Source organism: Bacillus sp. RC251, from assembly GCF_044908765.1.
In the GTDB taxonomy this organism is placed as follows: Bacteria; Bacillota; Bacilli; order Bacillales; family Bacillaceae_G; genus Bacillus_A; species Bacillus_A wiedmannii.
In genome coordinates this window covers 1-115,343 of record NZ_JBIYDP010000013.1, presented here as the reverse complement: position 1 = coordinate 115,343, position 115,343 = coordinate 1, and the positions used below count along the sequence as shown (strand labels likewise).

Annotated in this window: 92 protein-coding genes, 14 pseudogenes and 3 riboswitches; of the genes and pseudogenes, 36 read left to right on the top strand and 70 right to left on the bottom strand. The window is 32.8% G+C overall.

What is annotated here, in order from left to right; all coding sequences use genetic code 11:
• Nucleotides 1-47: 47 nt before the first annotated feature.
• From ABH961_RS25920 to ABH961_RS25900, 5 genes and pseudogenes are all read right to left on the bottom strand, one after another.
• Nucleotides 48-1,097: pseudogene (locus tag ABH961_RS25920) on the bottom strand (sensor histidine kinase); the annotation flags it as partial.
• A 116-nt stretch (nt 1,098-1,213) separates the two neighbouring features.
• Nucleotides 1,214-1,472, bottom strand: a pseudogene (locus ABH961_RS25915) (two-component sensor histidine kinase); the annotation flags it as partial.
• Nucleotides 1,465-2,136: a response regulator transcription factor gene (locus ABH961_RS25910; protein WP_404520337.1), complete on the bottom strand. Its 672-nt coding sequence runs from the start codon at nt 2,134-2,136 to the stop codon at nt 1,465-1,467. The pseudogene ABH961_RS25915 and the gene ABH961_RS25910, both read right to left, overlap by 8 nt.
• A 321-nt stretch (nt 2,137-2,457) precedes the next feature.
• Nucleotides 2,458-3,579, bottom strand: a complete 1,122-nt coding sequence (gene tnpB / locus ABH961_RS25905; protein ID WP_404520336.1) for an IS200/IS605 family element RNA-guided endonuclease TnpB — start codon at nt 3,577-3,579, stop codon at nt 2,458-2,460.
• A 584-nt stretch (nt 3,580-4,163) separates the two neighbouring features.
• Nucleotides 4,164-5,069: a TetR/AcrR family transcriptional regulator gene (locus ABH961_RS25900; protein WP_002204066.1), complete on the bottom strand. Its 906-nt coding sequence runs from the start codon at nt 5,067-5,069 to the stop codon at nt 4,164-4,166.
• Nucleotides 5,070-5,254: 185 nt separating this feature from the next.
• Between ABH961_RS25900 and ABH961_RS25895 the strand changes: the two genes are divergently transcribed.
• The 6 genes and pseudogenes from ABH961_RS25895 (at nt 5,255) to ABH961_RS25870 (ending at nt 13,080) form a co-directional block, all read left to right on the top strand.
• Complete coding sequence (locus ABH961_RS25895; RefSeq protein ID WP_404520334.1) at nt 5,255-6,754, top strand: DHA2 family efflux MFS transporter permease subunit; 1,500 nt, start codon at nt 5,255-5,257, stop codon at nt 6,752-6,754.
• Nucleotides 6,755-6,880: 126 nt separating this feature from the next.
• The gene (locus ABH961_RS25890) at nt 6,881-7,492 is read left to right on the top strand and encodes a GTP pyrophosphokinase (protein WP_033728681.1); all 612 of its coding nucleotides are present in this window, start codon (nt 6,881-6,883) and stop codon (nt 7,490-7,492) included.
• Nucleotides 7,493-9,110: 1,618 nt separating this feature from the next.
• Nucleotides 9,111-11,474, top strand: coding sequence for a putative mucin/carbohydrate-binding domain-containing protein (locus ABH961_RS25885; protein ID WP_404520332.1), 2,364 nt, complete (start codon nt 9,111-9,113; stop codon nt 11,472-11,474).
• Between the two features lie 172 nt (nt 11,475-11,646).
• A pseudogene (locus ABH961_RS25880) lies at nt 11,647-12,355 on the top strand (IS6 family transposase).
• 129 nt (nt 12,356-12,484) lie between these two features.
• Nucleotides 12,485-12,847 carry a cell division protein SepF gene (locus tag ABH961_RS25875; RefSeq protein WP_098167474.1) on the top strand — a complete coding sequence of 121 codons (363 nt, stop codon included), beginning with the start codon at nt 12,485-12,487 and terminating at the stop codon, nt 12,845-12,847.
• 74 nt (nt 12,848-12,921) lie between these two features.
• Entirely contained in the window at nt 12,922-13,080 is a 159-nt protein-coding gene (locus tag ABH961_RS25870) for a DUF3954 domain-containing protein (RefSeq protein WP_002204060.1), read from the top strand.
• 438 nt (nt 13,081-13,518) lie between these two features.
• On the opposite strand, the gene ABH961_RS25865 is transcribed toward ABH961_RS25870, so the two are convergent.
• Together ABH961_RS25865 and ABH961_RS25860 are read right to left on the bottom strand one after the other, a co-directional pair.
• Complete coding sequence (locus ABH961_RS25865; RefSeq protein ID WP_149191307.1) at nt 13,519-14,118, bottom strand: undecaprenyl-diphosphatase; 600 nt, start codon at nt 14,116-14,118, stop codon at nt 13,519-13,521.
• 234 nt (nt 14,119-14,352) lie between these two features.
• A complete protein-coding gene (locus tag ABH961_RS25860) occupies nt 14,353-15,492 on the bottom strand; it encodes a collagen-like protein (RefSeq protein WP_483862362.1) in 1,140 nt (379 codons plus the stop codon).
• An 849-nt stretch (nt 15,493-16,341) separates the two neighbouring features.
• On the opposite strand from ABH961_RS25860, the gene ABH961_RS25855 reads away from it, so the two are divergent.
• The 4 genes and pseudogenes from ABH961_RS25855 to ABH961_RS25840 all read left to right on the top strand — a co-directional run.
• Nucleotides 16,342-16,494 (top strand): hypothetical protein, encoded by a 153-nt coding sequence (locus ABH961_RS25855; RefSeq protein WP_176523409.1) that lies wholly within the window; start codon nt 16,342-16,344, stop codon nt 16,492-16,494.
• Between the two features lie 410 nt (nt 16,495-16,904).
• Entirely contained in the window at nt 16,905-17,114 is a 210-nt protein-coding gene (locus ABH961_RS25850; RefSeq protein WP_002204055.1) for a hypothetical protein, read from the top strand.
• A gap of 401 nt (nt 17,115-17,515) precedes the next feature.
• The gene (locus ABH961_RS25845) at nt 17,516-17,698 is read left to right on the top strand and encodes a hypothetical protein (protein ID WP_002204054.1); all 183 of its coding nucleotides are present in this window, start codon (nt 17,516-17,518) and stop codon (nt 17,696-17,698) included.
• Between the two features lie 380 nt (nt 17,699-18,078).
• Nucleotides 18,079-18,287, top strand: a pseudogene (locus ABH961_RS25840) (recombinase family protein); the annotation flags it as partial.
• Nucleotides 18,288-18,430: 143 nt separating this feature from the next.
• Here the strand turns inward: ABH961_RS25840 and ABH961_RS25835 are convergent.
• Nucleotides 18,431-18,625 (bottom strand): hypothetical protein, encoded by a 195-nt coding sequence (locus tag ABH961_RS25835; protein ID WP_016096711.1) that lies wholly within the window; start codon nt 18,623-18,625, stop codon nt 18,431-18,433.
• Nucleotides 18,626-19,441: 816 nt separating this feature from the next.
• Here ABH961_RS25835 and ABH961_RS25830 point away from each other — a divergent pair.
• The 4 genes and pseudogenes from ABH961_RS25830 to xerS all read left to right on the top strand — a co-directional run bounded on the left by ABH961_RS25830 (nt 19,442) and on the right by xerS (nt 23,281).
• Nucleotides 19,442-19,609: a hypothetical protein gene (locus tag ABH961_RS25830; RefSeq protein ID WP_154214060.1), complete on the top strand. Its 168-nt coding sequence runs from the start codon at nt 19,442-19,444 to the stop codon at nt 19,607-19,609.
• Between the two features lie 78 nt (nt 19,610-19,687).
• Nucleotides 19,688-19,939 carry a hypothetical protein gene (locus tag ABH961_RS25825; protein ID WP_404520329.1) on the top strand — a complete coding sequence of 84 codons (252 nt, stop codon included), beginning with the start codon at nt 19,688-19,690 and terminating at the stop codon, nt 19,937-19,939.
• Nucleotides 19,940-20,987: 1,048 nt separating this feature from the next.
• Nucleotides 20,988-21,176: pseudogene (locus ABH961_RS25820) on the top strand (HNH endonuclease); the annotation flags it as partial.
• Between the two features lie 1,028 nt (nt 21,177-22,204).
• Entirely contained in the window at nt 22,205-23,281 is a 1,077-nt protein-coding gene (gene xerS / locus ABH961_RS25815; protein WP_404520327.1) for a tyrosine recombinase XerS, read from the top strand.
• Nucleotides 23,282-23,560: 279 nt separating this feature from the next.
• Here the strand turns inward: xerS and ABH961_RS25810 are convergent, their stop codons facing one another.
• From ABH961_RS25810 to ABH961_RS25780, 7 genes are all read right to left on the bottom strand, one after another.
• The gene (locus ABH961_RS25810; RefSeq protein ID WP_098485823.1) at nt 23,561-23,971 is read right to left on the bottom strand and encodes a disulfide bond formation protein B; all 411 of its coding nucleotides are present in this window, start codon (nt 23,969-23,971) and stop codon (nt 23,561-23,563) included.
• Between the two features lie 31 nt (nt 23,972-24,002).
• On the bottom strand, nt 24,003-24,410 hold the full coding sequence (locus ABH961_RS25805) for a thioredoxin family protein (RefSeq protein ID WP_132136426.1): 408 nt from the start codon (nt 24,408-24,410) through the stop codon (nt 24,003-24,005).
• 11 nt (nt 24,411-24,421) lie between these two features.
• On the bottom strand, nt 24,422-26,527 hold the full coding sequence (locus tag ABH961_RS25800) for a peptidase domain-containing ABC transporter (RefSeq protein ID WP_404520326.1): 2,106 nt from the start codon (nt 26,525-26,527) through the stop codon (nt 24,422-24,424).
• 245 nt (nt 26,528-26,772) lie between these two features.
• Complete coding sequence (locus ABH961_RS25795; RefSeq protein ID WP_098870108.1) at nt 26,773-26,970, bottom strand: hypothetical protein; 198 nt, start codon at nt 26,968-26,970, stop codon at nt 26,773-26,775.
• A gap of 37 nt (nt 26,971-27,007) precedes the next feature.
• The gene (locus ABH961_RS25790; protein WP_087952093.1) at nt 27,008-27,190 is read right to left on the bottom strand and encodes a hypothetical protein; all 183 of its coding nucleotides are present in this window, start codon (nt 27,188-27,190) and stop codon (nt 27,008-27,010) included.
• Nucleotides 27,191-27,227: 37 nt separating this feature from the next.
• The gene (locus ABH961_RS25785; protein WP_098870107.1) at nt 27,228-27,416 is read right to left on the bottom strand and encodes a hypothetical protein; all 189 of its coding nucleotides are present in this window, start codon (nt 27,414-27,416) and stop codon (nt 27,228-27,230) included.
• 37 nt (nt 27,417-27,453) lie between these two features.
• On the bottom strand, nt 27,454-27,642 hold the full coding sequence (locus tag ABH961_RS25780) for a hypothetical protein (protein ID WP_087952090.1): 189 nt from the start codon (nt 27,640-27,642) through the stop codon (nt 27,454-27,456).
• A 230-nt stretch (nt 27,643-27,872) separates the two neighbouring features.
• Between ABH961_RS25780 and ABH961_RS25775 the strand changes: the two genes are divergently transcribed.
• The gene (locus ABH961_RS25775) at nt 27,873-28,778 is read left to right on the top strand and encodes an ABC transporter permease subunit (protein ID WP_098486586.1); all 906 of its coding nucleotides are present in this window, start codon (nt 27,873-27,875) and stop codon (nt 28,776-28,778) included.
• The gene (locus ABH961_RS25770) at nt 28,759-29,700 is read left to right on the top strand and encodes an ABC transporter permease (protein ID WP_404520323.1); all 942 of its coding nucleotides are present in this window, start codon (nt 28,759-28,761) and stop codon (nt 29,698-29,700) included. The genes ABH961_RS25775 and ABH961_RS25770 overlap by 20 nt, the downstream gene beginning before the upstream one ends.
• Nucleotides 29,701-30,207: 507 nt before the next feature.
• On the opposite strand, the pseudogene ABH961_RS25765 reads toward ABH961_RS25770, so the two are convergent.
• Nucleotides 30,208-30,408: pseudogene (locus ABH961_RS25765) on the bottom strand (glutamate decarboxylase); the annotation flags it as partial.
• A gap of 221 nt (nt 30,409-30,629) precedes the next feature.
• On the opposite strand from ABH961_RS25765, the gene ABH961_RS25760 reads away from it, so the two are divergent.
• Nucleotides 30,630-31,439 (top strand): lipid II flippase family protein, encoded by an 810-nt coding sequence (locus tag ABH961_RS25760; protein WP_404520321.1) that lies wholly within the window; start codon nt 30,630-30,632, stop codon nt 31,437-31,439.
• A 495-nt stretch (nt 31,440-31,934) separates the two neighbouring features.
• On the opposite strand, the gene ABH961_RS25755 is transcribed toward ABH961_RS25760, so the two are convergent.
• Nucleotides 31,935-32,144 (bottom strand): hypothetical protein, encoded by a 210-nt coding sequence (locus ABH961_RS25755; RefSeq protein WP_404520319.1) that lies wholly within the window; start codon nt 32,142-32,144, stop codon nt 31,935-31,937.
• A gap of 885 nt (nt 32,145-33,029) precedes the next feature.
• Here ABH961_RS25755 and ABH961_RS25750 point away from each other — a divergent pair.
• Entirely contained in the window at nt 33,030-33,422 is a 393-nt protein-coding gene (locus tag ABH961_RS25750) for a thiol-disulfide oxidoreductase DCC family protein (protein ID WP_097817192.1), read from the top strand.
• A 274-nt stretch (nt 33,423-33,696) separates the two neighbouring features.
• Here ABH961_RS25750 and ABH961_RS25745 read toward each other — a convergent pair whose 3' ends face one another.
• The 4 genes from ABH961_RS25745 to ABH961_RS25730 form a co-directional block, all read right to left on the bottom strand.
• Entirely contained in the window at nt 33,697-33,906 is a 210-nt protein-coding gene (locus tag ABH961_RS25745; RefSeq protein WP_404520318.1) for a DUF3947 family protein, read from the bottom strand.
• A 210-nt stretch (nt 33,907-34,116) separates the two neighbouring features.
• On the bottom strand, nt 34,117-34,254 hold the full coding sequence (locus ABH961_RS25740; protein ID WP_404520316.1) for a hypothetical protein: 138 nt from the start codon (nt 34,252-34,254) through the stop codon (nt 34,117-34,119).
• Between the two features lie 600 nt (nt 34,255-34,854).
• Nucleotides 34,855-36,600 (bottom strand): ABC transporter ATP-binding protein, encoded by a 1,746-nt coding sequence (locus ABH961_RS25735; protein WP_404520315.1) that lies wholly within the window; start codon nt 36,598-36,600, stop codon nt 34,855-34,857.
• A complete protein-coding gene (locus ABH961_RS25730; protein WP_404520313.1) occupies nt 36,597-38,354 on the bottom strand; it encodes an ABC transporter ATP-binding protein in 1,758 nt (585 codons plus the stop codon). Before ABH961_RS25730 ends, ABH961_RS25735 begins: the two co-directional genes overlap by 4 nt.
• A gap of 333 nt (nt 38,355-38,687) precedes the next feature.
• Between ABH961_RS25730 and ABH961_RS25725 the strand changes: the two genes are divergently transcribed.
• Nucleotides 38,688-39,557, top strand: coding sequence for a LysR family transcriptional regulator (locus ABH961_RS25725; RefSeq protein ID WP_404520311.1), 870 nt, complete (start codon nt 38,688-38,690; stop codon nt 39,555-39,557).
• A 300-nt stretch (nt 39,558-39,857) separates the two neighbouring features.
• Here ABH961_RS25725 and gad read toward each other — a convergent pair whose 3' ends face one another.
• The 5 genes and pseudogenes from gad to ABH961_RS25700 form a co-directional block, all read right to left on the bottom strand.
• A complete protein-coding gene (gad, locus tag ABH961_RS25720) occupies nt 39,858-41,327 on the bottom strand; it encodes a glutamate decarboxylase (RefSeq protein WP_404520309.1) in 1,470 nt (489 codons plus the stop codon).
• Between the two features lie 156 nt (nt 41,328-41,483).
• Nucleotides 41,484-41,713: pseudogene (locus tag ABH961_RS25715) on the bottom strand (IS4 family transposase); the annotation flags it as partial.
• 279 nt (nt 41,714-41,992) lie between these two features.
• A complete protein-coding gene (locus ABH961_RS25710; protein ID WP_404520307.1) occupies nt 41,993-43,822 on the bottom strand; it encodes an ABC transporter ATP-binding protein in 1,830 nt (609 codons plus the stop codon).
• Complete coding sequence (locus ABH961_RS25705; protein WP_404520351.1) at nt 43,815-45,578, bottom strand: ABC transporter ATP-binding protein; 1,764 nt, start codon at nt 45,576-45,578, stop codon at nt 43,815-43,817. The genes ABH961_RS25710 and ABH961_RS25705 overlap by 8 nt, the downstream gene beginning before the upstream one ends.
• 147 nt (nt 45,579-45,725) lie before the next feature.
• Nucleotides 45,726-46,337, bottom strand: a complete 612-nt coding sequence (locus ABH961_RS25700) for a TetR/AcrR family transcriptional regulator (RefSeq protein WP_404520305.1) — start codon at nt 46,335-46,337, stop codon at nt 45,726-45,728.
• Between the two features lie 656 nt (nt 46,338-46,993).
• Here ABH961_RS25700 and ABH961_RS25695 point away from each other — a divergent pair.
• Together ABH961_RS25695 and ABH961_RS25690 are read left to right on the top strand one after the other, a co-directional pair.
• Nucleotides 46,994-47,653, top strand: a complete 660-nt coding sequence (locus ABH961_RS25695; protein ID WP_404520303.1) for a TetR/AcrR family transcriptional regulator — start codon at nt 46,994-46,996, stop codon at nt 47,651-47,653.
• 13 nt (nt 47,654-47,666) lie between these two features.
• Nucleotides 47,667-48,440, top strand: a complete 774-nt coding sequence (locus ABH961_RS25690; RefSeq protein WP_404520302.1) for a CPBP family intramembrane glutamic endopeptidase — start codon at nt 47,667-47,669, stop codon at nt 48,438-48,440.
• A gap of 192 nt (nt 48,441-48,632) precedes the next feature.
• Here the strand turns inward: ABH961_RS25690 and ABH961_RS25685 are convergent, their stop codons facing one another.
• Together ABH961_RS25685 and ABH961_RS25680 are read right to left on the bottom strand one after the other, a co-directional pair.
• On the bottom strand, nt 48,633-49,640 hold the full coding sequence (locus ABH961_RS25685) for an MBL fold metallo-hydrolase (protein ID WP_404520300.1): 1,008 nt from the start codon (nt 49,638-49,640) through the stop codon (nt 48,633-48,635).
• A 203-nt stretch (nt 49,641-49,843) separates the two neighbouring features.
• Entirely contained in the window at nt 49,844-50,062 is a 219-nt protein-coding gene (locus ABH961_RS25680; RefSeq protein WP_404520298.1) for a hypothetical protein, read from the bottom strand.
• 85 nt (nt 50,063-50,147) lie between these two features.
• Between ABH961_RS25680 and ABH961_RS25675 the strand changes: the two genes are divergently transcribed.
• Entirely contained in the window at nt 50,148-50,732 is a 585-nt protein-coding gene (locus ABH961_RS25675; protein WP_404520296.1) for a TetR/AcrR family transcriptional regulator, read from the top strand.
• Between the two features lie 231 nt (nt 50,733-50,963).
• On the opposite strand, the gene hfq is transcribed toward ABH961_RS25675, so the two are convergent.
• The 5 genes from hfq to ABH961_RS25650 all read right to left on the bottom strand — a co-directional run bounded on the left by hfq (nt 50,964) and on the right by ABH961_RS25650 (nt 54,923).
• Complete coding sequence (gene hfq / locus ABH961_RS25670) at nt 50,964-51,152, bottom strand: RNA chaperone Hfq (RefSeq protein ID WP_404520294.1); 189 nt, start codon at nt 51,150-51,152, stop codon at nt 50,964-50,966.
• Between the two features lie 430 nt (nt 51,153-51,582).
• Nucleotides 51,583-52,188, bottom strand: a complete 606-nt coding sequence (locus tag ABH961_RS25665) for a TetR/AcrR family transcriptional regulator (RefSeq protein ID WP_404520292.1) — start codon at nt 52,186-52,188, stop codon at nt 51,583-51,585.
• Nucleotides 52,189-52,447: 259 nt separating this feature from the next.
• On the bottom strand, nt 52,448-53,029 hold the full coding sequence (locus ABH961_RS25660) for a 5' nucleotidase, NT5C type (protein WP_088609985.1): 582 nt from the start codon (nt 53,027-53,029) through the stop codon (nt 52,448-52,450).
• Between the two features lie 51 nt (nt 53,030-53,080).
• Complete coding sequence (gene ribD, locus ABH961_RS25655; protein WP_404520291.1) at nt 53,081-54,193, bottom strand: bifunctional diaminohydroxyphosphoribosylaminopyrimidine deaminase/5-amino-6-(5-phosphoribosylamino)uracil reductase RibD; 1,113 nt, start codon at nt 54,191-54,193, stop codon at nt 53,081-53,083.
• Nucleotides 54,186-54,923, bottom strand: a complete 738-nt coding sequence (locus ABH961_RS25650) for a GTP cyclohydrolase II (protein WP_404520289.1) — start codon at nt 54,921-54,923, stop codon at nt 54,186-54,188. Before ABH961_RS25650 ends, ribD begins: the two co-directional genes overlap by 8 nt.
• 301 nt (nt 54,924-55,224) lie before the next feature.
• On the opposite strand from ABH961_RS25650, the gene ABH961_RS25645 reads away from it, so the two are divergent.
• Nucleotides 55,225-55,542 carry a winged helix-turn-helix transcriptional regulator gene (locus tag ABH961_RS25645; protein ID WP_404520287.1) on the top strand — a complete coding sequence of 106 codons (318 nt, stop codon included), beginning with the start codon at nt 55,225-55,227 and terminating at the stop codon, nt 55,540-55,542.
• A 220-nt stretch (nt 55,543-55,762) separates the two neighbouring features.
• Here ABH961_RS25645 and colA read toward each other — a convergent pair.
• Together colA and ABH961_RS25635 are read right to left on the bottom strand one after the other, a co-directional pair.
• Nucleotides 55,763-58,645, bottom strand: a pseudogene (colA, locus tag ABH961_RS25640) (collagenase ColA).
• Nucleotides 58,646-59,400: 755 nt separating this feature from the next.
• Nucleotides 59,401-60,099: a DUF1963 domain-containing protein gene (locus ABH961_RS25635; RefSeq protein ID WP_404520285.1), complete on the bottom strand. Its 699-nt coding sequence runs from the start codon at nt 60,097-60,099 to the stop codon at nt 59,401-59,403.
• 291 nt (nt 60,100-60,390) lie between these two features.
• Between ABH961_RS25635 and ABH961_RS25630 the strand changes: the two genes are divergently transcribed.
• On the top strand, nt 60,391-60,840 hold the full coding sequence (locus ABH961_RS25630) for a DUF5065 family protein (protein ID WP_404520284.1): 450 nt from the start codon (nt 60,391-60,393) through the stop codon (nt 60,838-60,840).
• 188 nt (nt 60,841-61,028) lie between these two features.
• On the opposite strand, the gene ABH961_RS25625 is transcribed toward ABH961_RS25630, so the two are convergent.
• The 3 genes from ABH961_RS25625 to ABH961_RS25615 all read right to left on the bottom strand — a co-directional run bounded on the left by ABH961_RS25625 (nt 61,029) and on the right by ABH961_RS25615 (nt 62,829).
• Nucleotides 61,029-61,790, bottom strand: coding sequence for a hypothetical protein (locus ABH961_RS25625; RefSeq protein ID WP_404520282.1), 762 nt, complete (start codon nt 61,788-61,790; stop codon nt 61,029-61,031).
• A gap of 172 nt (nt 61,791-61,962) precedes the next feature.
• Complete coding sequence (locus tag ABH961_RS25620) at nt 61,963-62,142, bottom strand: hypothetical protein (protein WP_404520280.1); 180 nt, start codon at nt 62,140-62,142, stop codon at nt 61,963-61,965.
• A gap of 66 nt (nt 62,143-62,208) precedes the next feature.
• Entirely contained in the window at nt 62,209-62,829 is a 621-nt protein-coding gene (locus ABH961_RS25615) for an HAD family hydrolase (protein ID WP_404520278.1), read from the bottom strand.
• A 156-nt stretch (nt 62,830-62,985) separates the two neighbouring features.
• Between ABH961_RS25615 and ABH961_RS25610 the strand changes: the two genes are divergently transcribed.
• Complete coding sequence (locus ABH961_RS25610; protein ID WP_404520276.1) at nt 62,986-63,291, top strand: 2-acyl-glycerophospho-ethanolamine acyltransferase; 306 nt, start codon at nt 62,986-62,988, stop codon at nt 63,289-63,291.
• A gap of 236 nt (nt 63,292-63,527) precedes the next feature.
• Here ABH961_RS25610 and ABH961_RS25605 read toward each other — a convergent pair whose 3' ends face one another.
• The 3 genes from ABH961_RS25605 to ABH961_RS25595 all read right to left on the bottom strand — a co-directional run bounded on the left by ABH961_RS25605 (nt 63,528) and on the right by ABH961_RS25595 (nt 66,216).
• Nucleotides 63,528-63,746 (bottom strand): alpha/beta-type small acid-soluble spore protein, encoded by a 219-nt coding sequence (locus ABH961_RS25605; protein ID WP_001025758.1) that lies wholly within the window; start codon nt 63,744-63,746, stop codon nt 63,528-63,530.
• 340 nt (nt 63,747-64,086) lie between these two features.
• Nucleotides 64,087-64,383, bottom strand: a complete 297-nt coding sequence (locus ABH961_RS25600) for a hypothetical protein (RefSeq protein ID WP_404520349.1) — start codon at nt 64,381-64,383, stop codon at nt 64,087-64,089.
• A gap of 660 nt (nt 64,384-65,043) precedes the next feature.
• Nucleotides 65,044-66,216 carry a tyrosine-type recombinase/integrase gene (locus ABH961_RS25595; RefSeq protein WP_404520274.1) on the bottom strand — a complete coding sequence of 391 codons (1,173 nt, stop codon included), beginning with the start codon at nt 66,214-66,216 and terminating at the stop codon, nt 65,044-65,046.
• 403 nt (nt 66,217-66,619) lie between these two features.
• Between ABH961_RS25595 and ABH961_RS25590 the strand changes: the two genes are divergently transcribed.
• The gene (locus tag ABH961_RS25590) at nt 66,620-67,621 is read left to right on the top strand and encodes a helix-turn-helix domain-containing protein (RefSeq protein WP_404520273.1); all 1,002 of its coding nucleotides are present in this window, start codon (nt 66,620-66,622) and stop codon (nt 67,619-67,621) included.
• A gap of 470 nt (nt 67,622-68,091) precedes the next feature.
• On the opposite strand, the gene ABH961_RS25585 is transcribed toward ABH961_RS25590, so the two are convergent.
• The 3 genes from ABH961_RS25585 to ABH961_RS25575 all read right to left on the bottom strand — a co-directional run bounded on the left by ABH961_RS25585 (nt 68,092) and on the right by ABH961_RS25575 (nt 72,041).
• Nucleotides 68,092-69,336 carry an MFS transporter gene (locus tag ABH961_RS25585; RefSeq protein WP_404520272.1) on the bottom strand — a complete coding sequence of 415 codons (1,245 nt, stop codon included), beginning with the start codon at nt 69,334-69,336 and terminating at the stop codon, nt 68,092-68,094.
• 147 nt (nt 69,337-69,483) lie between these two features.
• Entirely contained in the window at nt 69,484-70,725 is a 1,242-nt protein-coding gene (gene allC, locus ABH961_RS25580; RefSeq protein WP_098219078.1) for an allantoate deiminase, read from the bottom strand.
• 44 nt (nt 70,726-70,769) lie between these two features.
• The gene (locus ABH961_RS25575; protein WP_000004414.1) at nt 70,770-72,041 is read right to left on the bottom strand and encodes an MFS transporter; all 1,272 of its coding nucleotides are present in this window, start codon (nt 72,039-72,041) and stop codon (nt 70,770-70,772) included.
• 509 nt (nt 72,042-72,550) lie between these two features.
• On the opposite strand from ABH961_RS25575, the gene ABH961_RS25570 reads away from it, so the two are divergent.
• Entirely contained in the window at nt 72,551-74,173 is a 1,623-nt protein-coding gene (locus ABH961_RS25570) for a PucR family transcriptional regulator (RefSeq protein ID WP_404520269.1), read from the top strand.
• Between the two features lie 729 nt (nt 74,174-74,902).
• On the opposite strand, the gene ABH961_RS25565 is transcribed toward ABH961_RS25570, so the two are convergent.
• From ABH961_RS25565 to mgtE, 6 genes and pseudogenes are all read right to left on the bottom strand, one after another.
• The gene (locus tag ABH961_RS25565) at nt 74,903-75,181 is read right to left on the bottom strand and encodes a hypothetical protein (protein WP_404520267.1); all 279 of its coding nucleotides are present in this window, start codon (nt 75,179-75,181) and stop codon (nt 74,903-74,905) included.
• Nucleotides 75,182-75,538: 357 nt separating this feature from the next.
• Nucleotides 75,539-76,657 (bottom strand): annotated as a pseudogene (gene tnpB, locus ABH961_RS25560) (IS200/IS605 family element RNA-guided endonuclease TnpB).
• 918 nt (nt 76,658-77,575) lie between these two features.
• Nucleotides 77,576-78,553: a homocysteine S-methyltransferase gene (gene mmuM, locus ABH961_RS25555; protein ID WP_000066233.1), complete on the bottom strand. Its 978-nt coding sequence runs from the start codon at nt 78,551-78,553 to the stop codon at nt 77,576-77,578.
• On the bottom strand, nt 78,528-79,937 hold the full coding sequence (mmuP, locus tag ABH961_RS25550; RefSeq protein ID WP_404520265.1) for an S-methylmethionine permease: 1,410 nt from the start codon (nt 79,935-79,937) through the stop codon (nt 78,528-78,530). Before mmuP ends, mmuM begins: the two co-directional genes overlap by 26 nt.
• A gap of 83 nt (nt 79,938-80,020) precedes the next feature.
• A riboswitch (SAM riboswitch) is annotated at nt 80,021-80,128 on the bottom strand.
• A 401-nt stretch (nt 80,129-80,529) separates the two neighbouring features.
• On the bottom strand, nt 80,530-83,220 hold the full coding sequence (gene mgtA, locus ABH961_RS25545; RefSeq protein WP_404520264.1) for a magnesium-translocating P-type ATPase: 2,691 nt from the start codon (nt 83,218-83,220) through the stop codon (nt 80,530-80,532).
• 399 nt (nt 83,221-83,619) lie between these two features.
• Entirely contained in the window at nt 83,620-84,948 is a 1,329-nt protein-coding gene (mgtE, locus tag ABH961_RS25540) for a magnesium transporter (protein ID WP_000710590.1), read from the bottom strand.
• Nucleotides 84,949-85,158: 210 nt separating this feature from the next.
• A riboswitch (M-box (ykoK) riboswitch) is annotated at nt 85,159-85,335 on the bottom strand.
• 555 nt (nt 85,336-85,890) lie between these two features.
• Between mgtE and ABH961_RS25535 the strand changes: the two genes are divergently transcribed.
• A complete protein-coding gene (locus tag ABH961_RS25535; protein ID WP_404520261.1) occupies nt 85,891-86,295 on the top strand; it encodes a hypothetical protein in 405 nt (134 codons plus the stop codon).
• Nucleotides 86,296-86,369: 74 nt separating this feature from the next.
• Here the strand turns inward: ABH961_RS25535 and manA are convergent, their stop codons facing one another.
• From manA to ABH961_RS25520, 3 genes are all read right to left on the bottom strand, one after another.
• Nucleotides 86,370-87,272, bottom strand: coding sequence for a mannose-6-phosphate isomerase, class I (gene manA, locus ABH961_RS25530; protein WP_404520347.1), 903 nt, complete (start codon nt 87,270-87,272; stop codon nt 86,370-86,372).
• Complete coding sequence (locus ABH961_RS25525) at nt 87,251-88,138, bottom strand: serine hydrolase domain-containing protein (RefSeq protein WP_404520260.1); 888 nt, start codon at nt 88,136-88,138, stop codon at nt 87,251-87,253. The genes manA and ABH961_RS25525 overlap by 22 nt, the downstream gene beginning before the upstream one ends.
• An 81-nt stretch (nt 88,139-88,219) precedes the next feature.
• Nucleotides 88,220-88,774: a TetR/AcrR family transcriptional regulator gene (locus ABH961_RS25520; RefSeq protein WP_353830721.1), complete on the bottom strand. Its 555-nt coding sequence runs from the start codon at nt 88,772-88,774 to the stop codon at nt 88,220-88,222.
• Between the two features lie 721 nt (nt 88,775-89,495).
• Here ABH961_RS25520 and nheA point away from each other — a divergent pair.
• From nheA to ABH961_RS25500, 4 genes and pseudogenes are all read left to right on the top strand, one after another.
• A complete protein-coding gene (gene nheA, locus ABH961_RS25515; protein ID WP_404520258.1) occupies nt 89,496-90,656 on the top strand; it encodes a non-hemolytic enterotoxin subunit A in 1,161 nt (386 codons plus the stop codon).
• A 54-nt stretch (nt 90,657-90,710) separates the two neighbouring features.
• Nucleotides 90,711-91,913: a non-hemolytic enterotoxin subunit B gene (nheB, locus tag ABH961_RS25510; protein WP_404520257.1), complete on the top strand. Its 1,203-nt coding sequence runs from the start codon at nt 90,711-90,713 to the stop codon at nt 91,911-91,913.
• Nucleotides 91,914-92,018: 105 nt separating this feature from the next.
• A pseudogene (gene nheC / locus ABH961_RS25505) lies at nt 92,019-93,095 on the top strand (non-hemolytic enterotoxin subunit C); the annotation flags it as partial.
• A gap of 30 nt (nt 93,096-93,125) precedes the next feature.
• Nucleotides 93,126-93,830 carry an RICIN domain-containing protein gene (locus ABH961_RS25500; protein WP_404520346.1) on the top strand — a complete coding sequence of 235 codons (705 nt, stop codon included), beginning with the start codon at nt 93,126-93,128 and terminating at the stop codon, nt 93,828-93,830.
• Between the two features lie 263 nt (nt 93,831-94,093).
• Here the strand turns inward: ABH961_RS25500 and ABH961_RS25495 are convergent.
• The 3 pseudogenes from ABH961_RS25495 to ABH961_RS25485 form a co-directional block, all read right to left on the bottom strand.
• A pseudogene (locus tag ABH961_RS25495) lies at nt 94,094-94,183 on the bottom strand (IS6 family transposase); the annotation flags it as partial.
• A gap of 950 nt (nt 94,184-95,133) precedes the next feature.
• Nucleotides 95,134-96,499: pseudogene (locus tag ABH961_RS25490) on the bottom strand (RNA-guided endonuclease TnpB family protein).
• A 490-nt stretch (nt 96,500-96,989) separates the two neighbouring features.
• Nucleotides 96,990-97,398: pseudogene (locus tag ABH961_RS25485) on the bottom strand (hypothetical protein).
• 1,135 nt (nt 97,399-98,533) lie between these two features.
• Here ABH961_RS25485 and ABH961_RS25480 point away from each other — a divergent pair.
• On the top strand, nt 98,534-98,875 hold the full coding sequence (locus ABH961_RS25480) for a DMT family transporter (RefSeq protein WP_097820608.1): 342 nt from the start codon (nt 98,534-98,536) through the stop codon (nt 98,873-98,875).
• Nucleotides 98,875-99,189 carry a DMT family transporter gene (locus ABH961_RS25475; RefSeq protein ID WP_098568361.1) on the top strand — a complete coding sequence of 105 codons (315 nt, stop codon included), beginning with the start codon at nt 98,875-98,877 and terminating at the stop codon, nt 99,187-99,189. Before ABH961_RS25480 ends, ABH961_RS25475 begins: the two co-directional genes overlap by 1 nt.
• A gap of 235 nt (nt 99,190-99,424) precedes the next feature.
• On the opposite strand, the gene ABH961_RS25470 is transcribed toward ABH961_RS25475, so the two are convergent.
• The 6 genes and pseudogenes from ABH961_RS25470 to ABH961_RS25445 all read right to left on the bottom strand — a co-directional run.
• Nucleotides 99,425-100,156 (bottom strand): lipoprotein BA_5634 family protein, encoded by a 732-nt coding sequence (locus ABH961_RS25470; RefSeq protein ID WP_404520254.1) that lies wholly within the window; start codon nt 100,154-100,156, stop codon nt 99,425-99,427.
• A gap of 21 nt (nt 100,157-100,177) precedes the next feature.
• Nucleotides 100,178-102,148, bottom strand: coding sequence for an FtsX-like permease family protein (locus ABH961_RS25465; protein WP_404520252.1), 1,971 nt, complete (start codon nt 102,146-102,148; stop codon nt 100,178-100,180).
• Nucleotides 102,123-102,893 (bottom strand): ABC transporter ATP-binding protein, encoded by a 771-nt coding sequence (locus ABH961_RS25460; RefSeq protein WP_404520250.1) that lies wholly within the window; start codon nt 102,891-102,893, stop codon nt 102,123-102,125. The genes ABH961_RS25465 and ABH961_RS25460 overlap by 26 nt, the downstream gene beginning before the upstream one ends.
• Before the next feature lie 142 nt (nt 102,894-103,035).
• A complete protein-coding gene (locus ABH961_RS25455; protein ID WP_097820612.1) occupies nt 103,036-104,022 on the bottom strand; it encodes a sensor histidine kinase in 987 nt (328 codons plus the stop codon).
• On the bottom strand, nt 104,022-104,726 hold the full coding sequence (locus ABH961_RS25450) for a response regulator transcription factor (protein WP_081143341.1): 705 nt from the start codon (nt 104,724-104,726) through the stop codon (nt 104,022-104,024). The genes ABH961_RS25455 and ABH961_RS25450 overlap by 1 nt, the downstream gene beginning before the upstream one ends.
• 271 nt (nt 104,727-104,997) lie before the next feature.
• Nucleotides 104,998-105,535 (bottom strand): annotated as a pseudogene (locus ABH961_RS25445) (serine hydrolase); the annotation flags it as partial.
• A gap of 342 nt (nt 105,536-105,877) precedes the next feature.
• Here ABH961_RS25445 and ABH961_RS25440 point away from each other — a divergent pair.
• Entirely contained in the window at nt 105,878-106,471 is a 594-nt protein-coding gene (locus tag ABH961_RS25440) for a TasA family protein (protein ID WP_404520248.1), read from the top strand.
• A 161-nt stretch (nt 106,472-106,632) separates the two neighbouring features.
• Here the strand turns inward: ABH961_RS25440 and ABH961_RS25435 are convergent, their stop codons facing one another.
• The 7 genes from ABH961_RS25435 to ABH961_RS25405 form a co-directional block, all read right to left on the bottom strand.
• Complete coding sequence (locus tag ABH961_RS25435; RefSeq protein WP_404520246.1) at nt 106,633-108,468, bottom strand: FtsX-like permease family protein; 1,836 nt, start codon at nt 108,466-108,468, stop codon at nt 106,633-106,635.
• Nucleotides 108,469-108,484: 16 nt separating this feature from the next.
• Nucleotides 108,485-109,246 (bottom strand): ABC transporter ATP-binding protein, encoded by a 762-nt coding sequence (locus ABH961_RS25430; RefSeq protein WP_078214731.1) that lies wholly within the window; start codon nt 109,244-109,246, stop codon nt 108,485-108,487.
• Nucleotides 109,247-109,530: 284 nt separating this feature from the next.
• Nucleotides 109,531-110,607, bottom strand: a complete 1,077-nt coding sequence (locus ABH961_RS25425) for a HAMP domain-containing sensor histidine kinase (protein ID WP_404520245.1) — start codon at nt 110,605-110,607, stop codon at nt 109,531-109,533.
• Nucleotides 110,604-111,290 carry a response regulator transcription factor gene (locus ABH961_RS25420; protein ID WP_084065703.1) on the bottom strand — a complete coding sequence of 229 codons (687 nt, stop codon included), beginning with the start codon at nt 111,288-111,290 and terminating at the stop codon, nt 110,604-110,606. Before ABH961_RS25420 ends, ABH961_RS25425 begins: the two co-directional genes overlap by 4 nt.
• Before the next feature lie 72 nt (nt 111,291-111,362).
• Nucleotides 111,363-111,632 carry a hypothetical protein gene (locus ABH961_RS25415; protein ID WP_404520244.1) on the bottom strand — a complete coding sequence of 90 codons (270 nt, stop codon included), beginning with the start codon at nt 111,630-111,632 and terminating at the stop codon, nt 111,363-111,365.
• 560 nt (nt 111,633-112,192) lie between these two features.
• Nucleotides 112,193-112,684, bottom strand: a complete 492-nt coding sequence (locus ABH961_RS25410; RefSeq protein ID WP_404520243.1) for an MgtC/SapB family protein — start codon at nt 112,682-112,684, stop codon at nt 112,193-112,195.
• Between the two features lie 25 nt (nt 112,685-112,709).
• A complete protein-coding gene (locus tag ABH961_RS25405; RefSeq protein WP_098574435.1) occupies nt 112,710-114,206 on the bottom strand; it encodes an amino acid permease in 1,497 nt (498 codons plus the stop codon).
• 87 nt (nt 114,207-114,293) lie between these two features.
• Nucleotides 114,294-114,439, bottom strand: a riboswitch (cyclic di-AMP (ydaO/yuaA leader).
• A 341-nt stretch (nt 114,440-114,780) separates the two neighbouring features.
• On the opposite strand from ABH961_RS25405, the gene ABH961_RS25400 reads away from it, so the two are divergent.
• Nucleotides 114,781-115,143 carry a hypothetical protein gene (locus ABH961_RS25400; protein ID WP_084065701.1) on the top strand — a complete coding sequence of 121 codons (363 nt, stop codon included), beginning with the start codon at nt 114,781-114,783 and terminating at the stop codon, nt 115,141-115,143.
• A gap of 104 nt (nt 115,144-115,247) precedes the next feature.
• On the opposite strand, the gene ABH961_RS25395 is transcribed toward ABH961_RS25400, so the two are convergent.
• Nucleotides 115,248-115,343: IS3 family transposase (locus ABH961_RS25395; RefSeq protein WP_080501309.1), on the bottom strand; the 96-nt coding region annotated here is incomplete at its 5' end.

The following is a 115,343-nucleotide window of genomic DNA, read 5'->3' as shown; positions in this document are numbered from 1 at the left end:
TTAGCAAACTCTAATAAACAACCTCCCGAATTGGTAGGGGAGGTTGTTTATTGTTCAGATATTGGAATGCTAACAACAAATTGTACACCTTGTTCTACATTATTAATAACGTACTCTAAACCTAGTGCTTCAAAAATTTGTTTTACAATATATAATCCTAAGCCACTCCCACCAGTATTTCGATTTCTTGATTTTTCAATTCGATAAAATGGTTCGAAGACATGTTGTATATCATTTTCTTTAATTTGTACACCTGTATTGATAATTTGAATTAAGATACAATTTTGTTTTGAGTCCTGAGTTAGCTGTATATATACCTTCTCATTATTCGGTGAATACATAATTGCATTATGAATAATATTTTTACAGGCTTTTTCTAAAAGAACCCGATCTGTATAGACAGAAAAGTGAGAATCAATCTGTTTTATGATTTGAATGTCTTTTTGAGAAGCAAAAAAACTGAGATCTTTTGTGATTATATCTATTAATTCAGAGAGATTTATTTCTTTTAATTGTGGTTTAAATGTATGTTGTTCTAATTTCGACATGCTTAGAATCTCACGAACCAGCTGTTCCATTCTTTCAATAATTTGGTGGTTTTTCTTTAAATATTGGTCACGATCCTGATAGGGACCAATATTATATATCATCCCTTCTAAGTACCCTTTCATAACAGTAAGAGGGGTCTTTAATTCATGTGATACAGTTGCAAAAAATTCTCTGCGTTTTGTTTCTATTTCTCTTTCTTTTTCAATATCACTTTTTAATTGCTGATTTGCTTTTTGTAAATCAAACATAGTTTGTTGTAAATTAATGGACATATCATTCAAGCTATTAGATAGTTCCCCTAATTCATCCATAGAACGAATCTCAATTTTTTCGGAAAAGTCTAAGTCCGCCATTTTTTGTGCCCCTCGATTAATATAAATGAGTGGCTTTGTAATGAACCTTGAAAATAAATAAGCACTTCCTATCCCAATAACAACTACAATAATACTGATATAGGGAAGGAAACGTACCAAAACTTTGGAAGCCTCATCAATAGGTTGAAATGTTGCGTATACTATGACGGTTTGGTTACCATCCTGAAATGGAATATCATATGATTTGTTCAGGCTATTTGAACTCCCTATTCGTGCTGTTTGAGTAACACTTCCTTGAATAAATGTATAAGGAGTAGAATAAACGTTTACTCTTTCGTAATCTGGAAATCTGAGTATTGCATTATTTTTTTGCATATACTCCTCAAAAAGCGGTTGTGCATTTTGAAAAGTAAGATTCTTAGATTTATCAATTATTTCTTCCATTCCGTTTTCAAGCTGCTCTGTTTTATATTGCTCATAAAATGTAGGAAGAAAGAAGTATAAAGTTAAATAAATTAGGACTGCAAAGGCTAACAAAATGAGGGATGTAGTCATAAAGAGTTTATAAGTAATTCGCTTCATCTTCATGATTTTTACGATCCTATTCATCGATTTTATAACCTATACCCTTTATGGTTTTAATATAAGGGATATCTAATTTCTTTCGTATGTTTTTAATATGCGTATCGATTATTCGTGATTCCCCAATATAATCGTAGCCCCAAACTTTTTCTACGATGCTTTCTCTTAGGAGTACTTTTCTCTCATTTTGTAGTAGTAGTTGCAGAATTTCGAATTCTTTCGTTGTTAAGGAGATTTCAACTTCATTTACATATACTTTATAGGCGTCGGCATCGACACGCAATTCTTTAAAGACGAAATGATTATCTAAGCTTTTATCATTGCTTCTTCTTAGTACTGCTTCGACTCGTCTAATCAAAACATGAAAAGAGAATGGTTTTGTAATATAATCATCGATTCCAAGATCAAATCCTTTCATTTGATCTTGTTCTTGTTCTTCTTCTAACGCAGTCAGCATAATAACTGGCACATTTGATTGACTTCGAATCATTTTCGCAACTTCAAATCCGTTAAGGTTTGGCATCATCACATCCAAAAGAATCAAATCAAAGGATTGCTTATTAAATTGTATCATTCCTTCTAATCCATCTGATGCAACTTCAACTGTATACTGTTGTGTCAATAAAAATTGTTTAATTAATTCCTGAATTTCTTGGTCGTCTTCTATTACAAGAATATGATGGTTGATCATTATATCACCTCTAGTAGCCATTATAACTTTACTATCTGGAGTTTGTATGGAGAATTACTAGAAAACAATATAAAGACTTCACAGGAAAACTATATATATTTCAAATCAGCTCCAGATTTAAAAGATATTATGTATACATAACACTTAAGAAAGAAGGAGGTAAGCAAAATGTCACTTGAAACAGACATAATTCTTTCTTTATTAGATATAAAATTGTGGATAATCCATCATTCGGAACATAGTCGTTTGAACTACCCCCACTTTCACTTCGTTTAGAAGTGAGGGATTCCTAAGTAAAGAGTTCTAACGAACTCTAATTGATTAGGCTAGCTCCACAGTCCTTGTGGTTAGAAGCCTTATCGCTTCATTCTTTAGATTAATACTTGCGTTAATATCCCTATCATGGTGTGTACGACAAGAAGGGCAGTTCCATTTACGTAGGTTTAGATTTTTAACGTCTTTGTTTTGATATCCACAACAAGAACATAATTGGCTGGAAGCAAATGTTTTCGATACGACAATGACTTGTTTGCCATACCATATTGCTTTGTATTCTAACATGGATCGAAATTGCGACCATGATACTTCACTAATGGCTTTTGCTAACTTATGATTCTTTAACATATTCGATACTTGCAAATCCTCTATACCGATAACATCGTGGTTTTTGATGATTTCAGTTGAGACTTTGTCCAAGTAATCTTTTCTAGCATTCGTCATGTATTCATGAATTCTAGCTACTTTTACTCGCTGTTTATTCCAGCGAGAAGATCCTTTTATTCTTCTAGAAAGAACACGCTGCGCTTTCGCCAACTTCTCTTCTAATGACCGAAAAAACTTCGGATTTTTATAGGTTGTTCCATCTGACAAAATGGCGAAATCTTTTAGTCCCACATCCATTCCGATGTAAGATTGTGTTTTTGGAAGTTCTTGCACTTCTGTTTCAACTAACAATGACACAAAGTATCTGCCAGAAGGGTTCCGTCTAACTGTAGCATTTACAATACGTCCCTTTACTTCGCGACTCTTGGCAAATCGAACAAGACCTAGTTTCGGCAACTTTATCTTTTTTCCTACAATGGCAATGTTTTCATTTGTTTGTTTTGTGGTGTAAGATTGTACGTTGTTTTTCTTAGATTTGAAACGCGGGGCACTAGTTTGTTTTTTGAAAAAGCGTGTATAAGCATCCGCAAGGTTGCGAACAGACGACTGAATCGCAATACTATCCACTTCTTTGAGCCAAACAAACTCTTTCTTCAGGGCAGGAAGTTTGGCAGAGCATGTACCATATGTAAAACCTTTCCCTGTCTCTTTGTATGCGTTATCCCATAGAGATAGGAAATGATTGAATACAAAACGAGAACAGCCAATCGTTTTATTAATTAGGGTTGCTTGTGTTTTATTTGGATAGATACGAAATTTATATGCTTTATTAATCATCATTCATTTCACCTCCATTTCGGCATGTGTCTATTATATAACAAACATACATTCGGTAGATAGTGAAGTAACAGTTTATGTATGTCGAACAATTAAGATGGCTTCCTGCCATCTCTTGTCCGAAGCCAATTCATCTCCCACCTACTCACTTCGCGTTCCTTGAGGAAGGAGTCTTCTTGGCTAAAATGATAAAAATAAAAATAAAAAAACAAAAAGTAAAATCATCACCGTATCTATATAAGTACGCAAGTGTAAATAAAAGAAACCTATATAAACCGAGTTAACAAAAATCCAGAAATTAGTTCCTTATCTCTATCAGATGTGAGTTAAACGTTAAAATACTTTTCAAAAGGAATGAAGCCAGAGTAAGAACAGATATCTTTTTTGTAAGAGGGATTAACTTAATTCAAATGGGTAAAGAAACTTTTGAAAGGCCAGAGAGGAATAGCTGAGAAATATCATCCAACGTTAAATATGATGATAAAAAACATATATTGGAAGACCCTATATATACAGGATATAGGGTCTTTTCATTATAAGAATACCTTTAAATTTGTGTATATAGTTTAGATTGAAGAAAATGAAATTTATGAAATCGGAAAATAGTCCATTTTCCCTAAAATTTGTTCATATTGTATATATTCCTGAGTGGCATTGATTTCTGGACTATTTTTTAAAGTTGTTAAAGCACTTTCAATTAAAAATTTTCTTGAATCTGCTTTATTATACATAATCTCTTCTTGAATAAAGTACAACAGGTTTAAACATGTTGTCATTTTCTGCTTTTCGAAACCATTTTTTTTCTCAATTACTTTTTTTAAGTTTAGCGTAGCAATTGAAAATTCATTGTTAAAAAAATCATTATAATCTGATTGAGGTAAAAATTCATTTATATATGCGGGTGTAAATAATTGAATGCTTTTTTCACTAATATCTTCCAAAATGATAATTATCCGATCCATACAATAAGTAACAATTTGCTTTATGGTAATTGTTTGATTCCATGCATTACTGGTATGAAGAATATTCTGCATCATACCTATGAAAATAACCGCACAATCCACTAAATAATTTGATTTATCCTCGGGGAAAATATTTGTAAAGCGTTTATACACCCAACTTAAAAATAAGTATTTAGACTGCTTAATAAATTGTATGAGATCTGGATCGTTTGATACAAGCACATCTTCAATTAATTGCATTAACTTGTTTTTTTTATTAAGTTCCATCATGAGGCTGACTTGTTCTATATAGATAGCAATATCTTTACAATCTTCTCCAATAAGTAATTTGTCTCTTTCCACTTGCATCTCTTCTTGGATAAGTTTAAATACAGCTTTGAATAGTTCGCCTTTGGAAGAAAAATAATTATAAAAAGAACCTTTGGAAATATTACTATGATTTAAAATATCTTGAATAGATGTCGCGTGATATCCCTGTTCTATAAATAGCTCATGTGCTTTATCTAAAACGTCTCTTTTCTTCTTATTCATATTCTAAGCTCCTTTAGAGGTAATGCTCTTATATTAATAAATATATTGTAACAAAGAAAATACAACTAGTACAATTTTGGACAACCGGTACATTTTTGTTGATAATTAATTGCTAATGAGATATCATTAACCTTGTTGGACTTGAGGTATAAAAATAAACCGATAGTACAGAAGGGGGCATATACATGAAAGAAAAACAAACAAAAGCTTCTTTTAGCTTATTAGCGATTTTAATGATAGGAGCATTTGTAGCGTTATTAAGTAATACATTGCTCAATATAGCTTTACCATCTATCATGAAGGATTTTGATGTGAGTGCTTCAACCGTACAATGGTTATCGACAGGATATATGCTAGTAAATGGAATTTTAATTCCCACTACTGCATTTTTAATAAAAAAATATACGGCTAGACGATTATTTTTAACCTCTATGGGGTTGTTTACAATTGGTACATTAATAGGTGGATTTGCACCAAGTTTTTCAGTCTTACTTTCGGCTCGTATGATTCAAGCTTCAGGAGCGGCTTTAATTATGCCACTACTAATGAATGTTTTATATACAACATTTCCACCTGAAAAACGTGGCTCAGCAATGGGAATTTTTGGTTTAGTAATGATTTTTGCACCTGCTATTGGACCAACATTATCGGGGTGGGTTATCCAACATTATGATTGGCCGGTACTTTTCTTAATGATGGCTCCTATAATGGCTTTAGTCTGGATTTTGGGATACTTTAAATTACATGATCACAAAGAAAAAAGCAATGACAAAATTGATGGATTATCTGTTGTCTTATCAGCCTTGGCTTTTGGTGGTATTTTATATGGATTCAGCTCTGCTGGTAACAGTGGATGGAGTGCACCTAATGTTTATTTAACCATTATTATTGGACTAGCATCGTTGGTAGGGTTAATTGTTCGTCAATTTAATCTTGAGGAGCCTATGCTCGACTTTAGAGTATATAAATACCCAATGTTTGCTTTATCGTCAATTATTTCAGTGGCTTTAAACATGGCGATGTTCTCTGCCATGCTGTTATTACCGATTTATTTACAAAATATCCGTGGTATTTCCGCAATGGATTCTGGTTTACTAATGTTACCTGGCGCATTAATCATGGGGATTATGATGCCTATTACAGGAAAAGTATTCGATAAATATGGTCCGAAATTGTTGGCGTTTATTGGCTTAGCTATTGTAATCGTTACAACATTTTTATTTAGTCAACTAACGGGATCCACTGAGTATACACATTTAGTTGTGTTATATGCAACTCGTATGCTTGGTATCTCAATGGTTATGATGCCGATTATGACGAATGGTTTAAATCAATTACCACCAGAATTCACACCACACGGAACAGCAATGAATAGTACGATTCAACAGGTTTCAGGAGCAATTGGTGGTAGCCTACTCGTTACAATTATGTCTAATCGAACAGCAATACATGTAGAAGAAATGATGTCTAATGCTATAAATAAGCTAACAAATGCACCTACTGGTGAAGCCTTAGCAAAAATACAGCAGCACATCTCCATGGAAGCAACTATTTCAGGAATCAATGATGCATTTTTAGTATCAGCTGTTATTGCTGGTGTAGCATTTATTCTATCGTTCTTTCTTAAAAGAACAACAGTTCCAATTTCAAATCAAGTAGATGATCGACTTGAGAACATAAATTAGTTGTTTAAAAAATGAAGAATTTTTAGAGTTAAGGCATCTTCTTTCTGTCTATCTGATGAACGTTTTTAATGTGATTGATTCAATTGAACAATACATGTGAAAAGTTGAAATAAGAGTGGGATTAACATGGAAGATGTAAGAAAATGGGGTCAATTTTTACTACCATATAAGTTTGCTTTAGATGAAATGACAACCAAAATTAATATAATAGCTGAAGAAGCAAAGTATTTAAAAAACCATAATCAAATTGAGCATATTAAGACGAGACTTAAATCATTCGAAAGTATTCAACTAAAACTTGATAGAAAAGGAATTTCTCCTACAATGTCAAACTCAAGAGAAAAGTTGTATGATATTGCAGGTATGAGAATCATTTGTTCTTTTGTAAATGACATTTATGATATATATTCTCAGCTATCCAAACGAAATGATATTAAAATTGTACAGGTGAAAGACTATATTGAAAATCCAAAATCAAATGGGTATCAGAGTTTACATGTAATTGTACAAATACCTGTAACACTATCCCAAAAAGTAGAGACTGTTTATGTTGAAATACAGCTTCGAACCTTAGCGATGGATTTTTGGGCTAGCCTAGAACATAAAATTTATTATAAATATGACAAAAAAATCCCTTTCTATCTGGAGCAAGAGCTTATTGACGCGGCCAAAACTGCAAAATCTTTGGATGAAAAGATGAGGGACATTCATGTAAGAGTGGAAGGTTTGAAAGGTTAAAGAGGCATGTTAAGAATAAATAGGATCGCATGAAACAACTTGTTATATAAAAAGGACGCATATGCTTGATTGCAGCTGAGGAAATAAAGATTCAACACCAATGATTATCAATAATTGAAAGACTAATGATTAAAATAAAAAAGAACCTTCAGTAGGTTCTTTTTTATAGTTGGTAAATATGTGATCAACAATAGATAGTAATTTAGATGCTTTTTATTAATTGGCTCAGTTTTCTTAGGGAAGAAATCATTTTCTCATGACTTATTACTAGATATAACCAGACATTTCATTTATTAATTTGGGTGGGTGATTTAGTTTTTTGGGTTTACCACGCTAAAATGTAAATTTTGCTTAGGGACAAAATGTTAAAGTTCTACATTCTGAATTAACAGAAAATTTAGGTGGTAAAAATCCCTTTGAATATTTTATCAGGTAGTTCATATTTCTTTGACCATAATTTCATGTTGTTACCGAACGTTTATATGTGTCTAATGGAAAGAAATATTTTAAGTTTGTTACCATCTATTGTTTGATTAAGATGGTAACACGAAAATAAAACGTTTACAACAAAAAGATAAAGAAAAAATATGAAAATTCGACTTTTTTCGACAAAATGATTGAGAGAGAAAAAATCTAAATTAAGTAAATCTTATATGTAGAGAGATTCTTTATCTCATAAATAACAGTTATAACATATGTAAATGTTCTATAAGTAATTAAAACGTCGAAGATAAAATTATATTGTGACAATTATAAACAAAACATACTTAATAATTCATACTTAGACTAACAAATCAATTCATAATAAGTTAAATACGCTATATTTAATAGAGTATAATATGGAATATTTAACTATAATATTCCATATTATATATAATTATAAATCATTTAACATATTAGTTGCGGGAAATTTTGACATAAGATATTTTAAATATTAAGCACAGAAACATTTTAAAGAAAAAGAGCTATTTTAAAATGTACCCTAAAAACGTTTTTCCTAAAAAGTAGTAAGAATTTTTAAATTGTTTCTGTGCCTAATTAGATGAAAATAATACAATAAATTGTTTAAAAAAGATAAAAGCAAGTTACTTTTACGGAGAAATATACATTCCATACCATTAGAATTATGTCAGATCGTAGCATACAAATTACATTCTTCTATCTCACAAACTGCACAACTACCATTATAGGTAGCTTGTCTTAGTTTTAACATCACATTCATCATTTTTTTGTCCAATAAGATTAATATGGTTAGAAAAACGTGCCGCCATCTACTATGAAAATATTAGCAATTAGAAAGAATTATTTATAAAGTAATATAGAAATAAAATTATCCGGTTGTTTATAAGTGAATTTTTAATATTTTTGGCGTTTTTCAAAGGGCTTTCACTTATATTTCATATCATGAGGACAATTGTTGTGTTGTTTGAAGGGAAGGGTATAGGTGTTAACAGTTCATTTGTATATAAAAAATAAACAACCTGTTGCGTGTATAATAAAAGATTTTTTAAAATAATTTATGAATACACACAAGTGATGTTGAGTTATTTATTCAAAGTAGAACCTTTAAAAAATCTATAAATTGTTATATAAAGTAATAAGAATAGAGGTATTCATTATGAAATTTATAAAAGGGATATTCGTTTCTACGAGTGCACTTACGGCCTTTACAGGATTAGAGCTAATTAAATTTCATGAAAATCCCAATGTAGTGTATGCAGATTCGAAAGGTCCTGTAAAAAATATAAGTCAATCTGAGGCAGATATTAAAGAAGAAGATCAAATTATTGTAAAGTTTAAAAGTGAAGTGAATTTCCCGTATAAGGATGGACTTGAGAAACAAATAAAAAACGAAGATAGCGATCTGGAATTAGTAAAAATCTTTTCTGAATTTCCACAGCTAACATTAAAACGTTTATTTACATCTGTGGACCCAAAAGAGATTGGAAATATTGATAAAGATACGAGGGAAACTGAAAAAAAATCATCTTCTAATTTACTAGATTATTATATTGTAGAAGTACCTAATAAAGTAACAGCTGAAACATTGATGGACAAGTTTAAGAAATCTTATCTTGTTGAAGAAGTATATATGCAAGAAAAACCAACTCTTTTACCAGAAGTACAATTACCTACTGTATCGCTTAACCCTTACGACGATCCAAGATTTTTAAACCAGGGATATCTTAAGGAAGCACCATATGGGATTAATGCATCTTATGCATGGAGCATTAAAGGTGGAGATGGAAAAGGAACTACTTTTGTAGATATGGAGTATGGGTGGTTATTAGACCATGAAGATTTAGTAAATCAAAAAGTTGAGCTTATATCTGGTAGAAATATAGATCAACACGTTGGTCATGGAACATCTGTTCTTGGGATTGTTTCTGCTGAAGATAATGAGATTGGTAATATAGGAATTGCACCAAAGGCTAAGGTCAAAGTAGTATCCCAAATAAGAGGTGATGGGTCTTATAATACGGCTGATGCGATAATAAATGCTGTACATAATTTACAAGCTGGGGATATTTTATTATTAGAGGCACAAGCTTCATATGATGGATATGGAGATAAATATTTACCTGTTGAAGTACAGCCAGATATCTTTGATGCAATACGAGCTGGAACGGATAAAGGAATTATTGTGATAGAAGCCGGGGCAAATGGTTCTAATGACCTTGATCAATTTAGAGATCGGAATGGAAAACAGGTATTAAATCGCAATAGTCCGGACTTTAAAGATTCAGGAGCTATAATGATTGGAGCCGCATCGTCAACTGTTCCTCATAAACGTTTATGGTTTTCAAATTATGGTAGTAGAATTGATGTTTATGGTTGGGGAGAAAACGTAGATACAACTCGTGCTGAGCCTAATAGGATTACTAAAAATCTCTATACAACAGGCTTTAGTGGTACATCTAGTGCTTCTCCAATTATTGCTGGAGCAGCGACTTCAATACAAGGTGTGGCTAAAGAACATTTAGGTCGTCCATATAAACCAGCTGAATTAAGAAATATACTAAGTAATCAAAATACAGGTACCAAATCCCAAAATCCGTTAACAGATAAAATCGGTGTTTTGCCAGATTTAAAGTCAATCCTGTCAAATTTGGGATATAGTCCAGATATATCAAATAATGTTTTAGAGGGAAACCAATTTGTATGGTCAATGAAAGGAATAGGAGATTTTGAGTTTGCAAAATTGGATTTTAATAAGACAAAAGAAGAAATGCAAATTCAATTAAAAGCAGGTGTACCACATCATTACTTTGATAGTACATATGCGAGTGTGAAAGTCCAAAATTCATCCGGGAAAGTGGTATATAATAAAGATATTTATGGAAACAGGCAACAAAATGCTGAAACACAAAAAATTCCGATGAAAGTCGGAGACTATATTGAGTTTACACATTTAGAGGGTGGAAACCGGGCGACTCTTATAAATGTGGATAAAAATATACAGGAGAGCTTTGGTAAGAAGATAGTGTATCAAGTTACAGTTAATGGTCTTAAGAAAGTTGATCAAATTATTAACCCTAGCCCAGATACGGAAGCTCCTACACGGCCTGAAGGATTACAAGCAGCCAACATTACTACAAATAGCGTAGAGTTAAAATGGAATTCATCAACAGATAACGTAGGTGTGAAAGAATATCAAATATTACGTGACGGAAGATTCATTCAAACGGTACAGGGAACCACATTTACTGATAGTAAACTGACTGCTAACATGGAATACAAATATACTGTGAAGGCTATAGATGCAGCTGGAAATCAGTCTATTCAAAGTAGTGTTCTTAGTATAAAAACAAAAGAGCAAAATACCTCTTATGAAAAATGGGATCCGAGGAAAGCATATACAAAAGGGGATAGAGTAGAGTATCAAGGGAAAATCTATGAAGCTGTTCAAAGTTACCAAGGAAATGGAGATTCGAATTGGATATTCTCGTTGTCCTTATGGAAAACAATTTCAATAAGTTGATGATATCGTCTATTTGAGAGAATAATTATTTCATAACTAGCTAAATAATTTTTATCTCATAAGAAGAAGGCACCTTTTAGGTGCCTTTTTCTGGTTCTGGTGCGAAAACTTCAAGTAATCTCTAAATCTTGGACATACTGATACGATTACTCTAAAAAGGTGCGTGATCAGTATGGAAAAGCGAAATTTATTCAAGTGGAAGCATTATCATCATGATATTATTTTGCAAACAGTAAGATGGTACCTACGGTACAACTTGAGATTTCGCGATTTGGTGGAAATGATGGAGGAACGGGGCTTATCCGTTGCTCATACAACGATTATGCGTTGGGTTCATCAGTATGGTCCTGAATTAGACAAAAGAATCCGTCGTCATCTCAAGCAAACCAATGACTCTTGGAGAGTTGATGAAACATATATCAAATTAAAAAGTCAATGGATGTTACCTGTATCGTGCTGTCGATTCGAAAGGAAATACCATCGATTTTTACCTAAGCAAAGCAAGAAACCACAAGACTGCAAAGCGATTCTTCAAGAAAGCTTTGCAGTCTTTTCATATTTCTGAGCCTCGTGTCGTGACAGTTGATAAGAATCCAGCTTATCCTATAACAGTTGAAGAATTGAGAAAAGAAAAAAAGATGCCATTAGGCATCCAACTAAGGCATGTAAAATATCTCAATAATATAGTGGAACAAGATCATCGATTTATTAAAAAGCGAGTTCGTTCGATGATAGGATTGAAATCCTTTCGCACAGCTACAGCCATTATTTCTTGAATAGAAGCTATGCATATGGTAAAAAAAGGGCAACTTATTTTACTGGACAAGTCTGTCCAAAATCAAGTGGAGTTCATCCATCAACTATTTGGAATTGTTGCTTAAGACTAGATTCCACTAGGAAACTTTTCGCCTCTTTATATCTTTCCTAAGTATTTGCACCAGAACCGCTAACGTTAACGCAGCTTGAAGGAATCTTAATTGCAAGCTTGCATGTATTGGAGGGGAAAAGCAATGCCAAAGCAGTTAACAATCTTTGATGTTGAACCAGTTGTGTCATTTGATTTTAAGAAGGCTCATGATCATCGATTAAATTCTAAACTACGTTTTGCCGACGTTGTTGTACAAATACCACGTCAAGCCAAAGCGATTGATGAATTAAAACCAACGACAGCGCCTGATGAGCGTTATGAGTTATTTGAAGATTACACAATTGGAATTTGGCGTTATAAGCGAGTGGAGGGTAAACAATTTGATTGGGAAGAAGCAGAGGAAATGTGTAAGCGAGCACGGGATGAAAAAAAGCCTATTCCAATACGGCTTCATTTATCACTTGAACAATCATTTGTTTCAGAAAATGTTGTGCGATATTTGTAGACAAACAAAAAAGCCGAGATTGCTCTCGACATAATTATTCGACAAATTAATTATAACATATGGGAGTGATCTTGGTGGGAATTAGAAAAGAAAATCTTGTAGAAATGACAGCTGAAATAGATTTGAAAATAAACGGAATATATGTTGTTAAAAATGGTCAGGTCCAACTAATACAACCACCTCAAAGTGGAAAAGTAATCCGTATGGAAGAACGAAAAACACAGTTACTTTAATCAAATTTGAATTTTATTAAGAAATTGGACTGAAAGCATCGATAATTAGATGGGATAAAGAGCATCATCACTGAAATGAAAAAGCCCTGCACACAGGGCATCTAAAAAGATACCTTAGCTATAACAACGATTAGGGGGAGGTATTAGCTAAGGTATCTGGATGGATGATTGCATACTAAGTATGCAATCAAGAGCATTGTTGAATGTATTGGGTTATTCAACAAGTTCAGAATAACACGAAATTTCCGCTAATTCACCCGGTAAATTTGTCCAAAAAAGGTGTTTCTATAAAAGTTTTTCACCTAAGAAATGGATTCATAGATTTTAATCAAAGCGTTATTTTAAAATTAAAGAGCGCCCAAGGGAGCGCTCTTCGATCAAGACAATATTGAAAAATACTCGGTAATATATGTAATCTTTTTAGCTTTGTGAGATTAATCAAAAGTTTTTCGACTTGTTTTTGGAGGGTATTACATTTTGTTCTATTTTTTCGTAAAGATTAAGTAATTGTTTGATGAATGTAATTTTCGGTGTTAACCAATATGAAAATAGTGCTGAAATAATTCCTATTAAAGCTCCTGTTATGACATCAAAAGGATAATGAACTCCTACCCAAATACGAGAAATAGCTACGCAGAATGCAAGTACAAGCCATAACCATCTAGCCTTTTTACGAACAAGCCAGAATGAAAAACAAATTGAAAAAAATAGAATCGTATGGTCGCTAGGAAATGAATTATCTACTGCATGATCGACAAGTTTATTAACATTAGGTAATACTGCAAATGGTTGATAATTCAAATGCAAATTCCCTGCTAATTTTCCAATTATTTCAGCAGTTACGAAAGCAACTATTGCTTGAATAATCATCATTTTGTTTTTTCTAGATTGAGTAAACCAATAAGCAATAATAATTAAACCTAAAAAATACACCATATATTCCGCTAAAAATACCATAGTGGAGTTTAGGGATGAATATTGCTTCCCTAAATTATTGATAGCTCGAAAAGCATCAATATTTAATTCAGAAAAAAACATTTTTAAATCGCTCCTTATTGTTTGTGTATAAGGAAAATTATAGTAAAGAGTTTATAGTGAAAAAATTGATTTTAGTGACAGTAGTCTTACAAAACTGTAAGGATTAGCTCATTAAAGATTTTTAATAAAATAGTTATTTTAATTAAAGTAAGAAGGTTAAAAGTTATCTTAATCTACGTGATTCATAAAGGTTAAGTAGAGTCGCTTTATGAATCACGTTTCTAACCTAATTAATCATCCTACCTGAAAAATACTTACATTTGCAGATACATTTGTTAAAGAGCCACCATCACTATTTGTGAGAGTGATAGTACCCGCTGAAGAAGTATTATTTATTAAAGTTAATGTCGAAGGAACAACTGTTACTGTAAAAGCAACAGTACCTTGATTTAAGGAATGGGGTGACCCTGTCCCAAACCGTCCGCCTGGAATTGGTGTACCGTTTAGTGCAAAGGAAAATTGGTTTTCACGAGAAGATTCTAATTGAAATTCTGCTACATATGTTCCTAGTGTATTAATTATAATATTTCCAGTACTTGCTATGTGGGTAAGGGCGGTTCCTATTATAGGTCCATTTGTATTAAAAGTAACATTACCTCCTACTACAATTGACTGGTTGGTAGTATCAAAAGCATATAGATAGTTTGTTAATCCTACGCCAGCGGGTCCAGTCGATCCGGTAGCACCAGTCGGTCCGGTAGCACCAGTCGATCCTGTAACACCAGTTGGCCCAGTAACACCAGTTGGTCCGGTAGCACCAGTCGATCCGGTAACACCAGTTGGTCCGGTAACACCAGTCGATCCAGTAGCACCAGTCGATCCTGTAACACCAGTCAATCCAGTAACACCAGTTGGTCCGGTAGCACCAGTCGATCCAGTAGCACCAGTCAATCCAGTAGCACCAGTCAATCCAGTAGCACCAGTCAATCCAGTAGCACCAGTCAATCCAGTAACACCAGTTGGTCCGGTAGCACCAGTCGATCCGGTAGCACCAGTCGATCCTGTAACACCAGTTGGTCCAGTAACACCAATTGGTCCGGTAGCACCAGTCGATCCAGTAACACCAGTTGGTCCGGTAACACCAGTCGATCCAGTAGCACCAGTTGGTCCGGTAGCACCAGTCAATCCAGTAACACCAGTTGGTCCGGTAGCACCAGTCGATCCAGTAGCACCAGTCAATCCAGTAGCACCAGTCAATCCAGTAACACCAGTTGGTCCGGTAGCACCAGTCGATCCGGTAGCACCAGTCAATCCAGTAGCACCAGTCAATCCAGTAGCACCAGTCAATCCAGTAACACCAGTTGGTCCGGTAGCACCAGTCGATCCAGTAACACCAGTTGGATAATGTGGGAGAATAATATGGTTAATATCCATAAGCGGAAATTTATTGAATATATCTTTGTTTTTGTAATCTATCAAAATCACCTCACTTGTGTGTTTAGAAAAATAGTAAATTTAATTTTTTATTAATACCTCATTTTTATACTATTAATTCAATTTATTTTGGAAACAGCGAATAACTACTATAGGGCATTAGTTATTAGTTTAAATCTCAATAAAATCGTTATTTTATCTTAAATAAAAAAGAGCACACTTATATGTGTGCTCTCAAATGAGAAAGATAGAATGCTATGAATGGAAAGCTTCCATACAATAACATATGCTTGTCCGGTTTAAATGTGAGAAGTTTTTAATAAAAACGCTATTTTATAAAAAAAGAACCCGCTAACTGCAACGAGTTCTAAAAAGGAGTTTAACTCAACTCTCAGGGAGTATTTCTTTTCTATAATGGTACAGACCTGATATCGATCCGAAAAGAAGTGAAATGGAAATTATCATGATGAGATACTGTCTTAAATAGATAGTATTTGTAGGCATCCATAGAATAAATATGGCTAATAAGACAAGTAGTGAAGTGCACATTGTATAAGATATTTGGTGCTTGAGTTTTAGTCTTTCTGTATCGTTGGTACCTATTTTCTTAAACGTTATAGAAAATAAGATAACAGACGCTAGAGAGAGAAGGGTTGTCATACCTACAAATAAATTAAAATGAAGAATATCACTAGATAGCCATGATTCTAGCCATTGGAAAATAACCATTTTATCATCCTTTCTTAAATGTCTAAAAAATCATTGTTGTTAATCTATGTATATATTAACATATTGTGGGTTTTGGAGGGGGATAACAAAAATTTCATTTTGTAGAAAAGGGGAATGGATATGAACATCAAAACGCAATTAGAAAATATCGTTTGGCACATCCAAACAAACAGGGATGTCATAGGGGATAAACAAACACTGGAAGATGTATTGATCTCCTTAAAGAGAATGGTAAGGGATGAAGAAAGTAAAAGAGCAGCTAGCAAAAGCTAACTGCTCACCCAAGGATAACCATGTGTCTACAGTATTAACGTAATATTTAGTTTTATTCAGGGTTGGTTCCAAAAAAGTGACATACCGCCAAAATATAAAATTATTAAAAGGACAATTACTATGAAAGCAATTAAAGAGATTTTCTTCCAGGGATTTTTCATTAGTAGACCTCCTTTATGAAGAATATTAACACTTTACCAGAATCTGAACAAAATAATCCTTTGAATAGAAAGCGAGGTTATGAAAATGGAAGATAACGTAAAGCTATTAGGCGTAGGCGCAGACGGAATGTGTGGAATGGAGTTTACAGAGAATAAGGTCAATGTTCGGAGATGGCTTTTTGTTTATTCAGATAAAAGGATGATAAGGTCTTTTGTCGAATAGATAGATTTGGAGAGGAGGGGGCATATATGCTGATTTCTTTTAAAGACGAAACAAAAAAACTAAAAGCTTCAATAGACAGCCATGATCTAGCAGGATTAATAGCAGTGCTAGAAAAAAATAAAAAAGTAAAAATAGGACATGATCGTTATGAAGTTGTCGAAGTGAGTTTAGAAATCAACAAGTACACAAATAGTGATGATTTAGCAGAGGTTATAGTAACTGTGAAAGAGGCTTAAAGTAGCAAATAAATCAGAAATAGCATCCATAACGGGTGCTTTTTTCTTTGTTATATAGAAATTATATATTAAACTAGTAAAACTTTGAATGAGACAAGCATATACTAATAACTGACTGACACGACGTATTCATTCTTTATAATCGTATCGGACGAGTACCTTATAGGGCTCTTTTTTTATTGCACATAAGAAATTCCCAAACATACAATATCGAGTCAATGCCAACCAACTTATTCCTTTTCCGATAGCTATATATATTCCGCTATAAAGTTCTTTTATGTTGCGCCATTAGAACGGGCAGGGCATTGTCGTATATTTAATACTCAGAAGCTTAGGGCACTTTATAGTGTTCTTTTTTTATTGAACAAAATGGATATTTGGATAGGAGGATGAAGAAGTTAATGGAAACAATTAATAAATTTGCAGACTATATGAAACGTCTTGGTGAAAATAAAAAGGTAGTCGTTGAGGAAGAGGATGTAAAAGATATTACTGAAGATATCGAAGCGTATTTAAGTAATAACGGCCATACTTATTCTTATAGTGAGAATATGGCAGGACAAGTGTTAATCATTGTTCATTAAACCAATAGCAATTATCGTAGGCGTTGCCGTGATTTTGGTTTAGCGTCTTGTTTGTTGTTAAGGGGTGAGGGCATGGAAGTTATTTACGAACATCCTTGGTTAACTACATGGTTTATTTTATGATTTGTATTTGTGCATCTAGTGTTGTATCTATGGAAAAGAAGTAACAAAACAAACGAACACAACGAACGAAAATAGAGGATAAAACGTCCGATATGGGTGTACTTATTTTGAATTATGTTTGTTCACAAATTAGACATATTTAGAACCCTTATTTTCCAACAACCTATTTGTTCGGTTTACATGTACGGAAATTAAATGCTGTTATTAAGCTATAGTTAATTTACGGACACTTAAACGGACAAAAGGGGAGAAACGGAATGATTCTCGGATATGCTCGTGTACCAACACAAGATCAGAACTTAGCAAGGTAACTCAAACAATTGAGTGATTATGTGTTTGAAAAAAAGTTAGTGGAGCTACAACAGACGGACCAGAGTTATTACGCATGTTAGAGAATCTGCGTGAAGGTGATGTAATTGTAGTTACTGAATTAGCACGTATTACAAGAAGTACACAGGACTTATTTAATTAAGCTCGTTTCTAATCAAGACATAAAATACTCATTAAAAAATCGATTTCTTAACGTACAGGAAATCGACTTTTTATTTATAATCCCTTCATCCAATTCTTTCTACATTTTAGGCATCTTTGCAGCAGGACCATCTAGAATTAGAGTGTAAAAAATGTATCTTGAATAGTAGAACGAAAAGATTGGCAACGAATTTGTTTTGCCCAAAATGCCGTTTCTGCTTCTCTTTCTTGTAATGTCATGTTAGTTCTAAAGGGAGAAGGAAGAATAAGAGCAGTTACAGCTGGTATTGAATGAAAAGTTATATTATCTAGCTTTAGAAATTTTCGCCACATATTAAGATCACTCCACACATCCTCTGGTCCAGGGCTCCATCCTTCAAGAAGACGATGGTAGGTATCTATGCGGTGTCCAGCAATCGTAGGACTAAAATTTATATGACTCTTTCAACATACGATCGCGAGTCTCAAGTTCCTCCAATGATCCCTGAATGGCCATCATTTGTTACTTATTCACAAAAGCCATATAGCGGCTATGTACAAAATCTGCTTTGGATAAAGCTTGCTCCATGTATTGTAAGTGATCAGGAAACCATGAATCATCGTCACTCAGATAACATACAAATTTTCCTTTTGCCAATTGTAATGCCTCATGTCGATAAATTTCTCCGTTCCTTGCACTTGAGCCTATAAAAACAGAGAAGAAATCTTTAATCAAGCTCCTGCTTTTCAGCATGAAATACACCAAAACAATTACTTGAAATATTATTCATTTATTAATCTGAGTATGCTTTTTTAACTTTGCAACAGCAACCATAAATGCTCCTCATAATAAATATAAGGCTATTTTATATATACATAGATTTTATTCATCGTAAGCCTACTGAAAATAAGAAAAGACGTAAAAAGACAGTGGCTTATATTGTCATGCAATTTAAACTTTTAAAAGGGTGAATGGGGTATCGAAAGCTGTACAGTTATCTTTTAAACAAAGGAGTCAAAGTTACTCTGTCTCAAGTAAGACACGCCTTATGTAAGGTCAGCTCAAAGTGAAAAATTGTCACTTATTATAAGAAACAAAAGCAAGAACTCAATACGTTTCCGAATATATTAGAACGCTCTTTTATACCTAGTACGAAGGAAAGACCAACAGTGGTTGAGGAAATACAAATTATATTAGGTAGATTGGCAATAAATAGTGATTTATCACAGCTAACAGAGGAAGAAAAGCGGCAATATTATCATTTTGTATGCAGAAAATATGGACTAGATCCATTTACAGAGTCGTTTGCTTTTATTCGGTTTAAGGGAAGTAAGTGAACTACAGCTATAGGTGCAGTTCCTATTAGTACAGAAGTTGGAAGAAAACTTAGTCCCGCTCAGTTAGCTCATACACTGATGACTTGTGCAACCAAAGTAAAGAGACGAGCGACAGTATCACTGTGTTGTTTAGCTATGATGGATGATTTTGGTGTAAAACGATTTGATATACAATCCGTCATCGAAAATAAAGATTTACCTCTACAATCCAAACAATCTTATGGCGGTTATACATTTATGGTAAAAGAATCAATGGGAAAATCAAAACTATTTGAGAAAGAAAAAATAAAAAAAGAAGTGACTGTTTTGACAGAATTGAGAGATTCATAATGGTACATCAAAAACTTCATGAATAGAAGAAGTGCACCTATTATCATATAGAATTTGTTGTGAAAGATGAAAGAAACAAGCAAGCATACAATAATGATGAAGTATGGCATTATATATATTTCTTATATTAGCACTTATTTATTTGTCAATTCTCCTTTGTGTGAAAGTAGAGTGCACGAAAATGAAAGCGGAACGAATCTTGAGATTACTATCGAAGAGGGTGTGCTTATTTATTGAGTTGTAGTGCATAGATACTATAAGAGAGTATAGGATACACATATTTTTAGAGGAATTATGTAATAAGTGACATATGAAGAAGACAATGTTGCAAATATGAGAGGTTGAAAAGAAAGCTCACAAACTATGGTTTTTGGGTAGCATTAAACTTGAAGACTGGAAAGTAAAAAATACAACCTTCGTTAATTAAGTGGATATTTTGATTCAGTACCTTAAGGGATGCATTATGAAATTACGTACATTAAAAATAATTCAATTAGTGTTATATAGCGTTGTTTTAATTCTTATGATTGATTATAGTAATCATTAAAATATTTATGTAAGAGTTCATGACTTTAATTTCTCTATTAAGTGAGTGCAATAATTTTCATAAATTACTATTTTTAAATAATATAGAGAAATGGTTTTTGAGTTGTCAGAGCTCTATCAGAAAGCAAGCCTGTTCCAGCAGACTTGCTTTTTTTGCTATTTATTAAGTATGCAAAAAATGCCAACGTACCAGTTAGTTATCCTGAAGGGAGCGCGACCTATTGGAGTTAGTTATAGCGTTTTTTACGGTGTTTATAATTATCTGGGCGATTATCAAGCCATTTGCTAAAAATAGAAGACACAACACTAACCACGAGTGGAAAAACAAAATTGGTCAAAGTTTATCCACGTTTCTAAGTCCAATGAATAGACTGAAGGGATCTAATAATGTGATAGAAAAGACTGCTTGTTTTGTATCATTAGTATTTATCACTTGTTTAACACCTTTATGGATTATCATTCTAACATTTGATATTGCTTAGTTGGAGGGGGAAGCTTTATGAATGAATACAAAGCCAAACAACAGAAGCATAAGAAGATGCAACTCGTTATCCATCATATAAAAGAACTCGAACATCATTCAACACTTGTATTAGATATAGATAATCTAGAAACAATCTGTGTGGATTACCACAATAGAAAACACGGAAGCGCATTCAAAAAGAAAAATTGTTTACTTACTTATATTTAGTTTACATAAGAGATATTATAGATGTTTGAAAAAAAGGAGTAAAATCCGTCTCAAAATGAAAAGAATTCTTATCTTATTGAGACGGAAGGAGAAATTGCGAAGTTATATTTTAAAATCTGTATTAGAATTAAAAATCACTGTATGTTCACATAAACAAAGTACAATAAAGAATACTTTTTCCAGGACTATAGGAAACATTCTTTTTCAATATAAAAACAATCAAGTTTTGGGTAAAGCACAACCTATTTAGTCTTAAGTGGTTAAAGTTACCCGTATTGCATTGAAATTTTTTTAACATGTATTTATATGCTAGCTATACCCTATAAGCAACCATGTAATCAATACTAAAATGTATAGGTGAATGTATCTGCAACTAAAAGATATTCATACTGATGAAAGGTGCATGATGCATTTTGTTGGATGAACATAAAAGAATTATAAAAAGGGGGAAAAATAAACACTCTACAACTTCGCACGAAATACCAATTTTACGAACAATAAGATAGATAAATAAAAATCTAATACTGTATTTAGGGATTTCGGGCTTCTTTACATGAATCTTAACATATTGGTATGTGGCTATATAATTCATATTTTATATAGTAATTATTTAATACTGAACTATTCATTGAAAAATTTCATAGTAAATTATCTTTTAATATATAGGATTTTTTCTAATGTTAATCTAATTAATTCCTCAAAATTATGATTAAATTAACTTATACATGTTAGATAACGAATTTTAAACTGTTTTCATATATTGATTTTTGCATGAATTTATAAATATAAATTGTTTTATTTTAAATACATTTATATTTAGTTTTTCCACCATTTTTTTTGGTTAAATACAAATTGCTCTCTTAATTATCTATAATTTTTATTTGAGTAAATACATTATTCCTTTCATTAATGATTATATTCTAGTATCTCATAATTTAATTATGTAAATAAGTTTGTGTAAAAATTGAATTTAACGCGAACTTGTGTTCGCGTCTCTTTTCTGTTATAGTATATATGAGGTGATTTTTATGGATTACAGTAAACAACGTCAAAAATCCGTACATCGTAAGAAATTATACGAGAATTTAAATGAAATGCCCTTTTACATAGAAGAATTTGTGGAGTACAAAGAATTGCATGATGCCTCTCCCTCCACCCTACTGAATTATGTATATGATTTTAGAGTCTTCTTTAATTGGCTATTATCTGAACAAATTATTGAATTTAAACCTATTAAAGACATATCCTTCTCTGATTTGGAGAATTTAAAGAAAAAAGATGTTGAGAACTTTATGAGATTTCTAAAACTACAACAAAACATGCAGAATTCCTCTGTTAACAGAAAAATTTCGGCCTTAAAGTCTTTATTTAAGTACCTCACCTCCCTATCAGAGAATGAAGATGGAGAATGCTATTTTTATAGAAATGTAATGGCTAAAATTGAAATACATAAAGATAAAGAAACATTAAATGCTCGTGCAAAACGTATGAGATCAAAAATATTCCATAATGATGACGATCAAGAGTTTTTGAATTACATTAAGTTCGAACATGAAAAATCTTTAACAAAACATCAGTTGTTCTATTTCCTAAGGGATAAAGATCGGGATGTAGCTATCCTCTCACTCTTTCTTGGTAGCGGTATTCGTGTAAGTGAATTGGCCGATCTTCGTATGGAAGATATAAACTTAAAAGAAAGACTAATTGATGTAATCCGTAAAGGAAATAAAGAAGATTCTGTATGGATTACTCCAATGGCATTGAATGATCTTGAAAAGTATATGGAACTTAGAGATAACAAATATGCTCCTGGGAAAGAATTAAAAAATGTGTTTTTATCGAGGTATAAACATACTGCACAACCTCTTTCGGTTAGAGCTATCCAGGATATAGTAGAAAAATATACTAAAGCCTATGGTAAAAAAATGTCTCCTCATAAATTAAGACACACATTGGCAAATAAATTATATATGGAAGAAAAAGATTCGTTACAAGTCATGCAGCAACTTGGTCATACGAGCCAAGATACAGCTTTGTTATACACTCAGCTTGGGGAAACAACCATTAAAGATAGTTTAGGAAGAATAGGAAAAAATAAAGAATAAGAGTTTAGCAATTTTACATTGCTAAACTCTTATTCTTTTTCCTTACCCCTTAGTTTTAAATAATATATATATTTCTGTTGAAATTTAATTTTATTATGTAAAAAATACACAATTTAAGTTCTATCTTAATTGGTATATAAAAACATTTTATATTTTATTTACCTTTTACTTGTCATTTATTTCTACTTAATGAGAAATACTATTTGTAATACATTTATCGAACTTTTCAACTTAACTACTAGATATATCTCAAACATTATTTCTCATTTATCAATCAGTTTATGATTTTTTCGAACTTTGTAACAGAACCTTCTCATTTAAAAAAAATGATACAGCAAATATTATTATGAATGCTGTTAAAGACATAAGCGGAATTGTTATAAAACCTCCCCATTTTTCATAGATTGTTAAACAGCTACTTGTAACACCACAAAAGCTACTTTTATGTTGAGTAAATTGAATGAAATTATGGTAAGAAGAAATAATTATACCTATTAATGAAAAATAACGAAGATAATATTTTATATTTTTATCATTAATTAGTATTGAAATAAAAATTAACAAAGGAATTGGGTACATAAAAATTCTTTGATACCAACATAGACTACAGGGAACATAACCCTTTACTTCACTAAAATATAAACTCCCTATCGTAGCTACTAGTGAAACAAGAAAAGAAAAATATATCATATATTTACTCCTTTAAAAAATCAAATTAATTTTATTCTGCCAAAAATGACTTTAATTCAGATTTAGATTGGATCCCTTCTACCCGGTTCATTTCTTCCCCATTTTTATATTTTAGTAGCGTGGGTGTTTTTTGAATGTTATTTTTTTTCAAAAATTCAATATCCATATTTTCTTCTGACTCCATATTTATAGCAAATACCTTTTTCTTATCTTCTTTAATCACTTCATTTAAGGATGGCTTAGTAGTTTGGCATGCTGTACAGCTAGTTTTGTAAACGTAAATATAAAAATTATCTTTTGAGTTTATTTTACCTTTATATTCCTTCATATCGATATTAGTATAGTTAGGTTTATCTAAGTCTTTTGAAGTGAAAATAAAAAAGAGAGAACCTATACTTATTAGAATAACTAAACTGGAAAACAGGATTTTTTTTGACATTTTATTCACCTCTAATTTAATTGTTTCTCTAATTCTCTTTGCATTTCGAAGATGGATTTTTCTCTAAAAATAAATTTCTTATCATATTTTGTTATATACTCAGGATTATGTGTAATAAAAATTATTATCGAATTTAAACCTAATAAAGCATCATAAATTTTCATGAAATTATCAGGATCTACATTACTAAGCGATTCATCTAAAATTAAAACACTTGGTTTGTGAAGAATTGCTCTAGCAAGGCATAATCGCTGTTTTTGTCCCGTAGATAAATTGGAATTACTATCATTTATTACGAAATTAAAACCTTTAGGAAGTGAAGTGATTACATCATAAATATGTGCAATTTGACAAGCCTTTATAATTTCATCTTCAGTAAAATATTCTCCCATACATATATTTTCTTTAATTGTATTTTTGAAGAGAAATGGATTTTCATTTAAATAAATAAGTTCCTTTCTTAAACTATTATCATTAATTTCATTAATATCAACACCATTAATATATATTTGTGATGCGTTAGTTTGATAGAGTTTGTTTAATAATTTAGAAAACGTAGTTTTTCCTGAACCACTTTCACCAATTAAAATAACTTTTTCGTTATTAGAAATATTCATATTAACATTTTTAATAATACAGTGATCATTAATATTAAAGTTTAAATTGTCTATAGATATGTCTTTAATCCTTGTAATATCTGTCTGAGGCTTATTTTGAACTACTGGATAATTCATTAAATCAGTCAATCTATCCTTAGCGACAAGCGATTTTTGGATTTCTCCTTGCAATTCAATTAATCCTGTTAGAGAGCTTAGCATAAACATAGTTAAAGAGTTTATAAAAAGTAAATCCCCTAATGATATAGTATCCGCCATAATCTGTTTAGCACCAACATATAATAATATGATAGAAAATGAAGTTTGAACAAGTTTTTTTAGTCCATTATTATTTGTTATTGTAACAGCTTCTTTTAACGCCGCATTAAGTTCCCTATTGAATATTTTGTTAAATGCAGAGGAAAAATATTCTTTCTTGTTTAAAGAATAAATATTAGTCATATTTTTTATAAATTGTATTAAAAAAGATTGTGTATCAGCATTTTTACTCATAGAATCTTTATTTCTTTTTTGGATAATATCATAATACATAAAAGTAATTGCTATCAAAATCAACGTCAAAATAAGAACAGTGAAAAAAAGTAAAACATTAATGTTATAAAGGACGAATCCTATTCCCAAAAAAATTACAGTATTTAATATTACTGAAACAAAAGCTACATTTACTAAATTTCTAATATAATAAATATCATTAAATCTTGATATAATGTCACCATCATCCCTATTTTCAAAAAAATTAATAGGTAATTTTAATATTTTCCTGAAAAATTCTTTTGATATAGATTGGTCTAATTTTATTGCAGCCTTATTAATTATGTAAGTTCTTAAATAATCAAATGCATTACTTAAAAAATTGATTCCTAAAAAAATCAAAGTAAATTCTAACAATAGGTAATCATAATTGTGAGGAATAATCTCATCTATTACGAGTTTAAAGAAGAATGAGTTACTAATTGAAAATAAAACAAACAAGATAGATAAACATAAGACAAATGAGATACTTAATTTATTATTTTTAATCAATTCCCTGAAAAATTTCTGATGATAACTTGTTTTTTTATCAGAATTACTATTTTTAGATTCAATTAGAAGAAATATGCCTGTAGTATGTTTTTTAAATTCATCAATAGTAATTGTAGATATTTTATCGTTACCCGGGTCACTTATTACCAATTTATTTTTCTTCCGTTTATAAATAATTATATAGTGACCTTCATAAGATTCGTTGACCTGTTTATTTATTAAAGCTATACAAGGTCCTTCAATATGCTTTAGTGCCTCTCCAATATCTTCTTTATTTATCTCAACAGCTTTACAAGAAAAATGATTAACTTGACTGAATAACGATAACAAATCTTTTAAATCATATCCATTTTTATAAGTAACTTGATCCCTAAGATAATTAATACCATGATGCAAATGATAATATTTAAAAATAGATGCTACACAAGCAATTCCACAATCATATTCTTCTTGTTGTTTTGTATGTACGTATTTCATTTCACTATCACCTTTATGTAATGTTATATTTTGATAATTTGCTATTTTCATATTTCATGAAAGCCGATTTCAAAATCCTTCTTCTTTGAATAGAATTTTGAAATCGGTTACAAAAATGTTTATAGAGAAATTAAATCATTATATATATAAATGAAAATTAAGTTTTCCAGAATCTACTATGATATTTTACCTTTTAAGGGTACTATATATACTACAATAAAACTATATTAATTCATCCGTATACCTTATAACCACTCTCGATAGCAATATTGATCAAACAAGCCACACGATTTTAAATTTTTTAATATACATTGATTCAGCAAACTTTTACAATTCGGTCCCGCTCCTCCACCATCATGGATTACTGTTTCATTTTTAGGATCAATTCCTCCAACATGCTTTGTTAGCTCTTCTGTTTTTAGTTCACGTATAAATTTGTTCATTTAAAATCCTCCTGAAAATATTTATTTTTAAAATACATTAACAAAACTGATCGAACAAGCCACATGATTTTAAATTTTTCAAAATACATGACTGAGCTAACCTTCTACAATTTGGACCTGCTCCTCCGCCATCGTGGATTACTGTTTCATTTTTAGGATCAATTCCTCCAACATGCTTTGTTAGCTCTTCTGTTTTTAGTTCACGTATAAATTTGTTCACTTGTATTCCTCCTTTGTTAATTTGCTAAATACATAAATTAACTTCTACAAAACTGATTCCATAAATTACATTGAGATATATACTTCATTTGACATCCTAGTAATAACATCTTACAATTGGGTCCTGCTCCTCCACCATCATGGATTACTGTTTCATTTTTAGGATCAATTCCTCCAACATGCTTTGTTAGCTCTTCTGTTTTTAGTTCACGTATAAATTTGTTCACTTGTATTCCTCCTTTGTTAACTTGCTAAATATATAAATTAATATCTACAAAAATCATACCATAATTGACATGATCCCCAATCCTTGGCTCGACATGCTACAAATAACACCTTACAATTAGGTCCTACTCCTCCGCCATCATGGATTACTGTTTCATTTTTAGGATCAATCCCTCCAACATGCTCTGTTAGTTCTTCTGTTTTTAGTTCACGTATAAATTTGTTCATCTGTATCCCTCACTTAAAGTTTTTTTATTACAGTAATTACAATAAATTACTATTTTCCGAATGTCAACACCAATATAAGAAATTTTAAGAATATTCAAATGTTCAGAATATAGCACTGATAGCGTTTTATAAAAAACGAAAATTAAATCATTATTTTTCTCATTAAAAAGGACATTTGATAGTAGTAGTTGAAAACAATGAAAACAAATCATTTTAAGGAGATATATTTTATGTACTTTACAAAAAAGATTATATTAATTTTTCTACAAATTATTTTAGCTGCTTTAGGAATTGTTTTTATTTGCTGTCTACCAAAATTGTTTTTGAATACATCTCAAAACAAAGGGGAATTAATTATATTAGAATTAAATTGGTTAGGATATTTTGATTATATAAAAAAAGTGATTCATTCCCTACTAGACCCATTTCATTTAACATATGAAATTTATGGAATTAAACGCTTATTACTACCCAATTTACTAGAGTCATATTTTTATACCTTAACTATAATAATTTCAGCTTTTTTTATTGCTGTATTTTTATCAATAGTTTTAGCAAATTTCACATTCTATTTACCAAAAAGAATCCAATCTATAATTTCAAAAAGTTTGAGCACCATAGAAGCTATACCTGACTTATTTTTAATAATATCTGTACAACTAATCATTATTTCAATATATAAAAATACGAATTGGCTTATTACTATCCCCTTTTCTACAATAACTAATAAAACATACTTTTTACCTATTGCAACTCTTTCAATTTTGCCAACGGTTTATCTATATAAGATAAATTTACTTAACTATAAAAATGAAATGTCAAATAGTTATATAGATCTTGCAGTCGCCAAAGGATTGAAACATTTTTATATACTAAAACACCATGTTTTGCGTAATGCTTTAATTTCTATTTTTTATAATGCAAAATCTATCATGTTATTAATAGTTTCCAATTCAATTATTCTTGAATTTTTATTTAATTCTTTTGGATTATTTAGATTTTTAATCAGCCATCAAAATCCTGAAATTATTTCCATTGGTATTCTTCTTTTGATGATTCCGTTTTATTTTTTATTTGAAATCATAAAATTGATTATAGTAGAAAGAAGGCATTTATATGATAAGAAGATTATATAAAAACAAACAATTCTTAATAGGATTTTTAATTCTATTCAGCATTATTATCGCTAGCTATGTTTTTGAATATTTTATTGAATTTACTTCTAAAGATTTTAATATTCAATCTAAACCAACCTCCCCTTCTTTAACACACCCATTAGGTACTGGGGAATATGGAGTTGATGTTTTACAGCAAGTTCTTATTTTTGCAAAAACACCAATTTTTTTTGCTTTAATCATCTGTATTTTTCGACTTACTTTTTCACTTTTATTTGGAGTACTACATGCTTATTTTTATACTTGGACAAAATATATTAATTGGGTGTTTGACGTTTTCCAGTTTATACCTACTGTATTGTTAGCTATTTTACTAATTCGTCCTACAATTTCAGGTATGGATAATATCCATGAAACTAAATGGATATGTTATACAATTGTAGTTCTTACTCTTATTGGCATACCAAATTTAACACAACTCATTAGCAATGAAGTTAGATTACTTCTACAACGTGAATACGTTTTAACATCCAAACTACTTGGTGGACATATTTATCACATATATAAAGTTCATATTAAGCCCTATTTACTTCCTAAATTATTTATTTGGTTCCAACAACAAATATTGCAAATAATGATATTAATGATGCATTTAGCATTATTCGAAACAATTTCCTTAGATGTTGGAGGCAGCCTTTTATTAATAAATGACACAAGTCAAAAGCTAATAAATTATCCTTGGTTAGCGATGGGACCTGTTATTTTCTTTACCATTGTTATTTTATCTATTAATGCTTTACTATCAGGTTTACAAAGCACTCTAAAAGGCAATGCCGCATTTCACGAATCTTCTCTTTTACTAAATAAAATAGAGCAAGTAAAACATGAGAAATGGAAGATTCATTTACAACAATTTAAACAATGGCTTTCAATAAAATTATAATTAGTACAATAATATTTAATTTCCACTTAAAACATGAGATATACCAAGATTAACGCCTTAATTAAAAACAAAAGATAAAGAAAAATAGGATTAGAGGTTATTGTTGATACTGCATAGGCGAATATAAATGGAATTAATTTTAGACTAGGCAAATGCTTGTATATGAATACATCAAGTTTTCAAAAGGAAGATCAAAGAAATAATGTACAGGATTTTAATCTTATAAAACCTTTTCAAATTACGAGCCGGTGATGACCCCGGAGCTGGATTGAAGCTGCGGACGGGATGGAATTCGAATCGAAGAGCTGCACGAGCGCCCTGTGGTCATTTACCGCCGATTGGAACAGTTGATCCGTGAGACTTGTCAGAAAGTCGGCTTCGATCCAAACCTATACTGTAAAAATGATGATGCAAGAACTAAAATTCTAGAGGCCCATGCCGGCCTCATCACCTGAATTATTCGAAAATTATTATTTGAGCTGACGAACCACTGTAATCTGATCTATTTTGATACGCTGTTTCTGGTAACATGCCTTCATTAGGCATGTTACAGCGCAGAATGACTACTTCTCCTTTACGGGCATTTATAGAAAGTTCGGGAGGCAGCTCCATTTGCACATGACTCGGTAGATATTTTGGATTATCAAGCATACTCTCTTTTCCTTCATATGTATCGTTTTGAACTTCTTCTTTTCGATCCTGTGGCATACTAGTTCTCCTTAATTAACGGTTTAACAAATATATTATTTACAAAAAGTATTTGTTAAACCAAGGGGGTAATTCTATTAGAAGAGGCTGCCACCATTCAAATTAAAGAAATATAGTTTATGATTATAAAATAGAAATTGATTTATATTATAATGAAAATATTGAATATTTTTAATGGAATTATTAAGTTCTACATTTACAGAAACTTAAGGGGTATGATTATGGAATTTATTACATTTAAAGTAATTTGTATCTTTTTATTTTTAATGCTTATGACTTCTATAGAAGTTTTAGGATATGGAGTTCGACTTGTTGGGGCTAAATTAGCTTTAGTTGCATCGGCTTTTGCTATATATAATATCATGTCTTTGATTGCCCGATTTTCTAATATGTTTCAACAACCATTTACTGCTTCTTTGGTAGATAGTGCAGCAAAAAATGGTGGATTAGAATTATTAATTAAACAATTTAGATTTTTATTATTGGGTTCTACCATGGGGGTAATACTTGGAGGATTATTAGTACCATTTTTTATGAAAGTTTTTTCTAAAGCGCTAGTACCTTTATCAAAAGATGGTTCGTTTATAAACATGTTCAAATTAATAAATAGAACTAATTTGAAAAGAATGAAAAGCTATTTTGTTTTAATAAATAAAAATAATCTTGAAGGGGTAAATTTTAAAAATGTATCAGTTAAATTATTTGTTATTAATACAATTGTTTCTGCCGTATTTACAGTAGGTGTTATGTCCGCATTGTATGCAACCCTACTAATTCCTGATTATGATAGAGCAGCGATGTCTTCATCCAATATTATTACTGGAGTAGCTACGATTCTATTAACACTGCTTATTGATCCTAAATTGTCTTTTTTAACTGATAAAGTTGTACAAGACAATCATAATTATTGGGAACTAAAGAATTTTACATTTATGATATTAATTTCGAGATTTTTAGGTACATTAGTTGCTCAGATTATATTAGTTCCAAGTGCATATTATATAGCATGGTTTGCTAAATTTATTTCTTGAAAGTTTTATATGAGAACAAAATGGGCGACGATTTCACATTAATCGTCGCCCATTAAAAAACAACAAAAAATCACTTACTTCATCAAAATAGAGTATTTTGAATTCATAAAAACAAAAAAGATTACGAAATTCTATTTTTTATAGATATGGTGGGTCAATATACGGATCGTTGTCGTACTTCTTAGACGAATGAATGGGTTCATCAAAAAACAGTAATCCGATTTTAATTATATTAGAAATAATAGTAAGTCTGTCACCTATTTTTACACATATCTCGGATGTATCTCAGAATATTTCATTTCCATGCAGGAAATCTCCACTTTAGTATCTTTTTACAACTGTACAAAGACATGAAAGTAGGTACTATTTAAACAAGAAAATCCAAACTAAAATTTTATAGATTTAGAGAACTAAATACATGTACTCTTGTGTGAACGTATAGGTTAAATACTACGTTACTTTTTTTATAAAGAAAATACATCCCAAGATGCCTTTCTATTCTGTAACAAGTTTAAACACATAGTACATAAAAAATAGACAAGACAGATATGCTAGTCTGCCAGCAATCAATTCTCTCATAAATCTCATAAGTATGAATTTGACAAGCAACGCTAAGAATAACGGTATAAACAGTACCATAGCAAGTTTGATTGCTATGTCATTTATTGTTGGATTAAATGGTTTAAAATTAATTATAGTATTCACTTATCCTTCTACAATCCTTTCATTTATATAACTAGATTGTATAAATAAAATCACTAAAAAGACACCATAAGGTTCCTTCCTCCAACTTAACCATCTTTATTTTATCTGGTTCTGGTGTAAATATAGAATACATTTCAAGGAAGAATCAGAATTTACTACCGGAATTGCTTTTTTTATCAAATGTATAGCTTCTACTCCTATATGATATTATGCTAAAAAATAAAAAAGCACCGCTATGGATCCTACTACTAGCCTTCCAGCTACACGATTTCTCATTGGACCGTTAACTTTAGTATGCGGAGGTTGTTTATTAGGTTTTGGAGCTAGAAAATATTTTTTTTCCTCTTCAAATATTAAAAGTGAACAATGGAAAGTTGCAGCAAATTTTACCTTTTTGACGACTCTATCTTGTTTTACTGCAATGCTTATTTTTTATTGGGTTTAACCTTGATTTTTTCACAATATATATCTGCCCCTGAATAAAACTCAATATTCCGTAAATACTAAAGTCACATGGTTATCTTTCCTCTGTTTTTCTTGGGTGAGCAGTTAGCTTTTGCTAGCTGCTCTTTTGTGAATCATCGTCACATTATGATGAAATGTTCATATATTATCTCGAAGCAAAAACCCTAATTTACTTTTCAATATCTCACTTTTCCTTTAAAGAGCACTTTATTTAGTGCTCTTTTTGGTAATCCCGTAAAGTTCTATTGTTCCATTAAGAGTACCCGCACCCCTAATCGGGTCCTTTTTTAATGTTTTCTACTCAAATAGCGTTTTTATTAAAAACTCTTCGTAGTTCAATAATTCACAATGAGTGTATTTATATTCTCTTTTCAGTTAAAATAAAAAGCATTCAAATAAACGTTTTAGAAAGGATTATAAATGACACAAATTATACTCTTTGACGGAGACTGCAACTTATGTAATCAAAGTGTTCAATTTATTATTAAAAGAGATCCTAAAGGATATTTTAAATTTGCATCACGCCAAAGTAACATAGGTATTCAGTTATTAAATCAATACAACATTAGCGAAACAATAGATAGCGTGGTATTAATTGATAATAATAAGGCTTATACAGAATCAGATGCCATACTGAATATTTGTAGGCACTTAAAAGGAAGTTGCAAATTATTTTTCATCCTTTTTATAATCCCAAAACCTATTCGGAACCTTTATTACAAAAAAATTGCAGAAAATAGATACAACTGGTTTGGCAAACAAAAACAATGTCTTATCCCTACTCCGGATATCAAAAAAAGATTTTTAGAATAATTAAAAATATAAATATTCCCATGAATCTCTCTTTGAGAGATTCTATTTTTTATTCAGCAAAATAAAGATTTTGTTTTAAACTTTCACGTACACTCAAAACATACATAAAATATATTGCTGTCAGACTTTTACATCTCAATATGATATGAACCTTGATCAAAGAGCACTTTCCCGGGTGCTCTTTTTATTTAAATCCACTTTATTATTTTTATTACTGTAAAAGATATATATTTTCATACAAAATCAATAAAATGAATATTCTATTCTATATAATCTACATTGGGTAATATGATTGTGCTGGATAATAAGGCTGTATAGAATAATATGATTGTGTTGGGGTATAGCTTTGTTGCGTGTGCTGTGATTGCAACGCTTGTTGTTGTGCTTGTATAGCCAGATGAACCGCTTGAATAGTACTTTGTGCAGGCCCCGATCCTCCTAAAGGGCGCATTTGCGTTTTATTATAAAAAAAATCAAAAAACATCCTATATTCACCTCTTCCTGTAAATATTATGCCTTCCATCTTTTATACTATGAATATCTAATTACAATGGATAATAGATGACGCTTTTCACTTTATTATTCTTGGATCTCTTTCTATTCAAATAAAGATTTTATTTGATTTCTATTAATAGTTTTAATTCCTTTGCACACATTACTCTCACATGGAGCTTTACAGGTTTCTCTGAATCAGTTATCTTGCATTCCTTATAAACCTTGAGAGGAGAATTCGTTTATTAATATCGACATATGCTGCACCACCGCCAGGGCCAGCTTCATTACCTGGATCAGTTACTCTGTGACCACCAGGGTCCTTTGTGAGTTCTCTCATGTTCTCCCCTCCCTTTTATCTCAATCTACTAATCACCATTATTTAACATCTACTGACAATCATATCCTATAACTGAATTTGTTCATATATGGTAAAATATATCCTTCGCTGATATGTCCAACTTTGTAATTTTCATAGCAGCAAAATTACAACTAGACTTATACACCATGATAGGGATATGAACGCAAGTATCAATCTAAAGAATGAAGCAATAAGGCTTCTAACCGCAAGGAATGCGGGGTTAGCCTAATCAATTAGAGTTCGATAGAACTCTTTACTTAGGAATCCCTCACTTCTAAACGAAGTGAAAGTGGGGGTAGTTCAAACTTGAATTAGTAATAACAAACTTAACACAATTGGAATCTTTTTTTCATCAGGAGCCAATGACAATAATGAGAAATTTAAAGAGACAAATTGATTACTCTTATCACTCATTAAAACAATACAACCCCTGATACAATATGACTACACTGTATCAGGGGTAATTTTGATGTTGCACTATCTTCTAACACATATGATAAATATAGTTTTAACATGTTAGAGATTAGTTAGGCCAAGCCCCTGTCCACGCATTATGCGCACTTTTGGAATGGTGATCTACTAATCATTAACAGCCGCGAATTGGCTGTTATACAGGTTGGCGTAGTAGCCGCTGCGCTCCAGCAGCTGCTCATGACTCCCGCTTTCGACGACATCCCCGTCCTTCATGTAAAGGATCATATCTGCCTCACGGATCGTCGACAGACGGTGAGCGATAACGAAACTCGTTCTGCCTTCCATCATCTTCAGGAACGCCGCCTGGATTCGAATCTCCGTAAGCGTATCAATGCTGCTAGTTGCTTCGTCGAGAATTAGCATAGGCGGATCAACCAGCATAACCCGAGCGATTGTTAATAGCTGTTTCTGTCCCTGGGACAGTCTATCGCCTGAGCCATTGATTACTGTATCATAGCCCTGTGGCAACCGCTTGATGAAGCTGTGGGCGTTAGCTGCCTTAGCGGCTGCAATAATCTCCTCCTCGCTAGCATTCGGTTTTCCATAGGCGATATTGTCATGAATTGTCCCGTCAAAAAGCCAAGTATCCTGTAGCACCATCCCAAAGGTATGGCGTAAACTGTCACGGGCCATATCGTTAATGTTAATACCATCTATTGCAATCTCGCCGGCATCAACATCATAAAATCGCATTAACAAATTCACTAACGTTGTCTTGCCAGCACCCGTCTGTCCCACAATAGCGACACGTGTTCCCGGTTCAACAACTAGGTTCAAATCGGTAATAAGGGGACGGTCAGGCTGGTAAGCGAACTTCACATGATGGAATGTAATCGTCCCCTGCTTAGCCGGGATATGAACTGCATCTTCAGGCTCCGGTGACTCCGCTGATTCATCAAGTACCTGAAAGATACGTTGCGCCGAGGCCGTAGCTGATTGCAACTGTGTAATTACTCCGGTAATCTCGTTGAACGGTTTAGCGAACAGATTGGCATAAATCAGGAAACTCGATAGTCCCCCAACCGATATTCTAGACATAATGACCATAATACTCCCAATTAAGGCGATGATTGAGAAGGTAACATTGTTCACCAAACGGGTGGATGGATTCGACAGAGAGCTGACGAATTGTGATTTTACCCCTGTGTGATACAATTCATCATTTCGCGCTGTAAACTCCGCAAAAGAGTGATCTTCATAACGGAAGGCCTGAACAACCTTCTGCCCGCCGATCATCTCCTCTACAAAGCCATTCAGCCCACCCAATATACGGGCCTGATCACGAAATAGCTGCTGGGAGCGCATCGTGATGAACCGTGCTACGAAGAAAGTCACTGGTGCAGATAACAGTACAACCACGGTCATGAGCGGATTCGTATACAACATGAGAGCGATCGCCCCAATGATTGTAACAACACCGGTTAATAATGTGGAGAATCCCTGCAGCAACCCGTCCGATATGGCATCCATATCGTTTACGAATCGGCTGATACTGTCCCCTTGCGGATGATTATCATGATATTTCAGTGGCAGTACATTCAGCCTGTCGAACATTTCGCTGCGCAAATCGTTTACTGTTTGATTAGCAAGCCGATTCGTAAGATATGTCAACAACCAACCGAACAAGCCTCCGATGAGATACACCAGACTAAGCTGTATAAGTAGTCTGAAGATATCCGCGAACTCAACAGCACCCTTGCCAACCATATGATCGATCGTAATCCCAATCATAAATGGACCGATCAAGCTGGAAGCTACGCTAATAATCGCACTAATGAAGGCCCAGATTGTATACCTTTTATATTTTCCTGTATAAATTAGTAGTCTTCCCCATGTTTGCTTCATGCTCATTGTTGTCCTACCTCCTTATTAGAGAACTGTGAGCGGCAAATCTCTTGATAGACACTACAATCTCGCTTGAGTTCAGCATCGGTGCCGATGCCAGCAATCCGTCCGTCTTCGATGACTATGATTTTATCCGCCTGCTGCACGGTGCTAACCCGCTGCGAGACGATGAATACCGTAATTCCCTGGCTGTTTTCCCGGATTGATCTTCTTAACGCCACATCTGTGGCAAAATCAAGTGCACTCGAAGAATCATCAAGGATAAGAATATCGGGACTGGCAACAATTGCACGGGCGATTGTTAAGCGCTGCTTCTGACCACCCGACAGATTAAGTCCGCCCCTGGAAATCAGAGTGTTATAGCCTTCTGGCATTTTCGTTATGAATTCATCGGCCTGGGCAATGATAGCTGCTCGTTTGACCTCTTGTTCCGAAGCTAATTCGTTACCCCAGCGGATATTATCGGCAATCGTCCCTGTGAAGAGCAGTGCCTGCTGTGGAACAATCCCGATTTTTCCGCGTAGCTCATGTAGACTATAATCCCTTACATCAATTCCGTTGACGAGTATTTGTCCTGAGGTAGCGTCATAAAATCTCGGAATCAGGTTCACAAATGTAGATTTGCCTGAACCAGTACCACCGATAATTCCCACAGTCTCACCACGTTTTATCTCCACTGATATATCTGTCAGTGCCGGTTCACTCGTTGTACTATAACCGAAGGTAACATGATTAAATGTAACAGCTGGAACATCCTTTTTGTCTTCTATTTTTGCTGCAGACTGTTTTCGCTCCTCAGGCACAAGGTCAGCAATGGAAGAAACGGTTTCGAACACCTCATTGATCCGTGATGCTGAGGACGCTGCCTTTGTAAAAATAATAATTAGATTCGACACGACAATCAAAGCGAGCAAAATTTGCGTGACGTAGTTAATAAAGGCGATGACCTCGCCAGAAGATAATATCCCCGCATTAATGTGGAAACCACCAATCCATAGAATAGCGATAATCGCACCGTTGACAACAACAGTCGTTACCGGATTAAGCAGAGCAGACACCCGCCCTACTCGGATTGCAGTGGCCGTAATGTCGTCGGAGGCTTCGCGAAATCTCGCCTTCTCGGCCTGTCTCTTGGCGAATGCACGAATGACACGAACTCCCGTCAAATTCTCGCTCAATACTAGTGCGATTCTGTCCAACTTCTTCTGGTATAACCGATACATAGGTGCTGTCTTGGTAATTATCAAATATAGAATAATAGCAAACACTGGTGTTGTCGCAATTAGAATAAGCGCTAGTCTAAAATTAAGCAGCATCGACATGATGATTGCACCAAGACAAATGAACGGGGCACGAATCACGAGCCGAATCAGCATCGCCACCGCGATTTGCAGCTGATTGACATCATTTGTGATACGGTTGATCAATGATGGCGTCCCAAAGCGGTCAATTTCAGTATAAGACAGCGTCGAAATATGCCGGAACAGCGTATTACGTAGCGTTGTACCGAACCCCTGTGATGCCCGGGCCGCATAATATTGACAGATCAGCGAGCTGCCGAAGCCCAGTATCGACATGACGACCATTAAACCACCCATCTTCCATACATAAGCGATATCATGCCTGCCTATTCCATGGTTCACAATTAGGGCCACAATCGTCGGCAGAAGAAGCTCGAAAATTGCTTCCACCAGCTTAAAGAAAGGGCCAAGAATACTTTCCTTCTTGTAAGGTTTTAAAAATGTTGTGAGTCTAAACAAAGTATCATCCCCATCATAATTGTTATAAAGGTCGCTTTTGATTATGAAGTGATTTCGATATCGAATCTTGAATTCACCTGAGCATTCCGGCGCTCACGTATAAACTATGTACGCTCCGCTCCTCACAGCCTAGCTTCATCCAAATTTCTCAATACTAAAAAGCGGCAACTCTGAACTTGGACTAAAATATTCAATTTAATGCAATTCAAAAGGTTTGACGAAATTTATTTACCGGATATGATTAAAAAATAACATAACATCTTCCATATTAATAATATTTGATTAGTATCTAATCTATATGAAATTAATATGGCAATTCAAAAGGAGAACCTTATGGACATTAGGCAATTGAAATACTTCCTGATGATTGCGGAAGAAGGCCAGATTACATCGGCCGCCAAAAAACTGCAAATGGCTCAACCCCCGCTCAGCCAGCAGCTTAAGCTGTTGGAGGAGGAGCTTGGCGTAAAGCTGGTAGAGCGCGGTGCGCGCAGTATCCGACTCACGGACGCCGGGGAGATTCTGCGCCGCAGAGCGCAGCAAATTGTAGACTTAACAGATTCGACGTCAAGAGAGGTCAGTGACTTTGCCAAAGGATTAAAGGGAACATTGGCAATTGGAACGGTTTCTTCCTCTGGAGCAACGTTATTAAAGGATAGATTATCCGAATTTCACAAAGCTTACACCGGGATCAAATTTGAAATCCATGAGGGAAATACGTTCAGGGTCATTGAATTGCTACAGAGTGGAGTCATCGAATTGGGAATCGTTAGAACTCCCTTTCATAATGTGGGGATGGGATACAAATGTGTGGAAAACGAGCCGATGATCGCCGTGATGACCCCGGAGCTGGATTGGAGCAGCGGGCGGGATGCAATCCAAATCGAAGAGCTGCACGAGCGCCCTCTGGTCATTTACCGCCGATTCGAACAGCTGATTCGCGAGACTTGTCAGAAAGCTGGCTTCGAGCCAAACCTATTCTGTAAAAATGATGATGCACGTACCACCCTACTATGGGCCAATGCCGGCCTCGGAATCGGAATTATCCCGAAATCCGCGTTTGAGCTGGCGAACCACAGTAGTCTGATCTATAAGGAAATCGACAGTCCTTCGCTCCAGACCAGGATCGCGGCAATCTGGATTAAGGACCGTTACATGTCCTCATTGGCCAGAAAGTTCCTGGAAAGTTTCAGTAAGGAATAATAAAATAAAGGAGTGAACTGACTGTTCACTCCTTCTCTCTCCAAATCTTTGAGGGCTTTTTTAATCTTTTCATGAGGAAAGATCAGGCGCCTCTGATTATTTATTTATAACTATTTTTTAATTAAAAAGGAAATAGCTGCAAACTGGGCGTGTGATTTGATATTGTAAAGCTCTCTAGTATCAATTCGCTCATCATCTACCATCATGTATCCCATAGCTTTTATGTACCACTTTCCTGTGGATAGCTCGAAAAATGATTGGTGGTTAGCTCAACTTAATGACGACGAAATCTGCCCCCAATTAGTGATGAAACCCATTATCACATTTCGTATCATGTGGCATAGGCCCATCCAGGGAATCCAGAAAGGCAACGGCCTGTTTGAAGTTCCTCAAAAATAAATGCGCGAGATCCATGGAAAATCCGTTTCGAACCACAACGCGCATAATCGTCACCGTTTCCATATCGGGAGGCAATGGATAGGCAGGTACTTGCCAGCCGAACACACGCAATTGTCGAGATAAATCATAAAGATTCCAGTTTGATGTGTAACCATCTTTCAATCGCCAAGCGAAAACCGGAATATCCGAACCATCGGACAAAAGTTCGAACGGTTTCATTTTCTGAATCGCCTTGCTAAGAAAAAGAGCGACTTTCTGAGAAGCCTTTTGTACATCATAGTACCCACTTTTCCCCAAACGCAGGTAATTGTAATATTGCAGGAGCACTTGTGCACCAGGACGTGAAAAATTCAGGGCAAAAGTCGGCATGTTTCCGCCTAGATAGGAGACGCGAAAGATTAGATCCTCAGGGAGATCCTCAGCTTCCCGCCAAATTATCCAACCCAACCCAGGATAGACTAACCCATATTTATGTCCGGATACATTGATGGACTTCACCCTCGGCAATTGAAAATCCCAGACTAAATCTGGTTGAAGAAACGGGGCTATAAATCCGCCCGAAGCCGCATCTACATGCATCGGAATATCGAGTCCCGTTCTCTCTTGTAAATCGTCCAACGCTTTTGCAATGGCGGCAACTGGTTCGTAAAGTCCTGTATAAGTATCACCGAGAATCGGTACCACGCCAATCGTATTTTCATCCACAGCTCCAAGGACCCCCTGAGCATCCAGTCGGGGATGCTCAGGGCTAATCTTCACATAGCGTGGTTCAATCTCCCAATAGTTCGCGAATTTTTCCCAAACGACTTGAACAGCAGAACTAAACACAATATTGGGACGATCCACCGGCTTCCCCTCGCTTTTGCGTGCATTTTGCCAGCGTCTCTTTAACGCAAGCCCCCCGAGCATACATGCTTCCGACGATCCAGTTGTTGAAACGCCCATAGTCGTAAGGGGGCTGGGCGAATGCCAGAGGTTGGCTAAAATACGGACACACCGTTCCTCAATTTCGGCTGTCTGTGGATATTCATCCTTGTCAATCATGTTCTTGTCGAATGATTTAGCATATAAGTGCTTTGCGGTAGGCTCCATCCATGTACTAACGAATGTTGCAAGATTCAAGCGGGCATTGCCATCAAGAGTAATTTCATCATGGACGATTTGATACGCTGTTTCTGGTAACATGCCTTCATCAGGCATGTTAAAGCGCGGAACGACTGATTCTCCTTTACGGGCAAACAGAGGATTTACAGAAAATTCGGGAGGCAACTCCATTTGTATGTGACGTGGTAGATATTGTGGATTATCTGGCATGCTCTCTTTTCCTTCATATGTATCGTTTTGAACTTCTTCTTTTCGATCTTGTGGCATACTATTCCCCCCTTAATTAATGGTTTAACAAATATATTATTTACAAAAGAGTATTTGTTAAACCAAGGGGGCAATTCTTTTAAAAGGTACTGCCACCATTCAAATTAAAGAAGTATAGTTTGTGATTATAAAATAGAACTTGATTTATATTACAATATTCATAAGTGTAGCTGTATTTGCATAAAGCTGACTACATAATCGAGTAAGAGAATCCCTTGCTACCTGTTGACTAATCCAGATACATAAAGCAGCCAAATCTCGTGCCCCATACTTACCTTTTTTATAAAACCTGTCTCTTGTGCAAGCTGTTAAAGAATATGTAGAGATAAATATCGCTGTAGTTCTTCAGCAAATAAATGAAACTCATCTTGAATCGATAGATTCATACAAAAACGCTATCCTTTCTGTATATTTCTACAAAAAGGATAGCGTTTTTTGGATTATATGGATACAAATTTATCTTAGCTTGATAGCGATGTATAGGGGAGAATATGCCCACCACCCCAACACATCTATAGATACATTTTTAAATTCAATTTTCATAAAAACTGTAATTAGTCTTGTTCACATTTTTCTTTATATACAACTTTAAATCCTATTGAAAATTCAACAGCCAGATAAATCTTATGTTCATCTCCATCTTTGCAACAGAACCATTTCAATTTTTAAGATGCAGTTTCAAACTGACTATTGTATAGATCCGCATAGAATCCTTTCTCTGCAATCAACTCTTCATGATTACCACTTTCAATAATATCTCCGTCTTTCATAACCAAAATCAAATCAGCGTTTTTAATTGTAGAAAGTCTATGTGCAATAACAAATGATGTTTTTCCCACCATCAATTTATCCATTGCTTCCTGAATAAGCGCTTCAGTACGCGTGTCAACAGAACTAGTAGCTTCATCTAAGATAAGCAATGGTGCCTTTTTAACCATTGCCCTTGCAATAGTAAGAAGCTGTTTTTGTCCTACAGATAAACTTGCTTTATCATTTAATACTGTACCGTAACCTTTCGGCAAGGTTCTAATAAAATGATCCAGGCCCACTGCCTTACAAGCTACAACCACTTCTTCATCGGTTACGTCTTCTTTATTATAAAGGATATTTTCCTTAATGGTACCTTCGAATAGCCAAGTATCTTGCAACACCATGCAAAATAAATCGTGAACATTTTTACGAGTAATCGACTTAGTCGGTACACCCTCAATCTTGATTTCTCCGCTATCTACTTCATAGAAACGCATGAGGAGATTAACAAGCGTTGTTTTCCCAGCCCCAGTAGGTCCGACAATTGCAACTTTTTGGCCAGCTTTTATATGAGTAGAGAAATCTTTAATAATAAGCTTCTCTTTAGTATATCCAAACTTAACGTTTTTAAATTCCACATTGCCTTTGACATCTTCGGCATCTAAAGTAGCTTCTTTATCACTTTCGTCTTCAAGTTCAGCTTCTTCTAAGAATTCAAATACACGTTCGCTTGCTGCAGCAGTTGACTGCAAACTTGTAGCTGCTTGCGCTAACTGAGATAATGGCTGCGTAAATAAACGGATATAAACCATAAACGAAACAATAACACCAAATGTAATGGAACCTTTCATCGCTAGTGTAGCACCTACTACACAAACAACAACATAACCTAAATTTCCAATAAAAATCATGAGAGGCATCATCATGCCCGACATAAACTGTGATCTCCACGCACTATTAAAAAGACTTTCATTGATTTTATTAAATTGTTGCTTCGCTTTTTTATCACCGTTATAAACCTTCACTACATCATGCCCTGAATAGATTTCTTCAATATGACCATTCATTCTACCAAGGTCTTTTTGCTGGCGTATGAAGTATTTTTGGGATTTGGATATGATGAAAATCATTAATACAAACCCAACGGCAGTTGCAGCAATAGCAGAAAGTGTCATCGTAACATTAATAGAGAACATCATAATCAAAGATCCTAAGAACATAACTACCGCTGTCACTAGCGAACCAATACTTTGGTTTAGAGTCTGACCAATCATATCCACATCATTAGTGACACGACTTAACACATCTCCATAGGTTGTAGAGTCAAAGTATTTCAATGGTAATTTATCGATTTTGTCCGCAATATCCGTACGTAACCTTTTGGAAACTCGCTGAGTAATAGTAGCCATAATAAACGACTGAATATAGTTAAAAATAAAACTCAATCCGTACAAAATAGCAAGGAACAGAGCAATTTTTCCTATAGCCGTAATATCAATCTCACCTCCAATGCCCTCCGTAATTAAATCGGTTATCTCACTAAGCTTATCCGGTCCAATGATAGTAAAAATTGTTCCTGCTGCTGCCAATACAAGCGCAAAGATAATCGCTGGCAAATAAGGTTTACAATAGGAAATTAACTTTCCCCACGGCTTTTTAAAGTTCTTTGGCTTTTGTCCAGGAGCAACCATTCCCCCTTGACCACCGGTACCTTTTCGAGGACTATTTGTTTGATGATTACTCATTTTCCAACTCCTCCTTCGATAGTTGTGAATAGGCAATTTCCTGATAAGTCTTACAGGTTTCTAACAATTCACTATGTTTCCCCATACCAACGATTTTACCTTCATCAAGAACGATGATTTTATCAGCATCTTTAATCGTTCCAATTCGCTGTGCTACAATCAAAGTGGTTGCACCCTTCGTTTCTTTTTTTAAGGTAGAACGAAGCTGACGATCTGTTTTATAATCTAGGGCAGAGAACGAATCATCAAAAATAAAGATTTCTGGATTTCTGCTTACTGCTCTTGCAATAGAAAGGCGTTGTTTTTGTCCTCCGGAAAGGTTTGTACCGCCTTGTGCAATAGCCGCATCATATTCGTCGCCCATTTTTTCTACAAATTCTTTTCCTTGGGCAATTTCCACCGCATTTTTGATATCCTCATCTGTTGGTGGAGTCTGGCCGTTATCACCGTAGGCAACATTAGATTTTACTGTACCTGAAAATAATACGGCTTTTTGAGAAACGTAACCAAGCTTATTATGAAGAGCTTCTTTTGTATATTCTTTCACATTGATTCCGTCAACTAGCACCTCTCCCTCAGTAGCATCGTAAAACCTTGGGATTAAATTAATCAGCGTACTTTTACCACTACCAGTAGAGCCAATAAAAGCGACTGTTTCACCTGTATGTGCCGTAAAGCTAATATTTTCTAAAACATATTCTCCTGCATCAGGATATTTAAAGCTAACATTACGTAGTTCGATTTCACCATCAATTCCCTTAGGTGATGATTGTCTTTCTCCATCAGTAATTGTCTCAGGTGTATCTAGTACTTCATTAATACGTGCTGCAGATACTGATGCTCTAGGTAACATAATAAACGTCATCGCTAATAACATAAAAGCCATTACCACCTGCATCGCATAAGATGAAAATACTACCATATCACTGAACAAACTGATTCTATCCATTCCACCTGCATTCATAATCAAATGAGCTCCAATCCAATAGATAGAAAGAGTTAAACCTGACATAATTAGACTCATACCCGGCTGCATAATGGCCATCAGACGGTTCACCAAAAGGTTTGTATCTGTTAAATCTTTATTTGCTTTTTCGAATTTTTCCTCCTGATACTCTTGTGCATTATAAGCATGAACAACACGAATACCAGTTAAACCTTCTCTTGTTACTCTGTTAAGATTATCTGTCATTTTTTGAACTACTTTAAATTTTGGTAGCACAAAAATGATTATGCTGCCTATCATAACAAGTAAAACAACGACAGCTACCCCTGTTGCCGCTGACCATTGCCAACTTTTCCCCGTAATCTTCAAAATGGCCCAAACTGCAAGGATAGGGGCTTTAATCATAACTTGAAGACCCATTGCAACAGTCTGCTGTATTTGCGTTATATCATTGGTAGAACGAGTAATAAGACTGGCCGTTGAAAAACCATTGATTTCTTCCATAGAGAAAGATAACGTTTTGTCAAACACTCCTTTTCGTAATTCCTTTGAAAGAGATGTTGCTACTCTTGCTGCAAAATAACCGACAATAACTGACAGTATCATACTGCCAAGGGCACATAAAAGCATCTTCCCTCCTGCTGCCCATATCTCGCTCGTTCCGCTACCCTTTGTCTGTACAAGCGTTGTAATTTCAGACATAAAATCCGGCAACTTCAAATCTAACCAAACTTGTCCTGCAATGAACACGATACTGGTTACAATAAGCATCCATTCTTTTTTCTTTAAGTATTTAAATATTTTCAACATATTTACATTTCTCCTCATTCTTCGTTAATATGCCAATGATATGGTGAAAAAACAATTCAAAATAGAACCCTCTTCACGCCGGTTAATAATGAATAAAATCAATTTTTAAACCTTTTACTTTTTTATGAATATCTTTCATTTAGTCACTCATTTATAAAGCCCTTTTTTTAGCAATGAAAGTTCTAAAGCATAGCTTTTCACCGACTCATCGAAGGGTAATTCCTTCGCGAAATTTTGAATAAGATTATGAAACGTCACCGCCGTGATAATCTTCATGACATGGAAAATTTCTCGTTCATCTGTAATGTTCAATTTTTCTGTATTTATTAAAATCATGATTTCGGACAATCGACTTTTATGATCATCCTCGTTCATATTTCGAGTCAATGTATTTTCAACTTTATAATTCATATTCAAAAAAGCATTTCTAAAAAAGTTTCGATTTTCTAAGTTTTGAAATTTCTTTAGAAGGTATTGGTATAATTCGAAATATGCAGCAAATAAATCACCATCATTTTCTTTTAATATTGAAATCAATTTTTCATTGTCTCTTTTGGTGTGATCACTTAATAAATAGAAGAAAATATCTTCTTTATCCTCAAAGTATTGATAAAAACTTCCCCTAGGTATTCCTGCATCTTTGATAATATTGGAAATCGATGCTTCGAATAATGGAACTCTTGAAAATTCTTTCATTGCTGCCTGAATTAATACTTCTTTTTTTTCCCTTTCTAAATTAAAAAATGTTTGTTTAGGCATTTTTCTCCCTCCGATCAAATTAACATGTGACAAGGTGTCATGATTAAGTGTAAATCAATAATATATGACAACGTGTCATACGTCAACGGAAAAATATGACATGCTGTCACAATCGTTTAACTAGGGTTTAGTGTGAAGCGACCCCATGTCCATCAAACTAGCAGAACAGGTTGTCCAAAACGATAAAATGAACTTAGGTGCTATAAAACACACAAAATTTCCTTTTAGTGGGTAATCTAAAATCTTAGCTTGATGGTTATGGGGTACCGCCACATCACTATCAAGCGAAGGCCATATAAAGTTAATCATAGTAGAGTTTGCTTCTTTTTTCTAAAGGTTACGTGTAGAGAATTTAAAAACTGCAAGTTTTTTTATAAGTTATATAGAAATCCCCCTTGTTTTTGAATGTGAGTGCTGGCTGGGGGCGGTGGTGCTAGCCCTCGTTTAACGTTGATCTAACTGAAAAAAAGATAATACACTGGTTTGTATATCTCTTAATTGGTACTGGTATACCCCATTTAGTTGGATATATTACATGGTGGATTTTATAATTGTATTAAAATGACAATAGTGTCGTTTTATTTTGACAACAAATGGATATTGACATACAATAAAATGACAATAGTGTCATTTTATTTTTTTGTTAGGAGGTAACTATGCCAAAGGTAAGCCATGGATATGTAATAAGTAAGAAAAATGCTATTTTAGAAGCAGCATTATCAGTATGTAAAGTTAAGCCACTCTATGAAATTAGGATGAGAGATATTATTAAAGCGTCAGGATTAAGTCAAGGGGGGATTTATCGTTATTATTCAGATTTAGATGAGATACTTGTTGCACTTATTAATCAAGCTAATGCTAATGCCGACTATAAGCAGGCTGTAGATGCAATCATGGAAAATAGCAATGCTCCTAAAGAGATCATAGAAAAGCTATTTACTTTTCTTGGGGAGTACATTACAGAAAACTTATCAACGATTGGCAAAATTCAATTTGAGCTTACAGTCTTATTTGCGAACAATCCAAACAGGCAAAAGAAAATTTTATCCAATATCACTGAAAATGAAAGCGGACAATACTTGGTCGAGCAATTATTTAATACAATTCTTACTGGAATTTCTTCAGAGAGCTTTCAGCCTACAGTATCTTCAGAAGATTTATTTACTTTTATCATGACATCCATTGATGGAATTGTAAGAGATGTCATGTTACAAAAATGCTACGGTATGTTCCAGAATGAACAAATGCAATTTGACGAAGTCCGTCTGATGGATACTCTATGTAAGTCTGTATTATTATTGTTAGGATCTAAATAAGGAGGTTTCACAAATGGGGAAAGAGATAAGAAGGTTTCTATTCTATACCTTTGTTTCGTCTTGGATACTATGGGGCGGCCTAGCGATATTAACACAGTTTAATCTGCTCAGGTTTGGAACTGTATTTTCAATAATATTGTTTATTCTTGGTGGTGTTACCCCTGCTATTTGTGAAATTTGGCTGAAAAGGAAATATACCTCAAAAGAAGAGTTTAAATCACTTATTAATAATATAAAAAATCCTAGGCATCCATTAGCATGGTACTTATTTACCATCGGACTTGCATTTGCAGCTTGTTTTTTGCCTACTCTTTGGGGTGGAGCATCTATGGAGAACCCTCTCTATCTGGCATTGATTGAATTCCCAATTATGATTATAGGGGGTGGTTTGGAAGAAATCGGTTGGCGCGGTTATTTACAGCCAACGTTGCAAAAAAAATGGTCGTCATTCACAAGTACGCTCATTGTGGGTAGTATTTGGGCAATATGGCATCTGCCATTGTGGTTTGTGGTTGGTTCAAATCAAATGAGCATGAATTTCCTCTGGTTCACTCTAAGTGCTTTGGCATTATCTTTTCTGCTGACGGTCATTTATTCATCCACCAATAGTATTTTTCTATGTATTATTTTCCATGCCTTTATTAATTCATTCTGGGATGTATATATACCAGATACGAATGTTATATCCGCTTTATTTACACTTTTATTTGCACTATTTATTTTTATTGTATTTGAATTTTATCGAAAGTGGAATAACACCAAAGGACATAAATTACTTAATAGATAGTAATGTTTCTATTACCTAACTAATAATACATTTTTAATTTTGTTGATAACAAAATTAAGGATATATTCACACATCCCTCAACTTAAGAATTTTATAACGCCCCCAAATAAGATTTTTATCTGAAAATATCAATTTTACTGTTTTGGGGGTGTCTTTTTCATTAGCTTGATAGAGGTGTGGAAGATCCCTTTTTTAGAAGTAAATACTTCTAAAACCTTGTAGTATTTGAAAATCAATTTTATCTGCTTTTGTCCTTTGAATGATAAAATCTAATCCATTTTTGGTATTGTCCGCATATTTAGGCATTGCTTCAAGAGTATCTGTCAATGGTTTGGTGAAATCGTCCCAATGTATTGGGATAACAAGCTTCGGTTGTACTTTTTGTACAGTTTGCTCGTAATACGTATTTTGGAAAGTACTTTCCTGCTTTCCTAATACCCCTATTCCTAAAAACAAGACATCAGCTCGAATATCATCTAATACACCTTCTATATAGTTAGCACTTGGTTTAACAAGGAAAGTTTTATTATTATACGTAATCAAGTAATCATATGAAGAGTCTTCATGATAATCTAGGGCTTTAGCTGGTTGTTTAAGTGGATTTTTTATTTTTTCTCCTTCATCAAAGGTTGGTGAATGTTTCGATGGAAGGACAGTAACAGTAAAATCACCAAACTTCATAGCCTTATTTACTTCATATACAGACATCTGGTTCTTATTTATATCACCACCAATACCTATGTTAATTGCTGATTCTGAACCATATATATGTGTTCCAGTTCGTTTAGCTATATAAGCTAAATCAAACGCATGATCACAATGTGTATGTGCAATAAATAATCCCTTAAGTTTATTATTATCAGCCCCTATTTGATTAAAAATTTTATCCACAGTATCTTCATCTGTTTTTATATTGCTGAACAATATTTTTGGTAAGGATGGCCTAGAAATAAAACCATCAATCATTAATTGTGTATTTCCATCATCAAATAGTAAAGAGGATGTTCCTAAAAATGTGACCTTTACCTCACCTTGATTCAATACGTTTTGTGTTGTTTTTGGAGCATAATAAGCCTTGTATTGTTGAATATCTGCTGAAGGTGTTAAAAACTTATAATAAACGAAAATAGAAGCGATTATTACTAGTACTAATACTCCTATAAAAAACACCCTTAATTTTTTTCTTAATGTGTATTTCAAAAAACATCCTCCTTTCTAGACAAAAGATATTATTATTTGACTGTGCTAAATCCTCCTACTTGAGGTTACCACAAAGTATCTATAAAACTTAAAAAACGCCATCCTTTCCTATGATTCTACAGAAAGAATAGCGTATTTTTTCTTTTTATGGATACATTTTTTTAGCTCGATAGTGATGTGATGATACCTCAAATATAATAATTTTATTTGAAGGTCTCTATTAAATTTGTTTCAAATTTTTTCATAGGTTGGTATACAAGAACGTGTAGTGATAAACCTATCACTGCAGAAATGTTTAAAATAATACTTATAATCATTAAAGACCATTCTATAACTGGAGAAAAGTATCCATTCGTACTTAATGTAGAAGAACTTACACCAAGTATTAAAATCACTATTAGTAAAGGTAAGTTTTTAACCAATTTGAATCCCCCATTTAAATATAATATCTTTATATTATTATATTACACTAGTTTATGTAATTATATAGGTAAGGGGGAATAAGGGGTGCAAAAAAAAAATTTAACGAAAAGAAAACAACAAGCTCTACAAACAGAGAACAATATATTTCTTGTGTTTTTAAATTTAAAGAAAGAAAAAGAAATTGAAAATCTAACTATTGAGGATATTTGTAAAAAGGCAAATATCTCCGTAGGCACTTTTTATCATTATTTTTCTTCCAAAGAAGATATTTATCAAAAATTATTTCAACAAATTGAACAAAACCTACATGTTGAATTAGAAAGTATAGATCAACATACGACAGTGCAAAAAACTATTTTGAATTTCTTCCAATGCATAGCAGAATATACAACTAAATTAGAGTTACATATAAATCTCCTTAACGACTTCAACAAAAGAATATTTGTATATGAACCTTCTTTAATTTATAGAACTCTAAATAATCTTGTTTATAAAGGAAGAACGGAAAAAGAATTAATAAATGATATGACTGTAGAAGAAATCACAACGTATCTTTTTATAATTGCTAGAGGAATTATATTAGACTGGTGTCTTTTAGGTGGTAGGTACTCACTAGAGCAGCGAATGGATACTTATATGAAATTAACCTTGAAATCTTTAAAACTCTAAATTTTAATCAAACGCTACGCTTTCTTGTCCCTATTTGTGCGTTTAGTAAAATTTTATCATTTGGGGGTATTTGAACATCTAAATCAAAAGAAAAAGTATAACCCTTCTTTATATTGCGAGAAAGAAGAATTATGCTTTTTCTTTTTTTAATAGAATATATTAAGCCAATATCATTTTTGCTTTTTATAAAATCTATTGTCTTAAAACTAAAATTTTATTAACTTTGAAAAATTACTTAGTAATAGTAGAAATAGCTTGTTTATAAATTAATTGGTATTTATTATGAGCCATTACAAGGACAGAGTATGTATCCATTGAAAGTATTTGTCCTCGTATCGGAACACCACTTTTCAAAAATATAGTAACCGTTCTTTTTGTATCTATTAGTTCTTTATACATATCCTCTTGTATCATTTTCATATTTTCCCCTCCCCGTTTAAATCGTAACATATTTTAAATATTGATATCATTGGATTAAAGTAATTATTACTTGAAAAATTAATAAGGTTTTATTGTTTTCTGATAATATACTCCTTCCTCAAAATTTTGAAGGTGTGAAACTTCAATTATAAGTGGGAAATGAATTTCGGTTTGTCATAGCCAGAAACTCTTGATAAACGAGCTATATGAAATTCATTGATAGTTTGATATAAGAAGTTGCAGGAAGAAAATAGAGTGCGAAAAACAAGCCATTCGGTCTCTGCATAACATATCAACCGTACCAAAAGAATGTCCATGCGTCGGACATCTAGGGGGGAACACCCTAAAGTAACGCTCAGCGAGTCGAAAGGTTACTTTCGTCGTGGAACTGAGAAGCTCCCACTTCAAGCTTTGCTAAGTGGCGAGTAGTTCACAATGTTGGATTATGTATTAATGAAGAAATAATTCTGTTTACAAGATCATCTGTTATCCACTCTGTTTTCATATCGTCAGCATCTTTTTGATCAATGGAATCAATAAATTTTTTGAATTTCGGAAATAAGACAATAGATGTAATCCAATAAATTGCATGATTCGTTGAAAAGAAATGAAAAAAGCCTTGTTCTTTCCCTTTCAATAAAATTTGTTTTAATTGTTCGAAATTCCCAATAATATATGGTTTAACTTTTTCTAATCGTGAACTTTCCTTGAGAATTTCTTCATATACAAGCGCTCCAATTTCAGGATGTTGTTTTATATGTGTAATAAAGAAAGTTAAATATTGTCTAAGAGCATTTCTAGAATTATACTGTGTTTCCTCAAGAAAATTGGGTAGTTTTTTTGCAAAACCATATTTTTTAAACACTTCTAAGTAAAGATGCTCTTTCCCTTTAAAATAATATGAAACCATAGCAACATTTACCCTTGCTTCTATTGCGATTTCTTGGATACTTGTACCATCATAACCACGCTCTCCAAATTTTTTCTTAGCCGCTTCTAAGATGTTTTCAATCGTCTGCTCGCGGGATTTTCCCATTCTATACACCTCAAATTATAAATAATGTATTAAAAAAATTAATATGTGCTTTATATCACAAACTTTTATGAAATTCAATTATATATTTTAAATTAAGATTTAACAAATGATCAGATATTAATCGTTTTTGTAAAAATATTTCCTATTTACTAAATGTAAAATAATGATGATATACAAAAAGAAGGAAAGACATACCACATATGTCTTTCCTTTTAAAAATATCTAGCCCCAGATAATTTTGACTCCATTTGAATTGTTTTTAGTTATCTACATATGTATCTTTTTTTACGATATCTATCAATTCAGTCCAACTTGTAATGCGGGGAATATTAAGGTAATCATTGTAAGAAGTATTTTTTGCATACACTTTAATTGGTTGTCCTATTAAAGTTTCTAAGACAGCTGGCTTATCATCAAAGAAATAATCTAGCTTTATTTCCTGTATGAAATGTATTTTCTCTTCATCTTTCATCCCATAGAAAAAGCGATCCTCATGTACTGGAAAATTCTTTTCCAGTAACCATCTTTTTGTTTGCTCTCCATGTTCTTTAGGTCGCGCAGTTATATAATATACTTCATGTCCCTGTCTTTCTAATTCTTGTAATGTCTCTACTGCATATGGAAACGGTAAACAAGAAGTATAATAAATTTCATCAAGCAAACTGTTCCACATCTGACCACCTTCCTCGGAAGTCATGCCAAATGCTTCATGAATTTCAATTGTTTTTAAAGAATGAAATACATCCAATCCTACTTCTTTGTTTAATTTTTTGTTATATAAATGAAAAGCATGCTGTCTTAAATCAATTAAAGTATCATCGATATCAAATCCAAACTTCACTCTTCATCGCCCCTTTCTGTACTTCATTTAATGTAAAAAATAAGTAGTTTTTTATTTTCCTTCTTCCTCATATTCACCACATTCAGGATAACCAATAAATTTATAATCTTTTCCAACTTGGGTAAATGATATATCCTTAAATTCAATTGCATCTTGCATTTTAGTAATGCCTGTACCCTCTACAAAGCTAGGTGCCATTCTTCCCCCAATAATCTTAGGTGCGATATACAATACAAGTTTATCCATTAATTTATTTTCAATAAACGATGCATTCACCTCTCCTCCACCTTCAATAAGAAGAGAAGAAACCCCTTTTTGTCCTAAAATATCAAGCATTTCATGTAAATTTATATGTTTTTCTCCACTAGTAACAAACACTTTGACACCTGCATGTTCTAATGCTTGCTTTTTCACTGCATCATGATTATTTGTTGTAAAGATCCAGGTAGCAGCTTCTCCATCTGTAACAACTTTTGATTTCATTGAGATCCGTAAGGTAGAATCTACTATCACCCGAATTGGATTTCGTCCATTTGGAATACGCGTTGTTAATGAAGGGTTATCTTTTTGTACTGTATTAGCCCCTACTAAAATAGCTGCATTTTCATTTCTTATCTGATGTACATCCTGTCTTGCTTCTTCAGATGTAATCCACTTACTATCCGATTCAGACGTAGCAATTTTCCCATCTAATGTAACACCAGATTTAACCGTTACAAATGGGCGTTTTGTCATAATATATTTGTTAAAGACTTCATTCATCTTTCTCGCTTCTTCTTCACAGATTCCTACAATTACTTCAATACCAGCATCTTGTAGAATTCTAATGCCACGTCCAGAAACAAGAGGATTAGGATCAAGTGTAGCAACTACTACTCTTTTAATTCCTGCTTGTACAATTGCTTCTGCACAAGGACCTGTTCTTCCATGATGAGAACAAGGCTCTAGGGTAACATAAATCGTGCCACCACGGGCCTGTTCTGCCGCCATACGTATCGCGTGTATTTCGGCATGTGGTTCCCCCGCCTTCATATGTACTCCGATTCCTACAATTCGATTGTTATTTACAATTACGGATCCAACCAGTGGATTTGGAGTAGTTTGTCCCTTCATAGCCTTAGCATTTTCAAGGGCTAACCTCATATATTTCTCATGCTCACCCATGTAAATGACCTCCCTCAAAATGCCCAGAGCGATGGATTTTCGTTTGTAAATATTTCTCATTGAATTCTGAGACGTCCCCCCATAATGGCTCACGACTCGTAACATTTAATCCTGCTTTTTGCAACGCTTCTAGTTTTCTTGGATTATTTGTAATCAACTTTACAGGTTTTAAGCGTAATGCTTTTAATACTTCAATTGTATCATCGTAATTACGAACGTCATCATCAAAACCTAAATTTAAATTAGCTTCTACTGTATCTAAGCCGTTTTCTTGCAGGATATACGTCATCGCTTTACTAAACAAACCAATTCCTCTTCCCTCATGATTTGCTAGGTAGAATAGAGCGCCTGCGCCATGTTCTGTAATCATTTGTAAGGATTGCTTTAATTGGAACCCACAATCACAACGTTTACTACCAAAAATATCACCCGTATGACAAATACTATGCATACGAATCAGTGCATCTTCAGCATTCTCAAAATCACCGTACACAAGTACACTAGATTGTTGCATATCTGCTAAATTAAGAAATGATAGTTTTTCAATAATACCTTCTATACCATTCGTAACTTCATTAGTTTGTAACCAAGAATACCATTGGAAAATTTTCGTTTCCCCATATAAATTAATTGGTAATTTGATAGGGCCAACAAGATAAATCTCTTTTCCATCTTGATGTATTAATTGAATTTTATCTTCTAACATATGAATTGTATCTGTTGTAACCATTAGGTACCTCCTAGTTTAGAGAATCTCTAAAAAGTTCTCTTCCATTTTATATTTTTTATTATTTAACTTACACAACGTAAGTATTTTTACAAATGATATTCTTGTTCTCTTAGCTTATATTCAATATGTATCATCATATCTTTAGCAAATTAGAGAAAAAATTGTTAGTTACATAAAATAACTCGGTTACTTTATGTAAGTGAGTATACATTTACAATCAATTTACGTCAAGTAATTAATTATAAAAAAATTTGTTACTAATTATAAGATGTTATATAATTTCTTTAGGAGGTGAAGTAAAATGAATGATTCTACATTATGCCCTCGCTTTGAAAAAGGAATGAGATTTTTTAGTCAAAGATGGACAGCACTAATTATTTACCAACTTTTCTCTGGATCTCAGCGTTTTTGTACGCTTGAATCCTCTCTTCCTGTCAGCGGAAGATTACTTTCAGAAAGACTAAAGGAATTAGAACAAGAAGGAATTGTAGAGCGTAAGGTCTTTCCTGAGACACCAGTTCGTATAGAATATTCTTTAACTCAAAAAGGAATTGCTTTAGAATCCATTATTCGCGGAATAGAAAAATGGTCACAAGAATGGATAGAATTTGAAGAATAGTATAAGAGATTTTTCGTATCTAGCTTTAATTAATCAAATTATGTATATTCATATTTAAAACGCTAGCTTTTTCAAGTATTTATGAAAGCTAGCGTTATTTCATGATTGAATAATTAAAAATACTCACTTGATTTTTATGCTTTTAGATAAAAAATAGGAGCAGCCTATCGTGACAGACTCCTCCTAAAAAACAACCGTTATATACTTATTGAAAATAAATTTATTTTATTAATAATGAATATTCACCATTGTTATCATCAAATTTATACACATTCAAATAATATTTCCCTGGTTTCGCTATGAATTTTCCCTTTATAGCATGTCCTTCATCTTCACCACAAGCTACGTAATTTTGCATGTCTGATTCATGATAAAGTACCCATGTCATCCCAATGTTTTGTTCATTTACCACAGAAATATCTACTTCTTTTGAAACTGTAACATCAAACGTATAAACATCTGTTTGATCAGGAGCAATCAGATTTCCTTTTACAAGCTTATTAAACGGGAGTACCTTTTCCTCTTCAAGGGATCCACCTGTATACGGATCTTGCTTTACAGTAACTTTTGTTTGTTCTTTACTTTCTTTTCCTCTACTATCTTTCACTGTTAGTTCCACAGTATATGTTCCTTTTTCTCCATATACATGGGTAGGGCTGGCTTCAGTACTTGTTGTACCATCTCCAAAGTTCCATAGATAAGAAATAATTTTTCCATCTTCACTTTTTGTGCCATCACTATGGAATTGAATTCCTTCATTTACTATCCCGCTATATGGTCCATTCATATTTACTATAGTCGTTGTTTTTTCTTTTTCCTCTGTTGCAACACCATGGAAAATAATATCATATTCAAACTGATTGGCTGCCTTCACACGATAGTTAACAAAATAGGCTGTAACTGTTTTATAGCCGCTCCATCCTTTTTGAGACAACTGCTCCAAGGTTTGATTGATTTGTTTACTCATCGTTTTCCAATCTTCAGACTCACCTTTTGATGTACTACCTATATATTTACCTTCCACAGTAAATGTGTTAAAGAATTGAGACTCATGTTTTGTAATTTTTGCATCTTTTATATTAGTTATATCTACAATTTCTTTCTTCACTTCAGCTAACAGCTTAGGTGCATGTTGTATTAAATAATCATTTGTTACTTGTGGTACATTGTATTTATCTTGATTATCAATCAACTGCTGCATATACGTTTGATATTCTGTATTCAGCTGTGCATCTTTACTTAATGCTTCACGATACACGTCATAATTTTTCACATCGTTTGCACGGATTAAATCCTGGATCTTATCAAAGGTTTCAAAGTGATGATTATATAGATAAGACTGTAGTGCAAAGGAATAATTATAAAAATCCCATGATCCATATTTTGCGAACAAAGTTTGCTTTGCAGTATAACGGCTTGCTGGATCAGATGATAAGCCACTTATAATACTTTTACGTGGAACAACATTATTTGTACGTGTAGATCCTGCAAAGAATTCTGCATTCCCCTCTTGGAACCAAGTTAAGCGTTCATTTTGATATAGTTCTCCACTCCCAAATAAACCAGGAACCTCGTATCTTCCTTGTAAATAATGAGTGAATTCGTGACGGAATAACTCTTCTAGACTATAAATACTCTGTTTTGGTGTACGCTCATATGTAAAGAAAGTACCCTTCTCTTCAATATAAATACCACCGTTGTTCGTTTCATATCCATATAATTGTCTATTTAATTGATAATCATCTGGATTATTATAAATTACAATTGTCAGCACATCATCTGCGTTACCTGGTTCTAGTGCTTTATCATTTCCAATTACACGGTGATATTGTGCCTTTACTTCTTTGGCTGCCCAATATAACTTTTTAATTTTTTCTTCTGTTACTTTATCGCCTGTCTTAAAAACAATAGATCCATCATCAAATGTATATGTTTTAGGTAAGTATTGTAGCTTCCCTTCTTCACGTATTTTCTGTAAATCTACTGCATTTCCATCATAATCTTTTCCACCGTAGTTTGTTTTGATTTGCTCTACCGCTATAAAATAAGGTCAACTTAGACGAGGATACATATTCATCGCTTGTGTAATAACTTCCAATCCTTTGTTTGGATTGCTATGAAATTTCCCTAAACGTCCTGCATAATAAATCCCATTATTAATTAGCCAACTATTCTCAGTTGTTAAATTCCGTATGAGAGCAATTCTACTAACCTCATTTATAAAGTTATCTATCTTTCCATACCACATTGTTGCATTAGGCTTTTCATTCGTTTCCTGCAAATAAGATTGTATATCATAATCAATACCTTTTACGATTTCATATACAGCTTGTTCTTTCGTATAATCATTAGCATACATAGAAAGGTTATCATTAAACTGTTTTAAAATATTTGCTGCATACTGTACTGTTTCAGCATCACTAGAAGCATTACTAATTAATTTTCCATACGCAACTACTACTCTATCTTGCTCAGCTGTACCTAATTTAAAGTTTGGATTTTTTGCAATGGCTTTTAATGCTGGTAAACATTTGTCATGGAAGCTTCTCTCATTTAAGTAACCCAATTCATTATTAAAATATCCCACATAAAAAGCAGAACGTAATATTTCAACGAAAGTTTCAATTCCCATTGAGTCCTCTTTCGTAAAAGATTTCCCTCTTTGTCCTAATTCATCAATGATAACGTTCATACGTTCTCTATTTTGATAAAAAACTTTCGTCTCTTGATTGAATTGAAATAAGTCTGTAATTTGATTCCATGAAACTCTTGATAACGTATCAAAGAATTCACTATCAGACATTTTATTCAGTTCTGCCAGAGTATAGCTTTGCTTTAATTGCCTTTCATCCTGTTTCTTCACCGAAGTAGGTCGTTGTGAAAAATCGCCTACTTTTAAACGCTCTTCAAAAGTCAAAGTGCCATCTGCTTTTGTAGCATGTGCAATTTCATCTTTTAAAGTTTCTGTCCCGATCGGTTTCATCTGTAACGTATTATAGGTTGCTTTTTCTTCTGCTGAAACCTGTGTTTGTATACTTCCAAATGATAATGCCATCGTACTAATACCAATCATCATTTGAGTAAATTTTAAATTCTTGTTCATAATATTTCCTCCATTTATATATTCCATCTAAAAATATAATATTTTATCTTAATAAATTATTATAAAATGTATTATTTCATATTGAATTACATGAGTTTTCATATAAATTAATATTAAAAATTATTAATAAAAATTTTACATATAATCAAAAAAGGACAAACTACCCAAGGTGAATAGCTTGTCCAAAATTATAAACTCTATGGTTTAACAATATATAATTCAGTTCCGCTAAAAGTCTTTCATTCTCTTTTCAAATCCTACTATTTTTGCACCCGAACGAACAATAATGAATTAGAATAATGACTTAATACTTGCTAGAACAGTAAGTATTCCTATAACAATTATAAATGCATTGCTCATTATTCAAAATCTACATTAATAAAACTCATGGCAAGCTTATGGGTTAATAATTAACGCACGGCAAAGTTATGCTTCCAACTGCGGCAAAATTATGAGTAAAGTGACAATGTTGTTCTAAAAAGACCTGGTTATGTAGTACGGAAACGATTCCGGGGATCAGGAACCACTATGGGAGGACAATTACAAATTAAAAAAGAACTTTATTCGAGTTCTCTTAAATAATGAGACTGGATGGCCTACCTAACACCTGTAATTTGACATATTTCTTCATCGTAAATCCCCTTTTCCCTTTTAATCCATTAATACTTATAGTTATATGCATACCGCCAATATTGTAACGAGAATATACGTTAAGCAAGATTTTATATGAGAAAACGTCACTTTATATACTAATCCTATAAGAAATCACAATGTGCGATCCAATCATTTGTTTTACTATTTTTAGCAAAATAAATTCCGCCACCATGAATAATCTTTAAATGTACTTTTGGATCATCTGTTATTTGAAAAATAAATTCATAATCCGCGGGCCATTGGATACCGGATTGGGCAAAGCAAGCATAGCCCCCTAATTTATGTATATAATGATTTTCTTCAAAAATATCCTCGTAATAGTCAATCTCAATTGTGTTTTCAAGTTCTAAAATTCTATCCTGCATGTTGTTGGGGAAATCTTCCGTATCCCATTGTGGAAATTCATCAACTACTAACTTTGGTATTAAGGGGAAAGGCTTTAGAGCTGGAAACGTAAGTGACATCTCATTCGGCACTAGTTCCTCTATAGAATCATATTCTCTAATACAAAAATTTCCTGATAAGTTGGATAAGTCTTTTGCAAAGTTTGGAGAAAGAAACACTGCGATGGCTTTCGTGCCTTTTACTGCTTCAGGAACAAAAAGTATTTGAGTTAAATTAAGCATCATGATTGCATACATCTTTTCTTGATAGCGGTCAATTGGGTAAGTTTCATTTGGTAATGAATAGGGAATCTTTCCAATCCAACTTTCATTTATAGATAAATCAGGTCTTTTTCCTCCTGTTTGAAAGAGAGTTGCTTTTTTTCTTAGGATATTCTTTATTTGAACTATTTCCAAAGTATTTCTCCTTCTAAATTTATATTTTGTTTTCTATATATTTCAATTAATAAGTATATTGTATCAATAATGTGTGTTTTTTGTTATAACGATTCTTTTTAGTGCTAATTTACTAAGGATTTTCAGAGAGTTTATAATCCAACTTTATTTTATCCCATATTTTTATCAATTGATTGGCAGGGAAATCTGTATATGTTAAAATTTGAATAGAAAATATTACCATCTAATGATTTGACAGCTGTTTTTCATGAGTAAGATTTTATAGTTCTTAATAAACTAGGTGGCTTAAAAATGAAACTTTTAGGAAAAGTAGCTATTATTGGAGGAAGTGTATTTTCCTATACTGCAGGAAGCATTACACCTGCTTCTGCTGAATCTCAATTTATACAGAAAGCATCACCGGTTTTCGATGACTGGCAATGGCAAAACTATTTTTTACTTCATCATAATGCAGATTTTTTACAAGAATTAGCTGTTGGTGAATTGAAGCATGGAGATACTTTTGACATTAAAATTTATACAGGTGGTAAAGATACAGGTAGTGTAAAGATATATCGATTAAGGGAAGATGAGAATGAAGTAGTAAATATGCAAAGATATAAAACAATTTATGATACTGGTACTGAGCATAATTATGGTAGATTTGTAACACCTATTACATCAGTTTATGAGCCAGGATCATATGTAGCTGTTATGAAACTTGGAGAAAATTATTATTATGGTGGCAGCTTTAAAATTTAAAAATAATGAAAGTTAATTTCACTAATGATAATATTTTTGATATGATCAATGTATAATAAAAACATAACTCATGTAATAGTCTAGGCGGTATACTTGACCAACGGCCGCTTAGCTAATGAGTTATACCCCTTAGAAAAGGTACCTTGCAGCAGGGGTACCTTTTCTTTTATTTTCAGTACTAAATTATTTTAAATAGAAGCTATATAGCTAAAAAGTAAAATGATTAAATTGTAATTGAAGTGAAGTATGTATCCCATATGAATATTTTTAAATATTAGAAAGAAAATCATTTGAGCGATAGCCGGTATCCCAATGATAGTTAAACATTGTACCCAATTATAGTTATACGTAGAGAGATGGAGTAACCCAAATGAGCTTCCGGACAATATTAAAGAGGCTGTAATTAAAGATATGGGGCTTATTATGAAGGAGCGTATGATCTTATGCCAAAAGAACAATATAGATACAAATATAATGTTCTCTCCGATTAATTGAATTGCAATCCCAGGTGTTTTGTAAAACAAATTAGTAATTCCTTCATTCGCAATAGGATTAGATGTTCCTTTGAATGTTGTAAAAGAAATTAGTACGGCTAAAAATAACAACATAATAGCATAAATAATGAAAGCACAGAAAAAAGAAATTTTTAGTTGCTGGAAAGTGATTTTTTTAGAAAACAAAAACCTTTGATCCCTCATTATAAATAAGAAAACTAATGAAATAGGAAAAGAAAAATAAACAGATTTAATTATGTATTGCATCAGTATATCTAATTCATTTATATAATTAAGCATGAATGATGGAAAAGGTATGTAAACAGTAATAATACAAAATATGATAAGTATTAGAAACTGCAGATACGTTTTAGTTTGTACTAAGCAATCTAAATATGTGTTGGCAGCACTTAATGCGTGTATGGTCTGCTTAAACTCTTTAGAAACTGCGTTCATAACACTCCTCCATTTTTATAAAACTTCACGTACCGTATTTATTAATTATATTTAAAATATAGTCACCAAGGGGATTTCTATGCCAAAAGAAAAAGCATCTACCCTACCCTATTTATTAAATTTCTTTTCATCATGATAATATAAGAGATACTTCTAAAGGACAAATTAAGAACTATTTCTTCATCCTCTCTTCACCCCAACTAATAGAACTGGTACTTAGTTGCTGTTCTTGCAACCAGTCTTGTAGCTTTCTATATTCATACCAATATGTTTCCTGATTCTCTTTTACAGACTCCAATTGGTTCAATTTAGTTGTAAAATATATAAATTGCTCTTCAGTATATGTAGCCATACTTTTCACTTCCTTTTTTGTTTAGTTTTACAATATCTAATCAAGTTAAAGTAAAGCATACATCCTTTATATTAATTTTAAAATATCTTTTGGTTCTTCTAAAATATAATCAGTGTCTTTAAAAGCATCTTTTGTTTTTGATCCCCACGAAGCAAGAGCAAATTTCACACCAGCACTTTTTGCACATTGCATATCATATATAGAATCTCCAATGTAAATTGCCTCGTGACAAGGAACATCTAATCGTTTTAAGCAGGCAAATAAAGGCTCAGGGTGTGGTTTATGCTTATCCGTATCACATGCGCAAATTGTATGTTCAAAATAACTACTTAAGCCAAATGGCTCAAATTCGTCTATTAATTCCTGTTTAGTTTTCGACGTCACAATACCTAGTTTTATATTACTTAGTGACAACATACCAATGATATCTTCAAGTGATTTGAACACGGAGACTTCATGATTATAATCTAATACAGCTTTACTCCATTTTGGATGAATAACGTCTATATTAGGCACATTCAATTTTTTTAAAGCTTCCTTCCCAGGGATACCCAATGCAAAGTCCAACGCATCTAATGTATAATCTTCATTTAATTCTTCTTTCAAAATCTTTTGTAACGATTTTAATATTGCTTTTTCTGTATCTAAAATTGTACCATCAATATCGAAGATAAGAGTTGTAAGCAAATTAGTCCCTCCATTTTCAGTTCTATTCCAAGCGATTTTTTCACACCATTTAAAGCTTTCTTCCTACATATTCTCAAGTTTAAATATTCTCTTAATGTCCATTGTAACAAAGTTCCAATTAAACTATCATTATTTTTAGTAAATGGAGGGGATTTTTTGAAAAGGGAAAATTTGAGGGTGTTTACTAAAATTTCATTCTTAACAGCATTAACTTCAATTACAATTCTACCAATATCCTTATATATGTTAGCAATAACTTCAAATGAAAATATAGTATCTATTTTAAAGGTTTTTATATCAGTTACATTTTTTGCTTCCTTATTTGCTGTTCCTTTAAGCGTCATTTCAATGTTCAGTAAAGAGAATTTAACCAAAATAATTTTTGTTTTATTGGGAAATTTATTACCAATCGGTCTTTTAACCTACGCTATAATTTTAGAATTTGTAGATGAATTCTTGTAGACTACACCTTAAAACAAAAAACAGCAGATTTAGGTTTAATAACGTTTAACAGTCTTAAGGTTACTTTTAAAGGGTTTAATGAGTTTCTATACTTATTGTATTGTCACATCAGATAAAAACCCTTAAAAATGAATCTGGGTGGTCGTTTTTAGATTTTTAAAAATGATTTTTATTTTTTTGTAAATAAAAGGAAAAGAATTCATCTTAGGGGACCCTTTTCCTTTTATTTTTTAATCTTAGTGTAATCTGTATTGTCCTGTTAATTGCTCTTCAGCCATTCGAACTAAGCGCTTTGTAATTTCTCCACCGACAGAGCCATTTGCACGTGATGATGTATCAGGTCCAAGTGTAACTCCTAATTCACGGGCAATTTCATACTTCATTTGCTCAATAGCGCTTGCTGCAGCAGAAATAAGAATTTCATTTGTATTACTTTCGTGTCTTTGAATATTCATAATTGCACCTCCACTATATTTGTATATAACATGTGCTTAATTATGATATTTATACGTAAGTAGACTATTTTCTTCTAGGATTTTTAGGATAATTCTTTTTTGTTCTCTCTTTCCCATATTCAACTAACTGAACTTGAAAAATATCTGAATCCTGAATTCCTAATACGTTCATTTCTTCTCGAAATGAACGCCAGGACTCTACCTTTATTAATTTTTCTTGGCGTTTCTTAATGTGTAGATTCTTGAGTATTCTATAATTAACCCTCCTCAAATGTTAAATAATCTACATTGCACTTCAGTATAACAATAAAACCGCCCGTGAGGACGGTCTCTCTTTATGTTATTTTTTTATAGCTCTACGCTTTCTTATTTTCTCTTTAATATATTTTATGTTACGTATGCCTAAACGAATCGAAGCGAATATAAGGTAAATCATTAAAATGACGTAGACTGCTATCCAACTCATATACATAAAGGTACCTTGAAATCCATTTTCAGTAAGCCAATTAGTGACCCACATTCCACCGAAGTAAGCTGGGATTGTAAGCAAACTTACATCTTTAGGATCCGTCGCAAGATAAATCATCAAAAATAGAAAAACAAGCGCGCCCATCATACTAACATTTTCAAAAATCAGTTTCGAACATCACCTACTTTATGATTAAAATGTATCAATATTTCACTATTTTACTCACATACTCTCTCTGTATCCCTGATTATTCTTTGTTCTTTCTGTTGTCATATAGTGACTTCCCTACCATGATGAGAAATATAATGAATATAGTTATATAAGGATTATCAAAAACTAGGAAATATACGCTAACTGCAAACATAAATGCTAAAATTAAATATCCCAATTCCGCCACCTCTTCATCCAAAAATATATTCATACTTATAATTCTTATTTAAGCTTTTAAAGCCTATTTTCCTACTTTAAACACGCTCTTTTATTTTCCTAAACCTCAAATTAAACAGTAAGACTCCCACTCCCAAAATAGGAAATAGCAATGAAATTAATTAGGAAAATACCTAATTTTAAAAGTCAGTTTGCTTCAACTATTAATCATTGAGGGATTGGCTCTCTCCAATGACAGAGCCAATCGCACGTGCTAATGTATCTATTCCAAGTGTAGCTCCTAATTTTCAAGCTGTCACTAAACTTAACTACAAAAGTACTTTTGATTGAATATATTTTTCTATCAATAGGAATCACTTTCTTATTGTTTTTTCATACGAATATAACCCTTGTTAATCATATAAAAACTACATAATAAAATTTGTTTCTTATATTAAAATCTTACATCAACATATCCGCAAATGAAGTCCCCACATTATTCTTTCTTTTCATATGCTTCTCTAAATAGATTTTTGTTGTTTGGATATTTTCGTGACCTAGTGTTTGCATTAAATGATATAGATCCGCATTTCCTTGTTCAACTGCCATGATTGCAAATGCATGACGGAATGTATGTGCCGTTACAGGATTTTCACGATACTTTAAGAAATCTAAATTTGTCTTTTTTATCATGTCTGTTACCTGATTTGATAAAGTTTTCGGATTATAAAAATTTCCTCTTTGATTTACGAATAAAGGACATTCATCTCCCCGATCCAATATAGTTGAGAATCCTCTTCTCCGTCTCATTTCGCTAATACACTGGAATAAATGCTCAGGAATGAAAAGTTCACGTACTTTATCCCCTTTTCCTGTGACTTTTAACCAATACTTTCCGTCATAATGTAAGTCTTTCACTCTCGCGGTGCACAATTCCTGAATTCTTGCACCGGTACTTGCTAGAGCTAGTAAAATTGTATAGTTTACTAACTGCCCTTGTTCTTTATAAAACCCTAAAATTTTCATCACTTCATCATAGGATAGGTCCCGATTTGGCCGATCCTGTTCATTTACATTAGCGCGCTGCAGTTCTTCATGAAGAGGTCTTTCAATATAAGCAAATACATGAAGATGTTTTAGAAAAGAACGTATAAGTACTGATTTTTTTGCAAGTGTTGCGACCGCGTACGTATCCCCATTTCTACCGTTCTCTACCTGCTTCAACCAAGCATTATATTTACGAATATGCCAGGGCTGTAATGTTTTTAATAAAGAGTCATTTTGCTGTACTTCTTCCCCATTCAATTCGAATTCCTCTGCATGCTGCACCATGCATTGACAAAATGATAAGATTTCGGAAACATAACTCTTTTTCGTATCCTCTTTTCTATTTTTCTTCTCATCCATATCTTTTTGTAAATGTACGAAATGATAAATGACTTCCAGATCACTTAAATACGTATATTTACTCTTTCCCTCTTTTTCCGCAACCTCCATCTTCTCTTCCAACTTATCTACATAACGACTATCATGCAGGAATGGAACCATATCTCTTATATTTTCTACATATGTATCTATATCTTCACTTTGATTCATTGTTATAGGTAAGTTCTCTTTTTTATTTTGTTTATCCATATTTCGAATTCACCTTCCCTATTGATGATTATGAATATAACACTCTTTATTATCCTTATTTATTATTTTATTTTACTTCTATACATTATACAAATGATAATTCATTTTCTTTCTGTAAGAATCCTATATTCTTCTCTATTAATTTATACTTATATTTTTTTATAATTTATTAGTAAATAGATATCATTTAATAGTTAATACCTTAGAATTTAAATACCTTTTATAAAGAAAATAAATTTAAAAATACATTAAGAGGTAAATTAAATTTAAAACTTTTTTAAACTATAAAAATTTATAAGAACTTTAATAAATTCTATTTCTCATTTTAAATATATCTCATATTCTGATATGATATATACATATCTAAAATACTAGTAAACAATAGTTATGGAGGTGTCCTTTCATGACACAAGATTTATTGTTCATTACAAAACCTACTGTAACGACAAAAGAGGCAGCCGACTTATTAGGAGTAACGGTACAAACAATTTTAAAGAAAGAAAAAGATGGATTAATAGAATGTGTATATAAAGATAACTGGAAGCAATTCGGTAGTAAGATTTTCTATTTAGAGGATATTGAACGTTTAAAAGATATCGAAGAGATTGAGGGGTATAGTACAAAAGAAGCAGCTGAGATTCTGAATGTAGCACCATCTACTGTCTTTACATATATCAATTCTGGAAAACTACCTGCTTCAAAGATTGAAAAGCGCGGAAAAGAAGTATATATTATTGATAAAGATGACCTTGAAACTTTTCAACTTACTTATGAAAAAACTACATCAAAAGAGCGAAAAACATTCATTGCTAAGATTCAAGATGAAGATATATATTTATATCAATTATTAACACATCAACATAACGGAAAAATAGCGAGAGTAATAGAAATCAATGGAGCAGACGGTAAGATTCTTACAGATGAGGAAGAAATTTTCCCTTTATCTATGTATAAAGAACATGATTACTCCTTTGAACCTTTCCGTAAGCAAGCTGTAATTACAAAACGAGGGTATTTATCTTTTTCATTTAAAAAACCTCAGCTATTTAATTCCATTACGTATAATCTAATAAATTTATTTTATAAAGAGATAGGTGTCACAAATATGCGATTGAGTGTTTCATCTGATACTATTAAATTAGAAATTAAACCTTTCGTATTACAAGTTGATCCAATGCAATTTCAAGAAGAGATTAAATACTTACATTCTCATATGAAATCCGGTACGATACTTCCACATGTTGAAGGAATTTACTTTAAAAGTAATATAGAGCCATTAACTTTTCATGCAGATCTTGAATTTAAGCAGAAAATAGTTCAAATGGCAGCGAGTGCAGGTATGGGACAGGAAGAATTCTTATTACAAGCTGTAAAATCTTATATAAAAAATTTAGAACAACAGTAAATATTTATGAATAATAAGAAGCGTGGAAAATAAATCTTTCTACGCTTTTTAGGTTTATAAATTTTAACTTAATTGCAATTTGATGCTATCCCTAGTAGAGATAGCATTTCACCATTCAAGTGTTCGTTAAATAAGGATTTAACATGAAGATGAAATTGGTATTTAACCGCCCTCTTCCCTTGTTGTACAAATGTACAAGGATAAGAAACTCTAAACAAAATTTTTATAGATTTAAAGAATTATATTCATTTAATCTTGTGTAAGAAGACATGAAAATGGATACTTTTTTGTAAAGGAATTGCTTTAGTTGTATATATTCATCATGATTTTCAATAGCAAATCTATTAATTTAAAGAGAACTTTATTTCTGTACAGCTGCGTATAACGATTCTTTCTGACATAAAAACACGATGTCTTTTAAGACATCGTGTTTTTATGTCAGAGATTCATCTCTTACTTCAATAATTTTATTATATATTAGCATCTTTTTCTTTTATCAAAATTAAACTGAAATACCCGATGAGTAAAAAGAGTGAAGCTAAATAAAAGCCTGCTTTCATACTTCCTGTATAAATTGATAATACTCCTGTGATATAAGGAGCTAGTACACTTGAAGACATTCCTATAAAATTGTATAGCCCAAAAGTTGTGCTATATAGATTTTGAGGAGCATTATTTGCTACAAAAGCTACAATTATAGGATCCATTGCAATTTTCCCCATAAAGCCATATAATACTAGCCCCACTATAATCCAAACAGTACTATTAGTAAAACCAATTAAAAAAGTGAAGATTGAAGAAAATATCAACATAAACTTCATGATTTTGACATGTTTTTGAAAGCGGTCGTTTATCCAACTAAATAAAATACTTCCAGGAAGCGCTAAAAGTGCAATTATTGACGATAAATACCCCGCTATACTACCTTCTATTCCTTGTTCAGTTTGAAGATAATAAGGAAGCCAGGTTACCATAACTGAAAATCCATATAATGAACAAAAAGCCACAATATAACTAACTATTAAGTTTCTGTTCATTAATAAGAGTTTAATTGAACTTGAGAATTTTTTTTCTTCAATATCAATTTTCCTCTTTATTGAATTTTTATTTTCACTATCATTTTTAATGGTAAATAACATTATTATTGATACTATTATTGTTAGTAGAGCAAAAATAAAAAAAGTAATTCTCCAACTAAATCCTAAAGATAGCGTAAAGTAACTAGAAAATATAAATCCTAAAGATAACCCTATCGCTCCTCCACTATTTATTATTGCACTCCCAATTGTTCGGTATTTATTTGGAATAAATTCTGATGATAATGCAAATTGTGGACCATAAAAAGTTCCTTGTCCAATTCCAGCAATCATCCATGCAGATATAAGTAACAAATATCCTTCTGACAATCCCGTTACAGCTAAAAATATTCCGGAAATCAGAAATCCAGGAACGAGCACCCATTTTTTTGAATACATATCTCCTAAATAGCCCGATGGAATTTGTACAATTGTATAAGCTAAGAAAAACAAACTATTCATAAGCCCTATTTCTGCATTGTTTAATGAATAATCACTTTTAATTTCCCCTATTACTGGGGTTAAAATAGCGCGATTTCCATATATAAAAATCCAGCCTAAAAAAAATACAATAACTAATCTCATCCAATAAGGAGTCATTTTATTTTTTTTATTTTCTATTAATACTTTTTGTTTCATTATGTCCCCCTTTTAGAAATTTAATATCAGGGCCTTTGCTTGTAGTAAATCTGAATTGAATAAGATAATTGAATAGTTAATTTAAATAATAAATAAACAACAATAAAACATTGTTTATTTATTATTTATAAATTTATTTAAACCGTGTTAATATGCTAATTCATATAATGTATGAATTAACACATTTACTCCTTCAGCTAAATCTTTAGGATCCGTATACTCAAACGGAGAATGACTAATACCTTTATGACTTGGAACAAAAACCATGGCTGTCGGTATATATGGTGCTATAATCTGAGCATCATGACCTGCACCACTATGCATCATTTTATACACAATATTATTTTGCAAACATTGCTTTTCGATAATGTCAGTTATATTTCTATCCATTGGTACTGGTGCAGCATCCATCCACATTTTAATCTTTATTTGAACTCCTAATTGATTTGCAACTTTATTCATTTCCTGTACTATTTTATCAGTAAATTGATGCAATTCTTCTTTTTCTACATGTCTTACATCTATCGTAAATATAGCTTTACCCGGTACTACATTTACGATATTGGGTTCTACTTTAATTTCCCCAACAGTGGTAACAAGCGGCTCCCCATGTTCTAAAGTCATGGTATGAATCCTATGTATCATATAACTAGCTGCACTCATCGCATCTTTTCTATATTTCATTGGTGTTGTGCCTGCATGATTGGATTCACCAATTATTTCAACTGTAAACCGTCGTTGACCAACAATGTTTTGGACAATACCAATGGATCTCTCTTCTTTCTCGAGTACTTCTCCTTGTTCTACATGAAGTTCAACAAATGCTTTAATATCCTTGCGAGCATATTCTGGATTAGCTTTAAATGTGAAACCAGTTTGTCTCATCACCTCTACAAATGCTTGACCATTAAAATCTGAGATATTCTGAACATCTTCTTGTTTAGCAATCCCAACAATATTTTTAGATCCCCAAAATGTATATGGAAATCGACTTCCCTCTTCTTCGGCCATGGATACAACCTCAATATTCCGCAAAGGCTGTCCATATTTTTCTTTTAAATATTTTATAGCTAAAAATCCAGCGATAATACCATACTGTCCATCAAATAATCCTCCATTTTTTACTGTATCAACATGAGAACCAGTTAATATTGTTTCGTCTTTATATTTACTACCTTCAAGCATTCCAAATAAATTTCCGATTTCATCATAATGGATAGATAATTCCTCTTTAATAAAAAGCGTTTTTAGAGACTCTTGAGCCTCTAGCCACTCTGAACTATATAAGAACCTGGATACGCCCCCTTCTGGATCTTTTCCACATTCTCCTAACCAATGAAGTAAATCGAGTGTATCCTTTCCTAATTGCAACTTATCCAGTGTATGCATTAATTTCCCTCCAGTAAACTTCCAATTAATTTACTCTTATCCCCTTAAATGTTTCCTTCTTCAAAATGTGTATTCGGAGAAGTCTCCTTAAAAAACATCATGATAATTAAACTTATTCCAAGAATGATAACAGCTGAATAAAACCCAGCAGCCATACTGCCCGTTAAATCGGCTAAATAACCTGCGATAAATGGAGCCACAATTGAGGATGACATTCCTATAAAATTATAAAGACTAAACGCTCGGCCATATGATTCTGGATTTACGTTCTCTGAAACAGTTGCAATTAGCACCGGATCAAGCGCTATTTTCCCAAAAAGACCATAAATAATAAGAGCTCCAATCATTAAAGGAATACTTTGAATATACACCGTTGCCCATAAAGAAATTGCAGCGATTGGAACCAATGTAAATACAAATATCTTTTTCTTTCCATATTTATCAGATAAATAACCAACAAAAAGTGACCCTGGTATTGCTGCCCATGGAACTAATGATGAAATAAAACCTATTTCACTTCCCTGAAATCCGCGCTCCACTTGTAAATACTTTGGTAACCACGTCATAATAACTGTAAATCCATAAATAGAGCAAAATAATACAATGAATGTAATTAAAAGATTACGGTTCTTTAATAAAGAAAGCATACTTATATCAGCCTCTACATCTATGACTGGATTACTCACATCTTTCTTTTGTCTCTTTCCTTCTTTGACAACAACACCAATGAACAAACCGCATAAAATGGTTAAAACGGAAAATATGTAAAACATCATTCTCCAATTTATTCCCCATTCCAACACAAGGGTACTAGAAGAAATAAAGCCTAATGATATTCCTAAAGCAGCTCCACTATTAATGATGGCAGAACCGATACTCCTTCTTTTATTTGGTATTGCCTCAGAAGAAAGTGCGAACTGTGGTCCATAATAAGTAGCTTGTGTAAGTCCTGTTAAAGCACGCGCCACTAAGAATCCTGTAAATCCAGCCATAATACCACTTACTCCTGTAAAAATTCCAAATAAAATAAAACCCGGAACCAGAATTATTTTCCTTCCAAACTTATCGCTCAATGTACCGGCCGGAATTTGTGCGATTGTATAAGTGAAAAAGAAAATACTATTTACTAAACCCAGTTGAGTATTGTTCAAGTTATACTCCAACCCTATCTCTCCCAATATAGGGTTTAAAATGTACCGATCCGCATTAAGAAATATTGTTCCTAAAGTAAATGCTAGTACAACTTTCCACCAATAAGGAATAAAAGTAGTGGATTCTCCAAATTTATCTTGTTTTTTCATTAAAGATTCAGACATATTAACAATACTCCCTTTACATTTTTCAGTGAAAATCCACCTTATTTAATATTTTTATAAGCATACTACTTTAACACTTTGTCAAATCGTATAATACTTTCTCTCACAATTCATTTTAAATCTATTTATTTCCCTATCTTTTTATGGAGAATCTTTCAAACATAACTCTGAAATAATTGGATATCCAACAACTTTTCAAATTTTTTATAAGGCCTATTTCATATATTATTATTTAATTCTAATAACTACATTGACAAATCATCCAAATATACGCTGTTTTTTTAGTTATTATAACCATAGTTAGAATTAACACCCTTTACTCTCAGGTTTCCTGTTTTATAATGGCAGTTATTTAGCAAAATATTATTAATCAATTTATCCAGTTATTATTTTCCATAATGTAGTATTTACATTTAAACTTTGTAATACATACTAAGAGTTAGTATAATCTACTTATTTAGTAATTTGGCTCTTAATATCCTACATAAGTCACCCTTGGAGGAAATCGAATGAAACTATATGATATTATGAAAATCCCTATCTTCGATCAAGCTAAACTTATCGCTGGTCATAAGGGTGTAGAACAAGAAGTTTATACCGTTAATATGATGGATGCACCTGATATTATTCATTTCTTAAAAAGAAACGAGTTATTAGTTACAAGTGCATATCATTTTAAAGACGATATGTATGCATTACGAGAACTTATCATACAAATGAAGAAACAAGGTTGTACAGCTTTAGGTATAAAAACTAAACGGTTTTTACAAGAAATACCTGAAGATATTATTTCATTAGCAGATGAAATTTATTTTCCAATTATTGAGCTCCCATTTGACATAGGACTAGGAGATCTTGTAAATCAAACCTTAAGTTATATTCTGGATATGCGAACTAATGAATTACATCAAGCAATGCAAATACATCAACAATTTTCAAATCATATTATAAGTGGAAAAGGCATAAATATGATTTTGGAAAATTTATCATCACTAATTCAGTTACCAGTTGTACTACTTGACTATCACTTGCGCCCTATTTCCGAACACAATAACACTAAAGTATCTATTCAAAGTTTAAAGAAGTTTTTTATAAACGGGCGTAAACTACCGTTATCAACAATAGAAATTGTTACTTTTTCTCTTCTTACCAAAACTCGTGATACAGTTTCAATTTTTCCCATTTATACACAGAATAATCAATACAGCTATTTAGTTATAGATGGCTTTATTTCACCTTTAAATCGTTCAATGGTATTGGCTGTGGAACAAGCTGCAAACGTCCTTGCTTTTGAATTAATAAAAGAACATTCTTTAAGACAATATTCAAGACGCATTCAGGATGAATTTTTTACCAATGTTATTAATAGTGTTTTCTCTACCCAAGATGAAATTGTTAATCTAGGAAAAGAATTTAATTTATCATTTGATCAAAAATATATTTGTATTATAGGAAAAATAGATATAAAAGAATTCACTATGTCATTTATGGAATATCAAGAAGAAAAGGATCTTATATATGACTTGATAGAGGAAGAACTAAATTCTTATACTGCAAATGTTCATTTATTCATAAAAGATGATATGTATGTTTTGTTGGTGAATTGTGATGTCATTTGGAGACAAACTGAAAAAGAACGAATGATATCTTTATTAAAAAACATACAGGTGAAAATCTATACATATTTTCAAAAAAGCATATCTTTTGGAATTGCTAATTCTAGCGAACAATTGTTACATATATCTCATTCTTTTAAAGAAGCAACAGATGCATTTTACTACGGTGAAATGTCAGGGAGTAAAGAATTTATTGAGATCTATCAAGCAAAAGAAATCTCAGCGATTTTGCGTATGATTCCACAAGAACAATTAAAAAAGTTCTATGAGAGCACACTACATTCACTTGCAAATGAAAATGAAAAAGATCATGCTGTACTATTGCACACGTTATCTGTTTATTTAGAAACTCATTGTGCAATATCCGAAACTGCTAAACGTTTATTTTTACACCGTAATACCGTTATTTATCGTTTAGAGAAATGTGAAGAAATACTAGGACGAAACATAAAAGATCCAAACGAAACTTTACAATTAAGAATTGCATTTAGAATAAAACCATTAATCCATGTTTAAGATTCACATAAATTAGAAGCTCATAAATAAATTTTAATTTGTTGGTGCTACTCATTATAAATACATATTATTTATGAACCGTTTGATTTTTTGTCTTTTAAAATATAAAATAACTATATTTCTTCCTTCCTCTTTGGGAGGATACACTTTGCGGCACCTCCTGTAGTTTTGATTTGCTAAAACTTATTAAGAATTTTATTGTAAATTTCGCTAAAAAGACAAAAAGAACTTGTAGGTATTACTACAAGTTCTTTTTAGGTTATAGCGATTTCGATGACATCGCTTTCTTCACCTTTAATATGTTGGGCATATTCTCCAGTAATTTCGGTTTAAATTATGCGGGTGGCCCCAGGTTGTTCTCTTTTATGGGTTATACATTATCAATAGGATACACCCTATTCGTAAGTTTTTGTCTTCTTGATAATTAAAGGTTTGTAAGCAATCAATAACACTTATCAAAAAGAAAGAAAAAGAGACCCATTGGTTCTGGTTAGTCAATCTTGATAGCATTATCTTTAAGATTTGAAAAAACAGCAAGTAGATATAATCCTCGTAATGGTTAATCTATCCCCCTTAACGTACAATTTTCTATTTTCGGTCGTGTGGTCCCTACCTAATTAGGATTACACTGTGGTTATTCATACACAATACCTGTGATTTGCTCTGTCATATTCCATAACTCCCCAGACCACTTTCTATCATAAACTGCTGGTTTAACTTTTTCCTTATTTACATAGTTATACCATATTTTTCTTCTAGCGGAATGTAATCCGCCTCTTTTAGCTCATTAAAAGGGCGTAATTGTACACTGTATATCGTATCTCCCGCTGCTTTCATTCCCGAGAAAAAATAAATTTCTCCTTCTATTTCGTAGGCAGGACGTATGATTAGTCCTTTTTGACTTTCATATTGGACATAGCCAATTTCAACGATCCCTTCATTTAACAAGGCATCTCGAGCATCTGTATAGTCATTTCGAAAATCGGTATGAATCGTTTTATAAGACATTGTATCCCTCCAGCGTTTGATGAGTTGCTTTTAGCTATGTACATCCAGGTGTCTGGCATCTATTTTGAATGACATGTACGTTTAAATTCGATGTAGGAAAACATAATTCCTAGTTTGTTCTTGTTCTTTTATGGAAAAGTAACATTTGTCATGTTGTGTTTATAGAGTCCAAAAAGAGTAGCACCCTTTTCAGGTACTACTCTATCTTTACGCAATTGTATATATGGCTTAATATCCAAGTATGCCGACAATTTGAGTTGCTTTGTTATTACGAATGGAATATTGAACTACCCCCACTTTTACTTCGTTTAGAAGTGAGGGATTCCTAAGTAAAGAGTTCTATCGAACTCTAATTGATTAGGCTATCCCCGCAGTCCTTGCGGTTAGAAGCCTTATCGCTTCATTCTTTAGATTGATGCTTGCGTTAATATCCCTATCATGGTGTGTACGACAAGAAGGACAGTCCCATTCACGTAGGTTTAGATTTTTAACGTCTTTATTTTGATATCCACAACAAGAACATAATTGGCTGGAAGCAAATGTTTTCGATACGACAATGACTTGTTTGCCATACCATTTTGCTTTATATTCCAACATGGTTCGAAACTGTGACCAAGACACCTCACTAATTGCTTTTGCTAACTTATGATTCTTTAACATATTCGATACTTGCAAATCCTCTATACCGATAACATCGTGGTTTTTGATGATTTCGGTTGAGATTTTGTCCAAGTAATCTTTTCTAGCATTTGATATGTATTCATGAATTCTAGCTACCTTTACTCGTTGTTTATTCCAGCGAGAAGATCCTTTCATTCTTCTAGAAAGAACACGCTGTGCTTTCGCCAGCTTATCTTCTAATGATCGGAAAAACTTTGGATTTTTATAGGGTGTTCCATCTGACAAAATAGCGAAATCTTTTAGTCCTACATCTATTCCAATGTAAGACTGTGTTTTCGGAAGTTCTTGTACTTCTGTTTCAACTAATAGTGACACAAAATATCTTCCAGAAGGGTTGCGTCTAACAGTCGCATTTACAATATGTCCCTCTACTTCGCGACTTTTGGCAAATCGAACAAGGCCTAGTTTCGGCAACTTTATTTTGTTCCCTACAACGGCAATGTTTTCATTTGTTTGTTTTGTGGTATAAGATTGTACGTTGTCCTTCTTAGATTTAAAGCGCGGTGCGCTGTTTTATTTTTTGAAAAAGCGCGTATAAGCATCCGCAAGGTTGCGAACAGACGACTGAATCGCAATACTATCCACTTCTTTTAGCCAAACAAGCTCTTTCTTCATGGCAGGTATTTTAGCAGAGCATATACCATAGGTCAAGCCTTTTCCTGTCTCTTTGTATGCGTGATTCTATAAGGATAGGAAATGATTGAATACAAAGCGAGAACACCCAATCGTTTTGTTGATTAGAATTGCTTGTGCTTGATTTGGATAGATACGAAACTTATAGGCTTTATTAATCATTATTTGATTCACCTCCATTTCGGTATATGACTATTATAAACCAAACGTACATTCGATAGGTAGTGGAGTAATACTTTATATATGTCGAACAATTAAGATGGCTTCCTTCCATCCCGCCAATTCATCTCCCACCTACTCACTGGACTGTGACCCTTCACGCTCCTTGAGGAAGGAGTCTTCTTGGCTAAAATGATAAAAATATAAAGTTCTCATATTTACTAAAGGTAAATAATCCTTCTATTTTATTTTTCTACAATACAATTACGTTCTTACAGTGGGGCACCAGACATCTATCAACTTAAGAATGGAAACAAAGTGTACTTTCATTTTGTGGGGTAAAGCATTCCTAAAACAGAAGCATACTCTTAATAATACGCATACCAAATAAACCCTATCGTTTTATTAAAAGTCCAGGAAATAGTAATGAAATCCTATATTTATACGATTGAATATAATGTCACACATTTTATAAGGTAAAAAGGAAAGGATAGATGAACAGGAGAGTATGCCTGTTTACATCTACCCTTTTTTACAACAATATGACCATATTAACTACTACAACAAGGATTTTTACCACAACAACTTTTCATATAATTATTGAACTATTTTTTAAATAACTAAATTAACCTCTTCGTTAACTTTAATTACGAATAAATGGTCCCATTCACCTTCAATTGGATCAACTACATCTTCATTAAAAGACTCAGCATGTTATCTACCATATCTATTAAACTAGCGGTTTTTATTTTCCCTGATTCCTTTCCATACCTAAGGTACCCAAAAGTCCAATGGATTCCCGAGGCTACCATCCACATTTGTGTCTCTGAAAAGACATTTTGTGCCACTAGACGTAACTGTAGATTCCTGAACAAGCTAAATCATGAAAATACACACAAAGATAGATTATCATCCATTACATTACTGTTTTGCTTCGTTCGAATAGAAAAACTCGGAAGAACGCCACTTGTTCGATATCTCCTCAATGTGATACGGTGTCGTTCTGCAGCATCCACCTATTAAACGTGCACCTGCTTGGTACCATTCTTCAGATTGAATATTCAACGTGTTACATTGTTCATGACCATGCCATGTTTTTGTTTCTGGATTATAAGTTTCACCAGAGTTTGGATAAACAATAATCGATTTTTTGGTGTTTGCCCTCAACGCTTGGATTGCACCAGTCACAACGGTTACTGGCGCACAATTGATGCCTATCGCTACAATTTGTTCACTTTTCTCAAAAGCTCGTGCACACTCCACGAGTTTCTTACCTTCACTAATCTCTTTCTCATTTTTTAGCGAAAAGGAAAGCCACGCATATGTTTCTGGAAACTCACGCAATAATGTGTCTAATACTCTTGCTTCTTGCAGGGAAGGGATCGTTTCAAATGCCAATAGATCTGCACCTGCTTCGATTAACGCAGACATTCTCGAACGGTGAAAGTCTGCTAATGTATCATCTGTCACACCATAGTTGCCTACATACTCTGAACCATCTGCAAGGTAAGCGCCGTACGGCCCAACTGATGCAACAACCAATGGTTTAGGCCTATTCGTTTGCGTATTTTCTTTCCAAAAATCATCTCTTGCCCTTCTTGCAAGTAACACCGTTTTCTTAATTAATTCCAAAGCTTCCTGTTCTTGTATTCCACGCGCGGAAAAACCACTAATAGTAGCTTGATAGCTTGCTGTTATGGCACAGTCCGCTCCAGCACGAAAATAGTCTGAATGAACCTGATAAATTAGTTCCGGATTTTCTAGTAACACACGTGCGGACCAAAGAGGATCGTCCAAATTACATCCATGCGCCTCCAATTCTGTAGCTAATGCTCCGTCAAGAAGCATAATGGAATGTTGGGATAAAATATCATCAATTGGGTTGATTTTGTTCGACATAATCTACGCCCCTCTTTTTTAGATTTTTTGTTAGATAATAACTTCCATAGCAAAACAAAATAAACGGTATGCCGCAATATAAGGCAATTCTCTGTGTTGGATCGAATGCAATTCCAATACACGATGCCAGACAAAGGATAAAAGAAGCAATTGGTACTAATGGATATAGTGGTGTCCGATAAATCAAGTCCTTTTCAGAATTTCCTTCTTTCAAAAATTGTCTGCGAAATAGGAACTGGGAAACACTAATACTCATCCAAACTACTACTACTGCTAGACCCGAAATGGAAACAAGTACGATATAGACAGTATCTGGTGCCACAATACTTGAGAGCAAAGCCAAAGCTCCACCCACCATGCTGAAAATGACGGCGTTGATTGGAACACCTTGCTTCGTCATTTTTCCAAAAATCGGTGATATGGTATTCTTATTCGCAAGCGACCAAAGCATTCTAGAAGAGGCATAAAGGCCTGAGTTTGCCGCAGATAAAATGGCTATTAAGATAACGAAATTCATTATGTCAGCTGAATATGGCACCCCAATTCGTTCTAGAACTGCAACAAAAGGGCTCTCTAATACCCCCGCATCGGAAATAGGCAATAACGCAGATAAAACAACAATCGTTCCTACAAAAAAGATGATCAATCTCCACAGAGTAGTTCGAATGGCCTTCGGTATCATTTTTTCCGGGTTCGCTGTTTCTCCAGCTGCAATGCCTATTAATTCTGTTCCAGAAAAAGCAAAATTAACCGCAAGCATGGTCATTATAATGGCCGTAGCACCATGGGGAAATAAACCTCCACTTGTAAAATTAGAAAAGAATGGTGCTGCTTTTGAATGAGTCATCGGAAGAAACCCTAGCATTGCTGCTACTCCTAAAACAATAAAAATCACAATAGCTATAACCTTTATCAATGAAAACCAAAATTCGGATTCGGCGAAAAATTTAACAGTCAGGACATTTAATACAAAGATCAAAATGGCGAAAAGAGCACTCCATACCCAAACATTAACCGATGGAAACCATCGCTTCATAAGTAATCCTGCGGCTGTAAATTCAGAACCTAAAGCAACAGTCCAAGTTAACCAATACAACCAGGCTACTGTATAACCTGTACCCGGTCCAATGTATTTAACTGCATAACTATGAAATGCGCCCGTTTCAGGCATATGTACGGAAAGCTCTCCTAAACATAGCATAACTAGATAAACCACTAGCGCACCAACCAGATAGGATAGAATTGTTCCAAATGGGCCAGCTTGTTGAATAGTGTAACCCGAACTTAAGAATAAGCCAGTTCCAATCACCCCACCAAGTGATAGCATGACTAAATGACGTGCTTGCATTTTCCTTTGAAATTCTTGCCCATTTTTGTTCTCCATTTTTACTCTCCTTTAGTTACTATCCAGAAAAAACAAAAACGCACTCTAAAAAAGAGGGCGCTACTGACAAATAAAAACGGAAGCTCTCATCTATCAGGATTATCACCCGCTGGAATTAGCACAGTGTCTACTTAAGCAGACCTGTTGCTGAGGTTTCATAAGGCCAGTCCCTCCACCTCTCTGGATAAGAAATATTTTTTTATAACCTTATCAATCCATTCAATAACTGTCAAGATAATTCTGTTTTTTTAAAAAATTATCTATTATAGAAATACAAAAAATAGAGTATTACTATAACTGCAACCCACTCCTTTTTGGGTATTATTTAAAAATCGAACATACAAAACCTCATCTATTTATGATACGGTTCACAAGCACTTCCTCAAAATTTGATGCATTTCTAAATATCTTCTTACTTCTTTGACTACGGGGGTCACCATACATATCCAGCAACTTAGGGATGTGTGAAGAGATCCCATGGCCATCAACTTAAGGATGTGTATGGTGACCCCTATTAGAATTAACCTTTAACTCTTTTTCCATAAAAGATGTAGTATTTAGTAGCACTTGTTTTTGATTGACTTTTTTAGTTTCATAGCCACCGATTAAACTTCCTAATGTATATTCTCTTTATAAATTGAGTAACTAGAGCATATATTGTTAAAATTCCCAATAACCACAGAAAATAATAAAATGGAAGTGGAGTTAAACCAATTTGAGTACTTAAACTGGTAAATGGAAGGGAAATCCCTATAAACATAACTAAGCCTGTAAGTATCAAAACTGGCCTAGCAGCCGTACTTTGTAGGAAAGGGATATGTTGAGTACGAATCATATGCACAATTAATAATTGTGTTAATAACCCTACTACGAACCAACCCGTTTGAAATAAGGATTGCATCTCAGGAATATTTGCACCAAATACATTCCACATTACGATAAAAATGATTATATCAAAAACACTACTTACCGGCCCAATAAAAATAATAAAACGAAATAAATCTTTTGTATCCCAACTTCTTGGTTTTACTAAAAATTCATTGTCTACTTTATCCCACGGAATTGAAAGTTGGGATAGATTATATAGTAAGTTTTGACATAATATTTGAATTGGTAGCATTGGAAGAAAAGGAAGAAATGCACTAGCAATTAATAAACTTAATACATTTCCAAAATTTGAACTTGCTGTCATCTTAATATACTTCAGTATATTTCCAAACGTTGTCCGTCCTTCCACTATAGCATCTTCTAAAACATGTAAGTCTTTTTCTATAAGTATAATATCTGAACTCTCTTTAACAATATCATCTGCTGAATGGATAGATACACCAACGTCAGACTGTTTTAAGGCAAACACATCGTTAATTCCATCCCCCATAAACCCGACTGTATGACCATTTATTTGAAGTGCCTTTATAATACGGAATTTTTGACTAGGATTTAATTTTGCGAACACACTTGTTTTACTTGCAAGTTTTCCTAATACCTTATCAGGAAGACTATCAATTTCATAACCCAGTACTGGTTCTCCTATATACAACCCCATTTTCCTACATACATTTCTTGTGACGGACTCGTTATCACCTGTTAAAATTTTTACTTGTACTCCTTTCTTTTGTAGAGTATGAAGTGCAGCGATGGCCGATTGTTTGGGTGGATTTAAAAAACCTACATATCCAACGAGTATCATATCTGATTCATCATTTATAGAATAACTTCCCACTTTATCACTATTTAATTGCTTATATGCAACTGCAACAACTCGCATCCCCTGCTCTTGCCAGAGTTCAATTAGGTGTTTATTTCTACGCTGGATTTCATCTGTAATAGGAATTATCTTATTATTTTCTTTTATAAAACTACAAATTGATACAACTTCTCTAACTGCACCTTTACAAAGCATTATTCGTTCGTTAGCATTTTTTTCTATAACAACTGAAACTCTTCTTCTATCAAAATCAAATAGACATTCATCTATTTTGGAGTATTGAGACAGATCATATTTACTACTATCTTTTACATAACGTATAACTGATAAATCAATTTCATTTTTATAATTTGTATGGAAGTAACTATTTATATACGCTAATCTTAAAACCTCATCCGAATTCTCTCCATTTGTATCTGTATGGCGTACCAGGTCCATCTTATTTTCTGTCAACGTGCCTGTTTTGTCGGTACATAGAATATCCATAGCTCCAAGATTATGAATAGAAGATAGTTGTTTTACAAGTACCCTTTTTTTACTCATATTAATAGAGCCTTTAGCTAAATTAGCTGTTACAATCATTGGAAGCATTTCTGGAGTGAGTCCAATTGCAATAGCAATTGCAAATAAAAAAGCCTCATACCAATTCCCATTAATACCCCCATGGATTATCATGACAATAGGAGTCATGATGATCATAAATTTAATTAATAGCCAACTAACTTTGCTTACCCCTCTATCGAATTTAGAATCAAATTTCTTGTTCAGCTTAACCTGATTCTTTGCTATTGAACCAAAGTAAGTATCTGTTCCAGTACCTACAACTATTACTCTTGCTGTACCACTTATAATATGAGTTCCCATAAAACAGAGATTTTCTAATTCAATTAGATTTTGGATTTTTCTAATTTTACGTTTTTTATACATATGGAAATACTGATTTGATTTTTCAACGGGCAATGCTTCTCCTGTTAGAGATGATTGATTTACAAGTAAATTTTCTGATGAGATAATCCGTACATCTGCAGGCACAATATTTCCAGCAGATAATTCTATAATATCCCCTGGTACAAGATTCTCAAGACCAATTTGTACCTTTCCACTTTCCTCCAATAAAGTTCTCTTATTTTCTTTATAAGGAATATTTCCTTTCCTGAGAACAGTTACCTTTTCATATACAAGATTTTTTAATCTTTCTATAGACTTCTGAGAACGAATTTCTTGTATGAACCGAATTAACACGCTTAACGTCACCATGATTCCCACAATAATAGTACCTTTTATATCATTGGTAAAAAAAGATAACATCCCTAATATAATTAGAAGAGAAATAAACGGACTTCTAAAAGAATTAAATAATGTTATATACCATTTTATTCTTTTTTGAGAAACTACTTTATTTTCTCCATACACTTCAAGCCTCATAGTAGCTTCCTCGTGAGACAGCCCTTGAGACGTTGTTTTAAAAAAATCTAACGTTGATTCAACATCACTTTTTGCAATTTCAATTAGCATATTATAATTTTTGCTCAATACTTCCTGTTTATAAAAATATTTTTTATTAGATCTCAACAAATTTACCTCCTATCCAAATAAATAGAATCCCCCTGTTTTTAAAAAATAATTTTAAAACTACACTTTATAATAACTCTGAATTTTCAATCATTTCTAGAAGTTCAATAGCACTTAAATAGTATTATTCTCACCATAAATAGTAATTTTTATTTATAAGTTCCCTCTTATTAGCAACAAAAAACTACTATAGCCATAATTTTTAACTGCAACAATTGCGCTAGCACTATACATCATCAAAATTCCAAATACAATTGTAATGATAAGCGAAAACACCAACGGATATTCCAGTAACTTGAATACTTTTTTCACTTCTATTCTCTCTTTCTCTATACTTCCAACGAGTTTGTCTACAAACTTTGCGGGAACGAACTTAGGTATAAAAAACTTAATATAAATTTCTTATAACCCTAGTAACATTTTTGCAATGGTAAAGTACAGAATTAACCCCGTTCCATCGACTAATGTCGTAATGAACGGACCTGAGATAACAGCTGGATCCAGCTTTAACTTATTTAAAATCAAAGGTAATACAGATGAAACAATGGACGACCAAATAACAATGAACAATCCAGTAATAGCTACAACTTGCGCGACTTCTGTACCTACGCCTAAAGTGTACGCACGAATTAATGCTGCCACGGCTAATGTAAGCCCTAGTAAAAGGCCTACTAATGCTTCTTTTTTCATAACACGAAATATATCTTTAAATTTCACCTCATTTAGAGCTACAGCTCGAACCAATGTAGTTACGACCTGTGTACCTGTATTTCCACCAGTTCCAATTAGCAACGGAATAAAGAAAGCCAGTGCAACTACATGAGTCAATGTTTCTTCATAATGTCGAAGTACAGAACCAGTATATGCTTCTGCTACAAACAGAAGTAATAACCATCCTATACGTTTACGGTATATTTGCCAAATAGAGGTTTCGAAATATGGCTTATCTAATGGGGTGCTCCCTCCTAATTTTTGAATATCTTCAGTTGCTTCTTCTTCGAAAACATCCATTGCATCATCGAAGGTTATAATACCTATCATCCGATTATCCATCGTTGTTACAGGTATAGCGGATAAATCATAATCCATTAGTTTTTGTACGGCTTCCTGTTGGTCTAGGTTCACTGAAACTGAAATAACATCTGATGCCATTATCGATGATAAAGTCTTATCATCTGAAGCTAGCAATAATTCACGAATAGAAACAATTCCATTAAGCTGACCACGTGTATCCAGAACATAAATATACGAAATTGATTCAACCCCTGCCCCAATTTTTCTAATATGCGACAGCGTATCTTTTACTTTCCAATTTTCCCTGGCAGCAATATAGTCAATTGTCATCAAACTGCCTGCTGTTCCAGATTGAAAAACCAGCAGACTTCTAATTCTTTGTTGAGATTCTTCAGACAAAAGTTGTATAAGTTTTTCAGCCTGAAGTGGATGAATTGAAAGAATTACATCAACAAGGTCATCAATAGATTGCCTAGCTAATAGCTCTTCTCCTTTATCCACAGGCAAATTGGTACAAATATTATATTGCTCTTCTGGTGTAAGGTAACTGAGAATTTTCGCACCTTTTTCAGTAGGAAAACATTTTATTAAAGATATCTGATCTTTATGTTGAAAACCTTTCATTTCCATTGCAATATCATAGGATTGGTTTTTTATAAGCTCATGTACTAAGTGTATGTCTTTTGTCGTTAATAATTGTTTTAAACATTTTTTCATCGTAAATCCTCCTTAAGGACAATGGTACTTGTTATCATTTCCCACTTCAGGGAAAACATATTTCTTAATAAATATGGGATCAATATCATCAATCATTAGTTTTCCCCCCTTTTATAAGAGACTTATTACAAATAAAATTTTGTATATAAAAAACCTCCCCTAGTGATTCAACTAAAGGAGGTAGATTTAAAAAAGACATAGCTAAATAAAGCTCATTCCCCCTAGTTGAGTTTTGGCACTATACAACGTAAAGGATGAATCATTCATCACTTAGCTATCTTAAGAAGAGCCTTAATCCGACAATTCCTGTTCTACCCATTGGCATCTTTCGATATTTTTGGGCAATAGCCTGTGTTTGTATAGGAGCCTCACCTAACAGGTTATTAATATTTTAAATTTTTTGTTCGTTTCGTGTTAAAGCATATCCACAATTTTTGAACTTGTCAAGTATTGATAAAACCTATTACTTCACTTTTTGATATCATAACATTCCAAAATCACAGATATAAAAATCTGTATAACACTTTATATTTATACACCGAATTTTATGATTTATGCAATAATTTTTATAAACTATTATGTTAATTTTTTTATTATACACGTGTCCTGACGCTTTATTATTGAAGATTATTGTGGTGGAAAATTTTAAAAAGCATAAAAAGCCCGGTATATAACAAAATTTCAACTTGATTTCCTCTTACAGTTCGATATAACCTGTATCTTGAAAGGAGATCCTGAAAATTTAGAGGAAAGGATTAAAATTGTTGGAAAGCTTCTTCATGCTTTCTCATGATTAAATTGCTATTTCTAGAAGGGTAGCTCCTTAATCGCTCATTTTAATCATGGTGGTTTGCATTTTACAATGAGTTATCTTTAAATGAACCAAATCTGCATATAGGTGGAATATGATTTAACTTATACCGAGAGAAAAAACTAAAATTAATGATGCATACTATTACTTTATTATCCTTCACCATTCTCATTTTATATGGCATTACAATTCTTTATGTATCGTTTATTTTTTATTTCATATTTAAAGGAAAAGAACTTCGTATAATTGCTATTGAAACAGCTTTTTATCAGCTATTTACTTGGATTATTGTATTGATTTACAACACTTTTGTTATTAGAATTTTAATATTTTCGGTGTTCCATTTCGATATGAATGCGAGTAATATGTTACTCCTAGTGTGGAAAGCTCCATTATATATAATCCTAATTATTTTATTAGTTTTCGGACCTCTTAAAGGAATTTTATATGTATTACAAACAAAAAAATTTCATTATCGGCTATTTCTAACAGGAATAACAAGTAAAAAATCAATATACTTCACACAAATTAATTAGCCCCTTTTAATCAAGTTCTAATTAATTTGTGTTTAAATAAAAAACCTATAATATCTATATAAAGATAAATAGTTTTATATACTTGAAGCAATACATATAGTGTTACCTACCAAATCATATTCTCCAAAATAATTCGGTATTATAAAGTGGTCTCCTTTTTTAAAGAAATAATGCTTATCTTCCTTAATTAGCTCACCTTTCCCCTTTATTACACTAACAAGAAGGAAAGCTTTTTGCTGTTCCAAACTAGCTGATCCATCTAACTCCCATTTTTCCACTGAAAAATACGGACATTTAATAAAGTTAGTTATACTCAAATCACCTACTTTTTCATGTTTAACCGTTAACTGATTCGATATAAATGGAGCTTCTATTACATCAATGCTCCTTTCAAGATGCAGATCACGTAAATTCCCATCAGAATCTCTTCTATCATAATCATACAATCTATAGGTTGTATCAGAGTTTTGTTGTGTTTCTAATACTAAAATCCCTTTTCCAATTGCATGGACAGTTCCACTCGGCACATAGAAGAAATCTCCAGGTTTCACCTTCACACGATGTAACAGTTGGTTCCACTCTTTCTGTTCAATCATAGACATTAATTCTTCTTTTGTTTTCGCATGATGTCCATATATAATTTCTGCATCTTTAATGGAATCGATTACATACCAGCATTCTGTTTTTCCTGGTTCTCCATTTTCATGTACGCTGGCATACTCATCGTTGGGATGAACTTGAACAGATAAATCTTGATTGGCATCCAAAATTTTTGTAAGAAGAGGGAAACGATCTCCCTCAACATTACCAAACAAATCTCGATGTTCTTCCCACAACTCCCTTAAAGATAACCCTCTATATTTTCCATTCTTAACAATACTTTGTCCATGTTGATGCGCTGCAAAAGCCCAACACTCTCCAGTTTGATTTGATGGAATCTCATATCCAAAAGAAGTTAAATGTGTCCCACCCCAAATTCTTTCTTTAAAAACAGGTGCAAAAAATAATGATCAGATAATAAGTCTCCACCCTCTAACAAGAATTGTATGTATTTCGTTATATCATTAGCTGTGGAAGAAATATATCCATATGGAGCCCCACTATCATCAAATAGATTCTCACTTTTTATTGGCTTTCCGAACCAAGATTGAAACCCTGGTTGATATCCTAATTCAGAGGCATTTTTAAAATTTGAGACAGTCTGATTCATACCTAGCTTGGAGTATATTTCATCATTCATAAACTCAGAAAAAGATTGATTTGTCACATTTTCAATAACCTTTCCTAAAAGCAAATAGTTGGCAGCGCTATATCGATGCACGTCACCTGGTTCATGGTTGAGCTCTACGTTATTAAGCTTTTGAACTGCATGATTAATGGCATTTTTCCCTCTTAATTTAAGTTCTGCTATTTTTAAGCCCTCGTAAGAACTAATACCACTTGTATGGGTTAGTAGATGGCGAATTGTAATTTTATTTTCAAAACCATTTCTATTATATTTAAATGATGGTATATAGGTATCAATCGCCTGATCAAGTTCGATATCCTTTTGCTCAACTAACTTCATAATGGCAAGACTGGTTAAAGGTTTACTGACAGAGCCTAATGTAAACAATGTATCTTTTGTTACGGGTGTACGATCACTCTGAATCCCCCAACTCTCTTGAAAAAATAGTTCTCCATCCCGAATAACGGCTAATGAAACACCAGGAATTTTATATTCTTCGATGGCTTTATCCATAAACTCTTTTATGAGTTCCGTTTGATTATTACTTACTGCGTTTGCGGATAAAGGGGTAACCAACATTGTAAACAACAATAAAGATAGAAGCACTTTTTTCATTTAGCTCACCTTTTTTCATATTTAGTTTTGTAAATTACCACAACTTAGTTGGATGACCAACCAATTATATGTAAAAGAAATCTATTCATTCAAATAGATTTCTAAAAGATTCATTAACAGATAATACGCTCTGTCTATATTAAAATCTTTATCCACGATTTTCTGCAGTGCTAGACCATCAAAGCAAGCTAATAAAATACTGGCCATTTCTTCAGCATCTTCAGGCCCACCAATAAGGTTCTGCAACGGTTTAGATAAACTTTCTCTTCCATTTCTTAGAATAGAAGCTACTTCTTTTTGAAGGTCCTCATTTTTTAAGCCTAAAGAATATATTTCATAACGCCAACGGTACCATTCAGGATCTTTTTCTGCCCTTGATTTTATCTCCTGTAAAGTCTCCAATGGAGATAAATATTTTTCATCTTTCCCTTCATGCTTGTTATGATATCGCTCTTGAACCTGGTTCTGAACGGAAAATAACAGTTCTTCTTTATTTTTAAAATAATAGTGAATAAGTCCAGGTGTTATGTCAGCTTCTTTTGCAATATCTTTAATTGAAGCATTTGTATAACCCTTACTTGCGAATACCTTGTAAGAAGCATCAATTATACGTTGTCTCTTATCTTCCTTACTCATATTTCACCTCTATTGTTTGGTCAATCAACCAAATTATAAAATTTACAAAATATTAAGTTAATAATTTTAAAAATAACAAAAAATAAAATTATAAAAATTTTCCTATAAACTCCTATTCCACAAAAGGACCGATTGCCGAACAAAGATAAAAAAGTACGCATTTTATTATTTGTTCCAAAACTCTAGATTTTCTGGACAGATGTCAATTAATGTACAGAAAACGCTTAAAATGTGTCCAAATTGTACAATTTTCCCAATATGGCATGGGGTACAAGCTTAGATACGTGTAAAAATCGGTCACAGGTTAAATTTTATTCCCCAACATAATTTAAGAGTATTTATTTTTACATTTTGGAAAGATAAGCACATTCAAAATCATTATAGAATTTATGACAATTAACGATGGATTTCTTAATTCATATATATCTTTTTATTATAAATATGACATTACCCCAAAAAAAATATATATTTCAAATGGCATATATATAACAAAACATAAAAAAACTAGTCACTATTATCTTATAGTGGATAATTAATCATAAAATTGAGTATTTTCCGACTTTTATATATTCTAATAGGGGGTATCTTTTTCCATCCCCCGAAAAAGGAGAATAAGAAAGAATCTAGTCAATATCTATTGCTATTTCCTTTATAAAAATAGTAATTGTAACAGACTTAATCTAGAATCTCTCTTTAAAAAATAAGAAAAGGAGGAGTTCAAGTGAAAAAAACTTTAGTTACAGGATTAATGGTTACAGCAATATTAGCAAGTCCTTCCAACTATGTAAGTGTTTACGCGGAGCAGGTGCAGTCTAAATCAGAGTCAACATATGTACAAAATGTCAAAAATACGAATACATTATCACATTCGATTAGAACGTTAGGTTCACAATCACCTTTAGCACAAGCATATGGATTAATTATTTTACAGCAACCAACCATTAAAGGGACTGGTATGAGCAGTTTAACGAATCACCAAGAATTTGTAAAAAATCATGTTCGCGAATGGTTAGATGAATATAATCCTAAGTTAGTTGATTTAAATCAAGATATGCAGCGTTTTAGTACAAGATTCAATGGTTATTATGGTACATTATATGATTTAGCGGGAACGGTAAATACAGATGCGGAAACAAAAGTGAGTTTTGTAAATGCTTTTAATAGACTACAACAGGACGTACAAACTATCCAAGATAGTATGAACCAAACCTTATTGCAGCTAAATCGTTTTAATGATTTATTGCTTCAAGATAACAAAGGGTTTTCTGAAAAAGCAAAAATAGCAATTCAATCCTTAGAGGGGTCAGATGGAACTGTTACACAGCTAAGAACTGATATTAAAAGACTTCAAGAAGAGATACTGGTAGAACTCGCAAAAATTTTAAATAGACCAAATGAAGTTCGTAACGGCGTTATAAATATTGGGAAGCAAGTCTTTACGATTGCGGGCGGAGCAGCTCAGACTCAAACTATAGATTTTATCTCTATTTCATCTCTTGGTGGTGGAATTTTAGATCTTTTCGACAGCCAAACAGCTGCTTCTGCTAGGATCATTGAGCAGAAACAAAAAGAATTACTACCACTAATTCAGCAGTTAGCAGAAACCCAAATTCAAGTGACTGAAATGACTTTTATTGAGGATCAAATGAATGGGTTTACTGAGATGATTAAGAGGCAAATTACTACTTTTGAATATTTGATGAATGATTGGAAAGCGCTAAATGATACAATGATCCAAATCCAACTCAATCTGAGTGCAGGGGCACACATGGATAGTGTTGGATTGCAAAATCAATTAATTCAGCTCAAAGAATTCAGTGATGAACTGTATTTGCAAACAAAAAAGTTTGAAAATTTCATTTCAAATGTAACAATAAATTAAGTTTAAGCAAAGAGTGAAATATGATTATACTGAAAGTTAAAGGAGAAGACAAAAATGACAAAAAAGCCTTATAAAGTAATGGCTTTATCCGCATTAATAACGGTAATGGCAGCAGGTAGTATCATGCCAACATATGCTTCTGCAGCGGAAAGCACGGCAAAATCAACTCCTATTCACGCTAAAACAGGTACAACGGGTGATTACCCGGATTATTCATTAGGACCAGAGGGTCTTAAAGAGGCAATAACAAATACAGGGTCAAATGCTTTAGTAATGGACCTTTATGCTTTAACAATCATTAAACAAGCAAATGCTGATTTCAATGGGCTCAATTCAATTGATACATCTTTACGAACGAAAATAATTAATGATCAAAATATTGCCAGAATAAATGCAGGGCAATGGTTAGATAAACTTAAACCGCAAATGATTTCAACGAATCAAAATATTATTAATTATAATACTAAATTTCAAAATTACTATGATACGTTAATAACAGCTGTAAACAATAAGGACAAGGAAACATTATCAAATGGACTTACAAGGCTAAATAATGATGTTGTAGCAAATAAGGCGGAAGTGGACGAATTATTAGGAGAACTGCGAGAATTCCGAAAGAAAATGGCAACAGATACGCAAAACTTTAAACAAGATGCAACTCAAATAACGTCTATTTTAGCAAGTCAAGATGCTGGAATTCCGCTGTTGCAAAATCAACTCACAACGTATCATGCTACAATTGCTGAATATAATAAACTGCTTATTGCCTCAGCAGTTGCAACGGCTTTAGGCCCACTTGCTATTATAGGCGGAGCAGTTCTAATTGGTACTGGTTTAGGAGCTAAACTAGGAGTGGTGTTCATTGTAGGTGGTTTAGGAGCAACAGCAGGTGGTATAGCGGGAATTGTTATAGCAAAGCAAGAGATGGATAAGGCTCAGGAAGAGATTATGAATATAACAGGACAAATAACCCAGGCCCAATTAGAAGTAGCTGGTTTAACCAATCTAAAAGAGCAAACTGAATCCTTAACAGAGACTATTGATATAGCAATTACTGCACTACAAAATCTTTCAACCAAATGGGATGTAGTTGGATCAAAATATAAATCTTTACTTAAAAATATTGCAGTTATGGACCCTAACGATCTATTTTTCATAAAAGAAGATCTCGATGTGGCTAAAGATAGTTGGAAAGAAGTTAGAGATACTGCTGCAAATCTTTATGAAACTGATATTAAATTAGTAGATATAAAATAATCAATTGATTTTATGTGATAAGGGTTCCCTGTTCAAACTTGAGCAGGGAACTTCCTCAATGCTCACTAAAAGATACGAATTCTCAAAAAGCGTAGGTGGGATAATATGAATAAGAAATTGTACAAGAAATTCTTATTATCAATGATGATTGCTGGAATGGCAACAAGTAATGTAGTACCACTTCATTCTTTCGCGTCAGAACAAAAAGTCCATACAACTATATCGCAAGAAACCATTCATAATTATTCACTTGGTCCTGAGGGCTTTCAAGATGTACTAGCACCAGCAATGTCTAATGTACTTGTTATGGATTCATATGCCAAAACAATACGTAATCAACAAGAGACAGACCTTAGTGGTATAAGTTCTCTTAATAGTTATTTACGAGCAAATATGTTGAAGCACCAGGACGATGCAAAAAAAAACGCGACCTATTGGTTAGATAATCTTAAACCACGTATTATGAATACGAATCAAAACATTGTAAATTATAATGATACATTTCAAACACACTATAGTATTTTACTAGCTGCAATAGATCAAAAAGATACTGAAAAATTGAAAACTGAGCTCGAAAAATTGTATCAAAGTATATTGACTAATAAAAGTGAAGTTAACGAGCTATTGGAACAGCTGAAAACATTCCGAAATAAAATGACAGCAGATACGCAAAACTTTAAACAAGATACAAATCAATTAACGACTATTTTAGCTAGTACAACTGCAGGTATTCCATATTTAGAACAGCGAATTAATGGGTATAATGAGTCTATTAAAAAAAGCAATGATCAAATTATTGCAGGTTCAGTACTTTGCGCGACGTTAATAACGTGTATCATTGGTGGACCGCTGATTGCAACAGCAAAAAGTAATATTGCATCTGCTGAGCGAGAAATAGAAATTTTAAAAGCACAAATTTCTGGGGCACAAGCAGAAATAGCTATTATAACTGATGCAAAAAATAAGACTACGAATATGGCGGAAACAATTGACACAGCTATTACTTCTATACAGAAAATGTCTAATAGTTGGGATACTGTAGCAGCAAAATATAATAATTTAGTAAAAAATATCACATTTATTACCCCAGAAGAATTTACTTTTATAAAAGCAGATCTTAATACAGCAAAAGATAGCTGGCAAGATCTTAAGAATTATGCTGATAAATTATATGAATCGGTGAAAATTGCGGAGAAAGAAGAGCAAGATCTTATGGATCGACTTCGTCCGTCAAGTGTTCAATATTTCTACAAACCGATACACAATGCCTATACATTTGAAATAAAAACGGGAGCAAATGCACCAAATGCGTCCTATAAAGTTATGAATTTAACAAAACGGACTACTCATAATATGTGGAGCGGAGGACCAAATGCAAGCATGTGGATTGACCGGCTTCCATTAAACTTAAAAGACCAATATGCGGTAATTGCAACGGTCAATGGAATGGATTATGTCATATATAAAGAAGTAGGAGAAAACATTCCTGGAGCTAATTTGAATGGTACCTATCAACTATTTTCTGCGTTAAATAATAGTAGCGTTATAGATATGAATCGATCAACGAATAATGTTACCTTATGGAGCAATAACGGCGGTAATCATCAAAAATGGAAGTTAGTATATGATTCAAATAAAAAGGCCTATCAAATTAAAAGTGGAACAAATGAAAATTTAATATTAGCTTGGAATGACTATCAAGGTTCTAACAATGTTTTTGCTACACCTAACCAATACTATGAAGAGCATTATTGGATAGTTGAAGATGCAGGAAATGGATATTTTTATTTAAAAAATAAGAAAAACTCTAGGTATTTAGATGTAACTGGTTCTGGTACTAAAGATGGAACAAATGTTATAGTATATCCATTTACAGCTAGTAATAATCAAAAATTTAAATTACAGAGACTAAATTAAATTATAAGATTCTGGTAGAAAAAAATTTCATCTTGAATTTCAATTGTTGTAAAATAGGGCATCTCTCCTGCTTCGGAAAGATGCCTCTTTTCTATTCTAACGAATGTTGGGGTACAGCCGCATGCCCATCAACTTAAGAATTTTAAAAAAAGGCGTTATTCTTTCTTAATAATATAAATGAGAAAGGGTGCCGTTTTTTAGGTTTTGTTGCAAAAATAGTGGGATATGAAAGAAGGGTAAAAGATTCCTAGCGGTATTGAACGTTATGCTGTTAAACCAAAGAGTTCATTGATAAGATATATCTGCCTTTGGACAGACTTCTCCCCTTGGAGAGTTTGTCCTTTTTTGACCATATTTGTGAAATTACCAATGTTTCAAGATCTGCTTTATATAGAATACTACAAGACAAAACATAATAAAAAATACCCGCCCAAATTGGAAATTTTCAGATGTGGCGGGTTATTCTTTGAATCGTTTCTGTACCCCAGTTTAACATTTTGTATCTTTTGTAAAACTCATTTGTTGAATAAAAAATCCCTTCACGATTTGTGAAGGGGTCAGTATACATTGAACGGGTACTTTCATTTTAATATGTAAAAGAAAAACTCGTATTGATAAAATTCACTTTCTTAACTTAGTTTAATTTTTATTCCTTCAAAAAAGATTCGTGTTGATAGTTTAAATAAATTCTATGTTAATGTTAAACGGAAAGTAATGAGAGTGAAATTGATTACATGAGCAATTTAAATACATCTTACGTTAATGATAAACATATAGCTAGTGATTTTATCGTGTAGTTTATTAACAATTTAAATACATCTTATGTTAGTGTTAAACTCTTATCCTTGGACTTTAAACATTGTCCGATATTCATTTAAATACATCTTATATTAATAATAAACCCTTTGTATGAGTTGAATTCATGCTATAATCATGTATTCAAATACACCCTATGTTAATGTTAAACAAGGCATTTTTACGCTGGTTAAATACGATGGTCATATTTAAATACATCTTATGTTAGTGTTAAACCCCGATGAAATACAGATATATACTTTAACAGATACGGAAAAAAACCTGATAAGATGAATATTAAACATTATTTTCCCAGCAAATAAATGTATCGTGTAACGGTTTTTGTGTTACACCCTTCAGAGCATGAAAAATACCCACGCATCAATGTTTATTTACATTTGATACTACCTTACGGAGTGTTGGCACTTGGTAAATTTCTTATGTGCTACTTCTCCATTTATGGCGTGTAAATCCACCAAATTATTTAATATGGACTCAATTACCTGCATTAATCAAGGTATCCTAACTCTTCTATATACTCTTCCATACATTTTTTGAATACAATTTGCTTTGTACCGCTAATTGTTTATTTATAATATTTTCGATGTCATAAGTAGCAATGTTTTTGGCCGCATTATAATCAGCATGTGTTTTATATCCACACTGCTTACATTCAAACACAGCTTGTGTACAACGATTTTCTTTACAAATATATCCGCATTGACTACATCGTTGACTCGTATATGCGGGGGCAACTTTAATAACTTCAATTCCATGAATCTCGGCTTGATTTTGGATCTTTTCCTGCAAATCAAAATAAGTCCAATCTTTAAGAACCTTATCATTTTTTGATATGCCTTTTAAAAGTTCCATTTGAATACGCCCGCAATTATGTTTTAGACACTGTTTTATTATATAGTTTGCATATTTATGGTTAGTGCTATTTCGAAACTTAGCTATTTTATTACTTAGCACGTCTATTGGCTGTAACCGTTTTTCCCTACCTTTTCCCGTTCTACTATTACTACAATATTTACTTTGTTTCAGTAAATTGATACGTCTCTGTCGAATTCTTTCATTAAACGCTTTAATTTCATCACTATTAATATTGCTACGAATAAACCCTTCATTAAATGCAAAGTAAACTGTATTTATTCCACCCATATCAATTCCCATGATTAAATCTTTATCAAATTTATTTTCTTTTATAGCATTGAATTTATAAGTAATTTATAAGTAATTGATAAATACCACTTATTTTTGTATTTATGAATCATACATGCACCTTTGCTGTATGTTTGATTAATTAATCGATCCAAAATAACTTTCATGCTTTTTTGTTTTTGGGTAGCTAACTTTACAAAAATCTTCCCTTTTGGGACATCGCCATTTTCCTTATGGAAATCTCGTGAAAAAAGAGATATACCCGCAATATAATCTCCATTCTTCTCTTTTGTTATGTCTACAGAATTATTATGAAGATCAATTGGTATGCGATTTCGAAAAGAAGGAATTGACATTTCACCTTTTCTAATTTCATTTCTTCTACTCTTCCACGTTTTTATAATTTTTTGAAGAGTGGTAGACATGTTTCCTTTATGTATATCTAGATATTTACTTTGTAATGTATGGTATATATAACCGTCAATTTTCTTCTGTGTACACCCATATAAATCTTGGACAGTAGGGTATGTACCTTTTTCTTTGAAGTAGTCAAAGGATAAAGCATCAAACTCCCATAATTGTTGAATGGTTCGATTACTTATCGTTCTGACCTGGTATGTTAAGTTCCGTAAATGCTTTTCAAATATTGTCCAATCGACATTCATTGGACATAAGATTTGATATTTCATTATCTTAATTGTTACTCTCAAAAATGTCACCTCTTCATGTCCCTGATGTCACCATCCTAACCAAATCAACAAAAATTATACTATTAGTTACATTTGTACTAATTTAAATCAGTAACAGAGCAATTCCAATCAAAAATTGAAGCCAAAATATTATTGAATGGATATATAATCATTATTGAAGAGTAATCTGTAGGTTACAGGTACATGTCAAAAGAGGAAAGCACTTATTTAAACTACTTTCCTCTCCTTTTTACTGTCACAATGAAAGAACATAAGGAACAGAAATCACATTATATAAGAGAATACACGTTAAGAGATAAGAGCACGAAATCCATTAGGGTTGAACCCTGGCGCTCTTTTAAAGAAGAAATGAAGGTGCTTGGTATTAATGACAGTGACATTTTTCAAATTCAACTGATTGAAAAGCGAGTGTGAATTAAAAACCTTGATAATATCAAATAAACATAAAAAGAAGAATCCATAATTCGTTGGATTCTTTTTTATTATTTTTTTACCTGCTAATCCATTTGGAGATAATAGGATAATGAAAATCTTTCCCTTGTAATACATATAAAATTCCTTTAAGGGGTCCGAAACCTAATAAAATAGTTAGGATTATATAAATTGGGGCTGTCCACAATATCATGGACATATTACTCACATTCATATCGGAATGGAACATAGAAAGCATTAAAGTCCTCATTACAAAAGTATTCCATATCAATACAATAATCCAAGTGAATAGCTGATAAACAGCTGTTTCAATAGCAATTATACGAAGTTCTTTTGATTTGAATATGAAATAAAAAATCAAGGGTATATAAAAGATTGTAATGCTAAAAAAAATGAGAATGATGAAAGATAATAAAGTAATAATATGCATCATAAGTTCCAGTTTTTTTTTCATGAGATAAATTCATTTAGACTCCTCCTATATGTAGATTTGATTCTCTTAAAGTTAACGATAACTCATTATAACACGCCATCTAATGTAACAAAATATAAAGTTTTCCTTGGGTTTTGTTACGTTTTGTGTTTGAGAATATGAAATATCCTAACTGTTAAATTTGCTGTATCAAAAATAATCCGCAACATTATTATTACAATCCCTTATTGTTACAGGATAATTGGATAATGGATATAAAATAAAAACTATAGCTCAAAATTACATATATCTCGGATGAACCCCGTATAGAGAGTTTATCAAACTAATAAGGTGAATGAAAAAGAGTTCAAAAAACATGTTGAAGACGGTGTAATAACAAATTTCCTCAATTAAGATATTTAGTTTCTTTTAAAGATCTATTGTAGGTTATTTAAAATGAAAAACAAACTATCTCATAATTTGAATCGGAGCAAACACTCTAACTACGGGTTGCCTTCATTATATACCAAATCCTAACATTTGAAGTTATATTATCTGAAAATTACGTTAATTATAGGAAGAAATAAAACCCTGATTATACTTCCTACAAATCTCAATTATTTATTTTGCACAAAACACTTTAAAACAATATCTATATCATAATAAATTAGAAAAAATGTAAGTGTAGGTAAATGGGGTATTCTTATTTTATTTATGTCATGAAGAAATTTGGTGTAGGAGAATTAAACAAACGTTTGTTTAATTCTTTTAGCTATGAATCAATGTTTGAGATAAATGAGTGATGAGTTACGGGGTTCAATTGTCCACTTTGTTAAATTCCACGTTTGTTATATAAATTTTATATAACAAAGAAAAAAGTAACGGGCAATTATATTTTCTATTATCGGTACAGCTTTAGGTAAACTATTTAATGTGGTCTCGTCAACAAAACACGAATCTTGTACACTAAACGGATTCCAAAATGTGAAAATATAGTTATGGTATCGCTGAGAATGAAAGGTGTATACAAAGCATTAACTATTTCGTTTTCATGTGTTCTTGTCCGAGAGAAAACTCACAGCTTTACTGTGTCACGGAAGGATAAAAGCCTGGAAGAAACTGTTTAACAGTTTTCTCTTAGCCTTTTTTTGTTTTTTTTTGGTAAGAATAAAATCAGAGGTGTCTTTTAGATGAGTAAAGACTGGATTAAAGTATTTATTGCTGCTTTCTTTGAAATTTTTTGGGTTATTGGTTTAAAAAATGCTGATGACTTTTGGACTTGGATGGGGACTATCATTGCTATATTTTTCAGCTTTTATTTAATGATCATGGCAGGAAGAAAACTTCCCGTGGGAACAGTTTATGCTGTTTTTGTTGGGTTAGGTACAGCTGGAACTGTCTTTTCTGAAATCCTGTTCTTTGGTGAACCATTTAAAGTTGGAAAAGTACTCTTGATTTTATTTTTATTAGCTGGAGTAATTGGCTTGAAATTAGTTACAGATGACAAACTTCAGAAAGGTGATGAATCCTAATGGCATGGATTTCTTTAATCTTAGCAGGTCTTTTTGAAATGTTTGGTGTTGCTATGATAAATAAATTGCATAAAGTTCGAAATTGGCAATCATTAACTTTGTTAATTCTCGGATTTGGATTAAGTTTTATATTTCTTGCTTACGCAATGGAAACACTACCTATGGGAACAGCTTATGCAATTTGGACTGGAATCGGTGCATCTGGAGGTGCAATTTTAGGCATGGTTTTTTATGGGGAATCAAAAGACTGGAGAAGACTTATCTTTATAGGTATGGTTTTAGGTGCTGCAATAGGTTTAAAACTCGTTTCATAAATGATTTTTTAGATTGTACTATGAGGGGGCACCATATCATTGCGGGAAAATTGTACGTTTAGACACAAGAAAACAAGGTTGTAAATTTAGATGATGGTTATAATTTCAAAAGTGGACTTGATTTTTTTATTATGACTAAAAAATCAAGTCCACTTATTGGTGTCTTTAAAAATAATGATTCTTTTCAAAGATGATTAATATGTTCTAAATTTTTATTCTATATAAAAGTAATTGTTTACTTTTCAGTGATATTTACAAAATTAACTGCTCTCTTGCCCTCAGTGCCTACAGCCGTATTCACTTTATCTATTTCCTTCCTTAATTCTGGTGCTTTTCCTTGATTTTCTAAATTAAGATTCCCAAAAGATTTATTAAAAGATAGAATCTGTCTAGTTTTTTCTTTCCCATTTATTTCTTTAAATAATGTATCATCTACAATTAATAGGATTACGTTGGATTCACCACGATATGGAGATAGCCATACATCCCCTTTGTATTGAACATTCATTTTTTTCTCATCAAATGTTAGTTCCTTCAAGTCTTTATATTCTTTATTTGCAAATAAGATAGTTTCATCTTTTTTTATTGTTGGTAACGAATCAATAGGGACTGAAGATGTGAGCCCCTTATTATTATCTCTTTCACGTATAAGTCCCTTTTTGTCCATTTTTTCAGCAGTTGTTCTGCTTATAAATAATAAATTACTAGGAGCATCCTCAAACTCTGTCGGAAGCTTTACGTTGAGCTTGTTATTATCTATGGTCCCTTCTTTTATTTGATATAGGTCTTGTGATGTTGTTATATCTTTGTACAAGTCTATTATAGAGTTTCTTGTTTGTTCGTTTATCTCCCCTACTTCCATTGAAATTCCATTTGCTGGTGAGTTTTTTGTACCAAATAATGAACATGCTCCTAACATGTTCATTGAAATACCAGCTGCTATTAATAATCTAAGTCTTTTTTTCATCCTATATTTTCCTTTTTAAAATTAAAAGATTGTTTTATACATTTTTTTCAAATATTGAGCACGAACAAAGTAAAAGTATATAATTTGCATAACTAAGAAACAAATCAATACAATAATAGAACTACCTAAGACTGAAAAATTGGCTAACTTTTGTAAGGCCATAAAAGCAACCGTACTATGTGTAATTGCTATTGCAATTGGTAAAAAGAATAACAATGCAAGTTGACGTGTCACAATTTTCTTTAATTCCGGTTTACTTAAACCAACTTTTGCTATCATTTTATATTGCTCCTGATTTCGTTCTAAGTCTGTGTATAATCGGAAATATAAAAAGCTTGCAGCAAACGTAAAGAAAACAATACCTATTAATACACTCATGATAGATGCAAGTCCAAAACCTTGCTTCATAGCTATCCATGTAAAAATTAAAGTCGAAAATTGATATGATTCGTTGTATACCCTAGGATCATTTATATCTTTATTCCCTTTCTGTAAGGAAGCCAAGATTTTTTCAGCAACTTTTTTTGTTTTCTCCCAATCTTTCACAACAAAGCCATTGACAGTAAATTGACCGTATTGACTCTCTGGATCCACAATCATTTGATTATATACAGAATCCGGAATAATAATTGTCGTTATGTTTGTATCTTGTAGTTCTTTTGGCGTTAGTATTTTATTTACATGCATAGATTTTTTTATATTTCCATGCAACAATTGAAAGTTATTTTGATTAGATTTTGTATTAGTAACTTTTCTTGATGGTATGACAAAACTATCATTTTCATCTTTTAAGCTTTCTTTTTCAAAACCAAATGCCTCAGCTAACTTATTATAATCACTTATTTTTATAACACTTAATAAAATATTACTGTTATAAATGGTATCCGAAATTTGTTTGATTGAATAAGTCACCCGTTTGAAATTAAACCCGCCATCATTGAGTTCACTTTCAATCCTTTTTATATGTTCTTTTTCTAAATTGTTATTATTATAAGACCGATAAGAAAATGCAAAGGGACTATTTGATTCAGCCATGGATGAGTTACCTAACCCCATACAAGTCCCCACTGCAGTGAAGGCAACAGCAGAAATAATAGTTACCATAAAAAACATTTTTGCATTATCTTTTAATTGATACACTAAATCTGAGATGGTGAGTATGTTTGTTTTCTTAAAAAAAATATTTTCCCTTTTCTTTAATGCACGTAACACATACACACTGAGCTGGGTAAATAAGAAGTACGTTCCAAGTACGACAAAGCTCACCCCTGTCGCCATCATGAATAATACATAATTCATATCCTTGTAATGAATTGCTTTAACACTATGGAAAACAGCCGTATATCCTAGTCCAATGCAAATAAGTGCGAATAAAGATAGCCCAAATGATGCTTTTGGTTCGGGCTTTGGCTTTTCTTCTGCTTTTATTAATTCTACTAGTTTCTCTACATTTACTAGTCGAGAAGTGAAAAGTGAAATAAATAAAAATAGTAATAAGAATGCTCCAAATGTTATTCCAATTGCTTTAAATGGCATGTAAAATGGGAGTCCTTTATCAATCATTAACAGATTGTTGCTCATAATTAAGATAAACTTAGAGAACGCCATTCCAATTGTAATTCCTGTTAAAATAGAAGCGGTACCAATTATTATATTTTCAATAAATACTAATTTGTTCAATTGTGAACGTGACATCCCATGTAGCATTAGAATTCCAAAATCTTTTTTTCTTGTTTTTAAAAATGCACTTACAGAATATAGGATAAAAAAGAATGAGAAGAAAAATATTAACCCCTGCGATATCTGTAATCCTGACTTTGCAAATGTATTAATTGTTACACTGGCAGCAAGATCGCCTTGTAAATTAGGATGAAATGCAAGTAATGCATAAGTAAAGAAAATCATAATGGCAAAGGTACTACTTAAAAAATGAGCCAAATATGTTCGTTTACTTCGAATGACGTTATTAAATGCGAATTGTCGAAAAGTCATGTGCATTTCCTCCTAATAATGCTAAAACCTCTAGAATTTTTTCATAGAATACTTTGCGATTATCTCCACAATAAATCTCATTGTATAACTGTCCGTCTTTAATAAACACAATTCGATCACAATAACTTGCAGCCATTGCATCATGTGTCACTAGCATCATCGTTGTGCTGTTTTCTTTATTAAGCTTTGTCAATAGTTCCATCACATCACTAGCAGATTTTGAATCCAGATTTCCTGTAGGCTCATCCGCAAGTAATAATTTCGGATTATGAATAGTAGCTCTTGCGATTGCTGTTCTTTGTGCCTGCCCACCAGAAATTTCATACGTACGTTTATCTAATATTTCAGTTATCCCTAGTTTTTCAGCAATAGCCTCCAATTTCCCTTCCATTTCTCTAGGGCTTACACCATCAAGCGTAAGTGGAAGAACAATATTTTCTTTCACCGTCAATGTATTAAGGAGATTAAATGATTGAAAAACAAACCCTAATTCACGTCTTCGAAATAAAGACAACTGATCTGAAGATAACAGATATGGATTTTCTCCATGAATTAATACTTCTCCTGAAGTTGGAGCATCTATAGTAGAAACCATATTTAATAGCGTTGTTTTACCACTCCCAGATGGTCCCATAATTCCTACAAACTCACCTTTTTTTATTTTTAAATCAATATGGGATAATGCTGTATAAGAAATTTTCCCAGAATAAACTTTCCCTAAATCTGAAACATGTAGTATCTCCACAAGTATTTCACCTTCCATTTCTCTTTTCGATACATGAAGTGTAACTTATATATAGTATGTCTCATATCGATTTCCCTAACATTTATCTAACAAGTTTGTAAGATTCAAAAGAAAAACCGATGAAAGGTATACCTTTCATCGGTTAACGAGATGCATACGGGAATATGATTCTAATTTTTGTTCCCTTACCTACCTCAGATTCTAACTCAATCCTATGATTTAATTTTTCACATACTTCTTTAACAAGATATAATCCCATTCCCGTAGACTCTTTAAATTTCCTACCATTTTCTCCAGTATAAAATGGATTGAAAACACGTGGTAAATCAGCAGAAGGAATACCAACCCCATAATCTTTTACTTCCAAAATAATTGCTCGTCCCTTTGAACATGCCGATACTATTACTTTTTCTTTCTTACTTGATGAATATTTAATTGCATTTGACAGTACTTGATTGAGTATAAATCGAAACCATTTCTTATCTGTTTCTACAATAAGATTCGGATCTACTTTTACCTCTGGATACACATAACTACGTATAAATAGACGTTTATTTTCATGAATAGCAGAATCAATCATTCCCAATAACTGCAATCTGTTCACTTGAAAATCTTGTTCAAATGTTTCTAAGCGAGCAACATATAAGACCATTTCTAGTCCTTTTTTGATTCTTTCCGTTTCTTCATTAATACTGTCAAATCGTGAGTCTTCTGCATCTTGTGTAATTAACTCAATAACAGAAATAGGTGTTTTCATTTGATGAACCCATTGATTCATAAAAGTCATTTGCTCTTGTTGTTTTCGTTCCCATTTTTTTAATTGGTTTTGATAATATTGATATTGAGATTGTAGTAATGTTTCTAAGGCCATTGATAATGGAGTCAAATCACTATCTTTTATTGACTCATTTAAAGTTTCCATTGGTGTTGATAGACGCTTGTAGAATGAACGATGACTATAATAACGATAGATTAAATAACCCATTAATAAAAAAACACCCAAAAATACAGAATATAATGCTGTCAAAATATGTGGATAACCATCAAACCAATATATAAAAAGAATGATAAGCAATTGGGCAAATGTATAAAAAATAAGTGGGATATGTTCTTGTAAAAATAATTTCATTATTCCTTTCCTTCCTTTTTCCAAGTAGCATGCAAACGATATCCAGCACCACGAACCGTCTCCAATGCGTTTTCGATACCTAAATCTTGCAGTTTCTTTCTAATTCTACCTATATTTACACTCAATGTATTTTCGTCTATATATGAACTATCCCATAATTGTTCTAAAATCACTTCACGTTTTACAAGGAGCGGAGACTTTGTTATCAATATCTCTAATAAAGTTGTTTCTTTTCTAGTAAGTAAAATTGTCTTATCATTTAATTGAAGTTCCATTCTTTCTGGGAACAGGAATAATCCCGATTGCTCAACTATTCGTTCTTTTACTTTAGGAGCATATTCACCGTATGCTCTTCTGAGTTGACTACGAATTTTAGACATTACAACCTCATAATAAAAAGGTTTCGTAATGTAATCATCACCACCATTTTCTAAAGCCATAACTTGATCCATCTCTCCACTCCTTGCAGATAGAAATACAATTGGACAAGTAGAAATAGCTCGTATTTTACGACACCAATAATAACCGTCAAAATTAGGTAAATTTACATCTAATAGCACTATATCTGGTTTTATCTCTTGAAATATATCTAAGACATTTTCGAAGTCCTCTATAATAACACTTTGATATCCATATTTTTTAATATGAGTTCCCAGTAATTCAGCAATTTTCATATCATCTTCTACAATCATGATTGTATTCATAACGTACTCTCCTTTAATTTAGGCGCAATTTCTAAAGTTCATTTGTTATTTAATATTTTACTTATGTAAAAAAGATGATATCTTACCTCCCCCCTTAAATGCAATAAGTATCCAATAAAGCGTATATTTGTTGTTATTTAATTAATAATTTCAATAGGGATTGTTTCTATCTTTTTTCTTTACTTAAGTAGATTCTTTTTCATATACACAAAAAGACCGTCACAGTATTGTGACGGATACACGGGAAAATATTAATAACTAATTACTATTATTATTTATTTGTCACTTTTAAAGCTTCTAACACTATCTTTATTGCTTCTGCAATAAGCTTATCATCGTATTTAGCATCCCCTTTATCATGTTTAGAAAGTATCGCAATTATTTGGTGATCGAATAATTGCGATATCATTTCGGATTCCATAAGATTCCGAGTCAGTCTTATCAGCTACTTCCCATCCTCCTGGAACTCCAGCACGAATTAAGTTGTCTCCTGTAGTATTCCTTTTCATCCAATCTATTAATAAATCCCGTTTCTCAGTTGAAAGTACATCTCCTAGCGTAAAAGCCTGAAGACTAGTTGCTAACGCTTTTGGCGTACTAGTATCATGGGCGTCTCCTGGATGCACTAGGTTTAACTCTGATTTAAAACGTTCAGTATTTGTAACGGCATCTCCTATTTCTCTCATTGAGTTTTGGAATTCTCTAGGTCGACCTAATTGTTTAAGAATAAGATTTTGTGCATTATTATCACTATATTGGAGGGAAGCATCTGCAAACTCTTTCAGAATCATACCTGTATCAACATTCTTCAATAAAATAAACCCGGTTTATCTCGTATGCAAACCTTTAAATTCCCTACATGTATCCTAAAAAAGAAATAACCTCTACTATAAATTGATGTTGTATTTTCTTAGCTCGATAGCGATGTGGCAGTATCCCTTTAAGTACTATATAAATAACAAATTATGAACCAAATTTTCTATTTTTGGTGCGTTAAATTTATAGAAGATAGATAATAACATAATTTTCTCAATAAGTAATATTCTTATTTCAATACAAAATTCTTACAATTAATGCTATACCTGTATTAAGGGGACCATTTTAGTTAATTAGGGAGAAAAATTGTAAAAACGATATGGGAGGAATAAAAAATGTCATTGAAAAAAAAGTTAGGTGTTGGAGTGGTTTCAGCCGCTCTTGGTTTATCTTTAATTGGTGGGGGAACATATGCATATTTTAGCGATCAAGTTGTAACAAATAATACATTTGCTGCAGGTACATTGGATTTAGCTATGCAACCAACTACTTCACTTAACTTAGAAAATTTAAAACCTGGGGACAAAATATTAAAGAAATTCAATTTAAAAAATAGTGGTACATTAGATATTAAAGATATCATGATGAAAATAGACTATACTGTAAATGACTTAAAACAAAATAATACTACAGAAGATTTCGGTAAACATATTAAAGTACAATTTCTTTGGGATTGGGATCCTGCAAAAAGCCCTGCATACGAGACAACCCTTGCAGAACTAAAATCACAAAGTTCAGAGATTGTCTCCAAAAAAGTATTTCATTCTAAGTGGACTGAAACAGGGGGGTTAAAACCTGGAAAAATGGATTGGTTTTGGATGAAGTTTATATTTGAAGATAGCGGAACGGATCAAAACGTGTTTCAAGGGGATAGTATTGCGTTAAAAATGGAGTTCCAAGCTAATCAAACAGAGGGAAAAGAAAGATAATCTGACAAAAATATTGTTATAAAAATATGAAACTGAGCTTGTAATTTTTTATATTTTGTAAAATTCACCATCAAATATCCATATAAAAAACCAGTGATATCAGTACATGTGTATAATATCGCTGGTTTTTTTGAGTATAATATTTTATATGTTTTGTAAAACTAATTTTCTTTTGGAAGTACAATTCTTTTATACAATTGAACTGTAGTAAAATAGTAAATCAAGTAAATTACTACAAAAATAATAATTGGTACCCAAATACGATTGTACGGATCAGGCAAAAGAACACTGAACATGTTCATACCAACTAATACGTGAACAATACCCACAATTGCTGGGACTAAGAATACAAAGAATAACTCCTTATAAATTGATTGTGCTAATAACTCTTGGCGAACACCGATTTTACGAAGCATTTGATAACGTGTACAATCTTTGAATGCACCAGACAGAACTTTAAACATCAAGCAACTTGCCATCATTGCTAAGTACGCAAATCCGACGAAGAAGCCCATGAACATCAATCCACTGAGCATACCATGAAGAGAATTATACATTTGATATTTACTCTTCAGTTCTTCAGGTTTCATACTTGTATATTTAGCTAACTGTAATTCGTCAAGTTGTTTCCATTCTTTTAAATATGATTTAAAATCATCTGTTTTCCCCATAAACATAGTACTCTCTGGACCCTTTATACTATGGTACATGTTTTTGTCTACAATTTTTATTTTATGATCAGGATATATATACTTTGGCTGGATTGTTTGGAAAGCGTCGCTCCATTGTTGCGGTGTCTTCTTCACGTTTGCACCAATTGGCAACTCTTCTGAAACTCTCTTTGTTTTCCCAAACTCTGCTCTTTCATTTTTATTTTTCAATACTAAAGGACGATTTTTCTCTAAATCCTCTTTTAAATAATAAATCGACTGACCTTCTATTTTGTAATGATATTCAAGCTTCTCTGTAAATAAGATAGTATTCAAAATTTTCTTTTCTTCAGCTGTTGGATTATGAACGACTGAATCGTAAATCTCACTACCATTAACTATTTTTATTACGTTGTTTTTAAATGCCATACCACACGCAATTCCGCCAGTGCCAAGAGCCACTAAGATTGCTACCGTGGCAAGCACATTTGTTAGGCCGTTAATGCGGAAATTTAATTGTGCAAAAGTAAAAGCATTGAGACCTTTTTCACTACGTTTTTTATTACTCTTTAACTTATTAATCATAACTGGGAGAAGTGATCCAAATAACATGTAAGTACCAACGGTTGCTGTGATTAATCCAACGGCCATTAATCCCAGACCCATTAGCGGGTTTGCATATTTCATATAGATTAGTGATGTATAACCAATACCCAATAAAATCACACCAAGGATTGCAACTACAACTGTCATTTTTCCTTTTATGGCGACACGTTCTGTTTGTTCATCTGCATGTACAAGTTGCAGTACAGAAATACGAGATAATTTAATACTATTTATAATTGCCGATAATACAAATAGTGCAAAGAAGAAGACGCAAGTAATAGCTATAGATGGCAGATAAAATGCTTTATAACCTTCGCCAGCAAACTCGAGTTGTTTCATTAATAGCTGACCGATACCTTCTGCGAGCCCTACACCAACTGTAATTCCAATCACAAGAGATGCGGCACCTAATATAATTGTTTCGATAAACATAAGTAAGGTAACTTTATGCTTTTTTGCTCCTAACATCATATACATACCAAATTCTTTTTGGCGAAGAGATGATAAGAACGAGTTTGCATATAAAATATAAAAAAATGTGATAAACGCTAACAAAAAAGACCCAATTTTAAATACAGACACAATATCCCCAATAGAAGAGTTAGATTCAAGGAACGCCTTATTAAGTGCTAATGTTTGAAACATATAAAAAGTTGAAATAGAGACAATAAGACCAACAAGTAAGACAATATAATCTTGCAACTTACTTTTTAGGCCTGACATGGAAAGCTTAAATAACATGATTGAACTTCCTTCCTTACGCTTTTTGTGTGCCTAAGTCTGCAAGCACGTCTAAAATTTTTTTATAAAATTCATCACGTGTACCACCGCGATGAATTTCTTTATATAGCTCACCATCTTGAATGAATAAAATACGCTGACAGTAACTTGCACTGTACGGATCATGCGTAACCATCATAATAGATACCCCTTGCTCTTTATTTAAGTTTGTCATCGCATCCAGTAAACTCGTTGCATTTTTAGAATCAAGCGATCCTGTTGGCTCGTCCCCTAAAATAATTGCTGGTTCATGCACTAACGCACGCGCTGCTGCTGAACGTTGCTTCTGTCCACCAGATACTTCAGATGGATACTTTTGAAGTATTGCTGAAATGCCTAACATATCAGCTACCTTTTCTACTTTTGATCCGATATTTCGTGATGAAACACCTTGAAGGGAAAGTGGAAGAGCGATGTTTTCGTAAATAGATAAATTCTCCAATAAGTTAAAGTCTTGGAAAATGAATCCTAACATTTGTGAACGGAAATCGGAAAGCTCACCTTGTTTCATTTTCGTAATATCTATTCCTGCAATTTCAACAACGCCGCCCGTTGCTTTATCTAACGTTGAAATTACATTTAATAATGTCGTTTTACCAGAACCAGATGGTCCCATAATTCCGACAAACTCACCCTCTTGAATTGAGAATGATACACCTTTTAACGCGTATGATTGGTTCTCACCTTTTTTACCGTACACTTTTTGGACGTTTTTCACGTCTACAACTGGTTTCGTCATATATATCCTCCTACGTTTGTTTTTTCATTTCTTTAAAATAAGTTACTATTCTTATTTGCTACTAACAAAATAGTCATGTTGCATCTACCTTTTTCATGAGGTTGTCACGATGTATCCACTTGAAAGCTGTAAAGAAAATTTTCTCTTTAATTTCTCCTCTCTCCTCATCGCTTTGAATACATACATGATAAACTATGAAAATTAGGAAACACCCTGTAAAATCCTTAAGAATTCTTAAGTTTTAAAAAAAAAAGCTTATGGAATCTGTAATTCCATAAGCCAATCTATTTGATTGGATGTTCAACAATAAAGGACATCCAGCCGTCTTTATATTTTGCATATATATTACCATTATGAAGTTCAACAATTCTTTTTGAGATAGCAAGCCCCAGACCATTTCCTTGGTCATCTTTTCTTGTCTTGTCCCCCCTGAAAAACCTTTCAAACAATTTATTTGGATCGCTAACAGGTGGCTTCTCGACTTTATTTGATACCTTCAAAATTGCCTTGTTACCTATTAGTTCAAGACATATTGATAATTCAGATGGTTTCATGCTGTACTTTATCGCATTCATAAACAGATTTTCATAAACACGTACCATTTTTTCTATATCTATGAAGATAGGTATTGTTTCTTCCGTGATTGATTTTTGAACGATTAAACTTTCCTTTTCAAATATAGGAATGTATTCTCCAACTATTTGCTCTAACAAACCTGATAAATCAACTTCATTAAAGTTTAACTTAGTATCGATGCCTGATAAACGGGTATACTCAAATAGTTCATCTATTAGATATTTCAATCTCTGTGATTTTAAATATGTGGTTTCGAGATACTCCTGTAATTGTGTTTTACTGTCGTATTGCCCTCTTTTTAATAAATCTACATAGCCGATAATAGATGTCAACGGTGTGCGTAAGTCATGAGATACATTGGTTATAAGTTCATTTTTTGTACGTTCCAATCGCCTTTCCTGTTCAAATGTATGCTCCAATTCCTTAGACATATAATTTATATTTTGAGCAAGTTGGGTCAATTCGTCCTTCCCCTTAATCCCAATTGTCAAACCCAGTTTTCCATTGGCAATATCATTCACATTATCAGAAATGAGCTTCAAATATACTATTTTCTTTCGAACCAATATCAAAAAAATTATTATAAAAGTAAAGATTGCGAACGCGATTAAGAAGAATATTGCGAAATAGAATGCAAACATACCCAAACGGTCGTATTTTATAAATAATGGTACTATGATGTATAGAAAATTGAGGGTTGTTAAACTAAACGAAGCAAAAAAACTAACTGAAACAGCAACAAGAAGTTTTATAATTATTTTATTTCTAAAGCTAACCCTCTTCATATTTTATACCCAATTCCCCAAACAGTTTTAATATAAATGGGATGTTTAGAATCCTCTTCGATTTTGTCTCTTATTTTTGTAATATGTACCATGACGGTATTATCTGATTTATAAAAAACCTCTTTCCAAACGGCTTCATATATTTTTGCAACACTCAGGACAATCCCTTTGTTACCGGCAAGTAGTTCGAGTATATCAAACTCTTTTGGAGTTAGCCTTGTTTCCTTTCCCCGTACCCATACTTGACGTGTATCTGTATTCACGGTTAAATCACCAATTTCTAGGATGCTTTTATTATGATTTATTGACGTATTGTATTTTTTAAACCTTCTTAATTGGGATTTTACCCTAGCGATTAATTCCAATGGATTAAATGGTTTTGATAAATAATCGTCTGCACCAGAGGCTAGACCCTGAATTTTGTCTATATCCTCAGATTTTGCAGATAGCATAATGATAGGAATATTGCGGTCTTCCCTGATCTTCATACATGCTTCAATACCATCCATATTAGGCATCATAATATCTAATATTATAAGATCAAACTCCTTTTCTTCTAGCAGTTGTAAAGCTTCCATAGCATCTTCTGCCTTTTGAGTTTTCAGACCTTCATTTTCCAAATAAACAGAGATAAGATTTCTAATCTCTTTATCATCATCGACAATAAGAATTTTTGACTCCATATGATTCCTCCATATTTTTTCTCGTATTAAACAGCTAAAGACATAAGCAGGTGAGACATTTCTATCTTCTCTTTATTGTAAACTTGCAAACGGAAGACAAGAAATAACATAATGTATATACGTAATATCGTTCTCCCTAATATATTGTTCAATATTTTCTACTGATCTATATACAATTAATAAGTTCCCTTTTTCTTTTAATTTTGCTTTTAGTAAAATTAAAAATTTCTTATTATTTTCCACTAATAAAATTATTGTCTTGAGATTTCTTCTTTTAATTAATTTTTCTGTGAATACACCTGTACTCAGTCCATATTTGACAATATAATTTACTTTCTTCAAATCAATTCCTTCAATTATTTTGTCTCCAAGAAACCTTGAAATTGGAATAGCTGCATCAACTGATTTTTAATACATTATATACAGAAATAAGAAAGCGAATTGTTTTCATACCTAGTCATCCCACAGGTTTGAACTCATAATCATACTCTAGAGTCCAAACCTTAAGAAAAAGGGGCAAAAGTTCTTAAGAATTCTTAAGCTTTCTACAACATTTTATCATAAGAATATATGACAACCCTTAAAATGTTAGCAGTATCTCCAATAACACTTACTATTCGTCAATCCGAAGAACAAAAAGAACTTGTAGGAATCCCTACAAGTTCTTTTTTAGATAATGTAAAAAAGTTAAAACAAACTATCTCATAATTTGAATCGGAGCAAACACTATAACCACGGGTTGATTTTATTATAAACCAAATACTAACATATGCTCTTTTGATATTTGAAAATTATCTGAATTTAGAATTTGAATAAATTGCACACTAATTATTTCTCTATTTGCCCATCTATAATAGGTCTCTTTTATTATTATTGATAACGTTCTTAAAATTAGCTTCTCTTTAGCAATCTTTTTTCTCTGATGGTTTATGTTTTACTCTATAAGAAAGAGTGGTAACTTGTTGGGAATATTTAAAACCTTTTTCGGATTTTTCGGAAACCCATTTTGAAACAGGTCTTAGTAAACTATTTATGCTGACAATAAGAATGGTTCCCGTTATAGCTATAAGTAAGTAGCCACTACCTGCTAATGTTCCTACAGCAGCAGAACACCATAAAGTTGCTGCTGTATCCAGTCCTCGAACTGTCAATCCATCTTTCATAATAACTCCAGCACCTAAAAAACCAATCCCGCTTACAATTTGAGAAGCTATTCTTGTAGGTGTATTATCAGTTGGAGTGAGTACACTTAATAGTACAAAAAGTGCAGCACCAACGGAAACAAGTACATTTGTACGTAATCCAGCAATGCAATTATGCCATTGACGCTCTAATCCAATTATTGCTCCAACAAGTATTGCTACAAGTAACCTGAGTAGAATTTCTAGTTCCATATTTCTGTCTCCTTAATTTCCATTCTTAATGATCATCATGCTCTAAATTGACTTGTTGTAATGGAATCACCTTTGTTTTTTTTATAATTTTATAGCCGAACCAAAATACAAGAAAAAGCAGTAAACCAATATAAGTAGCAAGTACTTCATACCAATCGACATGTGATCCTATAAAGACTGAATAATTCTGTCCTAAAATAATAATAGTACATATTACAAATGCCAAAATAGGACCGATAGGATACCACTTTGCTTGATACGGGAGCTTATTTAAATTCTTTTGTTGATGTAAAAAAGCCTGACGAAAACGATAATGGCTTATAGCAATCCCTAACCATGCAATAAATCCACAAAGTCCCGAAGCATTCAAAAGCCATATAAATGCTTGCCCTTCTCCAAATAAAGAAGCTGCAAACGCTACGATTGCCACAGTCGTTGTCATAAGTAAAGCATTAATAGGAACACCTTGTTTATTTACTTTTTTCAAGAAATTTGGAGCTTGCCCTTCTTTTGCCATTACCCATAACATTCGGGTTGCAACATACATTCCAGAATTACCAGCTGATAGAACAGATACCAAGATAACTGCATTCATAATAGAAGCTGCAAATGCGAAGCCAATTTTTTCAAATACTAGTGTAAAGGGACTCATTGTAATATTACTAATGTCATTGTTAACTAGATTCGGATCTGTGTAGGGAACTATGACTCCAATTACGCAAATGGTAAGTATGTAAAATAAAAGAATTCTCCAAAAGATTTGCCGCACAGCTTTTGGAATATGCTTTTCAGGATCTTTACTTTCACCAGCTACAATTCCGACCATTTCTGTACCTTGAAAGGAAAATCCGGCAATCATAAACACACTAAGAATAGAAAGAAAACCTCCATGAAACGGTGCGTCTCCAATTGTTAGATTGTGAAATCCAATAGGATTCCCTTTGAAAATTCCAAATATCGTGGCTATTCCTAACATAATAAACACGACTATAGTAATAACTTTTACAAGTGAAAGCCAAAACTCCATTTCTCCATAATGTTTCACTGAAAGAATATTAATTCCAAACATAAACAGTATGAATAACGCACTCCAAAGAATAGATGGACTGTATGGAAACCAATATTTCATAAGAATAGCTCCTGATGAAATTTCAACTGCAAGAGTAATAGTCCAGCTAAACCAGTAATTCCAACCAATTGCAAAACCAAATGCAGGATCTACAAATTTAGAAGCATACGTACTAAAAGAACCCGATGTAGGCATATACGCTGCCATCTCTCCCAAGCTGGTCATCAACAGGTAAACAATACACCCCATCAACAAATAAGCTATAATTGATCCACCAGGTCCTGCTGTATGAATCGTATTTCCGCTTGCTATAAATAACCCAGTCCCAATGCTTCCGCCTATAGAAATCATTGTTAAATGTCTCATCCCTAATTCTCTTCTTAATTTAGAAGGTTGGGAATTAGAAGGGAAAGAAAAAAGTGGATTTTTCGTTTTTATGGGTGTCTCTTTCAAGTGTCTCATCCTTTTTGAATTATTTTCCAGAAAAAGAATATAAAAAAAGACACCAAAGTTCACCCAGTGTTTTTAAAAGTCACCATAGTATCCCCTCTCGAAACGCTTACGAGGTTAGCTGTCGGATTCGGGCCTTGAGAGTAGCCCTACCTTCATTTAAGAAGGATTCACCCCGAGTGCAATCGCACAAAATTTGGTTCCCCCGCTCCATATGGATTCAGCGAATAGTGATATGAATTTATGTACAATATATTACTCCTATGCCCTCTTGTTTGTAAACAAGAAAATTAACGTTTTTTCAGGGGTAGAATTTTCGCACTGTACACTCCATTTATAATTTGAATTCTTAAATTAAGTCACATACTAAAAAAAAGTGAGAATTACAAGTATAGTAATACATGAAGAAGAGTTTGAATTAAATAAAAATAATAGACCTAATTTTTATTAGGTCTATTATTTGCTAGTGTCTTTACTACTTTTAATTACATGGACTACTGATAAGTGGTGTTATGGTAATTAAGTAGGTATTGTATAATTTAGAAAATATATATTAATCAAAGTTAGGAGGGAGTTCATGGGAAGAGAAGTATTATTTGATAATCAAAGTGTAATTTTAAAGTTAAGTGGGGTAACAGGGTTCTTTGCTTTAAAATTAAAATTAGAAATTCCTTATAATACTATTAAGAATGTATATGTGAATTATTTTGATGCTCCACAATGGATGCTCCGTATGCCTGGAACCTCAATTTCTGCACTTAACATTTTTGAAGGTAGTTTTAAATATGCTGATGAATGGTATTTTCTTTCTTATGAAAATAGAGTACCACTCGTAATGATTGAATTAGAAGGACATGAAAAATATAAATATGTTTATTTTGAAATCAATGACCCTACTAAAGTAGCTTCGGATATTAGAAAGCATATAAGGGATTTGTAATTATTTTTTTGTATCTAAGAGAGTGCTGCTTACGCTGATGTAATTTATTCAAACAAGTTAGATTAATGAAGTGAACCCCGAAAACGGGACACCAATCAAAACACTTAAACCACTTGTTCCCTAAATTCTTTAGGGGATAGGTGGTTTAATTTTTCTTGAATTCGCACACAATTGTAGTAATGAATGTATTCTAGCACAAT

Excerpts from the sequence above, each read along its gene's own strand:
- ABH961_RS25910 (WP_404520337.1), bottom strand. The coding sequence starts at position 2,136 with ATGATCAACCATCATATTCTTGTAATAGAAGACGACCAAGAAATTCAG.
- tnpB (WP_404520336.1), bottom strand. The coding sequence starts at position 3,579 with ATGATGATTAATAAAGCATATAAATTTCGTATCTATCCAAATAAAACA.
- ABH961_RS25900 (WP_002204066.1), bottom strand. The coding sequence starts at position 5,069 with ATGAATAAGAAGAAAAGAGACGTTTTAGATAAAGCACATGAGCTATTT.
- ABH961_RS25895 (WP_404520334.1), top strand. The coding sequence starts at position 5,255 with ATGAAAGAAAAACAAACAAAAGCTTCTTTTAGCTTATTAGCGATTTTA.
- ABH961_RS25890 (WP_033728681.1), top strand. The coding sequence starts at position 6,881 with ATGGAAGATGTAAGAAAATGGGGTCAATTTTTACTACCATATAAGTTT.
- ABH961_RS25885 (WP_404520332.1), top strand. The coding sequence starts at position 9,111 with ATGAAATTTATAAAAGGGATATTCGTTTCTACGAGTGCACTTACGGCC.
- ABH961_RS25875 (WP_098167474.1), top strand. The coding sequence starts at position 12,485 with ATGCCAAAGCAGTTAACAATCTTTGATGTTGAACCAGTTGTGTCATTT.
- ABH961_RS25865 (WP_149191307.1), bottom strand. The coding sequence starts at position 14,118 with ATGTTTTTTTCTGAATTAAATATTGATGCTTTTCGAGCTATCAATAAT.
- ABH961_RS25860 (WP_483862362.1), bottom strand. The coding sequence starts at position 15,492 with ATGGATATTAACCATATTATTCTCCCACATTATCCAACTGGTGTTACT.
- ABH961_RS25855 (WP_176523409.1), top strand. The coding sequence starts at position 16,342 with ATGAACATCAAAACGCAATTAGAAAATATCGTTTGGCACATCCAAACA.
- ABH961_RS25850 (WP_002204055.1), top strand. The coding sequence starts at position 16,905 with ATGCTGATTTCTTTTAAAGACGAAACAAAAAAACTAAAAGCTTCAATA.
- ABH961_RS25845 (WP_002204054.1), top strand. The coding sequence starts at position 17,516 with ATGGAAACAATTAATAAATTTGCAGACTATATGAAACGTCTTGGTGAA.
- ABH961_RS25835 (WP_016096711.1), bottom strand. The coding sequence starts at position 18,625 with ATGTGGCGAAAATTTCTAAAGCTAGATAATATAACTTTTCATTCAATA.
- ABH961_RS25825 (WP_404520329.1), top strand. The coding sequence starts at position 19,688 with ATGACTTGTGCAACCAAAGTAAAGAGACGAGCGACAGTATCACTGTGT.
- xerS (WP_404520327.1), top strand. The coding sequence starts at position 22,205 with ATGGATTACAGTAAACAACGTCAAAAATCCGTACATCGTAAGAAATTA.
- ABH961_RS25810 (WP_098485823.1), bottom strand. The coding sequence starts at position 23,971 with ATGATATATTTTTCTTTTCTTGTTTCACTAGTAGCTACGATAGGGAGT.
- ABH961_RS25805 (WP_132136426.1), bottom strand. The coding sequence starts at position 24,410 with ATGTCAAAAAAAATCCTGTTTTCCAGTTTAGTTATTCTAATAAGTATA.
- ABH961_RS25800 (WP_404520326.1), bottom strand. The coding sequence starts at position 26,527 with ATGAAATACGTACATACAAAACAACAAGAAGAATATGATTGTGGAATT.
- ABH961_RS25795 (WP_098870108.1), bottom strand. The coding sequence starts at position 26,970 with ATGAACAAATTTATACGTGAACTAAAAACAGAAGAGCTAACAAAGCAT.
- ABH961_RS25780 (WP_087952090.1), bottom strand. The coding sequence starts at position 27,642 with ATGAACAAATTTATACGTGAACTAAAAACAGAAGAACTAACAGAGCAT.
- ABH961_RS25775 (WP_098486586.1), top strand. The coding sequence starts at position 27,873 with ATGTACTTTACAAAAAAGATTATATTAATTTTTCTACAAATTATTTTA.
- ABH961_RS25770 (WP_404520323.1), top strand. The coding sequence starts at position 28,759 with ATGATAAGAAGATTATATAAAAACAAACAATTCTTAATAGGATTTTTA.
- ABH961_RS25760 (WP_404520321.1), top strand. The coding sequence starts at position 30,630 with ATGGAATTTATTACATTTAAAGTAATTTGTATCTTTTTATTTTTAATG.
- ABH961_RS25750 (WP_097817192.1), top strand. The coding sequence starts at position 33,030 with ATGACACAAATTATACTCTTTGACGGAGACTGCAACTTATGTAATCAA.
- ABH961_RS25745 (WP_404520318.1), bottom strand. The coding sequence starts at position 33,906 with ATGTTTTTTGATTTTTTTTATAATAAAACGCAAATGCGCCCTTTAGGA.
- ABH961_RS25740 (WP_404520316.1), bottom strand. The coding sequence starts at position 34,254 with ATGAGAGAACTCACAAAGGACCCTGGTGGTCACAGAGTAACTGATCCA.
- ABH961_RS25735 (WP_404520315.1), bottom strand. The coding sequence starts at position 36,600 with ATGAGCATGAAGCAAACATGGGGAAGACTACTAATTTATACAGGAAAA.
- ABH961_RS25725 (WP_404520311.1), top strand. The coding sequence starts at position 38,688 with ATGGACATTAGGCAATTGAAATACTTCCTGATGATTGCGGAAGAAGGC.
- gad (WP_404520309.1), bottom strand. The coding sequence starts at position 41,327 with ATGCCACAAGATCGAAAAGAAGAAGTTCAAAACGATACATATGAAGGA.
- ABH961_RS25710 (WP_404520307.1), bottom strand. The coding sequence starts at position 43,822 with ATGAGTAATCATCAAACAAATAGTCCTCGAAAAGGTACCGGTGGTCAA.
- ABH961_RS25705 (WP_404520351.1), bottom strand. The coding sequence starts at position 45,578 with ATGTTGAAAATATTTAAATACTTAAAGAAAAAAGAATGGATGCTTATT.
- ABH961_RS25700 (WP_404520305.1), bottom strand. The coding sequence starts at position 46,337 with ATGCCTAAACAAACATTTTTTAATTTAGAAAGGGAAAAAAAAGAAGTA.
- ABH961_RS25695 (WP_404520303.1), top strand. The coding sequence starts at position 46,994 with ATGCCAAAGGTAAGCCATGGATATGTAATAAGTAAGAAAAATGCTATT.
- ABH961_RS25690 (WP_404520302.1), top strand. The coding sequence starts at position 47,667 with ATGGGGAAAGAGATAAGAAGGTTTCTATTCTATACCTTTGTTTCGTCT.
- hfq (WP_404520294.1), bottom strand. The coding sequence starts at position 51,152 with ATGAAAATGATACAAGAGGATATGTATAAAGAACTAATAGATACAAAA.
- ABH961_RS25665 (WP_404520292.1), bottom strand. The coding sequence starts at position 52,188 with ATGGGAAAATCCCGCGAGCAGACGATTGAAAACATCTTAGAAGCGGCT.
- ribD (WP_404520291.1), bottom strand. The coding sequence starts at position 54,193 with ATGGGTGAGCATGAGAAATATATGAGGTTAGCCCTTGAAAATGCTAAG.
- ABH961_RS25650 (WP_404520289.1), bottom strand. The coding sequence starts at position 54,923 with ATGGTTACAACAGATACAATTCATATGTTAGAAGATAAAATTCAATTA.
- ABH961_RS25645 (WP_404520287.1), top strand. The coding sequence starts at position 55,225 with ATGAATGATTCTACATTATGCCCTCGCTTTGAAAAAGGAATGAGATTT.
- ABH961_RS25630 (WP_404520284.1), top strand. The coding sequence starts at position 60,391 with ATGAAACTTTTAGGAAAAGTAGCTATTATTGGAGGAAGTGTATTTTCC.
- ABH961_RS25625 (WP_404520282.1), bottom strand. The coding sequence starts at position 61,790 with ATGAACGCAGTTTCTAAAGAGTTTAAGCAGACCATACACGCATTAAGT.
- ABH961_RS25620 (WP_404520280.1), bottom strand. The coding sequence starts at position 62,142 with ATGGCTACATATACTGAAGAGCAATTTATATATTTTACAACTAAATTG.
- ABH961_RS25605 (WP_001025758.1), bottom strand. The coding sequence starts at position 63,746 with ATGAATATTCAAAGACACGAAAGTAATACAAATGAAATTCTTATTTCT.
- ABH961_RS25595 (WP_404520274.1), bottom strand. The coding sequence starts at position 66,216 with ATGGATAAACAAAATAAAAAAGAGAACTTACCTATAACAATGAATCAA.
- ABH961_RS25590 (WP_404520273.1), top strand. The coding sequence starts at position 66,620 with ATGACACAAGATTTATTGTTCATTACAAAACCTACTGTAACGACAAAA.
- ABH961_RS25585 (WP_404520272.1), bottom strand. The coding sequence starts at position 69,336 with ATGAAACAAAAAGTATTAATAGAAAATAAAAAAAATAAAATGACTCCT.
- allC (WP_098219078.1), bottom strand. The coding sequence starts at position 70,725 with ATGCATACACTGGATAAGTTGCAATTAGGAAAGGATACACTCGATTTA.
- ABH961_RS25575 (WP_000004414.1), bottom strand. The coding sequence starts at position 72,041 with ATGTCTGAATCTTTAATGAAAAAACAAGATAAATTTGGAGAATCCACT.
- ABH961_RS25570 (WP_404520269.1), top strand. The coding sequence starts at position 72,551 with ATGAAACTATATGATATTATGAAAATCCCTATCTTCGATCAAGCTAAA.
- ABH961_RS25565 (WP_404520267.1), bottom strand. The coding sequence starts at position 75,181 with ATGTCTTATAAAACGATTCATACCGATTTTCGAAATGACTATACAGAT.
- mmuM (WP_000066233.1), bottom strand. The coding sequence starts at position 78,553 with ATGTCGAACAAAATCAACCCAATTGATGATATTTTATCCCAACATTCC.
- mmuP (WP_404520265.1), bottom strand. The coding sequence starts at position 79,937 with ATGGAGAACAAAAATGGGCAAGAATTTCAAAGGAAAATGCAAGCACGT.
- mgtE (WP_000710590.1), bottom strand. The coding sequence starts at position 84,948 with ATGAAAAAATGTTTAAAACAATTATTAACGACAAAAGACATACACTTA.
- ABH961_RS25535 (WP_404520261.1), top strand. The coding sequence starts at position 85,891 with ATGATGCATACTATTACTTTATTATCCTTCACCATTCTCATTTTATAT.
- ABH961_RS25525 (WP_404520260.1), bottom strand. The coding sequence starts at position 88,138 with ATGAAAAAAGTGCTTCTATCTTTATTGTTGTTTACAATGTTGGTTACC.
- ABH961_RS25520 (WP_353830721.1), bottom strand. The coding sequence starts at position 88,774 with ATGAGTAAGGAAGATAAGAGACAACGTATAATTGATGCTTCTTACAAG.
- nheB (WP_404520257.1), top strand. The coding sequence starts at position 90,711 with ATGACAAAAAAGCCTTATAAAGTAATGGCTTTATCCGCATTAATAACG.
- ABH961_RS25500 (WP_404520346.1), top strand. The coding sequence starts at position 93,126 with ATGGATCGACTTCGTCCGTCAAGTGTTCAATATTTCTACAAACCGATA.
- ABH961_RS25480 (WP_097820608.1), top strand. The coding sequence starts at position 98,534 with ATGAGTAAAGACTGGATTAAAGTATTTATTGCTGCTTTCTTTGAAATT.
- ABH961_RS25475 (WP_098568361.1), top strand. The coding sequence starts at position 98,875 with ATGGCATGGATTTCTTTAATCTTAGCAGGTCTTTTTGAAATGTTTGGT.
- ABH961_RS25470 (WP_404520254.1), bottom strand. The coding sequence starts at position 100,156 with ATGAAAAAAAGACTTAGATTATTAATAGCAGCTGGTATTTCAATGAAC.
- ABH961_RS25465 (WP_404520252.1), bottom strand. The coding sequence starts at position 102,148 with ATGACTTTTCGACAATTCGCATTTAATAACGTCATTCGAAGTAAACGA.
- ABH961_RS25455 (WP_097820612.1), bottom strand. The coding sequence starts at position 104,022 with ATGAAATTATTTTTACAAGAACATATCCCACTTATTTTTTATACATTT.
- ABH961_RS25450 (WP_081143341.1), bottom strand. The coding sequence starts at position 104,726 with ATGAATACAATCATGATTGTAGAAGATGATATGAAAATTGCTGAATTA.
- ABH961_RS25440 (WP_404520248.1), top strand. The coding sequence starts at position 105,878 with ATGTCATTGAAAAAAAAGTTAGGTGTTGGAGTGGTTTCAGCCGCTCTT.
- ABH961_RS25435 (WP_404520246.1), bottom strand. The coding sequence starts at position 108,468 with ATGTTATTTAAGCTTTCCATGTCAGGCCTAAAAAGTAAGTTGCAAGAT.
- ABH961_RS25430 (WP_078214731.1), bottom strand. The coding sequence starts at position 109,246 with ATGACGAAACCAGTTGTAGACGTGAAAAACGTCCAAAAAGTGTACGGT.
- ABH961_RS25425 (WP_404520245.1), bottom strand. The coding sequence starts at position 110,607 with ATGAAGAGGGTTAGCTTTAGAAATAAAATAATTATAAAACTTCTTGTT.
- ABH961_RS25420 (WP_084065703.1), bottom strand. The coding sequence starts at position 111,290 with ATGGAGTCAAAAATTCTTATTGTCGATGATGATAAAGAGATTAGAAAT.
- ABH961_RS25410 (WP_404520243.1), bottom strand. The coding sequence starts at position 112,684 with ATGGAACTAGAAATTCTACTCAGGTTACTTGTAGCAATACTTGTTGGA.
- ABH961_RS25400 (WP_084065701.1), top strand. The coding sequence starts at position 114,781 with ATGGGAAGAGAAGTATTATTTGATAATCAAAGTGTAATTTTAAAGTTA.